Source organism: Janthinobacterium sp. BJB446 (assembly GCF_002735655.1).
In the GTDB taxonomy this organism is placed as follows: Bacteria; Pseudomonadota; Gammaproteobacteria; order Burkholderiales; family Burkholderiaceae_D; genus Janthinobacterium; species Janthinobacterium lividum.
In genome coordinates this window covers 1,485,475-1,597,849 of the sequence record NZ_PDZK01000001.1, presented here as the reverse complement: position 1 = coordinate 1,597,849, position 112,375 = coordinate 1,485,475, and the positions used below count along the sequence as shown (strand labels likewise).

General features: G+C 64.1%; 107 protein-coding genes (2 of these 107 running past the window's edge). 68 read left to right on the top strand and 39 right to left on the bottom strand.

What is annotated here, in order from left to right; translation table 11 throughout:
- Both CSQ92_RS07025 and CSQ92_RS07020 read right to left on the bottom strand, forming a co-directional pair.
- Positions 1–207 carry the 5' portion of a helix-turn-helix domain-containing protein gene (locus CSQ92_RS07025; RefSeq protein ID WP_099393666.1) on the bottom strand. 285 nt of this gene lie to the left of the window's left edge, so 207 of the gene's 492 nt are visible here — the first part of the coding sequence; its start codon is at positions 205–207; its stop codon lies off the left edge, out of view.
- 890 nt (positions 208–1,097) lie between these two features.
- A complete protein-coding gene (locus tag CSQ92_RS07020; protein ID WP_099394610.1) occupies positions 1,098–1,736 on the bottom strand; it encodes an NAD(P)H-binding protein in 639 nt (212 codons plus the stop codon).
- A 29-nt stretch (positions 1,737–1,765) separates the two neighbouring features.
- On the opposite strand from CSQ92_RS07020, the gene CSQ92_RS28600 reads away from it, so the two are divergent.
- The 3 genes from CSQ92_RS28600 to CSQ92_RS07010 all read left to right on the top strand — a co-directional run bounded on the left by CSQ92_RS28600 (position 1,766) and on the right by CSQ92_RS07010 (position 4,379).
- Positions 1,766–1,987 carry a hypothetical protein gene (locus tag CSQ92_RS28600; RefSeq protein ID WP_143450300.1) on the top strand — a complete coding sequence of 74 codons (222 nt, stop codon included), beginning with the start codon at positions 1,766–1,768 and terminating at the stop codon, positions 1,985–1,987.
- Between the two features lie 353 nt (positions 1,988–2,340).
- Positions 2,341–3,714 carry a chitinase gene (locus CSQ92_RS07015; protein WP_257219144.1) on the top strand — a complete coding sequence of 458 codons (1,374 nt, stop codon included), beginning with the start codon at positions 2,341–2,343 and terminating at the stop codon, positions 3,712–3,714.
- A 242-nt stretch (positions 3,715–3,956) separates the two neighbouring features.
- Positions 3,957–4,379: a DUF2061 domain-containing protein gene (locus CSQ92_RS07010; RefSeq protein ID WP_099393665.1), complete on the top strand. Its 423-nt coding sequence runs from the start codon at positions 3,957–3,959 to the stop codon at positions 4,377–4,379.
- Positions 4,380–4,388: 9 nt separating this feature from the next.
- Here CSQ92_RS07010 and CSQ92_RS07005 read toward each other — a convergent pair whose 3' ends face one another.
- On the bottom strand, positions 4,389–5,825 hold the full coding sequence (locus tag CSQ92_RS07005) for an amidase (protein WP_099393664.1): 1,437 nt from the start codon (positions 5,823–5,825) through the stop codon (positions 4,389–4,391).
- Between the two features lie 101 nt (positions 5,826–5,926).
- On the opposite strand from CSQ92_RS07005, the gene CSQ92_RS07000 reads away from it, so the two are divergent.
- The 4 genes from CSQ92_RS07000 to CSQ92_RS06985 all read left to right on the top strand — a co-directional run bounded on the left by CSQ92_RS07000 (position 5,927) and on the right by CSQ92_RS06985 (position 11,100).
- Positions 5,927–6,823 (top strand): LysR family transcriptional regulator, encoded by an 897-nt coding sequence (locus CSQ92_RS07000; protein ID WP_099393663.1) that lies wholly within the window; start codon positions 5,927–5,929, stop codon positions 6,821–6,823.
- A 123-nt stretch (positions 6,824–6,946) separates the two neighbouring features.
- Positions 6,947–9,037, top strand: a complete 2,091-nt coding sequence (locus CSQ92_RS06995; protein WP_373606016.1) for a c-type cytochrome — start codon at positions 6,947–6,949, stop codon at positions 9,035–9,037.
- Between the two features lie 58 nt (positions 9,038–9,095).
- The gene (locus CSQ92_RS06990) at positions 9,096–9,881 is read left to right on the top strand and encodes a class I SAM-dependent methyltransferase (protein ID WP_099393662.1); all 786 of its coding nucleotides are present in this window, start codon (positions 9,096–9,098) and stop codon (positions 9,879–9,881) included.
- A gap of 82 nt (positions 9,882–9,963) precedes the next feature.
- Positions 9,964–11,100, top strand: a complete 1,137-nt coding sequence (locus CSQ92_RS06985) for a catalase family protein (RefSeq protein WP_099393661.1) — start codon at positions 9,964–9,966, stop codon at positions 11,098–11,100.
- A gap of 67 nt (positions 11,101–11,167) precedes the next feature.
- On the opposite strand, the gene CSQ92_RS06980 is transcribed toward CSQ92_RS06985, so the two are convergent.
- Entirely contained in the window at positions 11,168–11,962 is a 795-nt protein-coding gene (locus tag CSQ92_RS06980; RefSeq protein WP_099393660.1) for an SDR family NAD(P)-dependent oxidoreductase, read from the bottom strand.
- Between the two features lie 97 nt (positions 11,963–12,059).
- On the opposite strand from CSQ92_RS06980, the gene CSQ92_RS06975 reads away from it, so the two are divergent.
- From CSQ92_RS06975 to CSQ92_RS06945, 7 genes are all read left to right on the top strand, one after another.
- A complete protein-coding gene (locus CSQ92_RS06975) occupies positions 12,060–12,452 on the top strand; it encodes a MerR family transcriptional regulator (RefSeq protein WP_099393659.1) in 393 nt (130 codons plus the stop codon).
- Positions 12,449–13,102, top strand: a complete 654-nt coding sequence (locus tag CSQ92_RS06970; protein ID WP_099393658.1) for an SMI1/KNR4 family protein — start codon at positions 12,449–12,451, stop codon at positions 13,100–13,102. The genes CSQ92_RS06975 and CSQ92_RS06970 overlap by 4 nt, the downstream gene beginning before the upstream one ends.
- A gap of 113 nt (positions 13,103–13,215) precedes the next feature.
- Positions 13,216–13,767 carry a DUF4142 domain-containing protein gene (locus tag CSQ92_RS06965; RefSeq protein ID WP_052140594.1) on the top strand — a complete coding sequence of 184 codons (552 nt, stop codon included), beginning with the start codon at positions 13,216–13,218 and terminating at the stop codon, positions 13,765–13,767.
- A gap of 103 nt (positions 13,768–13,870) precedes the next feature.
- Positions 13,871–14,251, top strand: coding sequence for a hypothetical protein (locus CSQ92_RS06960; RefSeq protein ID WP_034787511.1), 381 nt, complete (start codon positions 13,871–13,873; stop codon positions 14,249–14,251).
- A 14-nt stretch (positions 14,252–14,265) separates the two neighbouring features.
- A complete protein-coding gene (locus CSQ92_RS06955; RefSeq protein WP_099393657.1) occupies positions 14,266–14,697 on the top strand; it encodes a hypothetical protein in 432 nt (143 codons plus the stop codon).
- Positions 14,698–14,925: 228 nt separating this feature from the next.
- Positions 14,926–15,393 (top strand): cache domain-containing protein, encoded by a 468-nt coding sequence (locus tag CSQ92_RS06950; protein ID WP_180276959.1) that lies wholly within the window; start codon positions 14,926–14,928, stop codon positions 15,391–15,393.
- Between the two features lie 60 nt (positions 15,394–15,453).
- Positions 15,454–17,004 (top strand): methyl-accepting chemotaxis protein, encoded by a 1,551-nt coding sequence (locus tag CSQ92_RS06945; protein WP_257219143.1) that lies wholly within the window; start codon positions 15,454–15,456, stop codon positions 17,002–17,004.
- Here the strand turns inward: CSQ92_RS06945 and CSQ92_RS06940 are convergent.
- Together CSQ92_RS06940 and cadR are read right to left on the bottom strand one after the other, a co-directional pair.
- Complete coding sequence (locus CSQ92_RS06940) at positions 17,001–18,011, bottom strand: hypothetical protein (RefSeq protein WP_099393655.1); 1,011 nt, start codon at positions 18,009–18,011, stop codon at positions 17,001–17,003. The two genes, CSQ92_RS06945 and CSQ92_RS06940, sit on opposite strands and share 4 nt — an antisense overlap.
- 42 nt (positions 18,012–18,053) lie before the next feature.
- Complete coding sequence (gene cadR / locus CSQ92_RS06935; protein WP_034787498.1) at positions 18,054–18,485, bottom strand: Cd(II)/Pb(II)-responsive transcriptional regulator; 432 nt, start codon at positions 18,483–18,485, stop codon at positions 18,054–18,056.
- Between the two features lie 98 nt (positions 18,486–18,583).
- Between cadR and CSQ92_RS06930 the strand changes: the two genes are divergently transcribed.
- The 3 genes from CSQ92_RS06930 (at position 18,584) to CSQ92_RS06920 (ending at position 23,480) form a co-directional block, all read left to right on the top strand.
- Positions 18,584–20,869, top strand: coding sequence for a heavy metal translocating P-type ATPase (locus tag CSQ92_RS06930; RefSeq protein ID WP_099393654.1), 2,286 nt, complete (start codon positions 18,584–18,586; stop codon positions 20,867–20,869).
- 85 nt (positions 20,870–20,954) lie between these two features.
- Positions 20,955–22,418 (top strand): alpha/beta fold hydrolase, encoded by a 1,464-nt coding sequence (locus tag CSQ92_RS06925; RefSeq protein ID WP_099393653.1) that lies wholly within the window; start codon positions 20,955–20,957, stop codon positions 22,416–22,418.
- Between the two features lie 9 nt (positions 22,419–22,427).
- Positions 22,428–23,480 (top strand): alpha/beta fold hydrolase, encoded by a 1,053-nt coding sequence (locus CSQ92_RS06920; protein WP_099393652.1) that lies wholly within the window; start codon positions 22,428–22,430, stop codon positions 23,478–23,480.
- A gap of 4 nt (positions 23,481–23,484) precedes the next feature.
- Here CSQ92_RS06920 and CSQ92_RS06915 read toward each other — a convergent pair whose 3' ends face one another.
- Both CSQ92_RS06915 and CSQ92_RS06910 read right to left on the bottom strand, forming a co-directional pair.
- Positions 23,485–24,972 (bottom strand): MFS transporter, encoded by a 1,488-nt coding sequence (locus CSQ92_RS06915; RefSeq protein ID WP_269450147.1) that lies wholly within the window; start codon positions 24,970–24,972, stop codon positions 23,485–23,487.
- 128 nt (positions 24,973–25,100) lie between these two features.
- A complete protein-coding gene (locus tag CSQ92_RS06910; protein ID WP_180276958.1) occupies positions 25,101–25,685 on the bottom strand; it encodes a GNAT family N-acetyltransferase in 585 nt (194 codons plus the stop codon).
- Between the two features lie 97 nt (positions 25,686–25,782).
- Here CSQ92_RS06910 and CSQ92_RS06905 point away from each other — a divergent pair, with 97 nt between their 5' ends.
- From CSQ92_RS06905 to CSQ92_RS06900, 3 genes are all read left to right on the top strand, one after another.
- Entirely contained in the window at positions 25,783–26,664 is an 882-nt protein-coding gene (locus tag CSQ92_RS06905; protein ID WP_176375614.1) for a LysR family transcriptional regulator, read from the top strand.
- Positions 26,665–26,764: 100 nt separating this feature from the next.
- On the top strand, positions 26,765–26,896 hold the full coding sequence (locus CSQ92_RS29310; RefSeq protein WP_257219142.1) for a hypothetical protein: 132 nt from the start codon (positions 26,765–26,767) through the stop codon (positions 26,894–26,896).
- Positions 26,893–27,351 carry a hypothetical protein gene (locus CSQ92_RS06900; protein ID WP_143450299.1) on the top strand — a complete coding sequence of 153 codons (459 nt, stop codon included), beginning with the start codon at positions 26,893–26,895 and terminating at the stop codon, positions 27,349–27,351. Before CSQ92_RS29310 ends, CSQ92_RS06900 begins: the two co-directional genes overlap by 4 nt.
- Before the next feature lie 14 nt (positions 27,352–27,365).
- Here the strand turns inward: CSQ92_RS06900 and CSQ92_RS06895 are convergent, their stop codons facing one another.
- Both CSQ92_RS06895 and CSQ92_RS06890 read right to left on the bottom strand, forming a co-directional pair.
- On the bottom strand, positions 27,366–28,418 hold the full coding sequence (locus CSQ92_RS06895; protein ID WP_099393647.1) for an NAD(P)/FAD-dependent oxidoreductase: 1,053 nt from the start codon (positions 28,416–28,418) through the stop codon (positions 27,366–27,368).
- A gap of 17 nt (positions 28,419–28,435) precedes the next feature.
- Positions 28,436–28,981, bottom strand: a complete 546-nt coding sequence (locus CSQ92_RS06890) for a GNAT family N-acetyltransferase (protein WP_099393646.1) — start codon at positions 28,979–28,981, stop codon at positions 28,436–28,438.
- Between the two features lie 100 nt (positions 28,982–29,081).
- On the opposite strand from CSQ92_RS06890, the gene CSQ92_RS06885 reads away from it, so the two are divergent.
- The 8 genes from CSQ92_RS06885 to CSQ92_RS06850 all read left to right on the top strand — a co-directional run bounded on the left by CSQ92_RS06885 (position 29,082) and on the right by CSQ92_RS06850 (position 33,649).
- A complete protein-coding gene (locus CSQ92_RS06885; protein ID WP_099394608.1) occupies positions 29,082–30,266 on the top strand; it encodes a citrate synthase in 1,185 nt (394 codons plus the stop codon).
- A 134-nt stretch (positions 30,267–30,400) separates the two neighbouring features.
- Entirely contained in the window at positions 30,401–30,775 is a 375-nt protein-coding gene (locus CSQ92_RS06880; RefSeq protein WP_099393645.1) for a hypothetical protein, read from the top strand.
- A gap of 81 nt (positions 30,776–30,856) precedes the next feature.
- Complete coding sequence (locus CSQ92_RS06875; protein WP_052140589.1) at positions 30,857–31,339, top strand: MarR family winged helix-turn-helix transcriptional regulator; 483 nt, start codon at positions 30,857–30,859, stop codon at positions 31,337–31,339.
- Positions 31,340–31,370: 31 nt separating this feature from the next.
- Complete coding sequence (locus CSQ92_RS06870) at positions 31,371–31,823, top strand: PaaI family thioesterase (protein WP_099393644.1); 453 nt, start codon at positions 31,371–31,373, stop codon at positions 31,821–31,823.
- The gene (locus tag CSQ92_RS06865; protein ID WP_099393643.1) at positions 31,820–32,257 is read left to right on the top strand and encodes a GNAT family N-acetyltransferase; all 438 of its coding nucleotides are present in this window, start codon (positions 31,820–31,822) and stop codon (positions 32,255–32,257) included. The genes CSQ92_RS06870 and CSQ92_RS06865 overlap by 4 nt, the downstream gene beginning before the upstream one ends.
- 209 nt (positions 32,258–32,466) lie before the next feature.
- Complete coding sequence (locus CSQ92_RS06860; protein ID WP_099393642.1) at positions 32,467–32,706, top strand: hypothetical protein; 240 nt, start codon at positions 32,467–32,469, stop codon at positions 32,704–32,706.
- Between the two features lie 75 nt (positions 32,707–32,781).
- Complete coding sequence (locus tag CSQ92_RS06855; protein ID WP_099393641.1) at positions 32,782–33,195, top strand: hypothetical protein; 414 nt, start codon at positions 32,782–32,784, stop codon at positions 33,193–33,195.
- A gap of 82 nt (positions 33,196–33,277) precedes the next feature.
- Positions 33,278–33,649: a hypothetical protein gene (locus CSQ92_RS06850; RefSeq protein WP_099393640.1), complete on the top strand. Its 372-nt coding sequence runs from the start codon at positions 33,278–33,280 to the stop codon at positions 33,647–33,649.
- A 22-nt stretch (positions 33,650–33,671) separates the two neighbouring features.
- Here the strand turns inward: CSQ92_RS06850 and CSQ92_RS06845 are convergent, their stop codons facing one another.
- Positions 33,672–34,628 carry a tyrosine-type recombinase/integrase gene (locus CSQ92_RS06845; RefSeq protein WP_257219141.1) on the bottom strand — a complete coding sequence of 319 codons (957 nt, stop codon included), beginning with the start codon at positions 34,626–34,628 and terminating at the stop codon, positions 33,672–33,674.
- Between the two features lie 284 nt (positions 34,629–34,912).
- Between CSQ92_RS06845 and CSQ92_RS06840 the strand changes: the two genes are divergently transcribed.
- A complete protein-coding gene (locus CSQ92_RS06840) occupies positions 34,913–35,923 on the top strand; it encodes a DNA-binding protein (RefSeq protein ID WP_180276957.1) in 1,011 nt (336 codons plus the stop codon).
- Positions 35,924–36,053: 130 nt separating this feature from the next.
- Here the strand turns inward: CSQ92_RS06840 and CSQ92_RS06835 are convergent, their stop codons facing one another.
- From CSQ92_RS06835 to CSQ92_RS06820, 4 genes are read right to left on the bottom strand one after another with little or no spacing between them, the layout of a single operon-like run.
- Positions 36,054–36,482 carry a GNAT family N-acetyltransferase gene (locus CSQ92_RS06835; protein WP_180276956.1) on the bottom strand — a complete coding sequence of 143 codons (429 nt, stop codon included), beginning with the start codon at positions 36,480–36,482 and terminating at the stop codon, positions 36,054–36,056.
- 21 nt (positions 36,483–36,503) lie between these two features.
- The gene (locus CSQ92_RS06830) at positions 36,504–37,055 is read right to left on the bottom strand and encodes a hypothetical protein (protein ID WP_099393636.1); all 552 of its coding nucleotides are present in this window, start codon (positions 37,053–37,055) and stop codon (positions 36,504–36,506) included.
- Positions 37,052–37,486, bottom strand: a complete 435-nt coding sequence (locus CSQ92_RS06825) for a DUF1801 domain-containing protein (RefSeq protein ID WP_099394607.1) — start codon at positions 37,484–37,486, stop codon at positions 37,052–37,054. Before CSQ92_RS06825 ends, CSQ92_RS06830 begins: the two co-directional genes overlap by 4 nt.
- A gap of 30 nt (positions 37,487–37,516) precedes the next feature.
- Entirely contained in the window at positions 37,517–38,125 is a 609-nt protein-coding gene (locus tag CSQ92_RS06820; protein WP_139144498.1) for a hypothetical protein, read from the bottom strand.
- Between the two features lie 196 nt (positions 38,126–38,321).
- Between CSQ92_RS06820 and CSQ92_RS06815 the strand changes: the two genes are divergently transcribed.
- Both CSQ92_RS06815 and CSQ92_RS06810 read left to right on the top strand, forming a co-directional pair.
- A complete protein-coding gene (locus tag CSQ92_RS06815; protein ID WP_099393635.1) occupies positions 38,322–39,230 on the top strand; it encodes a VirK/YbjX family protein in 909 nt (302 codons plus the stop codon).
- 137 nt (positions 39,231–39,367) lie between these two features.
- A complete protein-coding gene (locus tag CSQ92_RS06810; RefSeq protein WP_180276955.1) occupies positions 39,368–40,720 on the top strand; it encodes a serine hydrolase in 1,353 nt (450 codons plus the stop codon).
- 3 nt (positions 40,721–40,723) lie between these two features.
- Here the strand turns inward: CSQ92_RS06810 and CSQ92_RS06805 are convergent, their stop codons facing one another.
- The 3 genes from CSQ92_RS06805 to CSQ92_RS06795 form a co-directional block, all read right to left on the bottom strand.
- On the bottom strand, positions 40,724–41,077 hold the full coding sequence (locus CSQ92_RS06805; RefSeq protein WP_099393633.1) for a hypothetical protein: 354 nt from the start codon (positions 41,075–41,077) through the stop codon (positions 40,724–40,726).
- A complete protein-coding gene (locus CSQ92_RS06800) occupies positions 41,074–42,642 on the bottom strand; it encodes an EAL domain-containing protein (RefSeq protein ID WP_099393632.1) in 1,569 nt (522 codons plus the stop codon). The genes CSQ92_RS06805 and CSQ92_RS06800 overlap by 4 nt, the downstream gene beginning before the upstream one ends.
- Positions 42,643–42,733: 91 nt before the next feature.
- On the bottom strand, positions 42,734–44,230 hold the full coding sequence (locus CSQ92_RS06795) for an MFS transporter (RefSeq protein ID WP_099393631.1): 1,497 nt from the start codon (positions 44,228–44,230) through the stop codon (positions 42,734–42,736).
- A 63-nt stretch (positions 44,231–44,293) separates the two neighbouring features.
- On the opposite strand from CSQ92_RS06795, the gene CSQ92_RS06790 reads away from it, so the two are divergent.
- The gene (locus tag CSQ92_RS06790; RefSeq protein ID WP_257219140.1) at positions 44,294–45,190 is read left to right on the top strand and encodes a LysR family transcriptional regulator; all 897 of its coding nucleotides are present in this window, start codon (positions 44,294–44,296) and stop codon (positions 45,188–45,190) included.
- A 2-nt stretch (positions 45,191–45,192) separates the two neighbouring features.
- On the opposite strand, the gene CSQ92_RS06785 is transcribed toward CSQ92_RS06790, so the two are convergent.
- The gene (locus CSQ92_RS06785; RefSeq protein WP_099393630.1) at positions 45,193–45,762 is read right to left on the bottom strand and encodes a helix-turn-helix domain-containing protein; all 570 of its coding nucleotides are present in this window, start codon (positions 45,760–45,762) and stop codon (positions 45,193–45,195) included.
- A gap of 103 nt (positions 45,763–45,865) precedes the next feature.
- Between CSQ92_RS06785 and CSQ92_RS06780 the strand changes: the two genes are divergently transcribed.
- Positions 45,866–46,396 (top strand): GNAT family N-acetyltransferase, encoded by a 531-nt coding sequence (locus tag CSQ92_RS06780; protein WP_099393629.1) that lies wholly within the window; start codon positions 45,866–45,868, stop codon positions 46,394–46,396.
- A 13-nt stretch (positions 46,397–46,409) separates the two neighbouring features.
- On the opposite strand, the gene CSQ92_RS06775 is transcribed toward CSQ92_RS06780, so the two are convergent.
- The 3 genes from CSQ92_RS06775 to CSQ92_RS06765 all read right to left on the bottom strand — a co-directional run bounded on the left by CSQ92_RS06775 (position 46,410) and on the right by CSQ92_RS06765 (position 49,390).
- The gene (locus tag CSQ92_RS06775; RefSeq protein ID WP_370385423.1) at positions 46,410–47,594 is read right to left on the bottom strand and encodes a low temperature requirement protein A; all 1,185 of its coding nucleotides are present in this window, start codon (positions 47,592–47,594) and stop codon (positions 46,410–46,412) included.
- Between the two features lie 55 nt (positions 47,595–47,649).
- A complete protein-coding gene (locus CSQ92_RS06770) occupies positions 47,650–48,600 on the bottom strand; it encodes a 2-hydroxyacid dehydrogenase (protein ID WP_099393628.1) in 951 nt (316 codons plus the stop codon).
- A 112-nt stretch (positions 48,601–48,712) separates the two neighbouring features.
- On the bottom strand, positions 48,713–49,390 hold the full coding sequence (locus tag CSQ92_RS06765; RefSeq protein WP_099393627.1) for a hypothetical protein: 678 nt from the start codon (positions 49,388–49,390) through the stop codon (positions 48,713–48,715).
- Positions 49,391–49,623: 233 nt separating this feature from the next.
- Between CSQ92_RS06765 and CSQ92_RS06760 the strand changes: the two genes are divergently transcribed.
- The 9 genes from CSQ92_RS06760 (at position 49,624) to CSQ92_RS06720 (ending at position 60,297) form a co-directional block, all read left to right on the top strand.
- Complete coding sequence (locus tag CSQ92_RS06760; protein ID WP_099393626.1) at positions 49,624–51,831, top strand: TonB-dependent receptor; 2,208 nt, start codon at positions 49,624–49,626, stop codon at positions 51,829–51,831.
- Between the two features lie 98 nt (positions 51,832–51,929).
- Entirely contained in the window at positions 51,930–52,805 is an 876-nt protein-coding gene (locus CSQ92_RS06755) for a hypothetical protein (protein ID WP_099393625.1), read from the top strand.
- A 67-nt stretch (positions 52,806–52,872) separates the two neighbouring features.
- A complete protein-coding gene (locus CSQ92_RS06750; protein WP_143450297.1) occupies positions 52,873–54,030 on the top strand; it encodes a sensor histidine kinase in 1,158 nt (385 codons plus the stop codon).
- Positions 54,031–54,158: 128 nt separating this feature from the next.
- The gene (locus CSQ92_RS06745; RefSeq protein ID WP_052140579.1) at positions 54,159–55,613 is read left to right on the top strand and encodes a circularly permuted type 2 ATP-grasp protein; all 1,455 of its coding nucleotides are present in this window, start codon (positions 54,159–54,161) and stop codon (positions 55,611–55,613) included.
- Positions 55,607–56,551, top strand: coding sequence for an alpha-E domain-containing protein (locus tag CSQ92_RS06740; protein ID WP_099393623.1), 945 nt, complete (start codon positions 55,607–55,609; stop codon positions 56,549–56,551). The genes CSQ92_RS06745 and CSQ92_RS06740 overlap by 7 nt, the downstream gene beginning before the upstream one ends.
- A complete protein-coding gene (locus CSQ92_RS06735) occupies positions 56,551–57,360 on the top strand; it encodes a transglutaminase family protein (RefSeq protein WP_099393622.1) in 810 nt (269 codons plus the stop codon). The genes CSQ92_RS06740 and CSQ92_RS06735 overlap by 1 nt, the downstream gene beginning before the upstream one ends.
- A gap of 90 nt (positions 57,361–57,450) precedes the next feature.
- Positions 57,451–58,329, top strand: coding sequence for a peptidase (locus CSQ92_RS06730; RefSeq protein WP_034787421.1), 879 nt, complete (start codon positions 57,451–57,453; stop codon positions 58,327–58,329).
- A gap of 108 nt (positions 58,330–58,437) precedes the next feature.
- Positions 58,438–59,769 carry an alpha/beta hydrolase gene (locus CSQ92_RS06725; RefSeq protein WP_099393621.1) on the top strand — a complete coding sequence of 444 codons (1,332 nt, stop codon included), beginning with the start codon at positions 58,438–58,440 and terminating at the stop codon, positions 59,767–59,769.
- Between the two features lie 102 nt (positions 59,770–59,871).
- On the top strand, positions 59,872–60,297 hold the full coding sequence (locus CSQ92_RS06720) for a Fur family transcriptional regulator (protein ID WP_034787417.1): 426 nt from the start codon (positions 59,872–59,874) through the stop codon (positions 60,295–60,297).
- Positions 60,298–60,309: 12 nt separating this feature from the next.
- On the opposite strand, the gene CSQ92_RS06715 is transcribed toward CSQ92_RS06720, so the two are convergent.
- From CSQ92_RS06715 to zigA, 4 genes are read right to left on the bottom strand one after another with little or no spacing between them, the layout of a single operon-like run.
- Positions 60,310–60,828, bottom strand: coding sequence for a GNAT family N-acetyltransferase (locus tag CSQ92_RS06715; protein WP_099393620.1), 519 nt, complete (start codon positions 60,826–60,828; stop codon positions 60,310–60,312).
- Between the two features lie 44 nt (positions 60,829–60,872).
- Entirely contained in the window at positions 60,873–61,661 is a 789-nt protein-coding gene (locus CSQ92_RS06710; protein ID WP_099393619.1) for a HoxN/HupN/NixA family nickel/cobalt transporter, read from the bottom strand.
- Positions 61,658–62,686: a CobW family GTP-binding protein gene (locus tag CSQ92_RS06705; RefSeq protein ID WP_099393618.1), complete on the bottom strand. Its 1,029-nt coding sequence runs from the start codon at positions 62,684–62,686 to the stop codon at positions 61,658–61,660. The genes CSQ92_RS06710 and CSQ92_RS06705 overlap by 4 nt, the downstream gene beginning before the upstream one ends.
- Positions 62,687–62,705: 19 nt before the next feature.
- Positions 62,706–63,932: a zinc metallochaperone GTPase ZigA gene (zigA, locus tag CSQ92_RS06700; protein ID WP_099393617.1), complete on the bottom strand. Its 1,227-nt coding sequence runs from the start codon at positions 63,930–63,932 to the stop codon at positions 62,706–62,708.
- 140 nt (positions 63,933–64,072) lie between these two features.
- On the opposite strand from zigA, the gene CSQ92_RS06695 reads away from it, so the two are divergent.
- The 7 genes from CSQ92_RS06695 (at position 64,073) to CSQ92_RS06665 (ending at position 71,522) form a co-directional block, all read left to right on the top strand.
- Complete coding sequence (locus CSQ92_RS06695) at positions 64,073–64,729, top strand: ABC transporter ATP-binding protein (protein WP_099393616.1); 657 nt, start codon at positions 64,073–64,075, stop codon at positions 64,727–64,729.
- The gene (locus tag CSQ92_RS06690; protein WP_099393615.1) at positions 64,726–65,922 is read left to right on the top strand and encodes an FtsX-like permease family protein; all 1,197 of its coding nucleotides are present in this window, start codon (positions 64,726–64,728) and stop codon (positions 65,920–65,922) included. The genes CSQ92_RS06695 and CSQ92_RS06690 overlap by 4 nt, the downstream gene beginning before the upstream one ends.
- A gap of 10 nt (positions 65,923–65,932) precedes the next feature.
- Positions 65,933–66,400 carry a DUF3299 domain-containing protein gene (locus CSQ92_RS06685; protein WP_099393614.1) on the top strand — a complete coding sequence of 156 codons (468 nt, stop codon included), beginning with the start codon at positions 65,933–65,935 and terminating at the stop codon, positions 66,398–66,400.
- Positions 66,397–66,852: a TlpA family protein disulfide reductase gene (locus CSQ92_RS06680; protein ID WP_099393613.1), complete on the top strand. Its 456-nt coding sequence runs from the start codon at positions 66,397–66,399 to the stop codon at positions 66,850–66,852. Before CSQ92_RS06685 ends, CSQ92_RS06680 begins: the two co-directional genes overlap by 4 nt.
- Before the next feature lie 83 nt (positions 66,853–66,935).
- Complete coding sequence (locus tag CSQ92_RS06675; RefSeq protein WP_099393612.1) at positions 66,936–69,038, top strand: bifunctional 2',3'-cyclic-nucleotide 2'-phosphodiesterase/3'-nucleotidase; 2,103 nt, start codon at positions 66,936–66,938, stop codon at positions 69,036–69,038.
- Between the two features lie 56 nt (positions 69,039–69,094).
- Positions 69,095–69,787, top strand: coding sequence for a tetratricopeptide repeat protein (locus tag CSQ92_RS06670; protein ID WP_099393611.1), 693 nt, complete (start codon positions 69,095–69,097; stop codon positions 69,785–69,787).
- Between the two features lie 298 nt (positions 69,788–70,085).
- Positions 70,086–71,522 (top strand): catalase, encoded by a 1,437-nt coding sequence (locus CSQ92_RS06665; RefSeq protein ID WP_092604865.1) that lies wholly within the window; start codon positions 70,086–70,088, stop codon positions 71,520–71,522.
- Between the two features lie 89 nt (positions 71,523–71,611).
- Here CSQ92_RS06665 and CSQ92_RS06660 read toward each other — a convergent pair whose 3' ends face one another.
- Together CSQ92_RS06660 and CSQ92_RS06655 are read right to left on the bottom strand one after the other, a co-directional pair.
- Positions 71,612–71,959: a hypothetical protein gene (locus CSQ92_RS06660; RefSeq protein ID WP_034787390.1), complete on the bottom strand. Its 348-nt coding sequence runs from the start codon at positions 71,957–71,959 to the stop codon at positions 71,612–71,614.
- A gap of 170 nt (positions 71,960–72,129) precedes the next feature.
- On the bottom strand, positions 72,130–73,311 hold the full coding sequence (locus tag CSQ92_RS06655; RefSeq protein WP_257219139.1) for a S1 family peptidase: 1,182 nt from the start codon (positions 73,309–73,311) through the stop codon (positions 72,130–72,132).
- A gap of 256 nt (positions 73,312–73,567) precedes the next feature.
- Between CSQ92_RS06655 and CSQ92_RS06650 the strand changes: the two genes are divergently transcribed.
- The 3 genes from CSQ92_RS06650 to CSQ92_RS06640 are packed head-to-tail and all read left to right on the top strand — an operon-like array spanning position 73,568 to position 78,326.
- Complete coding sequence (locus tag CSQ92_RS06650; protein WP_099393609.1) at positions 73,568–75,532, top strand: serine protein kinase; 1,965 nt, start codon at positions 73,568–73,570, stop codon at positions 75,530–75,532.
- A gap of 2 nt (positions 75,533–75,534) precedes the next feature.
- Positions 75,535–76,821 carry a DUF444 family protein gene (locus CSQ92_RS06645; protein WP_099393608.1) on the top strand — a complete coding sequence of 429 codons (1,287 nt, stop codon included), beginning with the start codon at positions 75,535–75,537 and terminating at the stop codon, positions 76,819–76,821.
- A complete protein-coding gene (locus CSQ92_RS06640) occupies positions 76,818–78,326 on the top strand; it encodes a SpoVR family protein (protein WP_099393607.1) in 1,509 nt (502 codons plus the stop codon). Before CSQ92_RS06645 ends, CSQ92_RS06640 begins: the two co-directional genes overlap by 4 nt.
- Before the next feature lie 108 nt (positions 78,327–78,434).
- Here CSQ92_RS06640 and CSQ92_RS06635 read toward each other — a convergent pair whose 3' ends face one another.
- Together CSQ92_RS06635 and CSQ92_RS06630 are read right to left on the bottom strand one after the other, a co-directional pair.
- Entirely contained in the window at positions 78,435–79,688 is a 1,254-nt protein-coding gene (locus CSQ92_RS06635; RefSeq protein WP_257219138.1) for an SDR family oxidoreductase, read from the bottom strand.
- Positions 79,676–80,980: a nucleotide sugar dehydrogenase gene (locus CSQ92_RS06630; protein WP_099393606.1), complete on the bottom strand. Its 1,305-nt coding sequence runs from the start codon at positions 80,978–80,980 to the stop codon at positions 79,676–79,678. Before CSQ92_RS06630 ends, CSQ92_RS06635 begins: the two co-directional genes overlap by 13 nt.
- 219 nt (positions 80,981–81,199) lie before the next feature.
- On the opposite strand from CSQ92_RS06630, the gene prsT reads away from it, so the two are divergent.
- Genes prsT through CSQ92_RS06615 form a run of 3 tightly spaced genes read left to right on the top strand, consistent with a single transcriptional unit; the run spans position 81,200 to position 87,228 of the window.
- Complete coding sequence (gene prsT, locus CSQ92_RS06625) at positions 81,200–83,983, top strand: XrtA/PEP-CTERM system TPR-repeat protein PrsT (protein WP_099393605.1); 2,784 nt, start codon at positions 81,200–81,202, stop codon at positions 83,981–83,983.
- Positions 83,984–83,986: 3 nt separating this feature from the next.
- Complete coding sequence (locus CSQ92_RS06620) at positions 83,987–86,467, top strand: hypothetical protein (RefSeq protein WP_099393604.1); 2,481 nt, start codon at positions 83,987–83,989, stop codon at positions 86,465–86,467.
- Positions 86,464–87,228: a S1 family peptidase gene (locus CSQ92_RS06615; protein ID WP_099393603.1), complete on the top strand. Its 765-nt coding sequence runs from the start codon at positions 86,464–86,466 to the stop codon at positions 87,226–87,228. Before CSQ92_RS06620 ends, CSQ92_RS06615 begins: the two co-directional genes overlap by 4 nt.
- A gap of 4 nt (positions 87,229–87,232) precedes the next feature.
- Here the strand turns inward: CSQ92_RS06615 and CSQ92_RS06610 are convergent, their stop codons facing one another.
- Both CSQ92_RS06610 and CSQ92_RS06605 read right to left on the bottom strand, forming a co-directional pair.
- On the bottom strand, positions 87,233–87,979 hold the full coding sequence (locus tag CSQ92_RS06610) for an N-acyl amino acid synthase FeeM domain-containing protein (protein WP_070254398.1): 747 nt from the start codon (positions 87,977–87,979) through the stop codon (positions 87,233–87,235).
- A gap of 200 nt (positions 87,980–88,179) precedes the next feature.
- A complete protein-coding gene (locus CSQ92_RS06605; RefSeq protein ID WP_099393602.1) occupies positions 88,180–88,803 on the bottom strand; it encodes an XrtA/PEP-CTERM system exopolysaccharide export protein in 624 nt (207 codons plus the stop codon).
- Positions 88,804–89,058: 255 nt separating this feature from the next.
- On the opposite strand from CSQ92_RS06605, the gene CSQ92_RS06600 reads away from it, so the two are divergent.
- The 12 genes from CSQ92_RS06600 to CSQ92_RS06545 are packed head-to-tail and all read left to right on the top strand — an operon-like array spanning position 89,059 to position 105,798.
- Complete coding sequence (locus tag CSQ92_RS06600; RefSeq protein WP_099393601.1) at positions 89,059–90,588, top strand: XrtA system polysaccharide chain length determinant; 1,530 nt, start codon at positions 89,059–89,061, stop codon at positions 90,586–90,588.
- A 16-nt stretch (positions 90,589–90,604) separates the two neighbouring features.
- Positions 90,605–91,438: an XrtA-associated tyrosine autokinase gene (locus CSQ92_RS06595; protein ID WP_099393600.1), complete on the top strand. Its 834-nt coding sequence runs from the start codon at positions 90,605–90,607 to the stop codon at positions 91,436–91,438.
- Positions 91,422–92,966: a TIGR03016 family PEP-CTERM system-associated outer membrane protein gene (locus CSQ92_RS06590; RefSeq protein WP_099393599.1), complete on the top strand. Its 1,545-nt coding sequence runs from the start codon at positions 91,422–91,424 to the stop codon at positions 92,964–92,966. The genes CSQ92_RS06595 and CSQ92_RS06590 overlap by 17 nt, the downstream gene beginning before the upstream one ends.
- Before the next feature lie 12 nt (positions 92,967–92,978).
- A complete protein-coding gene (gene wecB / locus CSQ92_RS06585) occupies positions 92,979–94,139 on the top strand; it encodes a non-hydrolyzing UDP-N-acetylglucosamine 2-epimerase (protein ID WP_099393598.1) in 1,161 nt (386 codons plus the stop codon).
- On the top strand, positions 94,136–94,987 hold the full coding sequence (locus CSQ92_RS06580; RefSeq protein WP_099393597.1) for an XrtA system polysaccharide deacetylase: 852 nt from the start codon (positions 94,136–94,138) through the stop codon (positions 94,985–94,987). The genes wecB and CSQ92_RS06580 overlap by 4 nt, the downstream gene beginning before the upstream one ends.
- Positions 94,987–96,078, top strand: coding sequence for a FemAB family XrtA/PEP-CTERM system-associated protein (locus CSQ92_RS06575; RefSeq protein ID WP_099394605.1), 1,092 nt, complete (start codon positions 94,987–94,989; stop codon positions 96,076–96,078). Before CSQ92_RS06580 ends, CSQ92_RS06575 begins: the two co-directional genes overlap by 1 nt.
- A 15-nt stretch (positions 96,079–96,093) precedes the next feature.
- Positions 96,094–97,389: a TIGR03087 family PEP-CTERM/XrtA system glycosyltransferase gene (locus tag CSQ92_RS06570; RefSeq protein WP_257219137.1), complete on the top strand. Its 1,296-nt coding sequence runs from the start codon at positions 96,094–96,096 to the stop codon at positions 97,387–97,389.
- Entirely contained in the window at positions 97,386–98,960 is a 1,575-nt protein-coding gene (gene xrtA / locus CSQ92_RS06565) for an exosortase A (RefSeq protein WP_099393596.1), read from the top strand. The genes CSQ92_RS06570 and xrtA overlap by 4 nt, the downstream gene beginning before the upstream one ends.
- Positions 98,950–100,152 (top strand): TIGR03088 family PEP-CTERM/XrtA system glycosyltransferase, encoded by a 1,203-nt coding sequence (locus CSQ92_RS06560; RefSeq protein ID WP_099393595.1) that lies wholly within the window; start codon positions 98,950–98,952, stop codon positions 100,150–100,152. The genes xrtA and CSQ92_RS06560 overlap by 11 nt, the downstream gene beginning before the upstream one ends.
- 10 nt (positions 100,153–100,162) lie before the next feature.
- Positions 100,163–102,124: an XrtA/PEP-CTERM system amidotransferase gene (locus CSQ92_RS06555; RefSeq protein ID WP_099393594.1), complete on the top strand. Its 1,962-nt coding sequence runs from the start codon at positions 100,163–100,165 to the stop codon at positions 102,122–102,124.
- 3 nt (positions 102,125–102,127) lie between these two features.
- Positions 102,128–103,366 (top strand): TIGR04063 family PEP-CTERM/XrtA system glycosyltransferase, encoded by a 1,239-nt coding sequence (locus tag CSQ92_RS06550; protein WP_099393593.1) that lies wholly within the window; start codon positions 102,128–102,130, stop codon positions 103,364–103,366.
- Positions 103,363–105,798, top strand: coding sequence for a glycosyltransferase (locus CSQ92_RS06545; RefSeq protein WP_099393592.1), 2,436 nt, complete (start codon positions 103,363–103,365; stop codon positions 105,796–105,798). The genes CSQ92_RS06550 and CSQ92_RS06545 overlap by 4 nt, the downstream gene beginning before the upstream one ends.
- 159 nt (positions 105,799–105,957) lie before the next feature.
- On the opposite strand, the gene CSQ92_RS06540 is transcribed toward CSQ92_RS06545, so the two are convergent.
- From CSQ92_RS06540 to CSQ92_RS06515, 6 genes are all read right to left on the bottom strand, one after another.
- Positions 105,958–107,055, bottom strand: coding sequence for a serine hydrolase domain-containing protein (locus CSQ92_RS06540; protein WP_218964041.1), 1,098 nt, complete (start codon positions 107,053–107,055; stop codon positions 105,958–105,960).
- 57 nt (positions 107,056–107,112) lie between these two features.
- The gene (locus tag CSQ92_RS06535; protein WP_180276954.1) at positions 107,113–108,786 is read right to left on the bottom strand and encodes a serine hydrolase; all 1,674 of its coding nucleotides are present in this window, start codon (positions 108,784–108,786) and stop codon (positions 107,113–107,115) included.
- 275 nt (positions 108,787–109,061) lie between these two features.
- Positions 109,062–109,745, bottom strand: coding sequence for a hypothetical protein (locus tag CSQ92_RS06530; protein WP_180276953.1), 684 nt, complete (start codon positions 109,743–109,745; stop codon positions 109,062–109,064).
- Between the two features lie 222 nt (positions 109,746–109,967).
- Positions 109,968–110,414, bottom strand: coding sequence for a hypothetical protein (locus CSQ92_RS06525; protein ID WP_099393589.1), 447 nt, complete (start codon positions 110,412–110,414; stop codon positions 109,968–109,970).
- 52 nt (positions 110,415–110,466) lie between these two features.
- On the bottom strand, positions 110,467–110,937 hold the full coding sequence (locus CSQ92_RS06520; protein ID WP_099393588.1) for a MepB family protein: 471 nt from the start codon (positions 110,935–110,937) through the stop codon (positions 110,467–110,469).
- The gene (locus CSQ92_RS06515) at positions 110,934–111,167 is read right to left on the bottom strand and encodes a hypothetical protein (RefSeq protein WP_099394603.1); all 234 of its coding nucleotides are present in this window, start codon (positions 111,165–111,167) and stop codon (positions 110,934–110,936) included. Before CSQ92_RS06515 ends, CSQ92_RS06520 begins: the two co-directional genes overlap by 4 nt.
- A gap of 97 nt (positions 111,168–111,264) precedes the next feature.
- Here CSQ92_RS06515 and CSQ92_RS06510 point away from each other — a divergent pair, with 97 nt between their 5' ends.
- Positions 111,265–111,627 (top strand): TfoX/Sxy family protein, encoded by a 363-nt coding sequence (locus CSQ92_RS06510; protein WP_092604842.1) that lies wholly within the window; start codon positions 111,265–111,267, stop codon positions 111,625–111,627.
- On the opposite strand, the gene CSQ92_RS06505 is transcribed toward CSQ92_RS06510, so the two are convergent.
- Positions 111,616–112,375: the 3' portion of a 2-hydroxyacid dehydrogenase gene (locus CSQ92_RS06505; protein WP_099393587.1), read on the bottom strand. The gene runs 245 nt beyond the window's last position; the window shows 760 of its 1,005 coding nt (coding positions 246–1,005); the start codon falls outside the window, past its right edge; the stop codon is at positions 111,616–111,618. The genes CSQ92_RS06510 and CSQ92_RS06505 overlap by 12 nt on opposite strands.

Here is a 112,375-nt window from a genome sequence, read left to right as displayed (position 1 = left end):
GGACTTGATCGATGGTGGTGCAAAATTTAGCCCGAGTACCCCCAGTAGATTCACCACGCGGCCGAAACTCAAGTCACGAATGGTTCCTGCCTCCAGTTGCTGCACTGTCTGGCGCGACAGACCGGCCAACCTTCCCAATCGTTGCTGCGTCAACCCAACGGCCAGGCGACGGATGCGGACTGCTTTTCCGACTTCGTAGATATTCATGACCTGCCACTCTATGAATGTATAAAATATTTTACATCCGTTTGCGACCCTCTACGTTTTTAATGTGCTGCTTGAGCATCTTAAGCGTCCTGCCAGAGGGGATCGGACGTGTAGGCGAACCCAGACAGCAGGGGGGCTAGGCGCTATTGGATGCAAATTTATAGTGTAAATCCAGAAAGAGTTGTTTGGGACGTGCCCGATACCAATTCATCAATCAAACCGATACAGTTAAATTCGGTTGAACTATCGCTGGTCTCCTTGGAGGCAGGATTTCGCTTGGCCGTTGGCCATACACACGAAATCTTACGGTCAATGGGCCTGCTCGATGCAGCGACTGCCACCACACACAATTTGGAGAGTGCATGAGTGCTTTTAACGCTCAAGAGCAAGCTGCGGTTGCCGATGCGGTTGGGTGCATCCATTATTGGTGACGCAACGCTATACCGCGCAGACTGTATCGCGCTGATGTGCACGCTGCCGGACATCCACGGCGTCGTAACCGATCGACCCCGCGGCATTTCCTTCATAGGTAAGCTTAACGGTTCTGAAGATGTAGTAGGACGCCAAAGTGCGGAGAAACGAACGGCTGGGCTTAGAATTTGTCTGCGGTTGGTGCGGGTAAGGTAAGTTGTGTCTAGAGTTTTAGGTAAGCGCGCTGATTCTTTGAGTATCAAATTCACTTCAGAAGCCGTAGCACATTTACTTCAACGGACGGGCGGCGCTCGAAATGAACATCCCTAACTTAGGTCGTGGTTTTACATAATATAAATTATGCGAAGTTATGGATGGATTTGAGAAAACCCCCATTTCGCCAACTCCCCAATCGCAAATGCGATTTTCCCCATCTGCGCGCCGCTGTCGTGGCCGCTGGATATCTTCGCTTGGACAAGCTACATGAAATACGGCTTGTCCCCGTCCGTGTTTGGTTTGTTCACGCCCAGGTTGGCGTGCAGGTGCAAGTCTGGCGCTTCGATGATGCTGGCGATCAGGTTTGCCACGCTCTTGCGCGATACCACGGTGCCCTTGAATGGCGCGTGGCGCGTCGTCAGTTCGTAGTCGACTTCGTCTTCGTCCGTCATCCAGGCTGGACGCACGATGGTGTATGCCAGGCCGGATGCTTCGATGGCGTCGGCGGCGCGGCGGAATGGTTTCAGGTGTTCCGCCAGCCTGGCGTTGTTCCATGCGCCGAATTTGCCGGGAACTTCATCGTAGATGCCCATCGACAGGACGAAAACCAGGCGCCCGACACTGGATGCCCGCATGGCGGCAATGATGCTGTTGGCCTGGGCTTCCATGTCGTCGCCCACCAGATTGGCGTAGACCAGGTCGTGACCGGGCATCGTTTGCCGCAGCAATGCCTGGTCCAGCACGTCGCCGGCCAGCACGCTGCCATTGGATGGGACTGGCGTAGGCAGCTTGCCGGGATTGCGCAGCAACAGCGTCAAGGCGATGTCTTCACGACCCGCCAAGGCACGGATGACCCACTGCGCCACCTGTCCGCCTGCACCCAGTATCAGTATCTTTTTCATTATTTCCGCTTTCGTCATGACACGCTGCCATGCAGGAAGTTACAGGTTTTCTTTCAGGAGCGGAACATGGAACCCTTGAAAAAGAGACATTGCCTGATGAGGCGCGCGGGCTTAGCGCCTGGCCTGGTGCTAAGTTATTGCTCGTGGCCAGTATTTCCAATGCCATCAATATCAATGAAATCAGGCATTTGCCGCCCATTTTGCATGAGAAGTCTCAACACTCGCATACCCCACGCTGGACTACCGCCTGATGCGGCGCCAGACGGTGGCCTTGACGCAGATGCTGCTGGAGCTGTCGCGCGTACCGTACGCCGATTTGCGCAAGGAAACTGCGCCGCCAGACCTTGCCCCGCATGCTCCTCCCTTCCCCGCCCTGCTCCCGGCACCATTCCGGACACCATACCAGCGCACTGGAAAATAGGCACTGGTATGGCTCGCATCGCCCATCTCATGGGGCAATGCCACAACTGGTATTGTGATCTTGCGCAATGAATAAAACCAGTTGACTACCACTTGTAATGCTTGCACTCTGAAACGGCGGACGGTGTCCAGCCGCCCGGCCATACTAAAAACACACAAGGAGATGCAAGTGAACCGGACAGTCATGAATACCCTCATCCTTACCCTCTTCGGCGGCACGCTGGCCGCCTGCGGTGGCGGCGGCGATGGATCCAGCGGTGGCGCGAGCCAGTTGCTGGCCGGCGCGACCGCAGCAGTGGCCTGCTACACGCCGTGGAACAGCGGCACCGCCTACAACGGCGGCGGCCAGGCCAGCTACAACAACGTCAATTACACGGCCAACTGGTGGACGCAAGGCAATAACCCGTCGACCAGCAGCGGCGGCGCCGGCAGCGGCCAGCCCTGGACGGCGGTGGGAGACTGCGGCACGCCGACTCCTACCCCGACGCCGACACCGACACCCACGCCTACCCCAACACCTACACCAACTCCCACCCCGACACCGACGCCAACACCTACTCCAACGCCTACTCCGACACCAACGCCTACTCCGACACCAACGCCAACGCCCACCGGCCTGGCCAAGCACGCGCTGATCGGCTACTGGCACAACTTCACCAACCCCAGCGGCGCCACGTATCCGATTAGCCAGGTCAGCGATGACTGGGATGTGATCGTCGTTTCCTTCGGCGACAACGCGGGCGGCGGCAATGTCAGTCTGACCATCGATCCGGGCGCGGGCACGGAAGCGCAATTCATTGCCGACGTGGCGGCCAAGCGCGCGAAAGGCAAGAAAGTCATCCTGTCGCTGGGCGGACAGAACGGCTCCGTTTCCGTCGGCAATACGGCCGAAGCGACGAATTTCACCAACAGCCTGTACGCCATCATCACCAAGTATGGCTTCGACGGTATCGACCTGGACCTGGAAAACGGCGTGGCGCAAGGCGCGGCCATCCAGACCTATCTGCCGATCGCCGTGAAAAACCTGAAAACCAAGGTCGGCAGCAGCTTCTACCTGTCGATGGCGCCCGAATGGGTGTATGTGGAAGGGGGATACACGAGCTACGGCAGCATCTGGGGCGCCTACATTCCCATCATCAATGCCTTGCGCAGCGAGCTGACGGTGCTGCACCCGCAGTATTACAACAATGGCGACATCTACACGCCGTACGCGACGGGCGCCATCAAGGCGGGCTCGGCCGACCAGCTGGTGGCCACGGCGCGCATGCTGATCGAGGGGTTCAATTATGGCGGCAATACCTTCGCCGGATTGCGACCGGACCAGGTGGGCTTCGGCGTGCCGTCGGGGCGCAGTTCGGCCGGTTCCGGGTTCACGACGAATGCCGACGTCAGCAATGCCCTGAATTGCCTGACGCGCCTGCTCAACTGCGGCACCATCAAGCCGCTGCAGGCGTATCCGGACTTCCGCGGCGTGATGACGTGGTCGATCAACTGGGACCGCCACGACAACTATAATTTCTCCGTGCCGACGAAGAATGTACTGAAAACCCTGCCGTAACAGCCTTTGCCCGACTGCGCATGGGAGCCTTGCTGCTCACATGCGCAGCACATGCCCTGGCGAAGCATCTCCCCTCCCCCGCGCGTGCCTGACGCCATCCATAATCCAGTAAGAACAATTAATATTTCTCAATTCATAGTCTTAATCTATGGATTCAGTTGAAATATTTTACTTCCTTTTGTAAATGAGAATCGTTACTATCTACATCAAGGATAAGCGAATTCAACAGAGAGGAGCATCCCTTGTTTACAGCCATCAAAACATTCAGCCAGGTCTGCACGCATATGTCGATCGCCTTCGGTCTCGCCTACTTGCTGACGGGATCGCTGGCAATCGGTGGCTTGGCCGCAATCATCGAACCGGTCATTAATGTTGCCCTGCTGCCATGGCACGAAAAAGCCTGGCACGCGATCCGCCGCCGCTACGCCGCCAGCCGCCTGGGCATTGCCGCCCTGGCCGGCGAAAAGCTCAGCCAGACAGCCCTGCACATGGGCGTGGCCTTCGGCGTCATGTACTGGGCCACGGGTTCCATGGCCTTTGGCGGCTTGCTGGCCGTGGTCGAGCCGATCTGCAACGTGATCGTCCTGCCCTTCCACGACCGGCTGTGGGGAAAAGTCCGCTTTCGCCTGGAAAGCCGCGGTGCGGCCCGCCTCGCCGCGCTGTAATCCCCCTCCTTAATTACCTGCCCACACGGGCGGCCGCCTTTGCACCCACGGCGCCGCCCGCTCCAGCTGGCCAGCCAGGCGCAGCAGCACGCCATCCTTGGCGTAGCCCGCCATGAACTGCATGCCGATCGGCAAACCGTCATCCGACATGCCCAAGGGCATGGACATGGCCGGCAAGCCCGCCACGTTTGCCAGCGGCGTGTACGGCGAATGCTCGAACAGGCGCGCCGTCCAGCCAACACCGTCAAGCTGTTCCTCCTTTTCCCCATAGCGGCCCAGTGGCCACGGTACATCCGGCATGGTCGGCGTCAGCAAGACGTCATACTGCCCAAACAAGGCGCCGGCCTGGCGCGTGACGGTGTTGCGCACGTCGAGGGCCGCCACGAAATCGACGGCAGAGATCGTTTGGCCATGGCGGTAACAGGCGAGGGTCGCCGGTTCGAGGTTGTCCAGCGACACGGCGCGCCCGCTCTCTTGCGCCAGGGCATCGATCCACGGCACCAGGTTGGCGCACCAGATACTGGCATTGGCGTGCACGAACGCTTCCCACGACACGCCCTGCGCGGCTTGCACTTCTTCCACGTGGTGGCCCAGGCTTTGCAGCAGGCGCACGGTGGCGTCCAGCGCGGCATCGACGGCGGGCACGGGATGGGCGCCATTGCTGGCGGCGCGCTGCACCCCGATGCGCAGCTTGCCCGGCGCCGCGCTCACCTGCGACAGCCAACTGTGGCTTGGCGGACTGGTCAGATACGGCTCGCCCGGCAGTATCGCCTGCACGGCGTCCAGCAAGGCGGCGCTGTCGCGCACCGTGCGGCTCACGCCCAGCTGCACGCCCAGTCCGCTGAAGATCTCGTCCATGGCGGGACCGTTCGAGACGCGGCCCCGGCTCGGTTTGAAGCCGAACAGGCCAGTCGACGCGGCCGGTACGCGGATGGAACCGGCGGCATCCGTCGCATGGGCCAGCGGCACGATGCCGGCTGCCACGGCCGCTGCCGCGCCGCCACTGGAGCCGCCCGCGCTCAATCCCAAATTCCAGGGATTGCGCGTGGCGCCGTACAGCACGGGCTCCGTGGTAGTGGCAAAGGCCATTTCCGGCGTGCTCGTGCGGCCGAATGTCGCCAAGCCGGCGGCGCGAAACTGCGTCATCAGGTGGGAATCGAGCGCGGCGACATGGCCGGCGCCCAGGCGGCTGCCCGCTTCGCTGCGCTGGCCGGCCATGGTGACGGCCACGTCCTTGATCAGGAATGGCACGCCGGCGAACGGCGCTGCGCTGTCGATGGCAGTCAAATCCGCCGGCCACAGCTCGACCACGGCATTGATCCGCGGGTTGACGGCGGCGCAGGCGCGTATGGCGACATCCTGCAATTCGGTGGCGGAAACGGCGCCATCGCGCAGTAGCTGGGCCAGTCCCAGACCATCAAAGCTTGTATATTCATGGAGTTGCATCAGTTTATTCCTGTAATGGATGAAGTATGGATATCACAGGAACTACTGTAGGGCTTGCGCTATCATAGTGGAAATGAATAGTTAATATACAAGGTATAGTCATGAACAATTTGCGTAAGATGGACTTGAATCTGCTGCTGACCCTGAATGCGCTGTTGATCGAGCGCAACGTCACGCGGGCGGCGGCACGGCTACACCTGAGCCAGCCGTCCGTCAGCGTGCAGTTGGGCAAGCTGCGCGCCGCTTTCGACGATCCACTGCTCTTGCCCGGCCCGCGTGGCATGCTGCCCACGGCGCGGGCGCTGGCTCTGTTCGCGCCCTTGCAAGCCGTGCTGGCCCAGTTGGAGCAAGTCTTGCAGCCGGAACAGGCGTTCGAGCCAGCCACGGCCGAGGTACGCTGGAACCTGGCGGCGGCCGACGCCACCGAGTATGCGATCCTGCTGCCCATGCTGCCAGCCCTGCGCGCGCAGGCGCCGCTGTCGCGCATGGCCGTCTTCGAAGCCGTGCCGGCGCGCATGGCGCACGACCTGGAAAGCGGCCAGGTCGACCTGGGCTTTCTGGCCCAGGAAGAAGCGCCGCCCGGCTTGCGCCATCGCACCCTGTTCACCGAACACTATGTGCTGGCGGGCCGCCGCGACCACCCGCTGCTGCAAACGCCGCCTAGCCTCGAGCAGTTTTGCGCGCTGGAATTCATCGTCGTCTCGCCCAACGGCGGGGGTTTCCGCAGCAACGTCGATACGGCCCTGGAACAGCTGGGGCGCACGCGCAAGGTGGTGCTGTCCGTGCCGCATTTCCTCATCGTGCCTCCCCTGCTGGCCGCATCCGACATGGTGGCCTTGCTGCCGTCGCGCCTGCTGAAGAATGCGCTGGGCGCCTTGCGCACATGCGAGCCGCCCGTCAGCCTGCCCGACTACGAGATGGCCATGGTCTGGCACGAGTGCATGCACCTGGACCCGGCGCACCGCTGGCTGCGTGAGCGCATCATGGCCAGCTTGTAAGTTGGCCTACACGATTTTCCATCTCAAAACACTAGGCAAAATTACCTAGTCGATCGAAAGAAACTCCCAATGTTCGCCGTGGTGACGACTGCGTAAGCTTGCGCGTAATAATAAAGGGTCACCATGAACGCCATTTCCATCCTGCATCGCGGCTCGCGCCGCCCTCCTGCTTCCTCCCCCTCGCTGTTTGGCCGGCTTGCCGTCATGCTCCTGGGCATGCTGGCCTTCTGCGCCAGCGCCTGGGCCGCGCCTGCGCCCACGGCGTCGGCAGAGCTGATCAAGCGCGGCGAATATGTCGCCCGCCTGGGCGACTGCGTGGCCTGCCACACGAGCCCGAACGGCGCCGCCATGGCGGGCGGCCTGGAGCTCAAGACGCCGTTCGGCACCATCTACAGCACGAATATCACACCGGACGCCAAGACGGGCCTGGGCACATATACTTTTGCACAATTCGACCGCGCCATGCGCAAGGGCGTGGCGGCGGACGGGCACAACCTGTATCCGGCCATGCCCTACCCTTCCTACGCGAAGATCACGCCCGACGACATGCAAGCGCTGTACGCCTACCTGCAGCGCGGCGTGGCGCCCGTGGCGCAGCAAAACCGCGAAACGGACATGAAATGGCCGTTCAGCATGCGCTGGGGCCTGTCGCTGTGGAACGCCGTCTTCCTCGACGACGCGCCGTTCAAGCCCGACAGCGCCAAGTCGGCCATGTGGAACCGGGGCAGCTATCTGGCCCAGGGTCTCGGCCATTGCGGTTCTTGCCACACGCCGCGCGGGGTGGCCTTCCAGGAAAAGACCATGGGCCAGGATGGCAGCGGCGGCAAGCACTACCTGTCCGGCTTCACCTTTGACGGCTGGCATGCGGTGAACCTGCGCAGCCTGTGGACGCCAGGCGACATCGTGCAATTGCTCAAGACGGGCCGCAACAGTTTCGGCACGGCGGCCGGCAGCATGACGGAAGTCATCACGCACAGCACGCAGTACTTCACGGATGGCGACCTCGATGCGCTGGCGCATTACCTGCACAGTTTGCCGGCCAAGAATGGGGCGGCCGCGCCGCCGAAGAAAACGGCGCCCCTCGTGGCGGCCAGCAATGACGCCCTGTACAACACGCGCGGCGGCCTCGGCTACCTGCAGTTTTGCGCCACCTGCCACCGCCGCGACGGCCGCGGCGTGGAAAACATCTTCCCGCCGCTGGCGCAGAACGACTCGGTGCAGTCGAAGGATGCCACCTCCGTCATCCATATCGCGCTGACGGGCTGGCAGTCGGCCGTCACGCAGCATTCGCCCCGCTCCTTCGGCATGCCCGCGTATGACCGCTTGTCGGACACGGAACTGGCGGAAATCCTCACCTTTGTGCGCGGCAAGTGGGGCAATCAAGGCGCGCCCGTCACGCCTGCGCAGATCGCCAAGGTGCGCAAGGAACTCAAGCTCAAGGCGCCGGACGCGGGCGGCTTCGTTACGCCCCGCTTCGCCGCCCTGACGGCCGATCCGAATGCCAACCAGCTGATCCATGGCATGCAGCTGATGACGGAAACACGCGCGCGCCTGCCGCAAAACGTGGGCAACGACCTCAATTGCAGCAGCTGCCACCTGAATGGCGGCACGGTGGCCAACGGTTCGCCCTTCCTCGGCATTTCCGCCTTCTTCCCGTCAGAAGCGCCGCGCGCCGGCAAGATCATCAGCCTGGGCGAGCGTATCAATGGCTGCTTCCGCCGCTCCATGCACGGCAAGCCGCTGCCCGTGGACGGCCCCGACCTGCAGGCGATGGTGGCCTATATCGACTGGATGAAGGGTGCCACGCAGGCGAATGACAAGGTGGCGGGACGCGGCGTGGCGAAGATCGACCGCAATCTGCTGCCCGATCCCGTGCATGGCAAAAAAGTATATGCCGAGCAATGCGCCGTCTGCCATGGCGCAAATGGCGAGGGCATCAAGGGCGCCAATGGCGTAGTAGCCTTCCCGCCGCTGTGGGGCGACCGTTCCTTCAATATCGGTGCCGGCATGGCCCGCACCTACACGGCGGCCGGCTTCGTCAAGGCCAACATGGTGATGGGCCACGGCCAGAAATTCCCGCTGGGGCAAGGCAATCTGTCCGACCAGGATGCCGTCGACGTGGCCGAATATTTTACGCATATGCCGCGCCCGGACTTCCCCGACAAGGTCAAGGATTGGCCGAAGGGCGGCAAGCCCAGGGATGCGCGCTACTGAGGCGCCATCCAGTGCGGAATCTGCTACGCTCATGCCACGACCGTCCGAGGAGTCTTGCATGAGCAGCAATATCCATCACGCGGCAGCCGGCGGTTACGCCACGGCGGCCGCCAGCTACGTCAAGGGCCGGCCCGATTATCCGCCGGAAGTGTCGGCCTGGCTGAAGGATAGCCTGGGCCTGGGGCCGGGCGCCACCGTGCTGGACCTGGGCGCCGGCACGGGCAAGTTCACGCCGCGCCTGCTGGACACGGGCGCCACGGTCATCGCCGTGGAACCCGTGCCGGCCATGCTGGCGACATTGTCCGCAACCTTGCCGCAAGTCCAGGCCCTGGCAGGCACGGCAACGGCCATTCCCCTGCCCGACGCCTCGGTCGATGCCGTGGTTTGCGCGCAAGCCTTCCACTGGTTCGCCACCTCTGCGGCGCTCGACGAGATATTGCGCGTGCTCAAGCCGGGCGGCAGGCTGGGCCTGGTGTGGAATCTGCGCGACGCCAGCGTGCCCTGGGTGGCCAGCCTGGACGCCATCGTCAACCGTGTCGAGGGCGACACGCCCCGCTACTACACGGGCGCCTGGCGCCACGTCTTCCCCCACGCGGGGTTGACACACTTGCAGGAAACACAATTTTCACAGGAGCATACGGGCACGGCCGAAGACGTGCTGTTCAACCGCGTGCGCTCCACCAGTTTTATTGCCGCCTTGCCGCCGCAGGAACGCCAGCGTATCGACGACGAGATTCGCCAGATGATCGCCTCGGAGCCGGCCTTGCGCGGGCAGGACAGCATTAGCGTGCCCTACCGGACGGCCGCTTTCGTGGCGCAAAAGGCGGCATCGGCAGGTATTTAGGGGCCAGTGTATGCCAGCAAACAGAAGGATGTGGCGTTGGCGGCAATGATGGAGGCACACTCACCCATCACAAGGAAAAGCCATGTTCGCCATTCCACGCCCGCCCCTGCCCTACGAGCCGCGCTACGAGTTTGAAGAGGACGGCGAGCAGGAGACGTGCGCGCTGCTGCTGCAGACCCTGCACGGCATTTCCGCCACTACCTATGCCGACTCGGGCCATGCCACGCGCAGCGTGCATGCGAAAAGCCACGGCTTGCTGCGCGCCCGCCTGCAGGTACTCGATGGCCTGGCGCCCGAGCTGGCGCAAGGCCTGTTCGCCACGCCGGCCAGCTACGATGTGGTCATGCGCATCTCCACCATCCCTGGCGACATGCTTGACGACAAGGTGTCCGTGCCGCGTGGCATGGCCATCAAAGTGATCGGCGTACCGGGCACGCAGCTGTCCAGCCTGGAACCGGACGATGGCACGGAGCCCGCCAGCACGCAGGATTTCGTGCTCGTCAACGGTCCCGCCTTCCTCGCACCCAGCGCGAAAAAGTTCCTCGGCAGCCTGAAGCTGCTGGCCAGCACCACGGATAAAGTCCCGCGCCTGAAACAGGCGCTGTCGACCGTACTGCAGGGAGCGGAAAAGGCGCTCGAAGCCGTGGGTGGCGAAAGCGCTACGCTGAAAAGCCTGGGTGGCCATCCGGAAACCCATGTGCTGGGCGAAACCTACTATAGCCAGGCGCCCATTTTATATGGCGTCTACATGGCCAAGGTGGCGCTGGTGCCCGTGTTGCCGGAACTGTCAGCCCTGAAAGGTGCGCCTGTCGACCTGGATGGCAAGCCGAATGGCTTGCGCGACGCCGTCGTGGCCTACTTTGCCCGCCATGCGGCTACCTGGGAAGTGCGTATCCAGCTGTGCCGCGATATCGCCAGCATGCCGCTGGAAGACGCGTCCGTCGCCTGGCCCGAGGCAGACAGCCCGTATCTGCCCGTGGCGCGCATCACGGCCCAGCCGCAGGCGGGCTGGAGCGAGGCCCTGTCGCGTGCCGTCGATGACGGCATGGCCTTCAGTCCCTGGCATGGCCTGCTGGCGCACCGGCCGCTCGGTTCCATCATGCGCGTGCGCAAGGCTGCGTACGCGATGTCTGCGCGTTTCCGCTTCGAACGCACGGGCAAGGTCGCGCGCGAACCGCGCAACCTCGACGACGTTTTTGTCAATGACGCCATCAAATAGGCACCATGCGCAGCGGCAAGCCATGCTGACCGCGCCAGCCATGTCCGCCACCATGGCCTTCTGAAGCCTACGCCGCCTTCGGCTTGAGCATGCCTTCCACGATCCCCAGCACGGTCTGGCGCGGCAGCAAGCGCGGCAGCCAGGCCAGCAGCCGGTTCGGCCTGCCTGCCACATGGCTGCTGCGGCCCCGGTCCAGCGCGCGCAGCGCTTCATCGACGACGGCTTGCGGATCCATGCGCTTGCCCACGGCTGCTTCGGGTGCCGCCACCACGTCGAAAAAGGCCGTTTCCGTGGCGCCCGGGCACAGGGCCAGCACGCGCACGCCGCGGCTGCGATTTTCGGCCCACAGGGCTTCCGAAAACGACAGCACGAAAGCCTTGCTGGCGCCATACACGGCCATGTAGGGATCGGGTTGCAGCGCCGCCGTGGACGCCACATTGGTGATGGCGCCCCGCCCTTTTGCCAGCATGTGCGGCAAGGCGCAGTGCGTCAGTTCCATGAGGGCCGTGCAATTGACGGCCACCTCAAGCCCCTGGCGTGCCAGATCGATGCTTTCGAAGCGGCCGTGCGTGGCGAAACCCGCATTATTGATCAGTACATCGGGCGCCATGCCCAGCGCGCAGGCTTGCGCGTAGGCTTGTGCTGCGGCGCCGGGCAGGCTCAGGTCGACCACCAGCGCATGCGCGCGGATGCCGTGGCGCTGGGAAAGTTCCTTGGCCAGGCTGTCGAGCACGGCGCCGGAACGGGCCAGCAGCAGCAAATGGGCGCCGCGCGCGGCCAGGGTTTCCGCGAAGACGCGACCGATGCCGGACGAGGCACCCGTGATCAGCACGGTCTGGTTGAAATAGTCGTATGGGAGCATGGCAAAAGTGTCGTGGTTGAAAGTGTTTCTAATGTAAACTGTGGTCCTTAGTCCACGGTCAAGCGTGGAACGCAAATGAGTAGAAAGTCAAAAAACTATGCGCATCGGAGAAATCACCCGGCTGACGGGCGTGAGCAAGGACACGGTGCGTTTTTACGAGCGCCAGGGTCTGCTGGATGAAGCGCCACAGCCGGGCTTGACGAATAACTACAAGGAATATTCGGCGCAGGCGCTGCGGCGCATCGAGCTGATCGGCCACGCCAAGGCGCTGGGCTTTACCTTGAAGGAAATCGCCGAAGTCATTGCTGTATGGCAGGAAAATGCGCTCGATACGGCCACCAAACGAGCGATGCTGGAAACGAAAATTGCCCAGATCGATGACAAGGCCCGCTCGATGGCCGTGCTGCGCGCCGGCCTCGCCGATGCGCTGGCCAAGGTGGAGACGGGCTGCGACGATGCGGCGCCAGTACATAATAAGGAGAATCAATGAGCAACTACTACATGCAATACCGCCACCTGGCACTGCAAGGCGCCAAGCCTGCCCCCACGGCGCAGCAGATCGCCGCCATCGAAGCCTTGCTGGAAGCGCCCTTGCCGGCGGCCTTCCTCGCGTTCTTGCAAGTGGCCAATGGCGCTTATTTTGATTACACCTGCGATGTGCCTGACGGCAATGGCGGCGTGGAAAAAATGGGCTTCAATACCTTCTTCAGCGCTGACGAAGGCGATTTCTGCGATGAAACTCTGGTGGGCGAAATCCGCTCCGAACGCGAGAATACGGGCATGCCGGTGCGCATCCTGCCATTTGCCCGCGATGGCGGCAATTCCATGGTCTACCTGGACCTGACGGAGGAAGGCGGCGGCCGGGTACTGGCCTATGTGCAGGAGTTGCCGGACTGGACAGGCAAGCGGGCCCACGGAATGATGGAGCTGGCGCCATCCTTCGACGCCTGGCTGGACAGCCTGTACATCGACCGCGACACGGTGCTCGACGAACTCGAACACAGCGTCTCGGAACCCTCGCACCTGGACGCGATGGCAGAATGGCTCGATATCGGCATGCCCGCCTGGCGCCGCGATGCGGGCATTGCCGCTTTGTTTGCTCTCAAACAAGTCGAATTGTGCGCTAACGAACAGGACTAGTCCTACGGGCATGGTCGTGACTGTCCTATGGGTGTGCGCAGGCTGCGGGCTTAACATTGTCATCAGCTTGTAGAAAAAACCACGCATGCACTCATGATATGAAAGGATTTCCCATGCCTATCTCTACCACCAGTTCGCGTACTCCCTCCCTGAAAAGCGTGGCCATCGGCGCCGCCGTGGCGCTCTTGAGCGGCATCGCCATCAACAGCATCGCCGCTGCCGCGCCGGGCGCGTACGACAAGCAATTCCTCAGCAAGGCCGCCGATGCTGGCAGCACGGAGATTGCTGCCAGCAAAGTGGCGCAAAGCAAGAGCAGCAATGGGGAGGTGAAGAAATTCGCCGACGCCATGGTCACCGACCACACGAAAGTGGCTGAGGAGCTGAAACAGCTGGCCAGCAGCAAGCAAATCGAGGTCAGCGACCAGCCCGGCGCCAAACACAAGGCGCAGATCGACAGGCTGAGCCGCCTGGAAGGCCAGCCTTTCGACAAGGAATATGCAGCCAGCATCGGCGTGGCGGCGCACAAGGAAGCCGTGAAACTGTTTACGGACGCCAGCCAGAAAGCCAGCGATCCCGACATCAAGGCCTTTGCCGTCAAAACCTTGCCAGCGCTGCAACATCACCTGGAAATGGCGAACGCCCTGCAGGCGACGTTGGCGAAATAGACATCCATACGCGGGGAAATACTTGCAGTACGTGCTGTACAGCAAGTATTTCCGCTCTTGACATACAATGCGGCAACTTCGTTTTTGGCCATGCCATGACCTCATGCAGCTACTCAAGAAAACCGGCCTGATCGCCGCCGCCTTCCTGCTCATCATTGTGTTGGCAGGCTGGCTATTCATCAAGGTGAGCGCGGCGCGCAATGCCACCGTTTATGCACAGCAGTGGAACGATCAGGGCACGTGCGTGATCAAGACCTATGTGCCGCACTACGGCAACGGCGTGCCGCAGAACATCGTGCGCGCCCTCAGCACATCCACCTTTTTCCGCGTGTATCACAAGGATGGCACCCTGCTGGAAAGCACGGAATGGGTGCTGGACATGCATGAAGACGGCATCCTCGACCATGCCCGCTGGGGCCAGAACCGCGCCATCTACCCGACCGACCTTGGGTATGAAGGCTGGACCTTGCCCGAGTGCGCGTAAAAGGGGGAGCCATCATGCAACAGCAAAAAGGATTGCGCGGCCCCTGGAGCGACGCCCCCTACCTTCCCACCTTGCACCATTTCCTCGGTCCCTTTGACGTGTATGACCGCGAAGAAACCCTGGGCGTGGAGCTGGACACCTGGGACATGAACGATCCCGCCCAGCGCGCAGCGCTGATACGGCGCGACATCACGTCGCAATACAAGGAACTCGGCTACCGCCACCGCCACGCGCTGGTGGCTGTGCTGGCGCAGGCCTTGCAAGACCCTGCTTACGATTTCCAGGCCATCCTCGAGCATGACCCCGAAAGCACGCATGCGCTGCCGGCCCTGTGGGACGAGATGGACGACCCGCGCGCCTTCTTTGCCGATATCTACCGCCTGGTGATGCAGGACTGGCGCGACGACCTGGCGCGCGCGGCGGCGGAAGACCCGGCCGACTGGTAGCGCGGCGCAGGCACCACACTAGCGTATCGATAGCCTTCAGCACCGTTTCCCCTCTGAAAACAGCGTTTTTGCAAGCTGCACGCAGCGTTGCAAAAACGCCCCACGCAAAAAAAAACTGTTGCACCAGCGCATGCCTGCTGGCATCGCGCTACCATGAACCATCAGCACTTTCCCTACCGCACCGGTTCCCCGCCGGCGTCCCTCTGCCGCAATGTGAAGGAGATTTTCATGCCCAAGTTCGCCCCTGCCATTTGCCTGTCGCTCATGCTTGCCGCCGCTACCTTGCCTGGTATCGCCAGCGCTGCGGAAGGCGGCGCCACGCGCCCCGATGCCGAAGCCATGGTCAAGAAAGGCGTGGCCTACATCAAGAGCGCTGGCGACGCCAAGGCGTATGGCGAAATCACGGCCAAGTCGCCGCAATTCATCCTGCACGACCTGTACCTGGTCGTCTATAAACTCGACGGCACGGTCGTCGCGCATGGCGCCAACCCGAAAATGGTGGGCAAGAACCTGATCGAATTGAAGGATATCGATGGCAAGGCTTTCGTCAAGGAACGAGTCGACTTGGCCAAGAGCAAGGGCACGTTCTGGCAGGAATACAAATTCACGAATCCGGAAACCAAGAAAATCGAGCCGAAAGTGATGTATTGCGAAAAGCTGGCCGAGACCGTCGTCTGCGGCGGCATCTACCTGTAGCCGGCCGCCGCGCCGCCAGCGCCGGGATGGTTTTCCGCTCTCTTGACGATAGGGCTTCCGATGAAAATCGCACAGAAGATGTTGATCGTCCCGGTGGTCGCGCTGGCTTGCCTGCTGGCCATGGGGGCCTTGTCCTACTTCGCCATGCAGCAGAACGAGCAGCGCATGCGCGAATTGAAAGACGTCACCCTGACGGCCGAACGGCTTGCGAACCAGCAAGCCATTGCCCTGGGCCAGGTGCACGCCGACGTGTACGCGAAGATTGCCATCGCGGCCAGCCTGTCGGACGAACAGTTCAAGCAATTCGGCGCGCAAACGGATGGCCAGCTGAACGCCATTGCGCAAGGCTTGAAGGAACTGCAGAAATTCTCGGGCGCCGCCACGGAAGCGGGCCAGGCGCTGCCGGGCATCGAGCGCTACCGTGCCAGCGTGGCACAGGCGCTGGACCTGGCGTCCATGGACCCGAATACGGGCGTGGCCGCGATGCAAAATGCCGCCGGGCACTACCAGCAAGTGCGCGGGCAATTGCGCCAGGTGCTGCTCAACCTCGATCACCGCACAGTCGATGCGTTGCAGGATACCAAGAATGCGGGCCAGCGGGCCGGCTGGCTGTCGCTGGGTACCATGGTCATCGGCTTTGCCCTGCTGGCCCTGATCGCCACGTGGGTGGCGCGCTCCGTGGTGCGGCCCATCGATGATGCTTGCCGCGCCGCCGAATCGCTGGCCGCCGGCGACCTGACCACGCGCATCGAGGCGCAGGGTGACGACGAGGTGGGCAAGCTGTCACGCGCCCTGGCCACCGTGCTGAAAAACTGGAACACCTTATTGGGCGACATCCGCCAGGCGGGCTCCACCATCACGGTGGAAGCGAGTGAAATCGCGCTCGGCAATGCCGACTTGTCGGCCCGCACCGAGTCGCAAGCCCATTCCTTGCAGGAAACGGCCACGTCCATGCATGCCTTGACCGATACCGTGCGCGAGAATGCCAGTCACGCGCACCAGGCCAACCAGATGGTGCTGTCGACCTCGAACGTGGCGCTGGAAGGCGGCCGCGTCGTGGGCCAGGTGGTCGAAACGATGGGCTCGATCAAGGCCAGTTCCGGGCGCATTGTCGATATCATCGCCGTCATCGACGGCATCGCGTTCCAGACGAATATCCTCGCCTTGAACGCGGCCGTGGAAGCGGCGCGCGCAGGCGAACAGGGGCGCGGCTTTGCCGTCGTCGCCACCGAAGTGCGGGGCCTGGCGCAGCGTTCGGCCACGGCGGCCCGTGAAATCAAGCAGCTGATCGAGGATTCTGTTGCCAGGATAGAAACGGGCAGCGAACTGGCCGACAGCGCCGGGCGCACCATGGGAGATATTGTCGCCTCCGTCCAGCAAGTGACGGAAATCATGAACGACATCACGGCGGCCAGCCAGCGCCAGAGCAAGGGCATCGAGGAAGTCAACAATGCCATCACGGAAATGGACGAATTGACCCAGCGTAATGCCGCCCTCGTCGAGCAATCGGCCGCCGCCGCGCAAAGCATGCAGGACCAGGCGCACGATTTATTGCGCGTGGTCGACGCCTTCCGCCTGGGTGATGGCGGCCCGCCCTTGCTGACGCGTTAGCGCGGTGACTGCATGGCCGCTGCGGCGCAGTCGAGCATCCGCTTGCCTGCCGCCACCAGTGCCGGATCGTCCTCATCCTGCAGCAGCGTGCCCACGACGCTCTGGTCGATAACGCTGCCCTGCATGGCTGCCAGGCGTGCCACGCGGTCCTGCGTGGCGCCATCGCCAATCGTACGGGCACTGAAGCTGTACAGGCCGGCGATTTCGCGTTGGTGCAGCCATTGCATCAATTGCACCAGGCGCGCCTGCTCCACATAGCTCAGTTCGCTCACCTTGCGCTCAGCCAAGGCGTAATACACTTCCAGGCGCGCCATCCAGTTGCCCTGTGCGGCAGCCGCAAGCAGCTGGTCCCAGGCGGCGCCCGCGTGCAGCACGGGCAGCGGCTGCAGCTGATAGGCTCGCACGGCTTGCTGCTGCGGCAATGCGCCGTAGGCCGTGGGCGCCTTGCAGACAAACTGGCGCACATCGGGGCCGCCTTGCCGCAAGCCGCTGGCGATATGCCGCTGGATCTTGTCGCCGATGGACAGCAGGCGCCTGGCGTGTTCCTGCATGGACCACTCCGGCGGCAGTTTGCCCAGCCAAGCCAGCGCATCGTCATTGGCCCGGACCGCCCGCTCGTAGGCTACCGCCTTGGCCTGTTGATCTTTCTCTCTGGCCAGTTTGAGCGCATCCTGCTCTTCATCATAGCGGCTCGTGGTTTTGGCCAGTTGCATGCATTGCTGGAAGGCGTCAGGGGCGCCCTGCCAGCATTCGGCGGGAACCTTCAGTTGCCAGCGCATGCTGACAGTTTTCAGAATATACGTGTCTTCCCCCTCCTCCCCCTTGACATAGGCACGGCCGTCCGCCTTGGTCACGCCTTTCGTCAGCTGCTTGCCGCCAAGCGTGCTCCAGGTATACGGATCATCATTTTGCGGCACGCCGGGCACGGCGTACAAAGTCAGGTAATGGCCGGCTGCGGCAGGTGCATCGGCGGCATGGCTCAGCGGCGACAGCAGGGATAAGGTCAATAAAGTTTTTTTAGGCAACAGTTTCAACATGCAGCAATCGGTTCAATGAAGTTCGGTATGGCAGGCGCAGTCGTGGCCGCTGGCCGCCTCGGACAGGTTTTGCAAAATCGCGCAGTCTTGCGACGGCTGCGGCTGGTCGCACTGATGGCGCAAGGTCACCAGTTGCTGCTGCAGGGTTTGCAAATTCGCCATCTGTTCGGCAATGCGCAGAATATGGTGGTCGAGCAATTCATTGACGCTCTGGCAGCCTTCGGCCGGATTGTTCTTAAATTCCAGCAAGGCACGGATATCCGTCAAGCCGATCTGCAGGGAGCGGCAATGGCGGATGAATTGCAGCCGCTCCTGGTGTTCTTCCCGGTACTCGCGGTAGCCGGCGCTGTTGCGGCCCGGTTCCTGCAGCAAGCCCGCCTTTTCATAGTAACGCACGGTTTCCACGTCACAATCTGTCCGTTTGGCCAGTTCTCCGATACGCATGGCATCCCCTTTTCATTCTTTCATACAAATTCCGCTTGACCCTGTAGCGGCTACAGGGTTTCTAATGGAAGCATACACGAAACCGGAAGGATGATGCGATGCCGCACGATAGCCATAACCACGCACCTGACCACGAGCATAAGCATGACCACAAGCACGAGCATGCGCCCAAGGCGGCCAGCTGCTGCTCCAGCCAGCATGCGTGCTCGTCCACGCCTGCCGCCCCAACCGGCCCAGTCCTGCCCAGCACGCCCATCGCCGGCGCCAACACGGCCAAATACCGCATTGCCAACATGGATTGCCCCACGGAAGAGCGCTTGATCCGCAACAAGCTGGGCAATATGACGGGCGTGGTGGGCCTCGATTTCAACCTGATGAACCGCGTACTCGACGTGCACCATACGCTGCCGACACTGGCCACGGTGGAAGCGGCGCTGCACGGCATCGGCATGCAGGCGATTCCCATGAAGGCGGACGCGGCAGTCAGGCGCGATCCGAATGAAGGCAACCTCAGCAGCTTGCAAAAAGGCTTGCTGGTCGTCTCCGGCCTGGCCGCTGCCGGCGCCGAAGCGCTGGCGTGGACCACGCATGAAGACAGTTCGCCCCTCGTCATCGCCCTGGCCCTGCTGTCGATCGCCACGGGCGGCTGGCCGACCCTGAAAAAGGGCTGGATTGCCCTGAAAACGTTCACCCTGAACATCAATTTCCTGATGAGCCTAGCGGTCTTTGGCGCCATCGCCATCGGCCAGTGGCCGGAAGCGGCCATGGTCATCTTCCTGTTCGCCATCGCCGAGTTGATCGAAGGTTTGTCCCTGAACCGCGCGCGCAACGCCGTGCACAGCCTGATGCAACTGGCGCCCGACACGGCGACCGTTGCCGACGCCAGCGGCGCCTGGCAGCCAGTTGCTGTCGCCACGGTGGCCATCGGCACGCTGATGCGCGTGAAGCCGGGCGAACGCATCGCCCTCGACGGCATCGTGGCCAGCGGCGAGTCGTCCGTCAACCAGGCGCCGATCACCGGTGAAAGCATGCCGGTGGACAAGGCCGTGGGCGACGTCGTGTATGCGGGCACCATCAATGAACGGGGCTTGCTCGACGTTACCGTCACGGCCAACAGCGGCAACAGCACCCTGGCGAAAATCGTCAAGGTGATCGAGGAAACGCAAGGAAAACAGGCGCCCACGCAGCGCTTTGTCGACAATTTCGCCCGCTACTACACGCCGGCCGTGGTCGTGTTCGCCATCCTGGTCGCCGTACTGCCGCCTTTGCTTTTTGGCGCGCCTTTCATGGCCTGGGTATATAAAGCGCTGGTGATGCTGGTGATCGCCTGCCCGTGCGCGCTCGTCATTTCCACGCCTGTCACCGTCGTCAGCGGCCTGACGGCGGCCGCGCGGCGGGGCATTCTGGTGAAAGGCGGGCAATTCCTGGAAACGGGCTACCGCATCAAGGCCATCGCCGTCGACAAGACGGGCACCTTGACCATGGGCAAACCGGCCGTCACGGACGTGGTGGCATTGGACGGCAGCAACCGCGACGCCATCTTGCTGCTGGCCGCCAGTCTGGACGCCAACTCGGCCCACCCGCTGGCCGCCGCCATCGTCAAGGCGGGCCCGCCCGCCGGCAGCCATTTGCCCGTGACCCAGTTTGCCGCCCTGCATGGACGCGGCGTGCAAGGCACGATCGCCGGCCAGACCTATTATCTGGGCAATGCGCGCCTGATGACGGAATTGAATGTCCTGACGCCGGCACTGCAAGCCGTCCTGGCGCGGCTGGAACAGCAAGCCTACACGGCCATGGTGCTGGCCACGCCGGACGGCGCGCTGGGCGTCATCGCCGTGGCCGACGTGCTGCGCCCCACGGCGGCGTCCGCCATCGCCAGATTGAATGCGCTGGGCGTCACCACCGTGATGCTGACGGGCGACAATCTGCTGACGGCGCAGCGCATCGGTGCCGAAGTGGGCGTCAGCCTGGTCAAGGCGGAACTGCTGCCGGAAAACAAGCTCGATGAAATCAAGGCCTTGCAGCAGCAGTTCGGCGTGGTCGCCATGCTGGGCGACGGCGTCAACGACGCCCCGGCCCTGGCGCAGGCCGACATCGGTTTTGCCATGGGCGCGGCCGGCAGCGACACGGCCATCGAAACGGCGGACGTGGCCCTGATGGATGACGAGCTGGGCAAATTGCCCGAATTCATCAGCCTGAGCCAGCGCACGCGCAGCATCCTCGTGCAAAACATCAGCTTTGCCATCGGCATCAAGGCCGTGTTCTTCGGCCTGGCCCTGGCCGGCATGGCGACCCTGTGGATGGCCGTGTTCGCCGACGTGGGCGCCAGCCTGCTGGTGGTGGCGAACGGCCTCAGGCTGCTGCGCGGCAGTAAAGCCAAATAAATCCACGTGGAAAACTTTCCATCTGGACAATTGCTGTAAAAAACGCTACTTTGGCGGCTGATCTCCATCTCTGCCAAAGTAGCCGATGACCTTTCTTCCCCGCCTGACCTTGCTGGCCACTCTGCTGGTTGGCACCTCCCTGCATGCCGAACCGATGTTTTTCACGCCCTGTTCCGATACGGCCGCCCCCGGCAGCCTGTGTTCGGGCTTGAACGTGCCTGGCAGCTACGACGCCCAGGGCCGCGGCATCGGCGAGCCGGATGCCATGCACGTTTTCGTGCGCAAGTTTTCGGCCGATGTGCCTGCCGGCAAGCCCGCCAAGGGCACCCTGTGGCTGGTGGCGGGCGGCCCCGGCGAATCGGGCGCTTCGTTCTACAACTTGCTGCCCACCTTGCGCCGCAGCTTTCCCGGCTTTGAATTCCTCATCCCCGACCACCGCGGCACGGGCAATTCTTCTCGCCTGTGCAAGGTGGAAGAGTCGGAACAGAGTCCCGGCGGCCGCGCGCTGGCTGGCGCCGAATGGGCCAGCTGCTTTGCCGGCATCAACTTGATGCCGGAATACGCAGGCCAGTTTTCCATCACGATGGCGGCACGCGACTTGCAAGCCCTGATCGAAGGCGAACGCAAGGCCAAGGGCAAACAGCCGCCAGTGTATGTATACAGTGTGTCGTACGGCACGCAACTGGTCTTGCGCGCCTTGCAACTGGGACCATTGCCCGTCAAGGGCGTCATCTTCGACTCGCTGGTGCCGCCGCAAACGGATGCGCGCTGGGACTTGAGCCAGCGTTCGCACGTGGTCAACACGGTCGGCATGCAGGTGCTGGCCCGCTGCGACGCGGACCTGGCCTGCCATGCGGCGATTGCCGAGCCGGCCGCAACCTTGTACCGCCGCGTGCTGGACAAGACGCAAGCGGATCCCGCCCTGCTGGCGAAGATTCCGGGCAAGAACCTGAAAAATTTCCTGGGCGGCATGCTCGACGTGCCGGCCGCCCGCGCCCGCATCCCTTATCTGCTGCGCGAGCTGGACCAGGGCAAGGATGGGGAACTGGCGTCCGCGCGCGCCACGTTGACGCAGGCGGCGGCCAGTCTGGGCAGCTATTCCCAGTCGCCGTTGTCGATTCCTCTGGTCAGTATCATCAGTAATTCGGAAAACAATCTGCAGCCTTCGTTGCGCCCCGGCTGGGCCGCCACCGACCTTGACCGCGACGAGGCGGACTTGCTGTTTACCAGTCCCCTGCCCCGCATCCTGCTGGGCGGCGGCTTGCCCACCTACCCGCGCGATGCCTTCTTCGGCGCTTTGCCGGCGAAAGTGCCGCCAACTCTGGTTCTGCAGGGAACCCTGGACCCGAAAACGCCGTACGCGGGCGCGCAGGCGCAGGTACAGGCTTTGACGCAGAGCAAGGCCGGCAAGGTAGCCCTGTCCACCGTGCAGAACGCCCCGCATTTCCTGTTATGGACGGCGCCCGCCTGCTTTGCACAGGCCAGTACCCGCTTTATCGCCGGCAAGCAGGCGCAGGATTGCACGCTGCAGTTCCCCCCAACTATATAAGAGGACGATATGCGCATCACAGGCCTGGCATTGCTGCTGTTATCTTGTTACGGCGTGGCGCAAGCGGCGCCGCCCGTCTCGCCGTCCATCTGCGCCTCGCCCGCACAGTCCGTCCGCGAGCAAGGCTATGTGCCCATCAATGGCATCGAGCAATGGATCACGATCACGGGCGCCGCCTGCGGCAATCCCGTGATCCTGTTCATCCACGGCGGCCCCGGCAATGCGCTGAGTCCCTACGCGGATGCCATCTATGCCGGCTGGGAACGCCACTACACCCTGGTGCAGTGGGACCAGCGCGGCGCGGGCATGACGTATGCAAAACAGCAGCCCACTGAAGATGTGCGCTTGACGGTGGAACAGATGCGCGACGACGGCATCGCCGTGGCCCGCTATATCGAACAGCATCTGGGCCAGCGGAAAGTCATTTTGATGGGTAGTTCCTGGGGCTCGATCCTGGGCGTGCACATGGCCAAGGCGCAGCCGGACCTGTTCCACGCGTATATCGGCACGGCGCAGGTGGTCAATGCGCGGGCCAACGAAACCGGCATGTACCGGGAAGTGCTTGCGCTGGCGCAAGCGGCCGGCGATACCGCCACGGTGGACAAGCTGACAGCGCTCGGTGCGCCGCCCTGGCGCGATCCGCACAACTTCGGCATTCTGCGCCGCTTCGACCGCAAGTATGAGGGATTGGCAACGGATGCGCCGCCGAAACACTGGTGGCAGCCGGCGCCGTTCTACGCCACGCCGCAAGCCCTGGCAGCGGCCGAGGCAGCCGATGATTATTCGTACATCCAGTTCATCGGCATGCAAGGCGACGGCATGTTCGCCAAGGTCGACCTGCCCGCGCTGGGCACGCGCTTTGACTTGCCCGTGTTTTTCATCATGGGCGAAGCGGATCTGCTGACCTCGCCCGCCATCGCGCGCAGCTACTTCGACAGCATCACGGCGCCGGTCAAGGATTTTACCTTGGTGAAACGCGCCGGACACGACCCCAACCAGGCCGTGCACGACGCCCAATGGACGGTCTTGCGCGACAAGGTGGCGCCGCAGCTGGTGCGCTGAACTATCAAATCGCGCAGACCGCGCGGCGCGCCCGCAGATGCAGGTGGCGGATGGTGGCGGCTGCCAGCATCAAAATGGCAGACGCCGTCGCCAGCACGACAATAAACGCCTTGTCAAAGGCCGAGCGGGCCAGTTCCGACACTTGCAAGCCCAGTTCGGCCGGCAATTGCTCGGCGGCCAGCAGCGCCGCATCGAGGGTGTCATGGGCATTCGGCAACAGGCCCGCGCTTTCCGGGATGACCAGGGTGGCGCTGTAGACGGCCGACAGGATGGTGCCCAGCACGGTCACGCCGATCACGGCGCCCAGCTCATACGACACTTCCTCGATCGAGGCGGCCATGCCGGCCTGCTGTGGCGCCACGTTCAGCATCACGGCGCTGGACGCGGCCGTCATGACGGCGCCCAGGCCCAGACCCAGGATCACCAGGCTGGCCACCTGGGCCGAAACGGCGGCGTCATGCAGCACCAGATACGATGCCATGCCGATACCGGACAGCAGCAGCGAACCCCACAGTACCTTGGCCTTGTCGGCGCGCGGCAGCATGAAACCCGTCAATGGCCCGGCAAACACGGACGCCAGCGGCAGCGGCAACAGCAGCAAGCCCGCTTCCAGCGGCGACAATTCACGCACCAGCTGCATGTGCTGGCTCAGCGCCAGTTCCATGCCGATCAGCGCGGCCGAGGCCACCATGGCGGCGGCCACGGCGCTGGAAAACGGCAGTTCGCGGAACAGGGCGAAGTCGATCAGCGGCTTGGCCTGGCGCTTCTGGCGGCGCACGAACTTCAGCATGAAGAAGGCGCCCACGGCAAACGAGGCGGCGGCCAGCGCATACGAGGGCTGCGATTTGCCCAGCTCCTTGATCGCATACACGCCACCAAGCAGGCCCATCATGATTTGCAGCGAGCCCTTCAGATCCCACGGCTTGTCGCGGTTACCGGCCCGTTTCGGCAGCACGATGGCGGCCAGTACCAGGGTCAGCAGTACGATGGGCACGTTGATCAGGAAGACGGAACCCCACCAGTAGTGTTCCATCAGGAAACCACCGAGCACGGGGCCAAACGCGGCGCCGCCGGAAGCGATGGCCGCCCACACGCCGATGGCGAACGAGCGCTCGCGGTTGTCCGTAAAGGTCAGTCGGATGATGGACAAGGTGGCCGGCATCATCAAGGCGGCACCGATGGCCAGCAGCACGCGGGCAAAGATCAGCCATTCCGGCGCGGGCGAAAATGCGGCGCACAGCGAGGCGATGCCGAACACGGCCAGGCCGGCAAGGAAAACGGGTTTGTGGCTCAAGCGGTCACCGAGGGTGCCGAGGCCGGGCAACAGACCGGAGACGACCAGCGCGTACACGTTGATGATCCACAGTTTTTGCGAAGAGGATGCCTGCAAGTCGCGCGTCAGCGCGGGCAAGGCGGTGTAGAGCACGGTCATGTCGACCACGATCAGGAATAGGGCGCTGGAGACGATGGCCAGCGTCAGCCATTTTTTCATTGGATGCATAAACAACTCATGGATTTTAGTATAACTTTTAACAACTATCGGTTTGGATGAATTTGGTGCTGCGCAAATATTTACGTTCCAGGCTGCCACGGGCCTGGGCTTGTCGGTGGCGGCGGGCGTCAGCCACGGTCGCCATCCTTGTCATCCACGGCGGCGGTTACCGCTGGCACGTCGAGTTCGCGCAGCATGACGACGGACACTTGCTTGAAGCCGCGGCCCTGGAAGAATTGTTGCGCCGTCAGGTTGTGCGCGCCGCATTCGAGGAACAGACGGGCGATGCCGTGGCTGCGCAGCTCGTCGGCTACCCACTCCACCAGCTGGCTGCCGATGCCGCTGCCGCGCACGGAGGGCAGCAAGACCAGGTCGTCCAGCGCGGCGAACGATTTCGAGGCGCGCTGGCGCGTGTCTATCGAGACGAGTGCCATGCCGACGATATCGTCGCCGGAAGTGGCGACAGCCAGCAGGGTCGAATCGCCATGTGCCCAGTCATGCGACAGGGCGGCGCGGATTTCGCCACGGATCACCTCAGGCAAGTCCGCGCGCCAGTTGCCGGGCGCATCGGCGCGCTCGCCTTGCAGCTCCGAATGGGAGATATAGTCGGCGCTGACGTTATCAAGATATAACGTGCACAGCGCATCTTCGGCGGTGGCGTCGTGACACCAGCTGAAGCTGATGGCGGGGATATGGGCTTGAGCGTTTTTCATGGCGGATCTCGTGTTGTTGAAAATGTAAATGCATTTTATGTCGCCCCTGAATGGCATTCAAGTTAAAATCCATCTGTAAAACAGATAGGTGGATGCCATGCAATGGACTTTGGAACAAATGCGCTACTTCGAGGCGGCCGTCGCGGCCGGGTCTTTCTCGGGCGCGGCGCGCCGGCTGGGCCGCGCGCAATCGGTGGTCAGCACCTCGATCGGCTTGCTGGAAGCGGAATTCGGCGTGGAACTGTTCGACCGTTCGCGCCGCAGCGCCGTGCTGACGGAAGCGGGCAAGGTGATGCACCTGGAAGCGTGCGAATTGCTGCGCCAGGCCGAGCGATTGCAGCTGCGGGCGCAGCTCTTGAGCGAGGCGCCCGAAGCCCAGCTGACCCTGGCCCTGGACGAAGCCCTGCCCTACCTGGCCATCGGCACCCTGGTGAAAGAATTGGCGGCGCGCTACCCGGCGCTGGAACTGGTGATGCTCAACGCCACGGCGTCCGAGGTGGCGCAATACGTGGAGCAGCAGCAAGCCGACGTGGCTTTTCACTTCGACCGCGGCCCCATCTCCCCCGTGCTGGAACAGCAGCACATCGGCAGCGTGGCGCAAGGCGTATTCGTGGCCAAAGGTCATGCGATGGCCCACGGCCAGGAAGTGAGCCGCAACGAGCTGACCCGCTACCGCCAGCTGATCATGGATTCCGAGCTGAACCGCGAACACGCCTTCAGCCCCGCCGTCTGGTTTTCCGACAGTTTTTACAGCATCGCGGAAATGGTGGCGGACGAGCTGGGCTGGGCGATTCTCCCCCTGAACATCGCCAACTACGATAATTACAAAGGGTATCTGCAGGAAGTGCCGTGCCCTGCCCTGGCCTTGTCGCGCCTGCCGGTGCGGCGACTGTCGATTCACGGCAAAAAACTCAGCGAGACGAGTCTGTGGCTGACGACGAGGCTGGCGGAGTTGCTGGCGGATGGGCCGCGGGGCTAAGGCGTACTGCGCTCGTCCTGCTCATTAAATGAAGGAAAAGCTGGCGCGGGCATTTCGATGGCATGAGAATATAGCCAAAAGATGAAACAAAGGAAACAGCATGGATTTCAATTGGCACGGCGGCGATGGCGCCGCCAAAACCATGGGCGATGTCGCCGATGAATGGACGCGTCGGCATCATCCAGCCGGTGATGCGCAAATAAATACAATAAGTACTGAAAGCTTTACATGATGCACTCAACCGTCGTTAACAACTGGTTCAGCATGGCGAAAGACGATGCCGTGGAAATCGATCCCGATAATATCAATCACGAAGCCATGACCAATATGTGGAGCTTTTCGCCCACGGACGAGGAAACGCCCCAGATTCATGCGGCCGATATCGTTGCATTCATCGGCCAGGTGATCGCGGCCCGCAGCAGCGCGCTCGTTGGCGAGGAGATGCTGTTCTATTGCTGGCACGATGCGCAATGCCGCCAGTTGCGCTTCAGCCTGGTGTCGCGTTCGCATGGGCGGCTGCCGTTTCGCTGCGAGCTGCGCGAAACGCAGGATTTGTCTCTGATCGCCGACCGGGTGGTGAACGGGGATTGGCGCAACGAAGATTTCATGCAGGCCCCGTCGGAGGAAGGCGATGAGCAGGAGCAAGCACCGTTCATCCTGCCCGTATTTGTCGTGCCCGTGCCGTAGGAATCAGCGCACAATCACGCCAGAAAGCGCGCGGGCCGGCTAGCTTCCAGGGCCGACGCTGGCTGGCCAGTGACGATTTCCCCGCTGGCAAGCTGGCCCACGATGGCCGCCAGCACCACGCCAGGATGCATGGCGCACACGTATGCTCCTTCCACCTGCGACAGGTAACCGATGATGGGCACGCCATCGACGGGCATGGGGCGCAGGCCGACAGCGGCAAATTCCGGCGCAACGGCCTCGGCACCGTCCAGTTCATTGCGGATCGCACTGGCCGTGCGCTGCACCATGGCGGCGGGCTGGTTTTCCGGCGCATCGTCCACATAGTCTTCCGCCGCCAGCATGGTGCCATCCTCGGCTTGCCGCACTTCCATTGCATGGCTGGAGATGATGCCGCGCACGAGGCCGGGCGGCGCCGTGTAGCGCAGGAAGATGGCGGGCGAGGCGTGGATGGGCAGACTGGCGCCCAGTTTCTGCGCCAGCACAGCGGTACCCGTGCCTGCCGCCAATACGATCACATCCGCATCGATGATGCCCGTGGCCGTTTCCACGCCTGTCACCCGCGCGTCCCGGACCACAAAGCCCAGCACGGGCGTGTGCGTACGCACGGGCGCACCCAGCGCCTGGGCCGCTGCCAGCAACGCATGCGTGGCGGCAACGGCATCGAGGGCGCCCTGCTCCGGCTCGTGGACGGCCTGTTCCGGCGGCTGCCTGAGATGTGGCTCAAGCTGGGCGATGCGCGCGCGATCTGCCAACATGGATTCGGGCGACACGCGCCCATCCTGCGTGCCATACGACAAGGCGCCATGCCAGCGCACCGTCAAGCCTGGCACCTGTGTTTCCAGCTGGCGCCAGGCGGCGATGGCGCCACCGCGCAAGGCCGCGATGGGGTCCGGTCCGGCGCAGGACGTGTTAATCCAGGCAAACGAGGTGCCCGTCACGCCGGAAGCGATGCCGCCCGCCTCGACCACGGTGACGTTTGCCCCCTTGCTGGCCAGGTGATACGCGAGCGACGCGCCGACGATGCCGGCGCCGATGACGACGATGCGTTTTGGGGTTTTATGATTCATGTTTGGCAACTTTGGTTTTATGGCAGGACAGAGTCTACCCCAGCCGCCTGCAAATCCAGTGCATAGGCATGGCCATCGACAACGTTGCCTTCCACGATGGCAATATCGGGCACGGCAATTCCCTGCACGAAACCGCAGCGTTCCAGCACGCGGATCGATGCCGCATTGCCGTCGATGGCATAGGCGCACAGGCTGGCCAGCCGCCATTCGTCTTGCGCCAGGGCGATCAGGTGGTGCAGCGCGGCCGTGGCCAGGCCCTTGCCCGCTTGCTGTTGCCCGATGCGGTAGCCGACTTCGGCCACGCCTTGCTGCCGGTCAATGTCCTTGAGGTTGGCGCGGCCGATCAATTGCCCCTGCTCGCCGACGATGACGCACGGGTGCATGCGGCCCTGTGCGTGCTCATCCAGGAATTGCGCGACGTGGGCATGGATGCCGTCAACGCTGTAAAAAGTGTCCGGGCGCCGGTCGATATGGCGCTCGAACCAGGCCCGGTTGGCTTGCTCGAATGCCAGTAACGGGGCGGCGTCGTCCGGACGCAGGGTGCGTATGGTAAATGTGCTCATGGATACTCCGGGAAAGGCATGAGTCTAGTGACGCACCACCCGGGCCGTCAATCTTGATTCCATCAATCAATATAAAGTGACAAACGCTACAATGGCCGCCATGAACAACGATCTGTCCGCTCTTGACGCGGCGCGCCTGCTGGGCGTCAGCCTGCCCACCCTGTATTCCTATGTGAGCCGGGGCTTGCTCGCTTCCGTCAGCAATGGAACGTCGCGCCGCAAGCGCTATCCGCAGGAAGACGTGCTGCGCCTCGCGGCGCGCAAGAATGACGCCAAGCGCGGCGGCCAGACTGCCGTGGCTGCCATGCACTGGGGCTTGCCCGTGCTGGAGACGCGGATTTCCCACATCCTCGATGGCCGATTGCTGTACCGGGGCTGCGATGCGACAGCGCTGGCCCGGCACGCGACCCTGGAAGCGGCCGCAGGGCTGCTGTGGGACGATGGCGCAAGCGATTATTTCCGGCAAGACGCGCCTGCCCTGCCGCAAGGGTTGGCCAGCGCGCCGGATACCACGCCGCTGGCGCGTGCCATGCTTGTCATGGCCATGCTGGGGGCCAAGCCCGCCCCAGCGGCCATGTTGCAATATGGCCCCGAACTGATGCGCATCCTGGCCGCCGCCCTGCTGCAGGCGGCGCCATCCGCCTTGCCGCTGCACCTACAGTTGGCCAATGCGTGGAACGCCGACGCGGAGCAGGCTGAATTGCTGCGCGCCGCGCTCGTGCTGCTGGCCGACCATGAATTGAATGCGTCGACCTTTGCCGTGCGCTGCGTCGCTTCGACGGGCGCCAGCCTGCCGGCCGCATTGGGCGCGGGCTTGGCGGCCTTGTCCGGCGACAAGCACGGCGGCGGCAGTGCGGCCGCCCGGCGCATGTTGTCGCAGGCGCTTGCCGCGCCAGACGCCAGGGATGCCAGGGCCGTCATCGGCAAATACTACGCGGCCATCGCACCGGAATTCGCCGGCTTCGGCCACCCGCTGTATCCGCACGGCGACCCGCGCGCCGCGTATCTGCTGGAGCGCCTATCGGCGCTGTCGCACGCGCATCCGCAACTGCGCGCCATCCTGGCCGTGTGCGTCACGGCAGGCGAGCTGCTCGATACCAAGCCGAACGCCGACCTGGCGCTGGCCGCGATGGAGCTGGCGTTCGGCTGGCCAGAAGGCGCGGGCATGAGCGTGTTTGCGCTGGCCCGTTCGGCCGGCTGGATCGCGCATGCCGCTGAGCAAGCCGCCAGCGCGGCCCTGATACGGCCGCGAGCCCGCTATGTGGGCCGCCATCATCGCGATTAGAAACCAAAGTTCAGAATGCGTTGTGAATTGCCTCTCAGGTCAGCATGTGAGATTATCGGTTTGGTAATTTTCCACTATAGGTAACGCTGGTTTGCCTATCCAGGATTTTTAAAATCACGACTTGAGAAAGTGCCATGCGTAGAAAATTAGTCATATCGCTGATTGCATTACCGTTGTTCGGCTGTGTGAAACCAGAACCGCAAAATCTGACCGACTGGACGCAACTTGCATTGGTTGGCAAGACGTTGACATTAATCGACCCGGAGTTGCAGCAAATTTTCTCGTTCGACAAGGACGCAATAGTACGCGCGACTTTTGGCCGCAAAGGCGGTCCCGTCTCGGGTCCGATTCTGTACTGGCGGATCACAGACAACATGCTGGTCATTTCGATTTTTCCGGATTCGAACGTTGTAGACACGTTTAGTCACCCCGTAATGCAGGGCGCCAATATTGTTGCGACCCGTCAGTCAGGGGCAAAGGCAGTCTTCATCCTGGCGAATTCCCCGTAGACCGCCAGTCGATATTTGCCTCCCGCTGGTACTTGAGAATCGATGCTTGATTTATTACGCATACGTAGTAGTATACTCCGCATGCGTACCAATACTGACCTCCCCGATACAACCGCCGCCTGCCCGCTGGGCGAGCGTTCGCCGCGCCTGTTCAATCTGCTTAACCTGGCGCGCCAGAACCTGTTCCGCTCGGCCGATGCCGTCTTCAGCAGCGAACTGGGATTTTCCGGCACGCAAGTCGTCGCCTTGTTTGCCCTGAAGGGCGAGGAAGGCTGCCAGTTGAAGGATCTGGGGCGGGCGCTGCAACTGAAAAACTCGGCCGTCACGGGCCTGGTGGCGCGCATGGAAGAAAACGGCCTCATCGTGCGCGGCCAGTCGGCGCTCGATGCGCGCGCCGGCACCCTCCACATGTCGCCCAGGGGCGGCGAGGTGCTGGCCGCCGCCCTGCCCCTGCTCGACAGCCTGAATGAACAACTGAAGCAAGGTTTCAGCGAAGAAGAACTGGCCGTCGTGGCCCGCTTCCTGCTGCACGCCTCGCGCCTGCGTTTTGCGCAGGACGTCTGACCCATCCCACATCACCACCACAGGAGTTACCATGCACCCCAACGACATGACCGGCTTGCAACTGATGCAGGCTTTCGCGCAAGGCCTGTTCCCCCGGCCCGGCATTTCCAGGACCATGCCCATGGATGCGCAAACGGTCGAGCATGGCCGTGTCATCTTCACGGCGACGGCAAATGAAACGCACACCAATCCAATGGGCGGCGTGCACGGCGGTTTTGCCGCTACCGTGCTCGACACGGTCACGGGCTGCGCCACGCACACGGTCCTGCCGGCCGGCGAAAGCTACGGCACGACGGACCTCAACATCAAGATGTGCCGTCCCCTGCCCTTCAACGTGACGGTCTACGCTGAAGGCAAGGTCATCAATGCGGGACGCAACCTGGTCATTTCCGAAGGCACGATCCGCGACGAAGCCGGTAAAGTGTACGCGCACGCGACAGCCACCTGCATGATTATCCGCCCCCGGGAACAAGCGGCCGCATGATACGGCCCGGCAGCATCGCGGAAGCCTGGCACGTGCTGCAGGCGATACCCGAATTCGACCAGCGGCGCAGCCTGGCGCAGTTGCAGGAGCGGCTGCCCGCCAGTGCGCTGGTGCTCATCGGGGAAGCGGACGGCCAGCCCGTCGGCTGCAAGCTGGGATATGCCGCCGAGGATGGTTCCTTGTATAGCTGGCTCGGTGGCGTGCTGCCCGCGCACCGCAAAACGGGACTGGCGCAGCGGCTGCTGGAAGCCCAGGAAGCCTGGGCCAACGCACACGGCTTTGCGGCCGTCACAGTGAAATCGATGAACCGCTATCCCGCCATGCTGCGCGTGCTGATCCGCAATGGATACCAGGTACGGCTGGTGGAGCACTTTGGCGATCCTAGCAGGGAGCGCATTCATTTCGTCAAGCTGCTGTCCAGGAACGCCTCGTAAAATCACTTTCCTGTTTTTTGCTTTTCAAAAAATCAACAATGCCATACATGGCAAACATATTCGGAGAGACTGACGAACAGCTTTGAAATGCTGTGCTGAAGACTTAGGCTGAGTTCGGCCAAAAGCAGAAAAAACAAGGCATATGCGTCACCCACCAACAGCGGCAATCGGCCATTTACAGACGAAGATAAAGCGCGAATTTACATCATATGACCGAGCATACAAATTCTGAAGTTCACATAACACTTACTGCTGATGAGGCCCTTGTTTTATTTGATTTTTTGAGGCGCTACTCTGATTCAGGCCAATTGGACATAATAGACCAAGCAGAACAAAGAGCGCTCTGGAATTTGTGCTGCATTTTTGAGAAGAAATCAGTAGCTCCATTTAATATGGAATATGGTCAAGCGCTGTCAAAAGCTCGGGCGCAATTGCGTGACGAGGAATAATTTCGGATGGTCGCCACCGACCGCAACCGGCCAGAAGCGCCCCCGATGTGGGCATCGAGCAATCACTGCAACTGAATGCAAATGTTGAATAAGAGACTTTTTGATGCTATTGCATCTGCGGTGGACTTGGATGACCCTGCAGAGCAATTTTTAGCTCAGCAATTCATGATTGAGGCGATAGGAAGCGTGACTTCACAATTGCCTGAGGTTGCCAAGTCAGCCGCAGCTGTGGCGACTCGATTCATCACCGGCGCGGCGACGGCTGAGGAAGTCATTGCTGAGCGTGTACGCCTCTGGCGAGCAATTGAAGGGCGAGATCAATCGGACGAGCCAGACGTTTTGAAAATAAGAACTGCTATCTGCGTGTTGCATCCTATGGATATGGGCGCTTCTGCCGAAACATTGGAGTACTTTTTTTTGTTTTGGCAGCAAGGAGGCTTGCCGCAGGCTGAGCTTAAGGCCGCCGTTCAGAACAAGTATGGCATTTGAGGCGGCTTCAGCCGGCCAGGAGCGGACGTCCGAACCTGACGTGGCAAGAGGTCATCCATTTTAAATTTACACCAGAGGTTGCATGCGCCATTTTCAAAGTGGAAGCTATTTTACGGCTTGTCTGAACATTCGACCAACGCTGTCATTCGAAGCAACTGTTGTCGTTCTGGCCGAGGCACTTGGTATCAGATTCTCGCCCGACCAGGAAGGGAAATACGAGGAATATCCGGCGTATCGCGCCTTCGCGCTTGGACTGGAAATCGCGCTATTGGCGCCTCCGCCGCTGGATTTAGACACGCGGGAGATACGCGACAACTGTTTTCAGCTAATTATCGATACCTGCGCGGACGTATCCGATGGCGGTGCGGACGTTGATCTGAGCGCTCTCATTGCGGCGCAATTAAGCTCCGCTACCGAGTTGGAAATGGAGCGTAGCGAAGTAGCATCTACGTAATACCGGAGGTTGCCAGGCGCCCTCAGCCCGCCGGCTTCCTCTTCGCCTTCAACAAACTTCCCGCCGCATTTTCCTCGAAGCGGCCCGCCTCTTCTATATAGCCATGCACGGTGCCGTCGTGGCACCAGCCGCCCTGGCGCTTGATGGCCTGGAAATCGGCGCCGGCCCGGTGCGCGCTGGTGGCCATGCCGCGGCGCAGGCTGTGGCTGGACAGTTCCGGCACGTAGTCGAGCGCCGCCAGCCTGGCGCAGCCTTCCAGTATCGTATTGATGCTGCTCGCGTGCAGCGCTTTCACGCTCACATGACCCCACTGATTCACGGTGCGCAATAGCGGCCCCGTGCGGATGTGCGCCGCGGCCAGCCAGGCGCGCAAGGCCGTGGCCGGACAACAGACACCGTCGCCGAACGGGATCGCCTTGACGATGCCCTCCCCCAGCTGGTCCGTTTTCGAGCGTGGCAGGGTGATTACCATGCCCTGCGGCTCCCAGCTCACGTCTTCCACAGTCAATCCCACCAGTTCGCTGCGGCGAAAACCGCCAAAAAATCCCAGTTGCAGCAAGGCACTGTCGCGCAAGGCCTTGACGCTGCCCAGCGCGGCCAGCCTGGCGACGATCAGCTCCAGGTCTTCCAGCGGCAGGGCCTTGGCCTTCTTCTTTGGCTTGCCGTGCAGGCGGGCGATGCCGGCCAGGGTCTTGCGCACGGTGGGCGTGGACGCCGGGTCGGCAAAGCCCTGGTACACATGCCATTGCGACAGGGCCGTCAAGCGCAGGGCCAGGGTGCGCACGTTCAGGCTGTCCGCATATGCCAACAGATAGCGGATGACGGTGGACTCGTCGGCGGGCAACGCCCCGCCCCAGGCCTGGAAGTGGCGGATGGCGGAACGGTAGGTGCGGCGCGTGTTGTCCGAGGTGGCGGCGGCGAGAAACGCCTGGTGGCGCGCAGCCAGTTCGGCATCGATCAGGGCGCCGTGTAACGGCACAGGAGCCAAGGCGGCGCTTTTGGGCGCGGCGACACGGCGTTTGGAAAGGGGTAAATCGGGCATGGAATCGCTGAAATCGGGCTGGTGTACTGGGAAATACGCAGAATACCATGCAAACCACCCCCATAACCCGCGATAAGCGATCTTATCGCGACTTATACTTTATAAAAATCATGAAAATTTATATCGTAATATGATATATTATTACGTATCATGTAATACGTTACTAAATTTCGCTCATAGGTGGTTTTATGGCCCGTACCGGCATTCTGTACTCTGATGTTATGAAAGCAGCCCAAATCGTCGCGGCCGATGGGCGCAATCCCACGGTGGACAGCGTGCGCGAAGCGCTGGGCAGCACGGGCAGCAAGAGCACCATCGCTCCCCTGTTGAAGCGCTGGAAGGAAGAGTTCCAGGGCGCGGGCGCCGTGAAAACGGAGGCAGGCTTGCCGGCCGAGCTGATGGAGGCGATGCGCGGCGTCTATGAGAAGCAGCAGCGCGACGTGGCGCAGCAGCTGGAAACGGGCATGCAGCAGAACCGCGCGGAACTCGACGCGGCTTTGGCGCAACTGAAGAAGACGGAAAACGAACGCTTGAAACTGACGGAGGCGCGCGCCGCCCTCACCCAGGAATTGCGCGCCACCCAGCATGCGCTGGCGCAATTGAAGGAAGAGCACCATTTCCGCGCCGTCACCCTGGCCACCTTGCACAGCGATAACGCAGGCTTGACGCAGCGCCTGGCCGACCGTGGCGAGGAAATCGCGGCCCTGAACCGCCAGCTGGCGCAGGTGCGCTCGCAGTTCGACCATTACCAGGAAGCGGCCGCCGCGCAGCGCAGCGAGGAACGGGCGCAGTCACAGCAACAAATCAGCCGGCTGGAACAGGATAACGCGCAGCTGCAGCAGCGTTTGCAGGGGCAGCAAGCGACCCTGGTGCAGCAGGACATGCGCCTGGCGCAGTTGCAGGCGGAACACGCGCGCCTTGCTGACGACGCGGCGGCAGACCGCGAAGCACTGGCCACCGTGCGCCCCGAGCGCGACCAGTTCGAATTTCAGTATCTGCAGGCGGCCGCGTCGGCCGACGCCCTGCTGGCCAAGCTCGATACGGCCCTGCTGGCGCTGAACGACGCCAAGGTGGCGCTGGCCGCGCAAGACCGGCAGCTCGACATGCTGGCGGAAAATGGGCAAGCATCGCAGCAGAAAATGGAAGTATTGGCGCAGGAGAGAGATGGTTTGCTGCGCGACAATGCCGGCATGGCGGCCAGGCTGGCCCTGCTTAGGGATAGCAAAGCGTGATGTTTGAGCCCGCCCTATAGCCTGGGCTCTAAATGATGGCCCCAGGCCGGGCATCGCCAGCTTTCAAGGCCTGCCGCATTATTTCGCCTGTCCCATGACGGCGGACGGGGACGAATATGCGCAGCATGCCTCACCGCCGGTAGCGCACCCGTATCCACGCGCCGATGGCGTCCACGCCGCTGTCTTCCGCATCTTCGACCCAGCCCGCGCGCGCATAAAAGCGCCGCGCACCCGTATTGGCCAGCTGCGTCTTCAGGCTCAGACGGGAACCGAAGCGCGCCACGACGGCCGCCAGCAGTTGCGCGCCGATGCCCTTGCCGCTGTGCGCCGGGTGCACGTACAGGTGGTGCAGGAAGTAATCGGGGGCGTCGCCCGTGTACACGGCCGCAAAACCGGTGACGCAGCCATCGCATTCAGCAACGAGGAGCTCTTCGCCCTGCGTTGCCGTCGTGAAAGTGGCGCTGCCAGTGACAGGGCCGAAGGCGTCGCGCCCGGCCAGGGCCAGGATGGCGGTGCAGGGCTGCATGTCGGTGCTGGCGTAGGGGCGAATCAGGCACATGGCTGGCGTACTATCCATTCCTTACAGGCGGCGGTTCAGCACGCTGTCGATATCGTGGGTTTTCAGCTCGACCTGGACCACGCCGTCTTGCAGCCAATAAGCGTCGCCTCCCCGTTGCAGCGCATCCATATCGAGCGTGCCCAAGGCCGGCGGGATGGCGCCGGCGAGCAAAGCCGCCACCTCGTCCCATGCCGCATACGACAGTTTCAGATACCAGCCGTCGTCGTGGGCAAAGGCGAGAAAGCGGCTGCGCAAGGCTGGCAGCGGCGCGAGCGCGCCACGGTGGTCCAGCATCGCGGCCACGCCTGCATCCTGGGAAGCGGGCGGCACGCCCTGCCAATCGGCCCAGGCATGGCTGCCGCAGGCAGCGATATCTTCCTGCACCAGGGCTGGCAGTTGCTGCCGCGCCAAGGTCTGGTAGCTGGCAGGTTTCCTGGCCGTCCCGGCGCTGCCCTTGCGCAGCACGATGCCGCCAGCCTTGCCGAGGGCAGGAATAAAATCCTTGAATTCGATGCCGGAAGCGACCAGCATGCGCTCGGCCGGGTCGTGCCAGATATACAGATAATGTCTCACGTGGTCGTTCGCTTTGGTTTGGGGGCCGTATTCAAAGCCACGGCGGCACGTATCAGCGCCTTGAATGCCGCGGTGTCGAGGTGGGCGCCTTCGTGCAGGTCGATGGCCCGGCGCGTGCTACCGTCCAGGCTGGCATTGAACAGGCCGGCCGGATCGGGCAAGGCGGCGCCCTTGGCGAACGTGAGTTTGACGGCCAGCTTATACGTTTCACCCGTGCAAATCATGCCCGCGTGCGACCAGACAGGCACGCCACGCCATTTGACTTCCTCGACCACTTCAGGATCCGCCTGGCGTATCAGCGCCCGCACGCTGGCGAGGGTTTTGCCGCGCCAGTCCGCCAGCGAGGCGATTTTCGCATCGATCTGGCTGGCAGCCGATGCGGCGTTCGCCGCGTCATCATCGGGCTGCGTGCCCGGTTCTGCTTTTTTCATGGCTGGCATCTCCTTCAATGCGCACACGCCTTACTGCGCAGGACTGGCCATGCAAGCGACCAGCGTAGCGATGAACTGGTCGCGCAAGGCCTGGTACTGCGCATCCGTCGCGAATGCCCGCTTGTCTGCCGGCTGATTGAGCAGATAGGCGGTGGCGACCGTCCCGCTGGCGTCATGCAGCAGCGTGTACAGACTGATCACGCCGGACGATTGCGTGATATTCGGGTTATTCAATCCTAGCACTTCCACGCCCTGGCGCGTGTCCGTTTCCAGCGGCACCAGCTGTGGCGGCTTGCTGGTGGCCGACATGTGCTGCATTTGCGCCACGATGGTGTCGCGGTCGGCGGCAAACCGGCCTTCGGCGCTGCGTTCGATCTTCAGATTCACGAACGGCAAGCTGCTCTTGTGGAACAACATCAGCCGGTAGCCATCGGCCACCGATACCTGGCCCTCTCCCGTTGCCAGCTTGACGCTGCGCGTCGTCACGTGCGCGGGCAAGCGGTCCTGCTGCCTGAACTGGAATTGGCTGCGGTTGATGCATTGCGCCAGGGGCCCCAGGGGATCGGCCGTGCGGTCTTGCGCCTGGACGCCCAGTGCGGCGAGCAGCATGGGAATGGCAAGCAATTGGCGGTGATTCATGGGCGCCTCAGTGATTAATCAGGCAAGCAGAATAAAGCCCGTGTCGCCGGCGGGCAATGATTTAGTTGTCATCCTCTAAATGTTGGCCCCGGGTAGGCCGGGATCAGGTTTCTTAATATGAAATTCACCTGGCCCACGTAGCATTCAGATTGGCAAGGCTCTCATTGTGCAGCGCCTGCCATTTTCCGGCTGAACCATGAATGACATCGCTTTACCCCTGCGCCAAGGCGCCGCCCTGCCACACCCTGCCAGCGGACACCGCCTGAAAGCGGCGCTGGGCGCCCTCTTCTTTCCCCGCCAGCGCACGCGCTGGCAAGCCTTCCTGGGCAGCATGCCCGGCTTGAGTTCCCTGGCGCAATTGCATCCTTGTTTGCGCTTCAAGATTTACCGCCCGTACGCATCGCGCCAGCTCGGTTGCACGGATCGCCTGGCCTTGCTGGAAGGGCATTACCGCTTCCTGTGGCAAGCGGGCGCCCGCGCGCTGGTCGAGCGGGCCGCGCGCCAGCCCGTCGTGCTGGCCGCGTTCGAAGGCAAGGATGCGGCGCTGTACCGCCTGCAGCTGACGGCCATCCACGACAGCTACCGCGAAGGCGAACTGTGCCTTCGCCTGACGCGCGATGGCCAACCCTTTTACTTGGCCAGCTTTTTGTTCGTGCCGCGCGCCGATGGCGTGTCCTTGCAGCTGGGGGCGCTGCAAGGCTTGCGCTCGGAAGCGGGCAAACTGGCCGTCAAGGAGGCCACGCGGGCGCTGCACGGTTGCCGCCCGAAAAACCTGATGGTGACGGCCTTGCGCGATTTCGGCGATTTTTTTGCCTGCAATAACGTGTTTTTGATCAGCAATGACAACCGCATCGCCCTGAATGCCCGGCGCCGGCGCCATATCGCCGCCGATTACGACCTGGCATGGCAGGAATTGCACGCCTTGCGCATGCGCGACGGTAATTATCACCTGCCCTGCGCGGCCTACCGGGCGCCGGACCTGGCCGACGTGCCGTCGAAGAAACGCGCCGATGCGCGCCGGCGCGGTGAATTGCTGCAATGCATGGCCAGCGGCATGCGCGCGCAGCTGGCCTGCCTGCTGGAAGCGCCGCTGGCTGAACATTGAGCCAGCGCAAGCCTTGCCATGCCGGCAGCCATAAAACTCAGGCAGCCTTCATGTTGGGGCCGTATCCTTCACCAGGCATGCCAGAGACCTTATCCAGGCGCCGGCGTGCATCTGGCCCACCCTGGAAAAGGCTTCCCATGACACCCACTTTCGCCCTCATCCCCCTTTGCCTGCTCGGTACCGCCGCGCTGGCCGCCCCCGTGCTGGACGATGCCGTGCGCCAGCGCGCGGAAGAACTGACGCGCACGGGCTTGCATTCGAGCATCGTCATCGCCGTGATTGACGGCAAGGACAGCGCCGTCTACGGCTTTGGCAGCATTCATGCCGGCAAGAGCGCCAAGCCGGGCGCCGACACCGTCTACCAGATCGGCTCCATTACCAAGACCATGACGAGCTTGCTGCTGGCCGATGCCGTCGTCGAAGGCAAGGTGAAGCTCGACGAGCCCGTGGCGGCATTATTGCCGGGCTATACCGTCCCTGCCTTCGACGGCAAGACGATCAGCCTGCTCGACCTGGCCACGCACTATTCCTCGCTGCCGCGCCTGCCCGACAACTTCGTGCCGAAGGACCCGGCCAATCCGTATGCCGATTACACGGCAGAAAAACAGCGGCAGTTTCTTGCCGCCTATCACCTGCCCCATGCGCCGGGCACGGCCTTTGACTATTCGAACATCGGCTATGCCGTGCTGGGTACGGCCCTGGCCGCACAGGCCGGCACCAGCTATGAAGCCCTGCTGCACTCGCGCATCGCCGTGCCGCTGGGCATGCGTTCCACCACGAACACGCCTTCGGCCGGCATGCTGGCGCGCCTGGCGCCCGGCCACCTGCTGTCGGGCGAGCTTACGCCCGCCTGGGATTTGAATGTGGTGGCGCCGGCCGGCGGCGTGTATTCGAGCGCGCGCGACATGATCGCCTACCTGCAAGCGTACATGCACAGGCCGCTGCGCCCGTATGTGCTGGCGATCAAGCCGCAGCTGCCGCTGGCGCCCGATAGCGAGACGAAAATCGGCCTGGCCTGGCTGCTGGAGCAGCAACATGACCATGCCTACGCCTGGCACAGCGGCCAGACGGGCGGCTACGCCAGCTACGCGGCGTTTACGACGGACGGCAAGCGGGGCGTGATAGTGCTGACGAACACGGCGCGCGACGTCGATGCGCTGGGCTTGTCCGCCCTGCTGCCCGGCACGCCCCTGCCGCCGCTGAAAAAGCCGCAAGCCGCCATCGAAGTGCCGCGCGCCGCGCTGGCCGAATATGTGGGCGAGTATCCGCTGGACAAGAAATTCACGTTGACGGTGACTTTGGGCAAGCATGGCCTGGAAGCGGCCGGCACGGGCGTCGGTTCCGCCCCCTTGTTTGCCAGTGCAAAAGACCAATTTTTCTTCCGTGCCATCGACGCGGACCTGGCGTTTACACGCGATGCCGCGGGCAAGATCGCCAGCGCCGTGCTCAAGCAAGGCGGACAGGACGTCGTCTTGCCGCGCAAACCGTAAAACTCAGGCTGCCGGGTCTTGCATGAATTGCTCGACCCGGGCGACAAATGCCGCCTTGCTGCGCGTGCGAAACTCGCCCAGGAAGGCGTCGCTGCCCTGGACGATCTTGCCATGCCGGTCGTATGCCACCTTGCCCATCTCCAGCACGAATTCGCCCTGTGGATCGTCTTCCGGCTCGAAGTGCGAATTGAAGCAGTAACCGCTGTCGCGGCAGCTGCCCCACAGCAGCAGCGCGCTGCTGAACCACTGCATGGTCTCCGGACCCGGGTCCACTTCGAACAGGGTGTTGACGGTGATGTGCCAGCCGCCTGGTACGCGCAGCGGCTGCAAGGGATAGGGAAAGCGTGGCGGTTTCATGGGGATGCTGGCGCGCGGCGCGTTTGATAAAAGGCAAGGAATTCCACGGCCGGCAGCGCTTTCGCAAACAGCCAGCCCTGGCCAAATTCAACTTTTCGTTCCAGCAGATAATCGGCTTGCTGCTGCGTTTCGATGCCTTCGGCCACGATCAGCATGTTCAAGGTGCGGGCCATATCGATGATGTGCGGCGTGACGCTGCTGGTGGCCGCATCCGTGCCGATGGTGTCGACAAACGATTTGTCGATTTTCAAGGCATCGAGCGGCAGGTTTTGCAGGCTCGACAGGCTGGAATAGCCGGTGCCGAAGTCGTCGATGGCCACGGCATGGCCGCGGGCTCTGGCCTTTTCGATGGTGGCGCGGGCCGCTTCCACGTTGATGAAACCCCGCTCCGTCGCTTCCAGCCAGATCTGCTGCGCCTCGATGCCGCTACCGTCCAGCGCGCGTTCCAGCACGTCGAGCACCCGGCCCGTTTCGATGTCGCTGGCGCACAGGTTGATGGCGATGTGCAGTTCGCGGTCGGCCAGCAGCGCGGCGCGCATGTCGGCGATGACGCAATCGATGACCTGGTCCGTGATGGGCAAGATCAGCTCGCCTTCCTCGGCCACGGGAATGAACAGGTCGGGCCGTATCATGCTGCCGTCGGGACGGCGCCAGCGTATCAGCGCCTCGGCGCCCACGCACAGGCCCGTGTCGAGCGCGATGATGGGTTGATAATGGACAAAGAATTCGCGCCGGTCGATGGCGATGCGCAGTTCTCCCATCAGCGACAGGCGGCGTCGCGACAGCCACACGACGATGCCGACGATGAAGGCGGCCATCAGCAGGCCCAGCGGCAAGAGCAGCAGCTGTTCGCGCCGCAGCCTGTCGTTCAGCTTGCTACGTGGCTCGATCATGACGGCCGTCAAGCCATCGCGGTACAGCATCGCATGGATGCTGCCATCCGGGGTGGCGCCGTCCGCCGCAGGCAGGCCGGCAAGCAAGGCTTGCACCTGCGCGGGGTCCGGATGGTGCAAGGTGTCGAGCACGCCTTCCTTGCCGATGGCCACGGCCATCTGGATGTCGCTGTCGACAATGACGTCGGAAAAGCGCACGGGATCGATCAGCACTTTATAGGCGCGGTAAGTCAGTCCCACCATGCGCTTGCCGCCGCTGACGACGGGGCGCAGGTTGAAATCGATGCCCATGCCATTGTCCAGCGTGAAGTCGGCGGGCGTGATGGCGATGCGCTCTTCCTCGAGTCCGGTCGAGGTGCACTTGAGCAAGCCGTTTTCCACATAGCCGATATCGTCGATGCTGCGCGTGGTGATGGTGATGCGGCGCAATTGCTGGATATGGGCTTCCGAGCACGGCGCCAGGTCCAGCGCATCGGCGCTGCGCAGGGCCATGCTGGCCGAGGCGATCGAACGGTGGGCGCGCTCGAGCGCGTAGCCGGCCAGCAGGCGCAGGCGCTCCTGCTCGCCCTGCTCGGCGCGCACGGACGACAGATAGAAGGCCAGGCTCAGGGGAGCGGCCACGCCGATGACTGCGACCAGCACGCTCGTGACGATAATGCGTTTTCTGCGCATGCAATTCCCGCGGTAGTTATATGATTGCCATGTATTGCTCGATGGCATCATATTACAAGCAGAGGCCGTGTACCTGAATATTGCTGAACAGTTACAATTTTTCCAGCGGCCGCGCCAGCACGAATACCAGCGCCGCCACCATGGACGCCAGTCCGCCAGCCAGGTACAGCACGCTGGCAAAACCATCGATGAAGGCGTGCCGCGCCGCTTCCTGCGCCACGGCCTGCATGGCGGGCGGCAGCTGGCCGAAGGCCTCGGCCGCATTGCCGGCGACGATGCGGCCGATCATCTCGGGCGACGCCTTCAGGCCGTGCAGCCACGCCAGCTTCTCGAACGAAGTGGCCGTGCGCATGGCCAGCACGGCGCCCAGCGCGCCCACGGCCAGCACGATGCCGACAAAGCGCGTGGTGGTGCTGATGCCGGAGCCCATGCCCGTGCGCTCGCGCGGGATGCAGGCCAGGATGGCCTTTTGCGTCGTACCATTGAGCAATCCCGCACCCGCTCCCGTGACTATCATGCCGGCCGCCACCCAGCCATACTGCAGGCTGGCAGCGGCAAAGGCTGTGGCCACGTTGCCGACAGCGACGATCAGCAAGCCCGTCACCAGAATGCCGCGGTCATCCAGATGGCGCATGGCGCGTGGCGCCAGCCGCGACAGCACCACCATGGCGACGGCAAACGGCAGCATGGCGCAGCCGGCCAGCACGGCGGAAAAGCCGAAGGCGTTCTGCAGATACAGGGGTAAAAAGGTCATCATCACCTGCGCGGCGATGGCGTAGCCAAACATGCCCAGCACGGCGCCGACGAACACGCGGCGGCCAAACAGGGATAAATCGACCATCGGGGCGCGCTGGCGACGCTCCACCAGCACGAACACGGCCAGCAGCGCCGCCCCCGCGACAAAGCGCAGCACGGTGGCGCGGCTGGACCAGCCCGCCACGCTGGCGTCGATCAGGGCCCAGATGATGCAGAACAGGCCGGCGGAGAATAATGCCGCGCCGAGCGGATCGAAGCTGGCGTTGGAAGCGTCCTTCGACTCGTCCACATGACGCTGCACCAGCCACATCAGGATGGCCACGACGGGCAGGTTCAGGTAGAAAATCCAGCGCCAGTTGATGGCGCTCGTGATCAGGCCACCCAGCAGGGGCGCCACCGTCATGGCCACGCCCATGGCCGCACCCCACACGGACCAGGCGCGCGCCCTCTCCTTTTCCGCATGAAAGGTGTGGCCGATGACGGCCAGCGCGGAGGTCAGCAGCAGCGCGGCGCCGAGGCCCTTGATGGCGCGCGCCACGTTGAGCACGAACGGCGTCCACGCCAGGCCGCACAGCAGGGACGCCAGCGCGAACACGGCCAGGCCAAACAGCATCACCCTGCGCCGTCCCAGTCGGTCGGCGATACTGCCGGCCGGCAGCAAAAACGAGGCGAACGCCAGCATGTAGGCGCTGACCACCCATTCCACGTCGACGAAGCTGGCGTTGAGCGAACGGGCGATCGACGGCAGGGAGACGGCCACGACGTTGGTGTCGAGCATGATCAGGGCGCACACGCCCGAGCACGTATATAAGGTCCAGTTGGTATTCTTCATGCCTCGATTGTAAGCAGGCTTGTATTATTTCCTGTTATAAGATGATCGCCTTATAATTCACTGATGGTGAATATAGTCAAAGACATGGAATTGCGGCATTTCCGCTGCGTGCTGGCCGTGGCGCACAGCCTGCACTTCGCGCGGGCGGCCGCGGAACTGGGCATTTCGCCGCCCGCGCTGACCAAGCAGGTGCAGGAAACGGAACAGCTGCTGGGTACGCGTTTATTCCAGCGCAGCAAGCGCGCCGTGGCCCTGACGGCCGCCGGAGAATTGTTCGTCATCGAGGCTGCGCGCGCGCTGGCACAGCTGGCGCAGGCGCAGGAAGTGGCGCGGCGCGCGGGACGGGGCGAACTGGGACGCCTGGAAATCGGCTATGTCGCATCAGCAGCTTACTCAGGCGTGCTGCAAGACCAGTTTGCCCGCTTTCGCGCCAGCCACCCGGGCATCCACATCGGTGCGCGCGAATACGCGATGGATACCCTGCCCGGCTTGCTGGACCAGGGCCGCGTCGACCTGGCCTTCGTGCGCCCGCCCCTGCGCTTGCCGGACGGACTGGACAGCGTGGTCTTGCTGCGCGACCGCTTCGTGCTGGCCGTGCAGGCCGACAGCCCGTTGGCCCTGTTGGATGTGGCGGTGCCGGCCGCGCTGGCGCAGCAGGCATTCATCGTGCCGGAACAGGAATTGGGAACCTTGGAAGCGAGCCGGCGCGGCGGTTTTGCGGCGCAGGTGGTGTCGCGCCCGGGCAGCCTGGTGGCCGTGCTGACGGAAGTGTCGCTGGGCGTCGGTTGCGCCATCGTGCCCCATTCGGTGATGGCCAGCGTGCAATTGCCCGGCGTGGTGTTCCGCGAACTGGCAGGGCCGCAGATCAGCTCGGAAATCGCCGTGGCCTTCCGCCGCCACGAACAGGCGCCCGCCGCGCGCGCCTTCATTGCCCAGCTGCGCGCCGCGGCGCTGGCTTGACTTCAGCTATTCTTCAATACGGCCACGGCGTAGGTGCAGGCGGTGGCCGTTTCATTGCTGAACACGCAGTCGGCCGGCGGCCCCAGTTCCAGGCAGTCGCCCTCGTCCAGCACGTGGCGGGTCTCCCCTTCGAGGAAGACGAGGCTGCCGCTGAGCGACCAGATCAGCTGGCGCCGCGCCACATAGGCGGCGGCCGGCATGGCCACCACGGCGCCCGGCGGCAAGGTAATGTGCACGAGGTCGAGCGGCATGTCGGACGCTGGCGACACGTGCCGCCGCACATAGCCGCTCTGCGGGTCGATCCACACGGGTTGTTCAGCCTTGCGCAGCAAGCGCCCTGCGCGCATCTCGGCGCGGGCGATCAGTTCGGACATGCTCAGCTCGAAGGCGCCCGACAGCCGCGCCAGCAAGGTGGCCGTGGGGCTGCAATCGCCCCGCTCCACCTTGTGCACCATCGCGCGCGACACGCCCGAGCGGGCCGCCAGTTCCGTCAGCGACCAGCCCAGGCTTTCCCGCTCGAGGCGTACCCTGGCGCCGATGCGCTGGTTCAATTCGTCTGGTTTAGTGGACATATATTGGATTTCATTCCGGCTTCCATTCGGATTTTATTGGACAAGGCGTGAGAGGCAATCTATGATTTGTCCATTATAGTAGACGACTAGCAAGGAGAGCAACATGCAGGTACGCGATGCCCATGCGGGCGACATCGAGGCCATCACGGCCATCTACAACGATGCCGTCAGGCATACCCTGGCCATCTGGAATGAACGGACGGTCGATGCGGCCAACCGCGCCGCCTGGCTGGCCGACCGCCAGCGGGCCGGCTATCCGGTGCTGGTCGCCATCGATGCGGAAGGAAATGTCGCTGGCTACGCCGCGTTTGGCGACTGGCGCCCGTTCGAGGGTTTTCGGCATACGGTCGAGCATTCCGTGTATGTGCGCGCCGATCGCCGCGGCGCCGGTGTCGGCAAGGCCTTGATGGTGGAATTGATCGCGCGGGCGCGCGGCCTGGGCAAGCACGTGATGGTGGCGGGTATCGAAGCGGGCAATGCCGGCTCGATCGCCCTGCACAAGCAGCTGGGCTTCGAGGAAGTGGGCTTGATGCGCCAGGTGGGCACCAAGTTCGGCGCCTGGCTGGACCTGGCGTTCCTGCAGCTGCAGCTCGATGCGCGCAGCGATCCGGACGGCATCGCGCCGCCCGGCTGAGGGAAAACCGACGTCAGGGATCGATATCCGGTGGCGGACGGCGCAGCGCCATATGTTCCCACACGGCCACCAATACCAGCACGCAGCTGGTGATGCAGGCCAGGGTCAGGGGCGCATACAGCCGTCCATACGCCATCGGGATCAGCGCCAGGATGATCAGGATGCCCAGCAGATGCGACAGCGGCGGCGCGGCGCGCTCGCTGCTGACCCATTTGAACAGCGCATTGCCCAGCAAATACAGGATCGGGCCGCCCAGCAAGGCGCTGATGCCGGCGAAGCTCGCCTCGTCCGGATGCACGAGGGCCAGCTCATCGGCCACGGCGGAAACGATCACGCCGCCCACGATCAGCACGTGGATATACGTGTAAGCCTTGCGGGCGATGCGGCCCGGGTCTTTCGAGTGGGCGATGCGGTGGTGCCCCGCCTCGGCGCCCGTGTCGAAGTAGATCCACCACATGGCGATGCTGCCGACCAGGGCCGACAGGAAGCCCAGCCAGTTGCTGGCCGTCCATTCCAGGCCGGCGAAGGTGGCACCCGTCACCAGCAGCGATTCACCGAGGGCGATGATGACGAACAGGCCGCAGCGTTCGGCCATGTGGCCGCCATCGACATCCCAGTCGGCCGTCGTCGAGCGGCCCAGGCCCGGCAGGCCGAACTGCATCCAGGGGCCGGCCAGGTCGATCGCCAGTGCCAGCACCCACCAGAAGATGCGCTGCTCGGGCGACGCGACGCCGCCGGCGATCCAGAAGATACCGGACAACACTGCCCACAGGGCGATGCGCTGGAAATTGCGGCGGCGCGACAGCGCTTCATGGCGCACGGCCCACCAGGCGAACAGGGGACGCCCCACCTGCATGGCGACGTAGGCGCCCGCGAACGCCAGGCCCCGCGTGCCGAACGCCTCGGGGATCGAAGCGGACATGATCAGGCCGCCCAGCATCAGCGCAAACAGGCTGATGCGCACGGGAATGCGCTCGGGGTCGAGCCAGTTGGTGATCCACGACGTGAAAATCCACACCCACCAGACGGCCATCAGCAGCAGTCCCGTCTGCAGCCAGCCCATGGCGCTCAGGTGCGCCAGCAAGCCGTGCGACAGTTGCGTCACGGCAAACACGAACACGAGATCGAAGAACAGCTCGATCATGCCCACCTTGCCGCTGTCCTGCCCGCCGCGCGTGCGCAACAGCGATTTTGTCAATTCCATAGCTACTCTTTCATTCATGCTTGATTAAAACGGTTCATCCCGGGCGTTATCATTTTACTGGCGTCAATAGCGGCAAACCGGCAAAGTGCGCGGCCAGATTATCGACCACCAGTTGTCCCATCGCATGGCGCGTTTCCACGGTCAGGCTGCCCACGTGCGGCGTCAGCACCACGTTCGGCAAGGCGCGCAAGGCGGCAGGCACCCTCGGCTCGTCGGCAAACACGTCGAGGCCGGCCGCGCCCAGGTGGCCATCCTGCAAGGCGGCGATCAGGGCTTCTTCATCGATGAGGGCGCCACGGGCGATATTGATCAGGGTGCCTTGCGGTCCCAGCGCGTCGAGCACGGTGCGGTCGATGATCTTGCGCGTGGCCGGGGTGCCCGGCGCGCAGACGATCAGGTAATCGCTTTCCTGCGCCAGGGCCAGCAGGGATTCGGCGCGCGGCACGCTGGTGCCGGCAATGGCGCGCGGCTGGAAGTAGCGCACGTGGATGCCGAAGGCGGCCAGGCGCAGCGCGATGGCCTGGCCGATCTGGCCGAAACCGAAGATGCCGGCCGTCTTGCCGCGCAGGCTGGATGCGGGGGCGATGGCTTCGCGGCGTTCCCAGCCGCCATCGCGCACGAATCGGTCGAGTGCCACGATGTGCCGCGCGCTGGCCAGCAGCAAGGCCAGCGCCACGTCGGCCACGTCATCGGTCAGCACGTTCGGCGTGGTGGTGACGGCGATGCCGCGCTCGCGCGCCAGGTCCAGCGCCACGCCATCGAGTCCGACGCCATTGACGGCGATGATTTCCAGCGTTGGTAACAGGGCCATGTCGGTGGCGTTCAAGCCCAGCGCGCCCGTCGTGACAACGGCGCGGATGGACGGCGCCCGTTCGGCCAGCCAGGCGTGGCGTTCCTGCGCCGGCACTTGCCAGGCGTGATGGCAGGTATATTGCTGTTCCAGCTGCGCGTTGACGGCAGCCGAAGGGCTGGGAGCGAGGATGAGGAGTTCGGGGAGCATGGGCGTCCTGGGTCGTGTCACATGAATTGCAGACGCAACTTAGCATATTTGACGCCCTGCCGGGGATGACTGCCCCGCAATCGCCGTGATAACCCTGTGCCGAATGCGGTCTTTAGCCCGGGCAAGGCACGCGTTTCACCTTGCCGCCCGTCCTGGCCGGGTCGGCGCCAGAGCCGGGATTCTCGGCCATGCCAAAGCACGTGGCGCCGCCGGCACTGACGACGCGCGTGGCGGGCCGGCCATCGGCCGTGAGGAATTCCTCCACGCGGATGACGGGGCCGCCGCGCCAGGCGGAGGCAACCAGCTTCTGGAAAGTGCTTTCGCTCTTCAGGCCGGCAGAGGCCAGCCATGGCTGGTCTTGCTTGAGCTCGCTACGCAGAGCCTTGTCGGCGGCGCCCGCGGCCAGCCGCGCGCGCGTGCGCAAGTCTGCCGTCGAGGGGGCTGCGGCAGGCACGGCGGGAAGCTCTTCGGCCGGTACGGTGATGGCTTCCACTATTACGGGAGATGGTTCGAGGATGGCGGACGGCGCGGCGGGCGGCGCCGATGCCCGCGCGCGCGGCACAGGCATGGGCAAAGGCAAAGCCATCGGTGGCGCCTGCGGCGTGGGCCGGGGCGGCAGCAAGGTCATGAAAGCCACTTCCGTGTATTGCTTGAGTTGCCGCGGCGGCAGGAGCAGAAAATACAGGCCCAGCACGTGCATGGCCAGGATCAGCGCGACGGCAGCGCCTTTCAGGCTCAAGCCCTCCCGCATGCGCATGGAAGCGGACTGTATATGGTGTTGCAATGGCATGCGGTTTCCTGTGGGCGCCGGGCGCGATGCCCCATTCTAGCGAAACTTGGATTTGCGCATTAATAAATCCACAAGGTACCGTGTGGCGCGCCTTTTTCCGCCAGATTCCAGTGCCTTGGCATACCGGCTGTTGTACAAATGGCGACTTTTTTATCACTTTCTCACACTTTTCCACGCAGCGCGCCACGCTGGAATATAATGATAATCATTCTCATTAATATCCATACAACACCATGCGCACCTTCCACCTCGTCCCTACCCCGTTCGCCCTGGCCGCTTTCCTGCTGGCCAGCGCCGCCGCCCAAGCCCAAACCGCTCCCGCCACAACGGCCGGCGACGCGCAAAGCATGCCGACGGTGGTGGTCAATGCGTCCGCCGATGCGTCGGCGGAAGGCTTGTCGAAGGCGTATGCGGGCGGCCAGGTGGCGCGCGGCGGGCGCATGGGCATTCTTGGTGCCGTGGACATGATGGACTCGCCATTCGGCGGCACCAGTTACACGCAGCAATTCATTGCCGACCAACAAGCGCGCAGCGTGGGCGATCTGTTGCAGAGCGATCCGGCCGTGCGCATGTCGCGCGGCTATGGCAATTTCCAGGAAGTGTATGTGATCCGCGGCTTCGCCCTCGATTCGGACGATGTGGCGTATAACGGCCTGTACGGCGTGCTGCCCCGTCAATATGTGTCGCCGGAACTGCTCGAGCGCGTGGAAGTGTTCCGAGGCGCCAGCGCCTTCCTGAACGGCGCGGCGCCTGGCGGCAGCGGCATCGGCGGCGCCATCAACCTGATGCCCAAGCGCGCCGGCAACACGCCGCTGACGGAATTGACGGTGGGCGTGGAATCGGGCGGCCACGCCTATGCGGCCATCGACGTGGCGCGCCGCTTTGGCGCGAACCAGGAATTCGGCGTGCGCGTCAACGCCGCCAAGCGCCAGGGCGAGACCAGCATCAAGCGCGAAGACCACGACGTGGGCATGTTCTCGCTGGGCCTCGATTATCGCGGTCGCGGCTATCGCCTGTCGGCCGATGCTGGCTACCAGAATTTCAACCTGACATCGCCGCGCCCGTCCGTCGCCATTGGCAGCGTGGCCGTGCTGCCATCCGCACCCGATGCCGCGAAGAACTTTGCCCAGCCATGGAGCTATTCGAAGGAACACGATGTGTTCGGTACGGCGCGCGCCGAAGTGGACCTGGCCAAGGATGTCGTGGCCTGGGCCGCATTTGGCTCCCGTTCGACCAGGGAAGCCAACAGCCTGGCCGAGCCTTCGTTGACCTCGATCAATGGCGACGCCACGGTGTCGCGCTTCGACAATGCCCGCAAGCAAGAAATCCGCACGGGCGAACTGGGCATTCGCGGCAAGCTCGTTACGGGCGCCGTCAAGCACACCCTGGTGGCCAGCTGGTCCGGGCACTGGAATGAAGCGAAGAACGCCTATGCGATCGGCGACAAGTTTGCCACCAACATTTATGCGCCAATCAGCGTGACCCCGCCGCCAACACCCTACACGGGCGGCATCATGAGCGACCCGCGCATCACCCAGAAAACCATCCTCAACAGCTATGCCCTGGCCGACACCATGGCCTTCCTGGACGACAAGCTGCTGCTGACCGTGGGCTTGCGCCGCCAGCAAATCAAGGATGCCGGCTACGACTACAACACCTCGGTGCTGCAAGGCAAGGCCTATGACGAGAGCGCCACGACGCCCGTGGCTGGTATCGTCTTCAAGGCGAACCAGAACGTGTCGCTGTACGCCAACTACATCGAAGCACTGGTCAAGGGCCCAGCGGCCACGGGAACGTACGTGGAAAACGGCCACCAGCTCAACGTCGACAACATGGGCGACGTGTTTGCGCCGTACAAATCGAAGCAAAAGGAAATCGGCGTCAAGTATGACGGCGGCAAGCTGGGCATGAGCGCCGCCCTGTTCAGCACGGCCAAACCGTTGCTGGCCGTGGTCGGCAAGCGGGCCGAACTCGATGGCGAACAGCGCAACCGTGGCCTGGAACTGTCGATTTTCGGCACGCCGATGCAGGGCGTGCGCCTGCTGGGCGGCTTGACCTGGCTCGATGCAAAGCTCAGCAATACCGACGTGGCCGCGAATAATGGCAAGAAACCCATCGGCGCACCGGAAACGCAGATGAGCGTGGGCGGCGAATGGGACGTGCCGGGCGCGCCAGGCCTGACCCTGAACGCCCGCACCATCTACACCTCGACGCAATATGCGGACCAGGCCAACACCAAGCAACTGCCATCGTGGACCCGCCTCGACATCGGCGCGCGCTACCTGACGCAAGTGGCGGGCCGTGACGTGACCTTGCGCGCCCGCGTGGACAACGTGACGGACCGCAATTACTGGTCCTCGGCCGTGTCGTCCTTCAACATCGGCTCGCTGGTCCTGGCCGCGCCGCGCACCGTGGTCGTATCGGCCAGCGTGGCATTTTAAAGGCCGCGCCCCTGTCCTACTTTGAAAAGCTGCCCTCGGGCAGCTTTTTTTCCGCGTGCGCGCCTGTGCCGCAAGGCGCGCTTCGGCGACAATGCCGCATGAAACGATTCCCTGCCCTGCTGCTCCTGCTCTGCCTGTCCCTGCCTGCCGCGGCCCAAAAGCAAGCCGCCTGCCCGTATGCTGCCTGGAAAAGCGGCTTCAAAGGCGATGCGCTGGCGCAAGCCACGTGTTTGCTGCGCCCCGTCAAACTGTATGCGCGGCTGGGCGAGAGTGCGCCGCTGCCGGACTTCCTTGCCGCCCGCATCGGTCAGCGCACGGGCATCGCCCCGGCCCGCTTGCGCGCCTGGCTGGCGGAACAAGGCATCGCCGAGGCCGACGTGGGCGGCGCCGTCGACGCGCCCCTGTCACGCGCCGTGGGCCGGCTGGCCGCGCCCATGGCCCGCTATTTCGTCATCCACGACACCAGCTACCCGAATTTCCTGCTTGACGCCATTCCCGGCCACATCAACGATGCCAGCTGGGACTTCAACGACTTCAGCTTGCGCAATCCGGCGCTGGGCGGCGGCCCGAAAGGCCATGTTTACGTGAACCGCCTGGGCGGCTCCTTGCAGGTGCGCGACTTTGGCACGGCCAGCTACGCCAGCAAGCTGGAAAAGGACAAGCCGTCACTGACAGGCCTGTTCCTGCACGTGGAACTGGTGCAGCCGCGCAACTCCGTACCCGGCGGCGGCAAGGGCAACGATGGCCTGGCGCCCGATCCCGGATTTACGCCTGCGCAATACGAGCGGCTTGCCCTGCTGTATATCGCCGCCAGCGTGCGCAGGGGCACGTGGCTGATCCCCGCCTTCCATGCCGTCATCGATACAGGGTTTGCGAATGGTCATGATGATCCACAGAACTTTTTGCTGGCCGAATGGTCTGCCTCGCTTTCCCGCCTCGATGCGGCCCTGCGGCAGGCCGATACTGGACAATAAGGCGTTTCCCCGGCGGCTGAATTGGCGCATACTATCGCAAGCATAGTCATTGCAGTCAGGAGTCCAGGTGAGTATTGCCACGGATCATCACGCGGGTCGCCAGGCCAGCGCACGCCAGCCATTGCAGCGCGCGCAGCGCATCTTTGCCATGCGCGACGCCGTCCTCAGCGCCTGGGAACAGCGCGTGCGCGCCAAGGTGCGCGGCGCCGACCAGTTGCTCACGCCCATACTCATCAATACCTTGCCCGCCTTTTTCGACAACCTGGCCGAAGCCCTCACCCCGGGCCACCCGCGCGAAAACGCCGCCAGCAACAGCAACGTGCCCGCCGTGCACGGCAATGAACGGGCGCGCATGACCAATTACGGCCCGGAACAGGTGATCCAGGAATACCAGATCTTCCGCGACTGCTTCGCCGCCACCGCGCATGAGTCCGGCATCACCCTGCGCAGCAAGGATTGGCAGGTGATCAATGTGTCGATCGACTCGGGCATCCGCGAATCGATACGCGAATTTACCAGCATGCACGAAGGATTCCGGCGCCGCATCGCGGCCGGCCTGTCGCACGACATGCGCAATCCCCTGGCCGTGATCAGCACCAGCGCCCAGCTGCTGCTCAGGCCAACCGACCCGGAACGGGTGACATTGCTGGCGCACAAGATTGTCGAGCACAGCAAGCGGCTCGACAGCATGATCGAGGAATTGCTCGATGGCCTCAGCTACCACCAGGGCCAGCAGTTGCCACTGGTGCTGAGCCAGTTCGACGTGCTGCCGCTGGTGCACGCCGTGGCCAGCCAGGTCAACCTGCAGCGGCCGGGCAAATGCCAGGTCAGCGGGCAATCCGTCATCGGCTGGTGGTGCGAGAACTCGCTGCGGCGCGCGCTGGAAAACCTGCTCGGCAATGCCCTCAAGTATGGCGACGACGCGCCCATCAGCGTGCACGTGGAAGCGACCCATGAACGCCTGATCGTCACCGTCCACAATAGCGGGCGGCCCATCGCGCCGGAACAGGCCGAACGCATCTTTGACTACCTGCGCCGCGAGAACGACAGCCCCGCGCCAGGCTGGGGCATCGGCCTGCCCTTCGTGCAGAGCGTGGCCGAAAGCCACGGCGGCAGCATCGCCGTCGACAGCGCGGCCGAGACAGGCACCAGCTTCATCTTCGACGTGCCCGTCGATTGCCGCCCCTTTGTCCAGCCCGCCGACGTCCCCAAGAGTGACGCCTAGCGCACCGAATTGGTGCAAGCAATGGCGCGACGCCACAAAAGTGGTCATATTTACACCTGTTCACGCCCGCCTTGTTGGCACGCTTCCTGCTGAGCTATGCATAGACACGGCTCAAGGGAAATCACAACATGGCAAATTTTTTCAATGAAATGACTGCAAATGAAGTGGGTACGGACAGCAAGGTACGTGAACACTATCGTGAATTCAGCAACTGGCTGGAGCAGCAATCCCCCGAGACCATCGCCCGCAAGCGGGCCGAAGCCGACCTGACGTTCCGCCGGGTCGGCATCACGTTCGCCGTGTATGGCGACGATGCCGGCACGGAACGCCTGATTCCGTTCGACACCATCCCGCGCATCATCCCCGCCACGGAATGGGCGCAGATGCAGACGGGCCTGGTACAGCGCGTGCAAGCCTTGAACATGTTCATCCATGATATTTATCATGAGCAAAACATCATCAAGGCGGGCATCATCCCCGCCGAGCAAATCTACAAGAATGCCCAGTACCGCCCGGAAATGCAGGGTATTTCCGTCGCCTCCGACATTTACGCCCACATCGCCGGCGTCGACATCGTGCGCGCCGGCCAGGGCGAATTCTATGTGCTGGAAGACAATCTGCGGGTACCGTCCGGCGTGTCCTACATGCTGGAAGACCGCAAGATGATGATGCGCTTGTTCCCGGAACTGTTCGCCCGCAACCGCATCGCCCCCGTCGACCATTACCCGGACATGCTGCTCGACAACCTGCGCTCCGTCGCGCCCATGGGCGTGGATGACCCGACGGTTGTCGTCATGACGCCCGGCATGTACAACTCCGCCTACTTCGAGCACGCGTTTTTGGCCCAGCAAATGGGCGTGGAACTGGTCGAAGGCAAGGATCTGTTTGTCAACGACAACTCGGTGTACATGCGCACCACGCGCGGGCCCAAGCGCGTCGACGTGATCTACCGCCGGGTCGACGACGATTTCCTCGACCCGCTGGCCTTCCGCTCGGACTCGTCGCTGGGCGTGCCGGGCCTGCTGTCCGTCTACCGCGCCGGGCGGGTAACGCTGGCGAACGCCATCGGCACGGGCGTGGCCGACGACAAGTCGATCTACCCGTTCGTACCCGACATGATCAAGTTTTATCTGTCGCAAGAGCCGATACTCAACAACGTGCCGACGTATCAGTGCCGCAAGAGCGCCGATTTGTCGTACGTGCTGGCCAACCTGGCGAAACTCGTCGTCAAGGAAGTGCATGGCGCGGGCGGCTACGGCATGCTGGTGGGGCCGGCGTCCAGCCTGGCGCAGATCGAGGATTTCCGCCAGCGCCTGCTGGCCAATCCGGGCGGCTACATCGCCCAGCCCACGCTCGCCCTGTCCGCCTGCCCCACGTATGTCGAGGCCGGCATTGCGCCGCGCCACATCGATTTGCGTCCGTTCGTGCTGTCCGGCAAGACGATTTCCATGGTGCCCGGCGGCCTGACCCGCGTGGCGCTGGGCGAAGGCTCGCTGGTGGTCAACTCCTCGCAAGGGGGCGGCACCAAGGATACCTGGGTACTGGAACCAACATCCGTGTTTGCAGGAGAAAAAGCATGCTGAGCCGCACCGCCGATCATTTGTTCTGGATGGCCCGCTACACGGAGCGGGCGGAAAACACGGCGCGCATGCTCGACGTCAACATGCAGACATCGATGCTGCCCCAGTCCGAGCAGGATGCGGAACAGGGCTGGCGCGCCACCCTGGGTATTTCCGAGCTGCAAAGCGCGTATGACCACAAATATGGCCGCTTCCACACGCGCGACGTGCTCGACTTCATGGTGCGCGATCCGAACAACCCCTCGTCCATCCTCGCCTGCCTGACGGGCGCGCGCGAAAACGCCCGCGCCGTGCGGGGCACCTTGACGACGGAAGTGTGGGAAATCCAGAACGCCACCTGGCTCGACATGCAGAAGCGCCTGAAAAGCAATCTGCTGGAAACGGACCCCAGCCAGTTCTTCGAATGGGTCAAATACCGCTCGCACCTGTCGCGCGGCGTGACCCTGGGCACCATGCTCAAGGACGAAGCCATCCACTTCATCCGCCTGGGCACCTTCCTCGAGCGGGCCGACAACACGGCGCGCATCCTCGACGTGAAGTTCCACGGCGCGCGCGACACGTCGAAGGACATCACGCAGCGCGATTTTTACTACTGGGCGGCCCTGCTGCGCTCAGTTTCCGGCTTTGAAATCTACCGCAAGGTGTACCGCGACGTCATCACCCCGGCGCGGGTGGCGGACTTGCTGATGCTGCGCGGCGACATGCCCAGGTCGCTTTTGGCCTGCATGGATGACGTGGTGGAAAACCTCAAGCATATCCGCAACGATGTGTCCGCCGATACGGAGCGTTTCGCTGGCAAACTGCACGCGGAGCTGAAATTCGGCCATATCGACGACATCATGAAGGCGGGCTTGCACCATACATTGACGGAATTTCTGGAAAACATCTATGACCTGGGCAACCGGGTCAGCCGCGACTTCCTCGTTCCCTTGGCGGCCTGATGCAGCTCACCATCCGCCACGAAACCCATTACGCCTACAGTGCGCCGCTGGCCTACACCATCCAGCAGCTGCACCTGACGCCGCGTATCGAGCCGCAGCAGCGGGCCCTGTCCTGGCAAATCACCACGCCGGGCCAGTGCCACGCCTACACGGATGCCTACGGCAATCTGTCGCACATGCTGACGATCAACGGCAGCCATCACTCCCTGAGCCTGGTAGCGCATGGCGTGGTGGAAACCATCTACCCGCACAAGGGACGGCTGAACCTGGTCGATACCTTGTCGCCGCTGCTGTTTACCATGCCGACACCGCTGACGCAGGCCAATCCAGCCATCCTCGAGCTAAGCGCCGCCAGCCTGCCGGACCGGCGCGTGACGGCGGGCACGGGCCACTTGCTGCGCCTGGCCGAGCACATCGTCGGCAAGGTGGCGTATGAAAGCGGCGCCACCATGGTCACCACCACGGCGGGCGACGCGCTGGCGCTGGGGCGCGGCGTATGCCAGGACCACGCCCATCTGTTCCTCGCCTGCTGCCACGCCTGGGGCATCCCGGCCCGCTATGTGTCCGGCTACATCGATCCGGGCACGACGGGCCACGCGGCCAGCCATGCCTGGGTCGACGCCTGGACGGAAGACACGGATTTCGCGGGCTGGGTCAGCATCGATGTCACGCATGCGCGCCTGATGACGGATGCGTATTGCCGCCTGGCCATCGGACGCGACTACGATTCGGCGGCCCCCGTGCGCGGCGTGCGCCAGGGTGGCGGTACTGAAACCTTGCGGGTCGATGTGCACATCGTGCCCGTGTAAACGGCAGGAATGAGGCTGGCCGGGCCTTGCAAGCTGGTTGCCAGGCCCGGCTGGTGTAGAATGCTTCCCCTTTTGACTTGATTTACGACGATGACTTATTGCATAGGCATGCGCCTGAACGAAGGCCTGGTCTTCCTGTCCGACTCCCGCACGAATGCCGGCGTGGACCAGGTGGGTACCTTCCGCAAGATGAGCGTGTTCGAGAACCCGGGCGACCGCATGCTGGTCCTGATGACGGCCGGCAACCTGTCGATCTCGCAGGCGATCCGCCAGATCGTTTCCGAACACGTGGATGCGGACGGACGCAGCATCTGGAACGTGGCCAGCATGTACGATGCGGCGCGCATCGTGGGCGAAGCCGTGCGCACGGTGCACCTGCGCGAAGCGAAGGCCCTGGCCGACTGCGGCATCGATTTCAATGTCAGCATCATTTTAGGCGGCCAGATCGGCGCCGAGCGCTGCCGGCTGTTCCAGGTGTATTCGGCCGGCAATTTCATCGAATCGCACGATGAAAACACGTATTTCCAGATCGGCGAAGCGAAATACGGCAAGCCCATCATCGATCGGGTCATCAACCCGTTCACGCGCCTGGACGAGGCGGCCAAGTGCGCGCTCATTTCCATGGATTCGACCTTGCGCTCGAACATTTCCGTCGGCTTGCCGCTTGATCTGCTCGTCTACGAGACGGGCAGCCTGGCCGTCACGCGCTTTGTCACCATCGATGAAAAGAACCAGTATTTCCGCATGATCCGCGACACCTGGGGCGAGCAATTGAAACATGTGTTCGAAGGCATCGTCGACCCCGTGTGGAATGCGGCGCCGGAGACCACCACGAATGTGCTGTCGTCCACCAACATGCACAGCAAGCCAGTGCGCGTGGCCATCCCCGAACACGTGAGCCGCGGCGGCCTGACGGTAGCGCCCCTGCAGTCGCTGGCGCAGCAGTTCAGCGACGACAAGCAGCATTGACCGTAGCTGCGCCCACGGCATGGGGCGCTGGACAAATCGCTTTTCGCGTGCTTTTATGGCAATATGGATTGACATTCGATCCAGATTGACCTGAAAGGCAGGTGGCGCATGGACTTGATTACTTCCGCTGTCGTGGCAGCCATCGGGCATGGCGCGCCCGGCCGCGCTCCCGAAGCCGTCGCCAGCCACTATGCGCGGCTCAAGCAGGCCATCGCCAAGTTCGACAGCGCCGCCGCCATCCTCGCCGCCATCGCCGCGCTGGAAGCCGACCCTGCCGATACCCGGCTGCAACTGGCCCTGTCGGCCGCCCTGTCCAGCGCGAAAGTGCCCGATGACATGGAAACCCTGTTTGCCGCGCAAGGCTTGCTCGATGCAGTGCAGCCCCCGCTGCGTCCATTTCCCCCGTCGCCCGCCCCTGCCGACCAGGGCGCCGTCGTGTCGAACTATGCGGTGGTGAAAGTGTATTTCGCCACGGACCGCCAGCGCGACGTGGGCAAGCCGCCGGCCCAGCGCTTCAGCGGCGAACGCAACATCATGGGCGGCAATGGCCCGCTCAGCTATGGCAGCTGCGACATCAGCATCCCCCGCGACCATCGCATGGGCCAGCTGGAATCGCCGTCGCTGTGGCGCCTGGAGTTTCGCGACGACCCGGCCAAGCACGTGGTGCTGCTGTCGGCCGAGGTGCAAGACCGCGACAACTTCTTTGCCGCCTTGAAGACCCAGATCCGCGCCTCGGCCGGCAAGAGCGCCTTTATCTTCGTGCATGGCTATAACGTGAGTTTCGAGGATGCGGCGCGGCGCACGGGACAGATGGCCTACGACCTGGGCTTTGACGGCGCGCCCGTGTTCTACAGCTGGCCGTCGCGCGGCGAGGTGGCCGGCTACACCATCGATGAAAACAATATCGAGTGGAGCACGCCTCACCTCACCAGCTTCCTGGCCGACTTTCTCGCCAGCACGGAGGCGGCGCAAGTGTATTTGGTCGGACACAGCATGGGCAGCCGCGGCCTGGCGCGCGCCGTGGCCGACTTGCTGGCCGCGCAGCCGCAGCTGGCGCAAAAGATTACGGAAATCATCTTGTCCGCGCCCGATATCGACGCCGCCATCTTCAAGCACGATATCGCGCCGAAACTGGCCGCCGCGCGCAACCCCGTCACCTTGTATGCCTCGTCGCAAGACCTGGCCCTGGCCGCTTCGAAAGCCGTGCACGGCTACCGGCGGGCGGGCGACAGCGGCGCCGGCATGCTGATCGTGGCGGGCGTGGAAACCATCGATGCCAGCGGGATCGACACGAGCTTCATGAAACACGCGTATTTCGCGGAAAAGCGCTCCGCCCTGTCCGACATGTTCTATCTGATACGCAACCATGCGCGCGCCGACCAGCGCTTTCTCGACCCCGTCGATACGGTGGCCGGCCGCTATTGGACATTCAAACCATGACGCCGTTCCATCCGGTGCGGCACGCATGCTAAGATACGGCCCAGAGGGTGGCAAAGGCACGGCGATGACGCCGCCAGCCGATCCCCCGCAAGCAGGCCTATCATGTTGACATCATCTTCTACACCGCAAGCCGAATCGCTGATCCGCAACACCAACGCCCGCGTCACCAAGACGCGCGTGAAGGTGCTCGACTTTTTAATGGCGCAAAGCCGTTCGCTGACCCACCATGAAATCCAGCAGGCGCTGTCCCAGGACAGCGATATCGATTCCGTCACCCTGTACCGGGTACTGGAATGGCTGACGGAAAATGAACTGGTGCACCGCATCGCCGGTGCCGACCAGGTGTGGCGCTTCAGCGCGGGCGCAGGCCACCAGGCGCACGAGCACGCGCACTTCCAGTGCACCAAATGCGCGAACGTCACCTGCTTCAATGAAGTCAAGCTGCCCCCGCCCGTGCTGTTGCCAGAAGGTTTCAGCGGCGGCGAAGTCGATTACCTGATCAAGGGGCTGTGCCCGCGCTGCAAGTAAGCGGCAGCAGTATTACCTGATCAATAAAGCCAGGTGATGCTCGTCGTAAAACAAGTCGCCCACGCGCATCGAGCGCGGTTCCGTGCCATACGCGATAAATCCCAGCGATTCATACAGGCGCAAGGCGGCATTGTTTTCCGCATTGACGCTCAAGTGCACTTGCATGACGGCAGGATCCTTCTCGGCCTGCTCGATGCAGGCGTTCACGAGGCGCCGCGCCACGCCCTTGCCCCGCTGCGCCACATCGACGAACACCCCCCACAGCAAGGCCTTGTGCGACAGTTGCCGCATGGATTCGCGCCGCAAGCCGGCAAAGCCGACCAGGCGTTCGCCATCGAAGGCGCCAAACGCCCGGTGCAACGGGCCGCCGGCGATGCGCTGCACGTGTTCTTCAGGCGTGCGCGCCAGTTCATCCTCGCGCGACGAAGAAAACGAACTGGGCGAATCGAGGATGGCGCGCAGGCGCAGCGCGCAAAAGGCGGCGGTGTCGGCCGGCGTCAGCAGGCGAATAACGATTTCAGGTGCGGGCATGGTGGAATCCGGCAGTTTTTTTCCATTATACCCACGCCCCCGCCTCAGGCACGCACGCGGCGCAAACCCAGCAAGGTCCAGCCGTACAGGGCCGCCATCAGCAGCACCATGGCCGCGCCCAGGGCCGCCGTCCAGCTTTCCGGCAGCGACCAGGCGGAATCGAGCTTGCCGGCAACCATGTAGGCGGCCATGGCCACGCAGATGGCGACGATGGGCCAGCCCAGGCGGCGCCGGAAGGCGCGCACGAGGTCAATCTGGCCGGTGCGCATGACTTTTGCCGTGACCCAGCCATCGAAGGTATCCGTCACGCCCATGCCCACGGCAAACACCAGGCCGGTCAGCAAGGCCGGCTGCATGCCGCCCAGCGCGACGGCCGCATAGCCCCAGGCGGCGGCCTGCAGGGCCGTGTCGAAGACCAGCGCGAACAGCATGCCGACGAGGATGGCGGCGAGCGGCCCGGATGCGCTCCGCAGCCAGCGTGGCAGCAGCCGCCCGCGCACCTCGGCAAGTTGCGCGCCGGCCAGCAAGCTGCGCGCATTCATGCCGGCGATGAGCAGCAGCAAGCCGATGGGCAGCCATTCCAGCCAGCCAAACACGGTTGGCGATGGCGTGAACTGCGCCGAGGCCAGGGCGGCCACGGCCACGATGGCCAGCACGGTGACGCCATGGCCCAGCGCAAACAGCGCGCCCATCCACGGCGCCCAGCGCGGCGATGCGGCCTGGCTGCGCAGGGTCAGGCCATCGACGGCGGCCAGGTGGTCCGGTTCCAGCCCATGCCGCATGCCAAGCAGGAAGATCAGCGCCAGGGCGGGCAAGCCCGCTTCCACGCTCATGCCGCCTCCCCGGCCATCACCTCGGCCATCATGCTCGCGGGGCTGGCGGCGCCGGACACGCAACGGTCCAGGCCCCGCGTCAGCATATCCCGCGGCAAGTCGCGCCCGATAAAGATCATCTTGCTCGCGCGCGTCTCGCCGTCGCGCCACGGCGCGCCCAGTTCCGAGCCCATCAGCATGTGCACGCCCTGGAATACGGCACGGCATGGCAGGTCGGCAACATACAAAATGCCCTTGTAGCGCATCAGCTGGGTGCCGAACAACTGCACCACGGCATCGAGAAAATTTTCCACCTGCAGCAGATCCAGGGGCTGGGCCTGATGGTAGACGAACGATTGCACGCCGTCGCCATGGCGGTGCCCCAATTCTTCCAGGAAATCCGGCTCCAGCTCGACGATGGCGTTCAAGTTGAAACCACGGATGTTCAGGATGTCGCGCAGCGGTACATTGCCAAAGCGCACTTTCTGTATGCTGGCGCGGCCATTGATGGCGATCAGCCGTTGCCGCAGCGCGGCCAGCTCATCCTTGCTGACCAGGTCCGTCTTCGACAGCAGGATGCGGTCGGCAAAGCCCACCTGCTCCTGCGCTTCCTTGTGCGCCGTCAATTGCTGCTGCGCGTGGCGCGCGTCGACCACCGTCAATATGGCGTCGAGCATGTAGAATTCGCTGACGGACGGCTCCGCAAAGAAGGTTTGCGCCACGGGGCCGGGCGCGGCCAGGCCCGTCGTTTCGATGATCACGTGGTCGAAGGCGATGGTGCCCGATGCGCGCCTGGCGTGCAGCTCGCCCAGAATGCGGATCAGGTCGCCGCGCACGCTGCAGCAGATGCAGCCATTGTTCATTTCCACGATCTGCTCGTCGCTATCTTGTACCAGCAAGCCATGGTCGATGCTTTCGGCGGCGAATTCATTTTCAATCACGGCGATGCGCACGCCGTGATCGCCCTGCAATATGCGTTTGAGCAAGGTGGTTTTCCCGCTGCCGAGAAAACCCGTGATGATGGTGACGGGGATCAGTTCTGTCATATTGCTTTCCTATCGATGGTTAATCTTCAAGTTCTTCCATGCGTTGCCATTGGGGAAACGGATCGGGTAGCTTGCGCCAGGCGGCCATGCCCTGGCGCGTTTCCGTGTAGTTGAGTTGACATTTCTTCAAGTCCGCCTCGATGGCGGCCTGGTCCATGTCCTGGCCGATGAAGACGAGCTCCTGGTAGCGGTCGCCATACGTTTCACTCCAGCCCGCTTTGACTTCCGCCAGCGAGGCCGCATCCGTGGGCCAGCGCTCCTTCGGCACGGAGGCCCACCACAGGCCCACGGGTTCGATATTCATCAGCTTGCCCGCGCCGGACAGGCTGGCCACCCATTCGGGACGGCTGGCCAGCCAGAAATAACCCTTGCTGCGCACCACGCCCTTGATCGGCTGGGCAATGTAGTCATGCAGGCGCTGCGCGTGGAACGGCTCCTTCGCCCGGTAGACGAAGCTGTTGATGCCATACGTTTCCGTCTCCGGCGTGTGGCTGCCGGCCAATTCCTGGGCCCAGCCCGGCATGCTGGCCGCCTGCTCCAGGTCGAACAAGTTCGTGCCCAGGATGGCGTCCAGCGGCACGATGGACTGGTTGGTTTCGATGATGCGCGCACCGGGATTCAGGGCTTTTAAGATGGCCAGCACGCGCAGGCGTTCGGCCGCATCGACCATGTCGACCTTGTTGAGGACGATGACATTGGCAAATTCGATCTGTTCCGTGAGTAAATTGGCCAGCTGGCGGTCGTCGCCCTCGCCCGCGATCTCGCCGCGCTGCTCCAGGCTGTCTTCGCTATGAAAATCCGCCAGCAGGTTGGCACAGTCGACGACGGTGACCATGCAGTCGATGCGCGCCACGTCGTTCAGGCTGTCGCCGTGCTCATCCTCGAAGTCGAAGGTGGCGGCCACGGGCATCGGTTCGCCCACGCCCGTCGATTCAATCAACAGATAGTCGAAGCGGTCTTCCGCAGCCAGGCGCCGCACTTCCAGCAACAGATCGTCGCGCAGGGTGCAGCAGATGCAGCCGTTGGACATTTCCACGAGTTTTTCTTCCGTGCGCGACAGGGCTGCGCCAGCCGCTGCGGCACTGTCTTTTACCAGCGAGGCGTCGATATTGACTTCGCTCATGTCGTTGACGATGACGGCCACGCGCTTGCCTTCGCGGTTGCGCAGTATGTGGTTAAGCAAGGTGGTCTTGCCGGCGCCGAGAAAGCCGGACAGGACGGTGACGGGGAGTTTGCGTTGGGTCATGGGTATCTTTCGGATGGGGCGATCAGGTTGGCAATCAAGGAGGCTGCATTTCAAATGCAAGTCTATTGCGTTTGAATTATAATGCAGCTCAGTTGCATTTGTGCAGCAATCTTTGCCAGCTAGCCACCCGAAAGAATTCCATGCTCCACCTCGCCTCCCTGACCTATGGCTATGATCCAGCCTGCCCCGTGCTCGATATCGCCGCCTTTCACTTGCCCGCCGGGCGCCACGCGTTGCTGCTGGGGCCGTCAGGCTCCGGCAAATCCACCTTGCTGCACTTGCTGGCCGGCATCCTGGCGCCCCAGGCGGGCCGCCTCGACGTGGCGGGAACGTCCCTGCCCGAACTGACGCCACGCCAGCGCGACAGCTGGCGCGGCCGCGCCATCGGCTTGCTGCCCCAGCAACTGGCGCTGGTGCCCAGTTTGAACGTCCTCGACAATGTCTTGCTGCCCGCCTACGCCAGCGGCCAGCGGCCCGACCCGGCCCGCGCGGCCAGCTTGCTGGGCCAGCTGGGCCTGGCCAACAAGCTCGATGCCTACCCGCATGCCCTGAGCGGCGGCGAACGGCAACGGGCCGCCATCGCGCGCGCCGTCGTCATGCGCCCGCAACTGATCCTGGCCGACGAGCCGACGGACAACCTCGACGACGACGCCTGCGCCGCCGTCGTCACCCTGATGGCCAGCCAGGCCGCGCAAGTTGGCGCCTCGCTGGTGATTGCCAGCCACGACGCCAGGGTGCTGGCCGCCCTGCCCGATGCTCTCGTGCTGCGCTTGCCCCGCGCCAGGGGTGCGGCATGAACGCGGCCACCCTGGCCTGGCGCGCCCTGCGCCACAAGCCGCTGGCGTCCAGCCTGAACCTGCTGCTGGTCGCCATCGGCATCGCCATGATGACGTTCATACTCGGCGTATCGAGCCAGCTGGAAGAGCACGCCGAACGCGATGCGCAAGGCATCGACCTGGTGGTGGGCGCAAAAGGCTCGCCGCTGCAACTGATCCTGTCGTCCGTGTATCACGCCGATATTCCGACCGGTAACATTCCCGACGGCGCGCTGGCGGCGCTGGCCGCGCAGCCGCTGGTGAAATCCGCGATTCCGCTCGCGCTGGGAGACAACTTCCACGGTTTCCGCATCGTCGGCAGCACGACGGCGCTGCTCGACCACTATGGCGCGCACCTGGCGCAAGGCAAACTGTTTACGCAAGCCATGCAAGCCGTGTTCGGCGCCAGGGCGGCCCGCGAAACGGGCGCCACCCTCGGCGCCAGATTTGCCGGCTCGCACGGACTGGCGGCGGGCGGCGAAGTACACGAACACGCGCCGTACACGGTGACGGGCATCCTGGCGCCCACGGGCACGGTGCTGGACCGGCTGATCCTCACGCCCGTCGCTTCCGTATGGCAAGTGCATGAAACGGACCCCGATGAGCAGCCAGCCGTGCCAGCCGCCGCGCCCGAGCGCGAACTGACTGCCGTGCTGGTGCAATACGCATCTCCCCTGGCCGCGATCAGCCTGCCCCGCTGGGTGAACAGTCAGGCCCGGCTGCAGGCGGCGCAACCCGCTTTCGAGGCGGCACGGCTGTTCAACCTGCTGGGCGTGGGCATCGATGTGCTGCGGGCGATTGCCGCCGGCGTACTGCTGGTGGCGGCCCTGTCGCTGTTCGTGGCGCTGTACGGCGCGCTGGAAGAGCGCAAGACCGACCTGGCCATCCTGCGCACCCTGGGCGCCTCGCCCGCCAAACTGCTGCGCTTGCTGCTGGCGCAGGGCTTGCTGCTGTCATTGTCGGGCGCGGCGCTGGGCTGGCTGCTGGGCCATGCGGCCGTCGGCTTGCTGGGCTGGCTGGCATCGATGCAGGACCTGAACCTGCAAGCCTGGCGCATTGTCCCCGGCGAAGCGTGGCTGCCCGTCATCGCCATGGCCGTGGGCTTGCTGGCCGCCGCCATTCCCGCCGCGCGCGCCTACCGCACCGATATCGCCGCCACCCTGGCGCGTCCCTGAAAGGAAAGACATGCTGAAAATCATGCTATTGGCTGCTGGACTGCTGCTGGCCGGCAGCGCCGCAGCGGCGCCCGCCGACGAACCGCCGTCGTTCTTCGCCCCGTTGACGGACTTGCCCGGCGTCGTCTCGTGGAAACTGCTGGGCCAGGCCACCACGGTGAAGGCGAAAAAAGGCCGCATGGTGCCGAAATACACGCCGGAAATCAGCGCGCTCGACAATACTGACGTGAAAGTGCAAGGTTTCATGATGCCGCTGGAACCAGGACAAAAGCAGAAACACTTCCTGCTGACCGTCACCTCGGCCAGCTGTCCCTTTTGCTTGCCCGCCGGCCCGGAAGGCGTGGTGGAAATCAAGAGCCGGACACCCGTGAAATTCAGCTATGCGCCCTTCATCGTGCAAGGCAAGCTGAAGGTACTGGCCAGCGACCCCATGGGCCTGTATTACCGCATGACGGACGCGGCCGTGGTGGCGCAATGATGCGCTGGCCGGCGTTATTGCTTTTGCTGGCCGGCCATGCGGCTGCCGCACCGCTGTCCTTCGACCTGCCCCGCCTCGATGCGGATGGCAGCATCCGCCTGGGCCAGTTCCCTGGCCAGTCTGTGGTGCTGAATTTCTGGGCCAGCAATTGCCTGCCTTGCATCCAGGAGTTGCCGATATTCAACGCCCACGCCGCCAGCCAGCCGACACTCCCCGTCATCGGTATCGCCATCGACACGCGGGCGGCAGCGCAAGCGTTTCTGCGGGAGCACCCGGCCAGCTATCCGCAGGCTCTGGCCTCACCCGCCTTTCTGCCCGCCTTTGGCAATCAAATCAAGGGCTTGCCGTACACAGTGATTGTAAATTCTCAACATCGGGTCTGTACACGGCGCTTGGGCTCCGTCGATGCGGTTTGGCTGGCCAAGGCCGTGGCCGCCTGCGCACAGCCCTGATTCCATGCGCCTTGCACGGCTGTCATCGCCGCGTCATATGGCGGCGTTACAGTCGCGTCCTTTGAATCTCTCCGAGGGCGGTAATGAAAACAAATTGGGTCATGCTGGCGGCGCTGGCAAGTGTGGGTCTCGTTGCTTGCAACGGCAGTTCAAATACGCCGGCCGCGCCGGCCATTCCCGAAGGCACGACGGTCACCGTGGCCTTGCTGGAAACCACCGATATCCACTCGAATGTCCTCAGCTATAACTACTATGCGCTGGCCGAAGACACTAGCCTGGGCCTGGAACGCACGTCGACCCTGATCCAGGCGGCGCGCGCGGAAAATCCGAACAACGTCTTGCTCGACGATGGCGACGTCATCCAGGGCACCTTGCTGGCCGACCTGCAAGCCGTGGCGGCGCCCGTGCCCTGCTCCGGCACGCTGGCCGTGCACAAGGCTATGAACGCGCTGAAATACGATGCGGGCGGCATGGGCAACCATGAATTCAACTATGGCTTGCCCTACCTGAGCCAGATCACCAACACGGATTTCGGCATTCCCGGCGTGGCCAAGCCGACGGGCACGTGCGGCGCGCCAGCCTTCCCTTCCGTGCTGAGCAATGTCGTCGGCGTGTCCAGCGGCAAACCCATCTTCCAGCCCTACACCCTGCTGCCCCGCGATTTCGCCGCCACGGCGCCCGATGGCAGCAAGCTGACCGTGAAAATCAATGTGGGCGTGTTGAGCTTTGTGCCGCCGCAAATCCTCGAATGGGATCAAAAAGTGCTCGCTGGCAAGGTCAGCGTGACGGGCGTGCAGGAAGCGGCGAAACAATACGTGCCGGAATTGCGCAACAAGGGCGCCGACCTCGTCGTGGCCCTGTCGCATGGCGGGCTGGACACGAGCGCCTACAGTCCGAAGATGGAAAACAGCAGCTATCACCTGACCAGCACGGGCATCGATGCGCTGATGATCGGCCACTCGCACTTGATCTTCCCGAAAGGCAAGGAAGAAGGCGCGGCCGCACTGGACGCCTCGTTTGCCGCCTTCCCCGCCAGCTCGAAGATCGACGCCGTCAACGGCTTTGTGAACGGCGTACCCACCGTCATGGCGCAAAGCTGGGGCCGCCGCTTGGGCATCATCAAGCTGACGATGGCTTATCAGGGCGGTAAATGGGTGGTGCAGCCGGCCAAGACGACGGTGGAATCGCGCGGCTTCAAGTACACTGATGGCAAGACCCTCGTGAAAGCCGACCCGGCCATCGCACCGCTGGTGGCCACCGAGCACGCAGCCACCATCGCCTACGCCAAGCAGCCGCTGGGCATCAGCACGGATTTCGAGATGTCCGCCTACTTCGCGCTGGTGGGCGACGTGAGCGCCATCCAGCTGGTGAACCAGGCGCAGCTCGACTACGTGAAGAACTTCATTGCCACCAGCACGGATGCGACCTTGTCCAGCTACAAGAACATCCCCGTCATTTCCTGCAGCGCGCCATTCAAGGCGGGCCGCAACGGGCCGTCGGACTTCACGGACGTGGCCGCTGGCGCTTCCCCGGCCGCGCCGGTCGGCTTGCAAGTGCGCAATCCGGGCGACCTGTATTTATATAGCAATAACAACCTGCAAGCCGTAAAGATCAAGGGCGCGGACTTGAAGGCGTGGCTGGAAACGTCGGCCAAACAATTCAACCAGATCGATCCGGCCAGCAGCGCCGAGCAAGACCTAGTGCCGTCGTATGGCACGATCTATAACTATGACGTGTTCTACGCGGAAAACAATGCGCTGACGTACCAGATCGACGTGACGAAAAAACCGGGCAGCCGCATCGTCAACCTCACGTACAAGGGTGCGGCGGTGGCCGATGGCGATGATTTCATCGTCGCCACCAACGACTACCGCGCCGGTGGCGGCGGCGCCGTGCCTGGCATCGATGGCAGCAAGACCATCATCAAGTCGCCCGATGCGAACCAGGCCGTGGTGAGCAACTACCTGGCGTCGCTCAGCACCAAGGGCGGCAAGGTCACGCTGGCGGCCAATGGCAGCGCGCGCAGTTGGAGCTTTGTCAAGACGGCCACGGCCGGTCCCGTGATCCTGCGCTCGGCGCCCGGCCATCTGGCGCTGGCGCAAGGCAGCGGCATCAGCAACGTGGCGGCCGAAGGCGGCCTCGACGCCAGCGGCTTTGCCAAGTACCGCATCGACCTGAGCAAATAAGGTCCGAGGGCCGGAACCGCGGCAGCTCCGGCCTGTTTTGATTAAAGGTAATCCCAATGAAACACGCACTTTCCCTCCCCGCCGTCGTGCTGGCTGCCACCCTGGCCGCCTGCCAGGCGTCGCCACCGCCCACGGCGGCGGAAATCGAAGCCGTCGCCATGCATGCGCGCCAGGCGGGCGACCACCAGGCCGAGCGCAAGGTCCGCAGCTGGGCCGGCAAGGACATGCCCGTCGCCGAGCGCGAACTGGCGCTGATTTACCAGCCCCGTGCCGAACGCCGCGCCGAGGCCCTGGCCTTGTTCGAACAGGCGGCCCGCGCCGGCGACACGGAAGCGGCCTTCGAACTGGGCCAGATGCTGCGCGCGGCCACGCCGACCCAGGCCTGGCTGTGGTACCGGCAAGCGGCGCAGCAAGGCCATGCAAAGGCCGCATTGATGCTGGGCTTGCTGGCGGCAAATGGCGAAGGCGTGCCGAAAGATCAAGGTGAAGCGGCGCGCTGGCTGGCCAAGTCCAGCGAGCTGGGCAATCCACACGCCATGTTCCTGCTGTACAACGCCTACCGCGAAGGCCGCGGCGTGCCGCGCGACCTGGCCAAGGGCCGCGAATTGCTGGAAGAAGCGGCCCACCATGAATACCCGCCCGCCATCCAGGAACTGGCCATGACGGTGCAGGCGGACGACGCCCTGCGCGCCGGCCACCTGATGAAGGAAGCGACGGAGCACCGGCATAACAATTGGAACCGTTTTTAAAAAACCGGGTTTTAAAATCTGGACAAAAGGCCAGTGGCGTGAGCTAGGCCGGCCTTTATATACTTGTAACTTGCAAGCGTGCGGGAGCGGCAGCCATTCAGCGCTTATGATACAAGGATGCCGCCTGTGCTTGCATGGGCGGCGTGGCAAGCCGTCTCGCACAAAAAGGTTTACACTGAAATTGCATTTTAGAAATTTTACTCTGGACCAGCCCCGGTGAGTGTTCATTCAACCCAGCCAGTGTTTGAGTAGCGCCGGTGCGTCCATTGCTCTGCCTAGCCATGAAAGAAAGAGTCCAATGAAAAAGCTGACCACCGCCTTTGGCGCGCCTGTAGTCGACAACCAGAACATCCAGACGGCCGGCCCACGCGGCCCCGCCCTGCTGCAAGATGTGTGGTTCCTGGAAAAGCTGGCCCACTTCGACCGCGAAGTCATTCCCGAGCGCCGCATGCATGCCAAGGGTTCCGGCGCGCACGGCACATTTACCGTCACGCACGATATCACGCGCTACACGCGGGCGAAAATCTTTGGCGAAGTGGGCAAGAAAACGCCGATGTTCGCGCGCTTTTCCACGGTGGCAGGCGAACGGGGCGCGGCGGACGCGGAACGCGATATCCGCGGCTTCGCCCTGAAGTTCTACACGGAAGAAGGCAACTGGGACCTGGTCGGCAACAATACGCCCGTCTTCTTCATGCGCGACCCATTGAAATTTCCCGATTTGAATCACGCCATCAAGCGCGACCCGCGCACGGGCTTGCGCAGCGCCAACAGCAACTGGGACTTCTGGACCTCGCTGCCCGAAGCCCTGCACCAGGTGACGGTGGTGATGAGCGACCGTGGCTTGCCGCGCAGCTTCCGCCACATGCATGGCTTCGGCAGCCATACCTTCAGCTTCCTGAATGCGCAAAACGAGCGTTTCTGGGTCAAGTTCACGTTCAAGACCCAGCAAGGGATTCAAAATCTGACGGATGCGGAAGCCGAAGAACTGGTGGGCAAGGACCGCGAAAGCTCGCACCGCGACTTGTACGAGAGCATCGAAAACAAGGATTTCCCCCGCTGGACCCTGTACGTGCAGATCATGCCGGAAAAAGAGGCAGGCACGTATCACCTCAACCCGTTTGACCTGTCGAAAGTATGGCCGCACGGCGACTATCCGCTGATTGAAGTGGGCGTGCTGGAACTGAACCGCAATGCGGACAATCACTTTGCCGAAGTGGAACAAGCCGCCTTCAACCCGGCCAACGTGGTGCCAGGCATCAGCTTTTCGCCGGACAAGATGCTGCAAGGCCGGCTGTTTTCGTATGGCGACGCGCAGCGCTACCGCCTCGGCGTCAACCACAGCCATATTCCTGTCAACGCGCCGAAATGCCCGTTCCACAGCTATCACCGCGACGGCCAGATGCGGGTCGACGGCAACCAGGGCGGAACCTTGGGCTATGAACCGAACAGCGAGCAGGAATGGGCCGAGCAGCCCGATTTCCGCGAACCGCCGCTGAGCATCGAAGGCGCGGCCGACCACTGGAACCACCGTGTCGACGAGGATTACTATTCGCAGCCGCGCGCCCTGTTCCGCCTGATGACGCCGGCACAGCAGCAAGCCTTGTTCGACAACACGGCGCGCGCCATCTCGGGCGCTTCGGAGCAAGTCAAGCAACGCCACATCGGCAACTGCACCCTGTGCGACCCTGCCTATGGCGCGGGCGTGGCTGAAGCGATCGGCCGCCTGAGCAAATAAGGCGGGCGGATAAGCGAAGCCGAAGGCCTGGCAACAGGTCTTCCTGCGGCTATGCGCAGCCCGGTGGCCTGGCCGTCGGGCTCGCCTACCTACCAGCGTTGGATATCGATCTGCCCCGTGATGCTCGTCTCCACCGGATAGCCCTCGACCTGCAACGGTACGCGCCGCTTGACGGACGAGTCGCGCAAATATACGACGAGCGCTTCCTTGCCCACGGCCGTCTGCCCCAGGCTGACGCCTTCCACGCCATCGATCGCCATCAGCGCCCGCTCGTTGCGCCGCTTTGCCGCTTCCAGGCGGCCCGGGGGCGCGGCAGGGGCGTAGTATCCCTGGCCCGCGCCGCCCGTTCCCTGTCCAGTGGCATCATCCGGCAAATACGGCATGGCGGCGTCCTCGAAGACGGCATGGGGCGATTGTGCGAATTTACTGTTTGACATAACAGACCCTCCTGATGCATTCCATGATACACCCGGCCATCCGGCGTTGCAGCACGCTTCGCCGGCCAGCGCCATGCGTGGCTGCTGCCCTTGACTCATATCATCATCGTGCAAACGACAGCGTTATGCAAGGCGGCGCAACGCCGCCGCGCCATGCCCTTGCAGCGTGCTCAGGTGTATAAATTGATGTCGAGCGCCACCACCACCCGCCGCATCTGGTTGGCAAACGTGATATTGCCGCCGCCGGCAAACAGCAGGCCGACGGGATTGCGCTGCTGGTTCCACGTCCAGATGGACGAGCCGGAATCGCCGCCCGCGCTGAATGCGCCGCTGACGCCCGTGATGGCGATCTGGTCCTGGAACAGCGCGATCCTGCCGCCGCCGTAATTGACGTTGATGGTAGCGCCCAGGCCCGTGATGCGGCCCTGCGTCAGTTGCGTCGTGCGGCCGGACTTGCCAACCATCATGCCCAGCGCGGGCGCCACCAGCGCATTGCTGATGCGGAAATACGCCGGCACGCCGCCGCTCAGGTAGACCAGTTCGGGACGCACGCGGTCTGGCCAGGCCCAGCCGGTGGCGCAATCGACGAAGTTGACGCCGCCGCTGAAATTGATGGGCACGAAGCGCTCGAGCACGGCCACCTGGTCTTGCGGGCAGCGGCCGCCATCGATGGGGCCCGGCTGCACGATGCAATCGTTGAACACGCCGCCATTGGAATTGGCCAGCACGTGATTATTGCTAAGAATCATCAAACGACTGTTGCGCGGCGCGCTGCGCCCCACGGCCAGGCAGCCGATGGTGCCGGCCGTGATGCGGAAATGCCCGACCGACACGCCGGCCGGCGCAGGGCGCAAACGGAAGCGGTGCGGTTGCGCATCGATCACGCCCGTGACGACGATGTTGACGGGCACCCTGTCGCTGGACACGGCGCGCACGCCCATGGCTCCCACAATGGCGGCCTTGGCGCGGTCGACGGAAGTGGGCTCGGCCACGTACAGGGTCAGGGCCGGCAAGCCCGGTTCGCCGGATGAACTGTCGCTGGCGCCCTCGCCCAGGCCGATGGACACGCCCTGGATATTGCCGCCGTCGCTGAAGGCGTCGGCCGCGCGCACGCCGCCCGCCTGGGAAATGCTTTGGCGCATGCCGTCTTCGATGCTGCGCTTGATTTCCAGCAATTCCATGCTGACGCCGCTCAAGGCGTCGGGCACGTCCGAGACGGACGCGCTCTCGATCGTATTATCGTCTTCGCCAGGGACGGAAAATTGGCCGACGGCCTCTTCATCGTCCGTGCTTTGTCCCCTGCCGCTGGCGCCAGGCGGGGCGCTGAAGCCATTCTCGTTGCCTATCATCATGTTCTCCTCGTGGGTCGCCGCAAACCACCAGTCTGGACGGACCGCGCCGGCCGGTATTGATCTGGATTGAACTGCGCTGGCGCATGGCGGCCCTGCCCCAACGGTGGCAGCGAGGATAAAAATAGTTCCCTCGTCAAGGTTGAGCGAGATCAGGCGTGCGGCCAGAGGTAGCGCCGTATACTTGGCCGACAGGCTGGAACCGGGCCTGCTCCACGGCAGCAACGGTATGGATGGGGAAACAATGACGAGCCCTGGTATGACACGCCACGACGACGCGCCTGCGGGCGAGCAAGCAGGCCAGCATGCGGGTTTTGTGCACGGCATGGCGGCCTGGGCGGCAAAACACCGCATCCGCCCATGGGGCGGCAGTTTTGCCGATTTCATCGAGCAGATCCTGCCCGGTCGCGCGGCCCTGCTGACGCGCAGCGCGCACCAGTACCTGTGGGACATGATGCGCTGGAACGGCCAGACCGATGACAACGGGCGCTTCCGCTGCCGCCTGTTCGACGACGAGCTGTTCGGCATTGATGAGGCAATCGACCGGGTTGCCGCCTACTTCAAGGCCGCCGCCGCCGGCTCCGAGGTGGGCCGGCGCATGTTGCTATTGCTGGGCCCGCCGTCGGGCGGCAAGTCGACCATGGTGATCCTGCTCAAGCGGGGGCTGGAAGAATACAGCCACAGCAGCGAAGGCGCGCTGTACGGCATCGCCGGCTGTCCCGTGCACGAATCGCCGCTGCATCTGGTGCCGCACAGCATGCGCGCCGACTTTCGCGCCAGCTATGATGCCGAGCTGCAGGGCGAACTGTGCCCCCATTGCCGCGCCCGCCTGGAAGAACAGTACGCAGGCGATTTCCAGCGTATGCCCGTCGAGCGCATCCACCTGTCCGAGGCGGGCCGCTGCGGCATCGGCACGTATGCGCCGCACGATCCCACCACGGCCGACCTGGCCGACCTGGTCGGTTCCGTCGACCTGTCGAAAGTGGCGCAGTACGGCGACGAAGGCGATCCGCGCGCCTGGTCGTGGTCCGGCGCGGTATACGCGGCCAGCCGCGGCATGCTGGAAATGATCGAGATCCTCAAGGTCAAGCGGGAATTCCTCTATTTACTATTGACCCTGACGCAGGAAAAGAATGTCAAGGTGTCGCGCTTTCCCCTGATCTATCTGGACGAAACCATCCTCGCGCACACGAATCTGGCCGAATTTCGCAAATTCCTGCAAGAAAGCGAAAACGAGGCGCTGCTCGACCGCATGGTCATCGTGCAAGTGCCTTACACGCTCAATTACCGCGAGGAAGCACGCATCTACCGCAAGTTGATCCTGGCGGCCGCGCCCGCCTTCCGCGACGTACACCTCGATCCGCACGTGCTGCATGCGGCGGCCGTGTTTGCCATCCTCAGCCGTCTGCCCGAAGGCGAGGACAAGGAGGCCGAGCTGGTCAAGAAACTGCGCATCTACGCCGATGAAGACGTGGACGACTTGCAGCCGGCCGACATCCGCCGCATGCGCGAGCGCGACAAGGCGCCCGACGAGGGCCTGTCGGGCGTGTCGCCCCGTTTCGTCATCAATGCCCTGTCGCACGCCATCATTTCCGCCCAGCGCAACAGCCTGTCCACCATGGACGTGCTGCTGGCCCTGAAGGACGGCATCGAAAACGATGCGCGCATCGAACCACGGCGCAAGCGCAAGTGGGTCGATTACCTGGTGCTCACACGCAAGGATTTCTATAACCGCTGGGTCAAGGCTGACGTGCACAAGGCCCTGTTCGTGTCGTTCGAGCAAGAAGCGCAAGACTTGCTGAACAAATATCTCGATGAAGTCGAAGCCATGCTCGACAACCGCCAGATCCGCGATCCCATCACCAGCGAAGAGCGCCGTCCCGACGAACGGTTCCTGCGCGCCGTGGAAGAAAAAATCCACATCAGCGACTCGGGCAAGCAATCTTTCCGACAAGAAGTGGTCCGCAAGGCCATGAGCGCCTTCAAGCGGGGCGAACCATTTGGCCTGGCCAGCCATGCGCAACTGCACGACGCCATCCAGCAATACCTGTTCGAGCAGCGGCGCGACGTGCTGCGCCTGGTCGGCTCGGCCAAGCGCCCCGATGACGACGTGCGGTCCAGGATATCGGCCGTCGAGCAGCGCCTGGTCGACGAATACGGCTATGACGCCCATAGCGCGCGCGAAGCGCTCAACTACGTAACCACCTTGCTGGCGCAGGAATAGCCATGTCCGCCGCGCGCTCGCCAGGCAACGGCAATCAGCATGGCCCTGCGGAACGGGATGGCCGCGCAGGCTCGCCAGCCACGGCAAGCACGGTGCATTCCGCCGGCACGACAGCGCATACGGGCACCGCGCCTGCCCTGGCCCAGCCGTGGTACGGGCTGTTCTCGCGCGGCGCGCGCGACTGGCTGCGCCACAACCAGAAAGTGCGCGACGCCGTGCAGGCGCACTTGCCCGAGCTGATCGCCACGCCTGACCTGATCGGCGGGCCGCAGCAACGCACGGTGCAAGTGCCCATGCGCCTGCTTGAACATGCGCATTTCCGCCTGGCGCCCGCGCGCAGCAGCGTGGGCGCGGGCCAGGGTGGTGGCCAGCCCGGCGATCTCCTGCGCGCGGCCCGCCCCGCCGCCACGGGCAGGGCGGGAACGCAAGGCGAAGGCGGCGATGGCGAGGGCGCGGTGCGCCTGCTGCTCGAGTTTCCCATCGACGATATTCTCGACTGGCTGTGGGACGCCTTCGAGCTGCCGCACCTGAAGCCGCGCCACTTGGGCGCCATCGACGAAGTCCGGCTCGTGCGTAGCGGCCTGGACCGTCATGGCGCCCGTTCGCGCCTGGACCGGCGGCGCACTGTCAAGGAAGCCATCAAGCGGCGCGCCTTGCAAACGCAGCCCGTGCCCTTCACCAATGACGACTTGCGCTACCGCCAGGTGCTGCCACAGCCCCGGCCGAGCGCGAATGCCGTCGTGTTTTTCGTGCTGGACGTATCGGCCAGCATGGCGCAGGCCGAGCGCAAGCTGGCCAAATCCTTCTTTTTCTTTGCCTTGCAGGGCTTGCGCCGCAGATATGTGCGCGTGGAAACGCGCTTTATCGCTCATACGACGCGGGCGTGGGAGTTTTCCGAAGCCGAGTTCTTCCAGGTCAACGGCATGGGCGGCACCATGGCGTCCACCGCCTTTCGCCTGAGCCGGGAGCTGCTGCAGGAGCACTACGCGCCGGGACGCTACAACGCCTATCTGTTCTATGCTTCCGATGGCGAGAATTTCAGCGAAGACCGGGGAGCGACCAGCCTGGTCCTGGGCGAACTGGGCGCCTTGCTCAACTATATGGGCTATGTGGAAACCGTGCCTGGCGTGCCGCGCAGCCTGGAAACGGAAATGCACAGCCTGTGCGCCGAGCAGGAGCGGCGCGGCTTGCCCTTGCACAGCAGCATCCTCAGCAAAAATGACGATATCTGGGCGGCCATCCGCACCTTTTTCCAGCACGAGGCGGCAGAAACGGAGGAACCGCCATGACCCGGACTGACGCTCAGCGCCACGGCGACACGGCCGGCCTGGACAGCTACGCGACGCGCATCGAAGCGCTGGCGCGGGAACTGGGCCTGGCATTTGCCCCCGTCGAGTTCGAGCTGGTGCCGGAAAGCTTCATGGCCGAGATAGCCATTTATGGCTTGCCCGTGCGCATGCGCCACTGGTCGTTCGGCGTGCGCTACATCCACCAGCTCGTGCATCAAAAGATGGGCAACTCGCATATGTTCGAAGTCATGTTCCCCGGCGACCCTTGCCATGCCTACATGGCCGAACACAATTCCGTGGCGGAAAACACCCTCGTCACAGCGCATGTGCTGGGCCACGCCGACTTTGCCAGCCGCAATGCCCTGTTCCTGCGTTTCGGCGCCATGGCGGGCCAGCACATCCTGGAACAAAGCGCGGCACGGGCACAGCGTCTCGAAATGGCGCTGCAACGCCACGGGCAGGAGCAGGTGGAAGCCGTGCTCGACGCGGCACTGGCGCTGGAACAGCATGTGGACATCCACGCCGAGCTGCACCGCCCGCCCTATGCGGCATCCTGGCCAGCCTGCGCGGCGGGTACGCGCGACAGGACCAGCGACGACGCTCCTTTTGCACAACGCTACCGGCGCCTGCCCGGCGAAGCGGCCGCGCGGGCGGCGCACGAGGCGGCACGGGCACGCGTGACGCAGCGCCCGCTCCTGCCGCCGCAGCCCGAATACGATTTATTATGGTTCATTGCGCAACATGCGCCGGAGCTGGCCGACTGGGAACGCGACATTTTCCTGGCCGTGCGCGAAGAGTCGTTTTACTTCTATCCCGTGTACGCCTGCCAGATCATGAACGAAGGCTGGGCCTCGTACTGGCATGCGCGGCTGCTGCGCGAAGCCGACTTCCTGCCGCCGGCCTTGTATCTGTCCGCCATCAAGTCGCATTCGGACGTGGTGCGTCCTTACGCGGGCGAACACCAGCAGGCGCTGGCCGTCAATCCCTATCACCTGGGCTTTTGCATGTGGGAACACATCATCGAGCGCGAAGGATTGGCGCGGGCGCGCCAGATTTGCCGCGACGACGATGACTGCAGTTTCATACGCAACTATCTGGACGGCGAACTGGCTGACCGCCTGGGCCTGTTCGTGCATGAAAGCCGCCGCGATGGCGAAACGCGCCTGGCCAGCCGCGACTTGCGGGCCATCCGCGAAGCCATCCTGGCGCCCAAATACAACTATGGCGCGCCGTGCATCGCCGTGACCCTGCTCAATGACGACGGCAGCCTGGTGCTGCGCCACGATCACCAGCGCGACGGGCGCGGCCTGGACCTGGAGCGGGCGGAACAGGTGCTGGCCTACATCGCCCGCGTCTGGCGCCGCCCCGTCACCCTGCATACGGCCGATTTCCGCGGCACGCCCCGGGTGCTGCGCAGCAAGAGCGACGGCGTACCGGAGCCGCCCGAACCGGCAGCGTCATCAACAACGTCAACAACGCCGACAGCGCCGCCCGTGCAACGCTAGACGACAGGAGGCCGGTGGATATCAAGCATACGTGTTGGGCATGTGTATCGGACGCATGGATCTGACCAGGATCGGACACCGGCTATGGAAGTCAGCTGCGCGCCCACCTCAGGTGCGGCCAGCCTGCGCCACATACCAGGCGATGGTGTGCCGCAAGCCTTGCGCCAGGTTGTGCGTGGGTACATAGCCCAGCAAACGGGCCGCCTTGGCGATGTCCGCCTGCGAATGGCGCACGTCGCCGGCGCGAAACTCGCCGTAGTGCGGTGCCTGCTGCACGTGCTGCGGGCGGACGGCCAGCAGCATCTGCTGCATGGTGGCGTGCAGCTGCGTCAGGCTGGTGCGGGCGTTGACGGCCACGTTGTAGACCTGGTTCACGGCCGCCGGGTCGGTGCCGGTGGCGGCGAGGATATTGGCTTGCACGGCATTGTGCACGAAGCAGAAGTCGCGGCTGGTGGCTCCGTCGCCATGGATGTGCACGGCCTGGTTGTCCAGCATGGCGGCGATCCAGCGGGGAATGACGGCCGCGTAGGCACCCAGCGGATCCTGGCGCGGACCGAAGACATTGAAATAGCGCAGCCCCACCGTCTGCATGGCGTAGCAGCGCGCGTACACTTGCGCATACAGTTCGTTGACATATTTGCTCAAGGCATACGGCGACAGGGGCGCGCCGATGTGCTGTTCCACTTTCGGCAAGGCCGGATGGTCGCCATATGTGGCGCTGGAAGCCGCGTACACGAAGCGCCGCACGCCCGCGTCGCGGGCGGCGGCCAGCATGTTCAGGAAGCCGCTGACATTGACGGCGTGGCACAGCAACGGGTCTTCCAGCGAACGCGAAACGGAACCGAGCGCCGCCTGGTGCAGCACATAATCGACGGCGACGGCGGCGACGGGTCCGTCCGGATCGGCACGGCCGCGCCCGGCCAAGCTGCCGCCGGGACCGCTGCCACCATCGGCAGCGCTTGTCTCACCATCGGTCTCACTGTCGCCGAGGCCGAGGCCGGCGGCTTGCGCCGGCACAGCACACGCGCGCGCGCACGCCTGCGGGTCGCGGATATCGCCTTCGATGAAGGTGAAGCGCCGCCACGCCTGTTCGCCCACGCTGGCGCGCACCAGTTCCAGGTTGTGCCGGTGGCCTGTCATGAAATTGTCGAGCCCGCGCACTTCCTGGCCCAGGTGCAGCAGGGTTTCCAGCAGGTGCGAACCGATGAAGCCGGCCACGCCCGTCACCAGCCAGCGGCGCGGTTCGCTAGCCAGCTGCGCGCAGGCTTGCGCGTAGGCGCCGGCAGCCGGGCTGCCAGCAGGGGCGCCTTGCGCCGTGTTTGCAGCCCGGTCGAAGGCATCGGCCGCCATCACAGCCGCCATACGTGCAGGCCGCAATCCTCGAGCGGACGGGGGTCGAAATGCGATTTGATGTCGATGAAGCAGCCGTTTTCCTGCACCTTGGCCTGGAAATCGGCCAGCGGGCGGGCCAGCAGGGCCTGGTGCGAAACGGCGCTGATGATGGCCTCGGCCCGCGGCAGCTGCTCCCAGCTTTCCAGCGATAAACTGTATTCTTCCAGCGCTTCGCGGCCATCGGCGACGGGATCGTGCACATGCACCTGCACGCCGTACGATTGCAGTTCGTGGATCATGTCGACCACTTTCGAGTTGCGCAGGTCCGGGCAATTTTCCTTGAAGGTCAGGCCCAGCACGTTCACATGCGAGCCCTTGAGCTTGAAGCCGGCGCGCACCATTTCCTTGATGGTTTTTTCCGCCACGAACTTGGCCATGCCGTCGTTGATGCGGCGCCCGGCCAGGATCACGTGCGGGTGGTAGCCGAGCATTTCCGCCTTGTGCGTCAAATAGTATGGGTCGACGCCGATGCAGTGGCCGCCCACCAGTCCGGGCCGGAACGGCAGGAAATTCCATTTCGTGCCCGCCGCCTGCAGCACTTCCAGGGTATCGATGCCGATGCGGTCGAAGATGATGGCCAGCTCGTTCATCAGCGCGATATTCAGGTCGCGCTGCGTGTTTTCGATCACCTTGGCCGCCTCGGCCACGCGAATGCTCGAGGCCCGGTGCACGCCGGCCTCGACCACGCCTTCGTACAGGGCGGCGATCTTGTCCAGGGTGGCCGCATCGTCGCCCGAAACCACCTTGCGGATGCTGTGCAGCGTATGATCCCTGTCGCCCGGGTTGATGCGCTCGGGTGAAAAGCCCACATGAAAGTCTTCTTTCCAGCGCAGGCCCGAATGCTGCTCGAGGATGGGGATGCAGATTTCCTCGGTGGCGCCCGGATACACGGTGGATTCATAGATGACGATGGCGCCGCGCCGCATGTGGCGGCCGACGGCCGCGCTGGCGCCGGCCAGGGCCGAGAAATCGGGATTGTGCGCGCTGTCGACGGGCGTGGGCACGGCCACGACGATGAAATCGGCCAGTTGCAGTTCGGCCGGATCGCAGCCGACGCTCAGCCATTGCGCGGCCAGCAGCTGTTCATGGCTGACTTCGCCCGTCGGGTCGATGTGGCGCCGGTAGCTTTCCACCTTGCGGACCGACAAGTCAAAGCCGATCGTGCGCTGGCGCATGCCAAACGCCACGGCCAGTTGCAAGCCCACATAACCGAGCCCCACCACCGCCACCACGCCCGCATTGCTATCCACATTGCTGTCCATATGCCTGTGCTCCGAATGGTTGCGGCCTGAGCATCGCCGTCCGGGAAATTCTACGGTTGCCGGTCCGGCCATTCTTGAGCGGGAACAAGAAACACGGGCCGGCGGCCAGCAGGCACGCCGACAATCGGCGGCTTGTTGAGCGCAATCAAGGAGACCGGCGGCCATCTTTTTAAGCTAGGCCATGCCGATTCCTCATGCACGCCGTTACCGGAGACTTCCATGGCCCGTTCCCAGCCCCGCCCTTTCCCTGGCCTGCCTGCCGCCGCGCTGTGCTGCACCCTGCTGCTGCCCCTGCTGACGGCGTGCCACGGCACGCAGAGCAGCGAGACCCTGATGGCCGACGCGCAGCAGTACCGCCAGAAAGGCGAAGCGCGGGCCGCCATCATCCAGTTGAAGAACCTGCTGCAGAAGGAACCGGACAATGCTGCCGCGCGCTTGCTGCTGGGCAGCATCTATATCGACACGGGAGAAGCGCTGTCGGCCGAGAAAGAATTGCGCAAGGCAAAGTCGCTGGGCCTGGCGTCGCAGCAAGTGATGCCATTGCTGGGCAAGGCCTGGCTGATGCTGGGCCAGTTCGACAAGGTGCTGGCCGAGATCGCCGACGATGCAGGGCAACCCGCCAGCGTGCTGGCCCTGCGCGGCGATGCCTTGCTGGCCCTGGGCCGCCGGGACGAGGCGCGCGCCCTGTACTCGCACCTGCTCGAAGCCTATCCCGACCACGTCGAGGCCTTGCTGGGCCTGGCACGCCTGGCGGCGCTGGACCAGCAAGTGCCGGCGGCCGAGCTGCTGCTGGCGCAAGCCTTGAAAAGTGCGCCCGCCAACCTGGACGCCTTGCGCCTGCAAGGCGATTTGCTGCGCCTGCAAGGCAAGAACGGCGCGGCGCGGCTCGCCTACATGCGCATACTCAAGATCAAACCGGACAATACCCAGGCGCATATCGACCTGGCCAACCTCGACATCGTGGAAAAGCACTACCTGGAAGCGGCGGCCCAGCTGGCCACGGCGCGCAAGACGGCGCCCAACAGCCTGGGCTTGCTGCAGACGCAGGCGCTGCTCGATTTCCGCCAGGGCAAGAACAAGGCGGCCTTGCAAGCCTTGCAACTGGTGCTCAAGGCGGCGCCCGATCACATGCCGTCCATCCTGCTGGCCGGCGCCGTGCAACTGGCGCTCGGCTCGCCGCCTCAGGCGGAAACCTACCTGCGGCGCTTCCTGGCCGTGTACCCCAGGCATCTGTATGCCGTCAAGATGATAACCTCGATTGAGTTGATGCGCGGCAAGACCGATGCGGCCATCGGCTTGCTGCAACCGATGCTGGCCGCCTTCCCCGACGACGTGGAATTGCTGTCGCTGGCCGGCGAAGCCCACTTGCGCGCGCGCCAGTACGACAAGGCAACGGCGTATTTCGAACAGGCCAGCACCCTGGCGCCGGACACGGCCAGGCTGCACGCGGCGCTGGGTATCAGCCGGCTGGGCATGGGCGAGAACAGCCGCGCCATCAATGAACTGGAACGCGCCAGCATGCTCGACAAGAGCACGCCGCAAGCGGGCACCATGCTGGTGATGACCTTGCTGCGCAACAAGCAGAACGACAAGGCCCTGGCCAGCGTCAAGATGATGGAGCAACAGCAGAAAGGCACGAATCCCTTGCTGCTGAACCTGAAAGGCGGTGTCTACCTGGCCTTGCGCGACTTGCCCGCCGCGCGCGCCAGTTTCGAGCAAGCCCTGGGCATGGACCCCGTGTATTTACCTGCCTTGAACAACCTGGCACAGATCGACCTGGCCGAGAAGAAGCCGGAGCAGGCGAAACAGCGCTTCGAGCGGGCGCTGGCGAAGGCGCCGAAAAATGCCGACCTGTGCGCGGCGCTGGCCAAGCTGGCCGCATCGGAGGGCAAGACGGACGAGGCGCGGCGCTGGCTCGAACGGGCCCACCGCGACAATCCCGACGCCGTCGCGCCGGCTCTGCTGCTGAGTAACTTTTACCTGAAGACGGGTGCACCCGACAAGGCGCTGGAACTGGCGCGCACCCTGCAGACGGGCCATCCGGGCGATGCCGATGCGCTGGCCCTGCGCGCCCAGGTCGAGTACAGCGCCGGCCAGGCGCCGGCCGCGCTCGACAGCTACAGCAAGCTGGCCAGCCTGCAAACCACCTCCGCGCCCTTGCAGATGCGCATCGCCAGCCTGCACCTGGCGCTGGGCGACCATCATCATGCGCTGCAAGCCGTCAAGCGGGCGCAGGCGCTTGACCCGGCCTTGCTGGAAGCGCGCGTGGTGGAAGTGGCCATGCTGCTGAACCTGAAACGCCAACGCGAGGCGCTGGCCGTGGCGCGCCACGTGCAGGAACAGCAGCCGAAGCTGGCGGCCGGCTACAAGCTCGAGGGCGACGTGCTGATGGAGCAAAAGCTGCCGCAGCAAGCCGTCAAGCTGTACCAGCACGCCTTCGGCATCAGCCCCATCGGCCCCTTGCAGGTGCAGCTGTATCGCGCCTTGCAGGCGTCGGGACAGGACCGCGAAGCCGAGACGCGCATGGCCGCCTGGCTGAAAGCCCATCCGGAAGACTTGCCGACACGCACCTATCTGGCGGGTACCCAGCTGGCAGCGAAGCAATACCGCGCCGCCATCGAGCACTTCCAGTATGTCGTTGCCAAGGATACGGGCAACGTGGTGGCGCTGAACGACCTGGCCTGGGCATATCAGCAGGAAAAAGATCCGCGCGCGCAAGCCACGGCCGAGCAGGCACTCAAGCTGACGCCCGACAATCCCGCCGTGCTCGACACCCTGGGCTGGATCGTGCTGGAGCAAGGCGACGTCAAGCGCGCCACGGCCCTGCTGCGCAAGGCGGCGGGCCTCGCGCCGAAGTCGCCCGAAGTGCAGTATCACCTGGGCGCGGCCCTGGCGAAATCGGGCGACAAGGGCGGTGCGCGCAAGCAACTGGAACAACTGCTGGCCGCCAACAAGGACTTTCCGCAGCGGGCCGCGGCGCAAGCCTTGCTGACCCAGCTGTAGGCCATGGCTGTGCATGCGGCCATGCCCGGTGTGGCGGCGCGGCCGCTGGCCTTGCTGGCAGGCACAGCCTGCGTGCTGGCCTTGCGCCATTATCCGCTGGGCCACGGCTGGCCCGGCCTGCTGTTTGCCGCCCTGCTGCCCGCGTATTTCCTGCTGCTGTGCTGGCGCCCCGCCAGCTGGCTGTTCTGCGTGCCCGCCCTGCTGCCCGTGCTGGACCTGGCGCCGTGGACGGGCTGGTTCTTCCTCGAAGAAATCGACGTGCTGCTGTTGCTGACGGTAGCTTGCGGCTACTGGCGTCTGGGCAGGCCGGCCCGGGGCGCAGCGGCGCGCCTCTCGCCGGCCACCCGTGCCTGTTTGCTGCTGTGCAGCCTGGCCTGGCTGGCGGCGCTGCTGCGCGGCGTCCTGCCGCTGCAGCACCTCGAACTGAATGCCTGGGATAACTACCTGAGTCCCTATAACAGCTTGCGGCTCGGTAAAGCCTGGGCCTGGAGCATGCTGCTGCTGCCGATGCTGCTGCGCGACGCGGACCCTCCCGCCTTGCGCCGCTATGCGCTGCCGGGCATGCTGGCCGGGCTGGCCATGGTATCCCTGTTCGCGCTATGGGAACGGGCCGTGTTTCCCGGCCTGCTGAACCTGTCCAGCGATTACCGCATCACGGCGCCGTTTTCCGCCATGCACACGGGCGGCGCGGCGCTGGACGGCTACCTGGCCCTGAACTTGCCGTTTGCCGCACTGTGGCTGGCGCGCGCCCGCAGCCGCTGGCAGGCGGCGCTGGCCATGCTGCTGCTGGCCCTGGCCCTGCACGCGGCCTGCACCACCTTTTCACGGGGCCTGTACGCGGCCCTGGCAGCGGCCATGCTGCTGGCATTCTGGCAAGTCCTGCGGACGGCGCCCGGCGCGGCGCGACCACCGCAAGGCCAGCGGCCCGTGCGCCAACTCTTGCTGAAGCTGCTGCTGACCGGCCTGGGCACCGTCCTGCTCGCATACATGTTCAGCATGGCCGGCTACCGGGGATTGCTTGCCGCCACCGTCCTGCTTGCTGCCAGCTTCGTGCTGGCGGCGCGGCCCTTGCCGTGGCGCCTGGCGCCGGCCAGCCTGCTGTGCGCACTGTGCCTGCAGGGCTTGCTGGCCGCCTGGTGGCCGGAGCCGGCCGGCCAGCAAACGGCCGGCTGGCTGAAAGGCCCGTATTTCCTGTTCCTGCTGGCCGCCGCGCTGCTGGCGGGCGCGTTGTGGCCCAGTGGCGCTGGGGGAAAAGGGCCAGCCAGGCTGGGCCTGGCAATGGTGGCATGGACCATGCTGGCATGCAATCTCGCCTGGATAGGCTGGCACTGGGCCGGTCCGCCGGCACTGCTGCCGGCCGGCCTGGTCGTGCTGCTGGCCATGCTGATGCTGTGCAACGGACGCTTGCGCCCACCGCTGTGGCGGCTGGACCGGGTCAGCCTGAGCATCGCGGGCGCGGCCGGCATCCTGCTGCTGCTGGCCATTCCCGTCTCGGCCAGCTATTACGCCACCGAACGTTTCGCCACCACCGCCTTCGACATGCAAGGCCGCTTGCGCCATTGGCGGCAAGTGCTGGCCATGCAGCCGTCCGCTTGGGACGACCGCCTGTTCGGCATGGGCATGGGCAGCTTTCCCGCCACCTATTACTGGCACAATCCCCAGCGCGAGGTGCCGGCCAGCATCGCCTATGCGGAAGATGGCGGAAGCGAGGAAAACCCGGGTAACCGCTATGTGCGCCTGGCCAGTCCCGGCTACAGCGCCGGCTATGGCGAACTGCTGCGCCTGCTGCAACGCCTGCACGTGCAGCCGGCCACGCGCTACACCCTGGCGCTCGATGCACGCCGGAGCGGGCCCATGCCCGTGCTGCTGGTGCGCCTGTGCCAGCGGCAATTGCTGTATGCGCAAGGCTGCGTGCATGTCCCGCTGCGCCTGCGCGCGCCATCGGCCAGCACGCCGGCCAGCACGTGGCAGCACTACGAGGTGCCGTTCGACAGCGCCTGGCTGGGCGGCGGAGCCTGGCTGCTGCGCCCGCCAGTGCAACTGGAACTGGCGGCCAGCGGCACGGCCACCTCGTCCGTGATCGAAGTCGACAATCTGAGCTTGCGCGCGCCCGGCGGCGAGGAATTGATCGCCAATGGGCGCTTTACACAGGCCAACAATTACTGGTTTTTCAGCAGCGACCACCATCACTTGCCGTGGCACATCAAGAGCATGGCGCTGCATGTGCTGGTGGAAACGGGCTGGTGCGGCGCCCTGTCCATGCTGGCCCTGCTGGCCGTGGCCGGCCTGCGCCTGCTGCGCCAGGCCGCGCACGGCGATTCCTGCGCGCTGGCGTGCGCCGCCGCCCTGCTGGGTTTTCTCGTCGTCGGCCTGTTCGACAGCCTGCTCGACGTGCCGCGCATCGCCCTGCTGTGCTATCTGATGCTGCTGTGTGCGCTGCTGCAGCCCCCGCCACCTCCGACCGTTGAAAGCGCGCCGCCATGAAATTCCTGTCTTCCGTCCTATTGTTTTGCCTGGCCCTGGCCAGCGTGCCGTGCCGCGCCGATGCGGCGCTGGCGCAAACCATCGCGCGCGTGAAACCGTCCATCGTTGGCGTGGGCAGCCTGCAAAAGACGCGCACGCCGCCCATGAATTTGATCGGCACGGGTTTCGTGACGGGCGACGGCTTGAGCGTGCTCACTTGCGCCCATGTGATCCAGAAACTGCTTGACGCCAATCCGAACGAAATCATCGGCATACTCACGGGCCAGGGCGAGGTGGCGCAATTCCGTCCCGCCAAGGTCCAGGCGCTGGACACGGAACACGACCTGGCCTTGCTGCGCCTGGCGGGCGCGCCCCTGCCCGCCCTCGCGCTGGGCGACGCGGCCACGGTGCGCGAAGGCCAGGCCATGGCGTTTACGGGGTTTCCGCTAGGCACCTTGCTCGGTTTGCACCACGTGACGCACCGCGCCACCGTGTCATCGCTGACGCCGGTGGTCATGCCCAGCGAAAACGCGCAGCGCCTCGACGTGCGGCGCCTGGCGCAACTGCAAAAGGCGCCGTACACCGTGTTCCAGCTGGACGCGACGGCGTATCCGGGCAGCAGCGGCAGCCCCCTGTTCGATCCCGAGACCGGTCTCGTCTACGGCATCGTCAACATGGTGTACGTCAAGGGCCTCAAAGAGGCAGCCATCAGCGCGCCCAGCGGCATCACTTACGCGATTCCAGGCAGCTACATGCAGGCGATCTTGCTGAAAAACAAATGAGGTATCAGTTGCGCCCCTGCCTCAGCCGGTCGGTGATGCCAGGCTCATCCCATGTCGGAAAAAAAAAGGGGTAAAACGACCGTTCACCCCCATGCTGTTCCATCAGGCCACCGTATTTGCGGATCTGGGCCCCCATGTAATCGAGGTCCAGCCGTAGCAGCACGGCCGGCGCCCCCACGCGCGTGCACTCGCGCTCGCCGCCGAAGTCCTTGAAACCGAGCATGCGCTTGTAGAACACCACATGGCGCGGGTTGACTTCGATCACGTAATCCGTAAAGCCGTGAATATTATGGGCATAGATATAAGAAATATGAATCAACGCCGCAAACACGCGCTTGCTCACGCCCTTGTCGATGGCCAGGCGCGACGGTTCGCACAGGCGCCGGCCCTCTTCGCGCAGCACGTCGAGCTTGTCGCGGAAGTTTTCATCGGCGGGCAGGCCTGTCTCGTCATTGTCGAGGCACAGGGTCATGGTGCCGACGGTGCTGCCGGCCGTTTCCGCAAACAGCGTGATTTTATTCAGGGCATGCGCGATGCCGGGATCGACGGCATAGCCGCGCCAGCCGTACATCTTGCGGATCAGCAAACTGGCCGCCTCGCGCCGGCCGCGCGAATTGGCCATGCGGATATGAAAGCGCTGCAGGTCGAGCTCATGCTCCATGGCAGGGTCGATCTGCCCCTCGCCCACCACCAGGTCACTGAAGGTACCTGGCGTGTCGAAGGAAATAATGGGTTCATCTTCAAAGCTCATCTTGTCCTCACGTTCATCGGCCGCCGTCGAGACGGACTGAAGCCAATGCCTTGTGACAAGATAAAAACTGGAGAAGTTCCCACATCCAGCTAAAAAAACAGAAGAAATGTGCTATTCAATAGCAAAATTGCATGCTGAAATTTGCCCGCAAGTACAAAATGACAAACAAAAATGCTGTTTTGATATTGTCGAGCTTGCTATTAAAAGAAGCTTTCCGGTATCAGCAGCACGTCGCCCGGCCGCATCATGACGTTGGCGGAAATATCGCCTTCTTTCAATAGATCATCGAGGCGCACGCGCAACTGCTGCTGGTTGCCTTCGCGCATGCGGATGATGCTGGCCTTGTTGCCGGCCGCAAAATCGGTAATGCCACCCACGGCGATGAGCACGTCCATCAACGACATGCCCAGCCGGTATGGCAGCGCCTGCGGCTTGGCCGCCTCGCCGATGACGCGGATCTGCTCGCCATACGGGCCCGAAAAATTGGTGACGATGACCGTCACCACGGGCTGCTGGATGAACTTGCTCAACGCTTGCTCGATGTCGCGCGCGAGCTGGGTCGAGGTCTTGCCGCTGGCGGGCAAATCCTCGACCAGCGGCGTGGTGATCTTGCCGTCCGGCCGCACGGCCACCGTCAGCGACACTTCCGGATTGCGCCAGACGATGATGTTGACGGAGTCGCCCGGTCCGATCAGGTAATCGTGCATGGGCGCGCTGTCGTCGGTCGGTGTCAGCGGATGGCGCGTGCGGCAGGCACCGAGCAGGCTGGCAGCGCCCGCCAGAACCAGCGTGTTGCAGACAAATGCACGGCGAAACGGATTCATGCGGAGCCTCTTCGAGTCGATGACGCATCCATGGCCGGCCCCGCAGAACCAGCCTGGGCCGCGAACTTCCTATGATTATTAAAACTTGGCAAGAGAACCTTGAGGCGTATCAAGAAGCAATCATCTTGGGAAATCTTGCCTCACAGCCGCCCTATACTTTGCTTACCCAACAGGCAAGCATTTCTCGCAAGATGCCGTCGTTGTCCGCGCCGCCACCCCATCTACCGTGCAGCACCGTCACCTGAAGGAAGCGACATGGAAGAATTGATACAGCAACTGCTTTCCAGCCTGAAAGGTATCTGGAAGTACCGCTGGCATGCGGTGCTGGTGGCGTGGCTGGTGGCCATCGCCGGCTTCATCAGGGTGATCACCCTGCCCGACGACTTCCAGACGTCGGCGCGCGTGTTTGTCGATACGCAAACCATCCTCAAGCCGCTGATGGCCGGCATGACCAGCGTGCCGAACACGGAACAGCAGGTGGCCATCATGAGCCGCACCCTGCTCAGCCGGCCGAACGTGGAGCGCGTCATGCGCATGGTCGACCTCGACCTGGATTCGAAGACCGTGCGCGAGCACGAGGCCCAGCTCGACGACTTGATGAGCCGCATCAAGATCACCGGCACCAACGCGTATGACATCTACACCATCAGCTACAGCGGGCGCGACCCGAAGCTGGTGCGCGATGTGGTGCAAAGCCTGCTGACCATCTTTGTCGAAGGCAGTTTCCAGGGAAAGAAAGGGGATACGCAGAAGGCGGTGCAATTCATCGACGAGCAGATCAAGAATTACGAGGACAAGCTGAGCGCGGCGGAAAACCTGGTGAAGGAATTCAAGATCCGCAACAACCTGCTGCTGCCGCGCCAGGGCATCGATTATGGCAGCCAGCTGCTGATGTCGTCCGATAGCCTGAACAATGCCAAGCTGGAACTGGTCGAGGCGGAACAATCGCGCAAGGCCATCCAGAGCCAGATCGAGGGCGACGAGCCCGTGCTCGACCTGGAGCCGAACGCTTCGGCCATCACGAATCCCGAACTCGACGAGCGCATCGCGTCGATCAACAAGAACCTCGACAGCCTGCGCATGCAATTTACGGAATTGCATCCCGACATCATCGCCTCGAAGCGCCTGGTGGCCCAGCTGGAAGAACGCAAGATCGAGGAAAGCAAGCTGAAAACGGCGGCCGGCGACCCGGGCAAGAACTACAGCCCCATGCTGCAGCAGCTGAAGGTGGCGTTGACGGACGCGGATGCCAAGGTGGCCGCCATCAAGGCCCGCGTGCAGGAATACAGCGCGCGCAATGAGCGCTTGCTGGCGCAGAGCAATGCCGTGCCCGAGGTGGAGTCGCAGCTGGCGCAGCTCAACCGCGACTACATCATCAACAAGGAAAACTATGAAAAGCTGATCGGCCGGCGCGAAGCGGCCAAGCTGTCGGGCGAACTCAGTTCCACCACCGAGATGATGGCCTTCAAGATCATCGACCCGCCCACGGTGCAATATGCGCCCGTCGGCCCGAACCGTCCGCTGCTGTTCAGCGCGGCGCTGGGCGCGGCCCTGGTGGCCGGCGTCGCCACGGCCCTCCTGATCAGCCAGGTGCGCCCTACCTTCCTCAGTCCCGCCGAACTGCGCGATGCCACGGGCTTGAACGTGCTGGGCACGGTATCGATGAACTGGACGGCGCTGCAGCAGGTGCGCCGCCGCCGCGCCCGCTATGGCTTTGGCGCCTGCCTGGGCAGCCTGTTCGTGCTGTACGGCGGGGTCATGACGGCCGCGCTGCTGAAATTCTAGATCCAGGGGAGCGACGATGAGCAGCAAGGACAGCGGCAAGCAGGAACCCACGATCCTGGGCGTGGCCGAGGCCGGCGTGCCGTATGGCGTCGAGGGCGGGGAAGGCGCGGACACGGCCCGGTCGCCCCAGTACCGTCCCCTGAACCTGGCCCGGCTGGCCGAGCAAGGCATGCTCACGCACGATGGCGGGCGCAGCTCGGTGGCCGAGGATTTCCGCATCATCAAGCGCCCGCTGCTGCGCCAGGCGCGCGCCAGCGGCGCCGAGGCCATCCGCCACGGCAACCTGATCGTCGTCACCAGCGCCATGCCGGGCGAAGGCAAGACGTATTGCGCCATCAACCTGGCCATGAGCATCGCCATGGAAATGGATATCACGGTGCTGCTGGTCGATGCCGACGTGGCGCGCCCGTCCGTGCTGAAAGTGCTGGGCCTGGCGCCGGAACCGGGATTGATGGACGTGCTGCTCGACCCGCAACTGGCGATGGCCGACGTGATCCTGAAAACCAACGTTGCCAACCTGAGCATCCTGCCAGCCGGGCGCAGCAACAAGCACGCGACGGAATTGCTGGCCAGCCGCGCCATGAGCCGGTTGCTGGCCGAGATCGCCAGCCGCTATGGAGACCGCATCGTCGTCTTCGACTCGCCGCCCCTGCTGATCACCAGCGAGGCGCACGCGCTGGTGGGGCAGATGGGACAAGTGGTGATGGTGGTCGAGGCGGAAACGACGACCCAGCACGCCGTCAAGGAGGCGCTGCGCCAGATCGAGTCGTGCGAACACATTCATTTGATCTACAACAAGACCAAATCGTTCCCCGGCAACGACTACTACGGCTATGGCCATTACGACTAGCCGCGGGGTTTCGCTACCGCTACCGCCCCCGCTGCTGCTGCCCTTGCTATCCCTGCTGCTGCCCCTGCCGGCCGGCGCCGTCGACTGGCTGGTGAAACCGTCGCTGCGCCTGCGCGAAAGCTATACGGACAACGTCTTGCGCGCACCGCCCGGCCAGACGCAATCGGACTTCATCACGGAGATCGCACCCGCCATCGCCCTTATCGGCACGGGTCCCCGCCTGCGCGTGCACCTCGATTACAGCTGGCACAAATACCTGTCCGGACAACGTGCCGATACGGACAACCACGAACTGGCCGCCTCGGCGGACGCCGAGCTGATCAAGGACTGGTTCTTCATCGATGCGAACGCCAGCGTGAGCCGGCGCAACATCTCGCCGTTCGGCCCGCAATTGATCGACGACCTGCCCGGCACGGACAATGCCAGCACCGTGCGCACCACCGGCATCAGCCCCTACCTGCGCCACCGTTTCCGCGGCCTGGCGACGGCCGAGCTGCGCTACACGCGCAACACGGTCGACAGTGGCGGCGCACTGCTGTCCGTGCACAGCGATGAAATGGAGTTACTGCTCAGCGGCGAGCCGCGCGCCAACGGCTGGACCTGGAACGCCAGCCACGACGTGCGCCGCACGCAGGACAGCAAGCTGGCCCCCGTGCGCATGCAGCGCAGCAGCGTGGGCCTGCGCTATCCGTTCAGCAGCAAATGGGCGGCCACGGCCAGCGGCGGCATGGAAAAGGAAGGCTATCTGTCAAACACCGGCAAGGCGCCGGCAGGCCGCTTCTGGTCGCTGGGCGGCGTGTGGACGCCGTCGCCGCGCACCAGCGTGGCCTTCAGCACGGGCAAGCGCTTCTTTGGCCACACCTACAGCCTGGACGCCACTTTCCTGCAGCGCCATACCAACTGGCAACTCAATTACAGCGAAAACATCACCACCATGCCCACGCAATTTTCGCGCCTGGGCGACCGCGACGCAGGCCGGCTGCTCGATCAATTGTGGCGCGGCATCTTTCCCAACGCACGCGACCGGCGCTTGCGCATCGATGCCTTCCTGCGCTATGCCAACAGCCTGGGGCCGGAACGGGGCGCCATCAATTACTTCAGCCACCGCTATTTCCTGCAAAAACAGCTGAAGCTGACGATGGCGCGCGCCACGGCGAAAAGCACGATGATCGCTGGCGTCACGGCCGTCGACCGCACGGCGCAAACGGCCAGCGGCATCGACAGCGGCTTGCTGCCCGGCGTGGAGTTCGGCAGCGAAGACCGCACGCGCCAGATCGGCGGCAACGTGGGCTGGAGCTGGCAAGCCAGCTCGCGCACCAGCGTGAATGTCAATGCCGGCTACGCCAGCGTGCGCTCGCTGAGCGTGCCCCGGCGCGACAACAACATCACCCTGACGGCCGGCTACACGCGCATCCTGCAGCCGGACATGACGGCCAGCATCGACGTGCGGCACACGCGGCACGCCAGCAACCACGGCGGCGACTACCGCGAAAACGGCGTCAGCGCCACGCTCACCATGCATTTCTAAGGAGGCCGCAGCATGTCCGACCCGTCTCTTGTGTCCGCCGCGCCGGCGCACCTGCTGTGCGTGGTGGCCGCGCGCCCCAACCTGATGAAGATGGCGCCCATCCTGGCGGCCCTGGCCCGCCAGGCGCCTGCCGTGCGCGTGACCTTGCTGCATACGGGCCAGCACTACGACACGGCCATGAATGGGCAGCTGTTTATCGACCTGGACCTGCGTCCGCCCGACATCAGCCTCGACGTCGGCTCCGGCAACCACGCGCAGCAGACGGCCGAGATCATGCGCCGCTTCGATGCCGTGCTCGATGCGCAGCCGTCGCTGGCGCCCCATGCCGTGCTGGTGGTGGGCGACGTCAATTCCACCCTGGCGTGCGCGCTGGTGGCGGCCAAGCGCGGCACGCCCGTGATCCACGTCGAGGCGGGCCTGCGCAGCGGCGACCGGCGCATGCCCGAGGAAATCAACCGCGTGCTGACGGACCAGTTATCAAGCCTGCTGCTGACCAGCGAGGAAGGCGCGCGCGCCAACCTGCTGCGCGAAGGCATCGCCCCCGAACGCATCCATTTTGCGGGCAACGTCATGATCGACAGCCTGCGGCAGCAATTGCCGCGCGCAGTCAAGCCCGCCGCCACCCTGCGCGCCCACGGCCACGCCTGCCCGCCCGCGTATGGCCTGCTGACCCTGCACCGGCCGTCGAACGTGGATGAGCCGCGGCAACTGGAAGCGTTGCTGCAGGCGCTGGGGCAACTGTCAACCCGGCTGCCGCTGCTGTTCCCCATCCACCCGCGCACCCTGGCCGGCTTGCGTCTGGCGGGCCTGGAGCCACTGCTGGCGCGGCAGGCCATCATCTGCCTGCCGCCGCTGGGCTACCTGGAAATGCTGGGCCTGATGCAGGAGGCGCGCCTGGTGCTGACGGATTCGGGCGGCATCCAGGAAGAAAGCACGGCCCTGGGCGTGCCCTGCCTGACCCTGCGCGACAGCACGGAGCGGCCCGTCACCGTCAGCGATGGCACGAACACCCTGGCAGGCACGCAGCCGGCCGCCATCCTGGCGCTGGCGCAAGGCATCCTGGACACGGGCGGCAAGCGGGGCCGCATTCCGCCCCTGTGGGATGGCCACGCGGCCGAGCGCATCGCCGCCGTTATCGCGCCCTGGCTGGCGGCGCGCCGGGGGCCGCCATGACGCCGCCGGCGATGCTGCGCAATGCGCTGACCATCGACGTGGAAGACTATTTCCAGGTATCCGCCTTTGCACCGCACATCGCGCGCGCCGACTGGCCCCACATGGAATGCCGGGTCGAGGCGAATATCGAGCGCATCCTGCAGTTGCTGGACGCGCGGCGCATCCACGCCACCTTTTTTACCCTGGGCTGGATCGCCGAGCGCTATCCGGCCATGCTGCGCCGCGTGGCCGCCGCCGGGCATGAAGTGGCCAGCCACGGCTATGCGCACCTGCGCGCCTGCGACCAGTCGGCCGCGCAGTTTGCCGAGGATGTGCGCCACAGCAAGACTATCCTCGAGCAATTGACGGGGCTGGCCGTGCATGGCTACCGGGCGCCCAGCTTTTCCATCGGCGCGGCCAACCTGTGGGCTTTCGATGTGCTGCAGGCAGCGGGCTACCGCTACAGTTCCAGCATCTACCCGATCCGCCACGACCATTACGGCATGCCCGATGCTCCCCGCTTCGCCTGGCGCCCGCGCGGGCCGCACGGCATGCTGGAACTGCCCGTCAGCACCGTGCGCCTGCGCGGGCGCAACCTGCCGGCCGGCGGCGGCGGCTACTTTCGATTGATGCCATATGCACTGTCGCGCTGGCTTTTGCGACGCATCAATTCGCGCGACGGGCAAGCTGGCATATTCTATTTTCATCCTTGGGAACTCGATCCCGGCCAGCCGCGCCCGACGGGCCTGAGTGCCAGGACGCGCTTTCGCCACTACCTGAACCTGGGGCGCATGGAAGCGCGGCTGGAACGCCTGACGCGCGATTTCGCCTGGGACCGCATGGACCGTATTTTTCTGGAAAGCACATGATGCACGAGGCCAGCCTTGCCCCCGACCCGGTACAGTCCAGCACCGCCATCGCCGTGCGCTCCCTGCAGGGGCACGAACATGGGCGCTGGGATGCCTTTGTCGACACGTGCCCGGAAGCGACCTTCTTTCACCGCGCCGGCTGGCAAACCATCATGCAGCAAGGGTTTAACCACGACAGCTATTTTTTGTACGCGGAAAAGGACGGGCGCATCGCCGCCGTGCTGCCGCTGGCCCATCTGCGCAGCCGTTTGTTCGGCTCCTCGCTCGTCTCGCTGCCGTTTTGCGTGTACGGCGGCATCGCCGGCGGCAGCGCGGCCGTGCGCCGGGCCCTCGACAGCGCCGCGCAGGCGCTGGCCCGGCGCCTCGGCGTGGGGCAACTGGAATACCGCTGGCGCGAAGTGGAGCAAAACGCGTCGGAAAATGCGGACTCTTCCTGGCTGCAAAAACCCTTGTACGCGACCTTCCGCCGCCCCCTGCATGCCGACGCGGAACAGAACCTGCTGGCCATTCCCCGCAAGCAGCGCGCCGTCGTGCGCAAGGCCATGACGGGCGGGCTGCACAGCGCCATCGACTATGACCTCAACCATTTCTACCCGGTCTACGCGGCCAGCGTGCACCGGCTGGGCACGCCCGTCTTCGCGCGCCGCCATTTTGCCCTGCTGCGCACGGTGTTTGGCAGCGATTGCGAAGTCCTCACCGTGTACCACGGCCAGCAGGCGCAAGCCAGCGTGCTGCTGTTCTATTTCCGCGATGAAGTGTTGCCCTATTATGGCGGCGGCAGCGTGCTGGCGCGCAGCACGGGCGCCAACGACTTCATGTACTGGGAGGCGATGCGCCGCGCCAGCGCGCGTGGCTACCGCCTGTTCGATTTCGGCCGCAGCAAGCTGGGCACCGGAGCATACGATTTCAAGAAGAACTGGGGTTTTACGCCGCAGCCGCTGTCGTATGCCTACAAGCTCGTGCGCGCGAAGTCCTTGCCGGACGTCAATCCCCTGAATCCGAAATACGCGCTGTTCATCCGCGCCTGGCGCCGCCTGCCGCTACCGCTGGCCAACCTGCTGGGGCCGCACATCGTGCGGCAACTGGGCTAAGCGACGGGACCCGCCATGCGTGAACTCTTATTCCTCGCCCACCGCCTGCCGTATCCGCCCAATAAGGGCGACAAGATACGTTCGTGGCACATGCTGCAATACCTGAGCCGGCATTTTCGCGTGCACCTGGGCTGCTTCATCGACGATGAAGACGACTGGCAGCATGCGAAAACCGTGGCCGCCCTGTGCGCGAGCACGCGCTTCATCGCCTTACGGCGCGGCACCGCCCGCTGGCGCGCCATGCAGGCGCTGCTGTCGCGTCAGGCCATGAGCGTGCAGTACTACCGCGATGCGCGCCTGCTGCAATGGGTCGATGGCTTGCTGTCGGACGGCAAGGTGCGCCACGCGCTGGCCTTTTCCGGGCCCATGGCGCAATACATCGACGGCAGCGCGGGCCGCGCCCTGCACCGCGTGATCGATTTCGTCGATGTCGATTCCGACAAATGGCGCCAGTACGGCGACAGCAAGCCCTGGCCCATGTCGCAGCTGTACCGGCGCGAAGCGCATCTGCTGCTGCAGTACGAGCGCCATATCGCCCAGCAATTCACCGCCGCCAGCTTCGTCTCGGCGGCCGAAGCGGCCCTGTTCCGCCAGTGCGCACCGATGGCGCGGCGCAAGACTGGATACGTCAATAACGGTGTCGACACGGCGTATTTCACGCCCATGCCGGCCCAGACTGGCGTGTATCCACCGGGGGTGCAGGCGCTGGTGTTTACGGGCGCCATGGATTACTGGCCGAACGTCGACGCCGTGCAATGGTTCGTGCGCCACGTCTGGCCCGCCCTGCGGCGCCAGTTCCCCCAGTTGCAGTTCTATATCGTCGGCAGCGCGCCCGTGCCCGCCGTGACGGCGCTGGCGAAGGTAGCTGGCGTGGTGGTGACGGGCAAGGTGCCCGACATCCGGCCCTACCTGGCCGGCGCAGCCTTGGCCGTGGCCCCCCTGCGCATCGCCCGCGGCGTGCAAAACAAGGTACTGGAAGCGATGGCGATGGGCAAGATCGTACTGGCCACGCCGCAGGCGCTCGAAGGCATCGCCGCCCAGCCGGGCCTGGAACTGCTGCTGGCGCGCGACGATGCCGAATTCATCCACCATGCCGCGCGCGTGCTGCGCCATGCCCAGGATGGCGCGGCCGAAGGCAGCGGCGCGGCCATCGGCGCGGCGGCCCGCCAGCTGGTGCTACAGGATTACGACTGGGAACGCAACCTGCGCGGCCTGGGTGCCATGCTGGGTGTATCGGCCGAGGCCGGTACGGATACGCCTGCCAGCGGCGCCGCCGCGCCTTTGCTGCCCGTGCGGGAGCCATCCACATGAGTCTGCAACTCGACCAGCTGGCCCGCTTGCCGGATGCTGCCGTCTGGCCGCACGGCCAGGACCGGCAGCAAGCGCTGATGCTCCTGCTGCTGGCCCTGGCCGCAGTCGTGCTGCTGTACCACGCCACCTTCTGGTCGATGGTGGAACTGTGGTCCCGCTCGCAAACCTTCGCGCACGGCTTCCTGATCGTGCCCATCAGTTGCTGGCTGGCCTGGCGCCAGCGCGCCCGCCTGGCCGCGCTGGCGCCCCAGCCGTCGCGGCAGGGCTTGCTGTTGCTGGGCGCGCTGGGCCTGGCCTGGCTGCTGGCGGACGCCGCCAACGTGCCCGTGGTGGAACAGTATGCGGCCACCGCCATGCTGCCTGCCTGCGTGCTGGCCATCCTCGGCTGGCCGGCCGTGCGCCTGCTGGCGTTTCCACTCGCGTATCTGTTCCTCGCCGTGCCGTTTGGCGAAGTTTTCCTCGATCCCCTGATCGACTTCACGGCCGCCTTTACCGTCACCGCGCTGCAATGGACGGGCGTGCCTGTGTTTCGCGACGGCAGCAGTTTTTCATTGCCCACAGGGAACTGGTCAGTGGTGGAAGCGTGCAGCGGCTTGCGCTACCTGATCGCCGCGCTGGCCCTGGGCGCCCTGTTCGCGCATGTCAACTTCCGCAGCACGCGGCGGCGCCTGGCCGTCATGGCCGCCGCGCTGCTCGTGCCCATCCTCGCCAATGGCGTGCGCGCCTACCTGATCGTGATGCTGGGCCACCTGAGCAACATGCGCCTGGCCGTGGGCGTCGACCACCTGATCTATGGCTGGCTGTTCTTCGGCCTGGTGGCGTTGCTGCTGTTCTGGCTGGCCGCGCGCTGGCGCGAATTGCCGCTGGCGCGCGCCGTGCCGCCCGCCCGGCCCGGCACCAACATCGCTGCGGCCAGCCCGCGCGCCGCCGTGCGCGCCAGCATCGCCTGCCTGCTGCTGGCGGCCCTGTGGCCGGCATTGGCGCTGGCCAGCCACCGCGACGACAATGCCAGGCTGCCCGCCATCGTGCTGGCCTTGCCCGATCCGCCCGCCTGGCGCCGCCTGCACGCTGCGGCAGCGCCGTGGCAGGCGCCATATGCGGGCGCGCCCGCGCTGTTTGCCGCCACGTATGCGCGCCAGGACGGCGACGACGCGCCCGTGGGGCTGCAACTGCACTGGTATGCGCGCCAGGCGCGCGATGCCGAACTGCTGACGCATCTATCCTCGCCATACGGCGCGCGCTGGACGCCATTGGCGCGGCGCGTGCAGCACGTCAACCTGGCCAGCGGCTCCATGGGCGTGCGCGAAAGCGTGCTGGCCCACGGCGGCGAGCGCCTGCTGGTGTGGCGCGTGTACCGCCAGGGCGGCATGATGACGGCCAGGCCGGTGCTGGTAAAACTGCTGCTGGCGCAAGCCAAGCTGCTGGGCAGGCGCCAGGATGGCGCCGACATCATCGTCTTTGCCGTCTACGACGAGCTGGCGCCGCCACCGCGCGCGCACCTGCAAGCCTTCTTGCGGGCAGCCCTGCCCGTCATCGAACAACGCTTGCAGGAGTTGCCGCATGGCCCTTGACCTCGTTAGCGGCGGCACGCAGGCGGCCAGCGCCGCCCCCCTGATCGTGCACGTGATCCACCAGCTCGACGTGGGCGGGCTGGAAAACGGCCTCGTCAACCTGATCAACCATCTACCGCCGGAACGCTACCGGCACGCCATCGTCTGCATGAAGAATGCCACCGCGTTTCGCCAGCGCCTGACCACCCCCGGGGTCGACGTCATCAGCCTGGACAAGCGCGAAGGCAAGGACTGGCGCCATTACCTGCACCTGTACCGCGTGCTGAAACAGCTGCACCCGGCACTCGTGCACACGCGCAACCTGGGCTGCCTCGAAGCGCAATTGCTGGCCTGCCTGGCCGGCGTTCGCCTGCGCGTGCATGGCGAACACGGGCGCGACATGAGCGACTTGCACGGCACCCGCCGCAAATACCGGCTGCTGCGCAAATGCATGCTGCCGCTGGTGCAGCACTTCATCGCCGTCAGCGCCGACCTGGGGCAATGGCTGGTCGATGCCATCGGCGCGGCGCCCGCGCAGGTGTCGCACATCGGCAATGGCGTCGACAGCGTGCAATTCCATCCGCGTCTGGGCCCCCCGGCCGCCGTGGGTCCGCCCGGCTTCCTGTGCAATGGCGCCTTCGTCATCGGCAGCGTGGGCCGCATGGCGGCCGTCAAGGATCACGCCTCGCTGGTGCACGCCTTCATGCTGTTGCTGGCGCAGCCGGGCGCCCGCGCGCGCCTGCGCCTGATCATCGTCGGCGACGGACCGTGCCGCCAGGCTTGCCTGGATCTGCTGCAGCAGGCCGGCGTGGCCCATCTTGCCTGGCTGCCCGGCGCGCGCGACGACGTGGCGCAGCTGCTGCGCGCCATGGACCTGTTCGTGCTGCCATCTCTGGCCGAAGGCAGCTCGAACACCATCCTCGAAGCGATGGCGACGGGGCTGCCCGTCGTCGCCACGCAAGTGGGCGGCAATGCGGAACTGGTGCAGTCGGGCTGGAGCGGCACCCTGGTGCCGCCCGGGTCGCCCGAGATGCTGGCCGACGCCATGCTCGACTATTACAGCATGCCCGAACTGGGCCCGCGCCATGGCGCGCGCGGGCGGCGCCAGGTGCTGGCCGAGCACAGCCTGCCGGCCATGGCCGGCGCCTACCTGGCCGTGTACGACCGCCTGACGGGCGCGCGCCAGCCCTCCCCCCTATCCACCATTCCCTGAAAGGCCTCCCATGTGCGGCATCAGCGGCATCTTTGATTTGCAGGGCCAGCGCGACATCGACGTGCTGCTGCTGGCGCGCATGAACCACAGCCTGCGCCACCGGGGGCCGGACGAAGGGGGCTTGCACCGCGAGCCGGGACTGGGTCTGGCGCACCGGCGCCTGTCCGTGATCGACCTGGCCAGCGGCCAGCAGCCGCTGTTCAACGCCGACCGCAGCATCGCCATCGTCTTCAATGGCGAAATCTATAACTATCGCAGCCTGATGGCGGAACTGCGCCAGTTCGGCCACCCCTTCCGCACCAGCAGCGACACGGAAGTCATCGTCCACGCCTGGGAGCAATGGGGCGAGCAATGCGTGCAGCGCCTGCGCGGCATGTTCGCCTTCGCCCTGTGGGACCGCCGCCGCCACCTGCTGTTCCTGGCGCGCGACCGCCTGGGCGTCAAACCCCTGTACTACGGCGAGGCGCAGGACGGCACCCTGCTGTTCGGCTCCGAACTGAAAGCCCTGCTCGCGCATCCGGCCATGCCGCGCGCGCTCGACCCGCTGGCCGTGGAAGAGTATTTCGCGTACGGCTACGTGCCCGAACCGCGCAGCATCTTCCGGCACGCGCGCAAGCTGCCGCCCGGGCATACGCTGTCGATTCGCGCCGGCCAGCCGCTGCCCGAACCGCAATCGTACTGGGACATCCCGTTCACGCCGAATCCGCCCGCCAGCGAGGCGCAGGCCGCCGACGAATTGCTGGCGCGCCTGCGCGAAGCCGTGCGCATCCGCATGGTGGCCGAAGTACCGCTGGGGGCCTTCCTGTCCGGCGGCGTCGATTCGAGCGCCGTGGTGGCGCTGATGGCCGGGGCCAGCGCCACGCCCGTCAACACCTGTTCCATCTCGTTCGGCGACCCGGCGTACAACGAAGCGCGCTACGCCGACCTGGTGGCGCGCCGCTACGCCACGGCGCACCACGCGCGCCAGGTCGAGCAGGACGACTTCGAGCTGATCGACCTGCTGGCCAATTTGTACGACGAACCGTTCGCCGACAGTTCCGCCATGCCCACCTACCGCGTCTGCCAGCTGGCGCGCCAGCGGGTCACGGTGGCCCTGTCGGGCGATGGCGGCGATGAAAGCCTGGCCGGCTACCGCCGCTACCGCCTGCACACGCGCGAGGAAAAAGTGCGCAAGGCGATGGACCCGCTGCTGCCGGCCGGCTTGCGCCAGTCGCTGTTCGGCACCCTGGGGCGGTGGTACCCGAAGGCCGACTGGGCGCCCCGCTTCCTGCGCGCCAAGACCACCTTCGAAGGCCTGGCGCGCGACACGACGGATGCGTATTTTCACGGCGTCAGCCTGCTGGGCGATGCCATGCGCGCGCGCCTGTTCAGCCCCGAGCTGCGGCGCGGCCTGCACGGCTACCGCGCCGTGGAAGTGCTGCGCCGCCACGCGCTGGCCAGTCCCGCGCAGGATCCGCTGTCGCAGGTGCAGTACCTGGACTTGAAAACCTACCTGCCCGGAGACATCCTGACGAAAGTCGACCGGGCCAGCATGGCGCATGCGCTGGAAGTGCGCTCGCCCCTGCTCGACCATGAACTGGTGGCGTGGATGTCCGGCTTGCCGCCGCAGTTCAAGCTGCGGCGCGGCGAAGGCAAGTACCTGCTGAAAAAAGCCCTGCGCCCGCTGCTGCCCGACGCCCTGCTGTACCGCCAGAAGATGGGCTTTTCCGTGCCGCTGGCCGACTGGCTGCGCGGCCCGTTGCGCCAGCGCCTGCACCAACGGCTGCTCGGTCCCACCCTGACGCAATGCGGCCTGTTCGACATGGACTACGTGCGCCTGCTGCTGGAGCAGCACGCGAGCGGACGGCGCGACTACAGCGCGCCCCTGTGGGCGCTGCTGATGTTCGAAGCGTTCCTGCGCCAGGTTGCAACGGGGTCAGACCCAACGCATCTGATCCCAGCCGTCCCTGTAGCCGCCGCCGTCCCAGGTTAATCCATGCGCATCCTGCACATCCTCGACCACTCGCTGCCCCTGCACAGCGGCTACACCTTCCGCACGCTGGCCATCCTGCGGCAGCAGCGTGCGCTGGGCTGGCACACCATGCAGCTCACCAGTGCCAAGCAGGGACCGTCCGAAGGCGCGCAGCAGCTGGTCGACGGCTGGCATTTCTACCGCACGGCGCCCGATGCGCGCTGGTGGGCGCGCCTGCCCGTGCTGCGGCAAGCGGCCGTCATCATCGGCCTGGCCGTGCGCCTGCGCCGGCTGGCGCAGCGGATCAAGCCCGACATCCTGCATGCGCATTCGCCGGCCCTGAACGCCATCGCGGCCCTCAACGCGGGCCGCGCGCTGGGCATCCCCGTCGTGTATGAAGTGCGCGCTTTCTGGGAAGACGCGGCCGCCGACCATGGCAGCAGCCGGCCCGGCGGCCTGCGCTACCGGCTCACGCGCGCACTGGAAACCTACGCGCTGCGCCGCGCCGATGCCGTCACCACCATCTGCGACGGCTTGCGGCGCGAGCTGTGCGCGCGCGGCGTGCCCGCACATAAAATCACCGTGATTCCGAACGCCGTCGATGCGGGCGCCTTCAGCGTCACGGCGTCCGGCGACCTGTGGCTGGCGCATAAACTGGGCCTGCATGGCCATCTGGTTCTCGGCTTCATCGGCTCGTTCTACGCCTACGAAGGACTGGCCCTGCTGCTGCGCGCCATGCCGCGCCTGCTGGCGGCGCAGCCGGCATTGCGGCTGCTGCTGGCCGGCGGCGGGCCGCAGGAAGCGGCGCTGCAGGCGCTGGCGGCCCAATTGGGCATAGCCCACGCGGTGGTCTTCGCGGGCAGAGTGCCGCATGCGCAGGTGGCCGCCTATTATCAGCTGGTCGACATCTGCGTGTATCCGCGCCTGCCCATGCGCCTGACGGAGCTGGTGACGCCCTTGAAACCGCTCGAAGCGATGGCCCAGGGCCGCCTGGTGGTGGCGTCCGACGTGGGCGGCCACCGCGAACTGGTCGAGCATGGCAAGACGGGCATGCTGTTTCGCGCCGGCGACGCCGAGGCGCTGGCGCAAGCCATACTGGCTTTGCTGCTGGCGCCCGCCAGCTGGCCCGCGCTGCGGCGCCAGGCGCGCGCCTTCGTCGAGACGGAGCGCAGCTGGGGCGCCAGCGTGGGCCGCTATGCGCCCGTGTATGCGCGCGTGGCGGCGGCCCGCATGGCGGTGAATGCGGCCGGAGTCATGCCATGATCTTCACGGGCCTGCGCATCGCGCTGGTCGGCCCGCTGCCGCCGCCGGCCGGCGGCATGGCGAATCAGACGGCGCAACTGGCGCGCAAGCTGCGCGAAGATGGCGCGCAAGTGCAGCTGCTGGCCGTCAACGGCCCCGCGCTGCCGCCCTGGCTGGCGCGCATCCGCTACCTGCGCGCCGCGCTGCGCCTGCCCCTGCTGCTGTGGCGCCTGTGGCGCACGGCCAATACGGTCGACCTGTTCCACATCATGGCCAATTCCGGCTGGTCCTGGCATTTGCAGGCAGCGCCCGCGCTGTGGATCGCCAGCCTGAAAGGCAAGCCTGCCCTGCTCAATTACCGGGGCGGCGAAGCGGCCGCCTTCTTCGCCCGCTCGCCGCGCCTGGTGGCGTTCAGCCTGCGCCGCGCCAGCGCCATCGTCGTGCCCTCGGCCTACCTGGCCGGCATCTTCGAGCAATATGGCCATACGGCCCACATCGTGCCGAACGTGGTGGACTTGCAGCGCTTTGCGCCGGCTGCGCCACGTGCGCCGTCCGGGGACGGCCCGTGCATCCTCGTGGCGCGGCACCTGGAAAGCCTGTACGACAACGCCAGCGCCGTGCGCGCCTTCGCCATCGTGCGCGAGGCTTTTCCCGCGGCGCGCTTGGTATTGGCCGGCGGCGGGCCGCAGCGCGCGGCGCTGGCGCGTCTGGCCAGCTCCCTCGGCGTGAAGGATGCCGTGCGCTTTGCCGGCCCCGTCGACAATGCCGCCATGCCCGCGCTGTACCAGGCCAGCGACATCGTCCTCAATCCCAGCCTGGCCGACAACATGCCCAATTCCGTGCTCGAAGCGCTGGCCTGCGGCGTGCCCGTCGTCAGCACCAACGTGGGCGGCATCCCCGCCCTGCTGCAGGATGGCGTGACGGCGCTGCTGGTGCCGCCCGGCGAGCCGCCGGCCATGGCGCAGGCCATCCTGGCGCTGCTGCGCGACCCGCCGCGCGCGCGGCAGCAAGTGCAGGCGGGCCTGGCGCACGCCGCCGCCTTCGGCTGGCCCGGCATCGCGCCCAGGCTGGCCGCGCACTACCGCCGCATCCGCGCCGCGCCGCGCCCCGGCGCCTACACGCGCTGCGTCGCCCGCTGGCTGTTTCCCCTGCATGAATGGTGCAAGGGCCACCACAGCGCGCGCCTGCTGCGCCGGCTGGAACGCTCGCAATGGTGGAGCGCGCAGCAGCTGGAAGCGTGGCAGCTGGCGCGCCTGCGCGCGCTGCTGCGCCACGCGGCCGATCACGTGCCGCATTACCGGGCGCTGTTCGCCCGCAGCGGTTTCGATCCCGGCCAGGTCAGGCAACTGAGCGATCTGTCGCGCCTGCCGCTGCTGCGCAAGGGCGATATCGCCGCCGCGCGCGACAGCTTCAAGTCGGCCCGCGCCGTGGGCTTGCGGCCGTTCGCCACGGGCGGCTCCAGCGGCGAGCCGCTGCAGTTTTTCCTGGGACGGCGCAGGGTCAGCCACGACATCGCCGCCAAGTGGCGCGCCACGCGCTGGTGGGGCGTCGACATCGGCGACCGTGAAGCAGTGCTGTGGGGTTCGCCCATCGAGCTGCATGCCCAAGACCGCGTGCGCCGCCTGCGCGACGCGCTGCTGCGCACCACCCTGCTGCCCGCGTTTGCCATGTCGCCCGCGCGCCTCGATGGCTATGTCAGGCAGTTGCGCCGCTGGCGTCCGCGCATGCTGTTCGGCTATCCGTCGGCCCTGTGCCGCATCGCCAGCCACGCCAGCGCGCGCGACCTGCCGCTCGACGGCCTGGGCGTGAAAGTGGCGTTCGTCACGGCCGAACGCCTGTACGACGAGCAGCGCGCGCAGATCGCCGCCGCCTTCGCCTGTCCCGTGGCCAATGGCTACGGCGGGCGCGACGCGGGCTTCATCGCCCACGAATGCCCGGACGGCGGCATGCACATCACGGCCGAAGACATCATCGTGGAAATCCTTGATGGCCACGGCCAGCCGCTGCCGCCAGGGGCCACGGGCGAAATCGTCGTCACCCACCTGGCCACGCAGGATTACCCCTTCATCCGCTACGCCACGGGCGACGTGGGCGCGCTGGGTGCAGAACCGTGCGCCTGCGGCCGCGGCCTGCCCCTGCTGCAGAGAATCGAAGGCCGCAGCACGGATTTCCTCACGGCGGTCGATGGCACCGTCATGCACGGCCTGGCCCTCGTCTACATCGTGCGCGAACTGCCGCAAGTGCGCAGCTTCAAGATCATCCAGGAAAGCCTGCTGCGCACGCGCGTGCTGCTGGTCTGCCTGCCGCGCCTGGATGACGCCACCCGGGCCGCCATCGTTACCGGCTTCCAGGCCAGGCTGGGCGCGCAAGTGGACATCGCCATCGAGGAAGTCGACGAGATTGCGGCGGAGGCGTCGGGGAAGTACCGCTATGTACTCAGCAAAGTCGCCTAGCCAGGCCACCTGCAGCGACGCAGGAGCGACATTTGCCGGATACGCGTGCGCCTGGAACTCTGTTGCCGCGCACGCGGCCTGGCACGTTTTAATCTGGCGGGCCGTGCTTGCAAATCCACGCCAGGCGACTTGCGAAACGGCCGTTCTACCTGGCCCCGGCTATCGTAAAAGATTGCTATTCATTACTATTTCTCTTATTTTTATTTCAAAATAGTAATGAAGGCCGCTATCCTCGCTATATTGATTTTCCAGCACAACCACATCGACGTCTTTTTCAGGAAAATACACTTTAATCGATGCAAATCCCAAGCCTTTTCCCGAGTGGCCTATATATTTGACGGGCGTTGTATCGCTCACATAAACGCCGTAACCATAACCGTTTTTCCCGTCGCCGAAAGCGACATGCTGGCTGGATATATCATAACTCTTCATCAGCTGATAAGTTTCCGGTTTTAACAATCTGCCCCGATGCAGATTTTCATCCCAGATCATCAAATCTTTTGCATTTGAAACAATGCCGCCGGCCGGGATGAAGCCGATCCAGTTTTTTCCCTGCACGGGATGCGCCTTCAGCGCGAATACATTTTTCGTATTCACATATCCATTGATGACGTCATTGTTTTTATCTTCCTCATAGCAAAAACTGTTTTTCATCCCCAACTCTTTGAACAAGTCATTTGCTGCCTCGATATACGTTTTCCCGCTGACTTTTTCAAAAATCTGACCCAGCATGGTATACGTCGTCACGCCATACAGAAAATCCGTCCCGGGCTTGAAACTCAGCGGCTGGTCGATTTCAGTGATTCCCGCCGAAAAGTTGAGCAATTGATGCACGGTCACTTGATCGGCCCAGGCTTGCGGCAAATCGGGCAAGTATCGTCTTACAGGACTGTGCAAGTCTATCTTGCCTTTTTCAACTTCCCTTAAAATCAATACAGCCGTCATTTGCTTGCTGTTCGACATGATCCTGAAATTATCGTCCAGCCTTAACGGTATATTGTTCTCAAAATCCGCATAGCCATGGGCTTTCGAGTATTTTGTTTTTCCATTTTTCGTGATGAGAATGACGCCATTAAAACTTCTTGGACTGGTCGCCTGTACCAGCTTGTCAATCCTGGCGGAGTAATCATCGGCCTTTTCCGCATGGGCATGATCGCCAGCCTGGGCATGCACGAAAGCGGATGCCATCAGCAAGAAAGAAAACGCCACTGTTTTTAATGGCAGCAGCGCCTTGTTGTCCGTATCGGGATTTTTCATGGGAAATTGTCGGTTCGTTGTTTATTTCCAGGGAAACACCGTGCTCCACCGCAGCGTTCAGTCGTCCACCAGATCGAAGTCGGCAAACAAGCCGTCCGCCGTCAGGTAAACCAGCAGCGTGCGCTCCGGCTGGATGCCGCTGACGTGGTAGGCAAGGACGCTGTCCACCTTGCTGCCATGCCGTTCGATCGCGCGGCCTGCAACAGCTTGCTCATGCAAAAAAGTGAGTGACTTCACATTGGCGAGTTCGCCAATCGCCTGTGTGCCAAAGTTGCTCTTGATGCCTGGCGTGGCAAAATCCGAATTGGCCAGGGCGCTGCCGCCACGCGCGATATCGGCCAGCAATGCCTGCACACTCCGGGTACGCGCAGGCTTGGGGGCGGTGCGCGCTTTCAAAGTGTGCATCAGCGGGCCGATGCGCGGCGCCTTGTTCGCTTTGTCCTTGGTCGTCACGACGACGCCTGTCACCTCGCCTTGTGCATCGACGGCGAACGCCAATTCGCAATTGCGCGACGTCGAATGGAAACGGTGCGCGCCGACAGGCACGAAAGTTTCGTCCGGCAAGCCATCGTAAATGCTGCGCAGCTGCCCCCCCTGCACATCGAAGGTGCCTATCGTGTTGTTCCCCAACTCGTAGCGGCCCGTGTAGCGGCCGAGCGCCCTGGCATCGATCTTGATGGCGGGCTGCTTGCGCAAGACGGCGTAATCGGCATCCGGCCAGCGATAAGCGCGGCCGATGGCGTCGGTCAGGCGGTCCATCATGCGGGAATTGTCATTCGCGTTAATCATGATCACGGCACCCTGGCCGGTGCGGGAAAATGCCGTCAACAAGGTGTCGAAGCCTTCGTCACGCCCGCCGTGCGAGAAGCGTTGCGTGCTGCCGCTGCCGTGCAGGAAGACGCCCAGGCCCGCGTTCTCTATTTGCGGGGTCAGCATCTGTTGCGTCAAGGCTGCCGAAATGACCGGATTCGACGTGCCCGCCAGGGATTGCTGCACGCCGATGGCGAAGCGCGCCAGGTCCGACGCGTTGGTCCATAAACCGGCCGCCGCCATTTCCGGATACACATGCCAGCGTCCCGCCACCAGGCTGCGGTCGGCAAGGTGGCCGCTGGCATTCAGGCGCGCGCGCTCGGCTGGCGGCGGTTGCACATAGGAACTCTCCTGCATGCCCAAGGGCGTGAGGACCGCGTCGCGCATGTAGTCGGGATACGCCTGGCCGCTGACGTCGGCCACCATTTGTTGCATGACGGTATAGCCGCCACCGGAGTAACGCACCTTGCTGCCCGGAACGATGTCAACGCGGATGGGCGCGGTATTCGCGGGTTGCTCGCCGTTCAGCACCTGGACCACGGTGGGCAGCGGCACATTGCTGGCGTAGCCGGGGAAGCCGTGCACGGTCAACCCCGCGTTGTGGCTGAGCAGCCTGCGCAAGGTCACCTTCTGTTCGGCCGTCAGGGCGCTGTCCGGCAGCTTCCACGTGAGCAGCCGGGTATTGACGTCCTCGTCAAGGGAAAGTTTGCCCTGCTCTACCAGGTGCAGCGCCCCCAGCGCGGCCACCGGCTTGCTGACCGACCCGGCCTGGAATAGCGTGTGCGGGCCGACCGGCGTCTTGCCACCCTTTTCCGTGACACCGTACCCTTGCGCCCTGACAATCTTGCCGTTCTCGATGATGGCCAGCGACAGTCCGGGGATTTGCCGCATCTTCATTTCGGCCTTGATGATGTCGTCCAATGCGTCCGCCCGGGCGCCACTTGCGAACAACAGGGGAAGGACCAGTGCCAGGGGATGAACTCGCATGAACGATTCTTTCAACGGTGATGGACGGATGCCAGGAAGGAAACGTTGACGATACGTCAGCCCGTCCTGCCGCCATGCGGGATTGCGACAGGCCGTCAAATATCAGTCATGGACGGTCATTTTCCCGGATGAGTTGCGGCCCGCGTTTGCTGGCGTGACGAATTCCGGCTGCTTGCCGCTGTTGGCAGGTTCTGCGCCGTTGTGGGCCTTCACGAATCGCCGGTACTTGAAATATTCTGCACCATACTTAGCTCCCAGTCCTTTTGCCATTTTTCTGAATCGTCCTGGTCGAACCAGCCGGCTACGTAAGAGGATATTTCATCCGCATCCTGCAAGTTCGATTCTGCCAAATATGAAACTGTCACTTGAAATCCCGCACCAATAAAAAATTCCACGCCCATTGATGTTCCGACATCCATATTGATATGCTTTGCCACCCAAAGGGCCTCGATATCGCTCGTGCTGCCTAAACGATAAAGCAAGAACGCACAACGATAAATTCCTTCGTAAGGATCACCATCATCCTTAATTGTCCCATTCCAAAGCGCAATTCTATACTGCACTTCCTTCTCAAAGACTTGTCGAATCAGCGTGGAGTATGGCGCGAGTGGCCGCTCCAGCAGAATTTTATAGAGTTGTTGGCGTACCCGCGGCGAGTCGAGTTCACTCTCGCTGTCAGGTGTCAGAAGTCCCTGGGAGTTTTCAAAATACTCAAGAATTTTTTCAGCGCACAAGAAGGATATTTTATTTTTTTCTGCAGACCTATTTTGACTTATCTCAACTTCAACCTGCGCCACAATCTGAGGCGTGATAGGCAATTCTGGCGTATTTTTACGCTTAAAAAAATTCCACATTAAACTTGACCTTTTAGATCCTGTCCGCTTAGCGGACATCGAATTGCTCCATCAATGGCGCCTGGCGCTTGATGAAATGGATCAATACTGCAACATTTTCACGCTACGAGAGCCTGGCCGCCGCATCAATGATGTGCTGACCATATTTATTTATAAGCAATTGCATTTCACTTTCTTTTTTCTTTGAATTTCCTGTCCAGGCAGGGCAACGCTGCCATTCCGACACGATCACGCACCGGATACTGGAGCCGCCCCAAAGCGCTAGTAACTCGACGATGGGGCCGGTGCCGCGCACGCCCTGACGGTCTTCGCGCTATAGTCGAAATTGATGCTATTCGTGCCCTGGCCACGATACATGCTCTCGCCTTCCCCGATGGTCGCCTGCGCGCCCATCTTGCACAGCACGGCCGGTGCACGCTGCGTCCAGTCCAGCCTGCGCAAGGTGGCGATATTCCTGTCGCGCAGCGCAGCGCTCCAGCCCTCGTCCTTGAAGCGCACCGAATAGACCACACCATGCAGCTGCACCCGGCTCGTCCGGTCGATCACATTACCGCCGTTCTGCAGCACTTCGGCCAGGTCGCTCTCGATGAACTGCATGACGTCGGGACCGCGCTTGGGCGTGTCATTGCGCCCCAGTTGGGAAAGAACGAAGATCGCGAACACGACAAAAAGCGTCAGATAAATTTTTCCATCAAAAAAGGACTTCATTCCCGCTTTCCCATGCTGTTCAGTATGTATATCTGCCCCTGGGCCGGAAACGTCAGGCGATGTCCAGCAGCTTTGCCAGCCCCTGCTGATCCCCCGCCGTCACAAACCACGCCCCCTGCCAGCGCTGCGTGCGCTGCGCCTGGATGGACTCTGGCACACACCACGGCGGATACACGCGCAGCGCGCGCTTGCCGCCCTGGCTGGCGCGCGACATCACGCCCCGTTCCAGCAGCACGCTGCGCGGAAAAATGAAAAAGCCATGCCGCGCGCCATCGTCGTCGGCCACGGCGATGATGACGACATCGACGGGATCGACTTCGTCCAGCGGGGCGATGTCGGCGTCAGGATGGGGACGCTTCCAGACGGTGACGAACTGGCCGGTTTTCGTCGGCGTGGTTTTCGCCACGCGCAAGACCAGGCGCTTGCCGTGCATGTCGGCGCGGCAGGCGCCGTAGTCCGCGCTTTCCGCTTCCGGCACGGGGGCTTGCGGCAAGCCCAGGAAAGCCCAGGGACTGGCCTTCATTGCGCGCTGAACTCGGCTGCGGCCTTGGCCGCCCACAGCGCTTCGGCGTGGCTGGCGAACGGGCTGTCGTAGCCGTCGACCTTGCCATCCTCGTCGACAAAGTACAGCCACCAGCCGTCGGCCTGCTGGCGGATGGCCGTGTGGCCCGGTGCGCAATGGGTTTCGATGGAGTCGCCTGCGGCCAGGGTGGTAATGCTGATGCCGCGGTGAATAATATGCTCGGGTGTCATGGAAAATAAGTCATGCGAAAAAATCAATGGCCGTAGTGTAGCCGCGTCGGCGAATCCTTGCCAGTGCGCTACACTGTTCTTTCACACGGAGGACGACATGGCATCACAGCAAGGCACGGTGGATTTTTTGCTCGACCAGATGGCGGGCGCGGGCAGCCTCAGCGCAAAGAAAATGTTTGGCGAATACGGCTTGTATTGCGACGGCAAGATGTTCGCCATCGTCGCCGACGACCAGCTCTTCATCAAGCCGACGGATGCGGGACGCGCCTGGATCAGCGCACAAGGCACGCTGCAGGAAGCGCCGCCTTATCCGCAAGCCAAGCCGTATTTCCTCATCGATGGCGGGCTGTGGGATGAGCGCGACTGGCTGAGCCAACTGGCGCGGCGCACGGCCGATGCCTTGCCGCTGCCGAAACCCAAGCCGCCGCCCAAGCCTAAAAAGCAGGTGTCAGCTGGCTAGTACGCTGTTCTCGCAAGCCTTGCCCTGACGGAAGCACGCGAGGTTATGATACGTGATGGCGGCGATCTCGCGCAGCGCTTCGATGGTGAAGAAACCCTGATGGCCCGTCACCAGCACGTTCGGGAACGTCATCAAGCGCTGGAAGATATCGTCGTCGATGATGTCGGACGAGCGGTCCTGGAAGAACAGATTGCTTTCCTGCTCGTACACGTCGATGGCCAGGGAACCCAGCTGGCGCGATTTGAGCGCCTCGATGACGGCGCCCGTGTCGATCAGGCCGCCGCGCGAGGTATTCACCAGCATGGCGCCCTTCTTCATCAGCGGCAACGTTGCCTCGCTGATCATGTGGCGCGTGCTGTCCATCAACGGGCAATGCAGCGAGACGATGTCGGATTCGGCCAGCAGTTGCGGCAATTCCACCATCGTGCCCAGCTGCTCGAACGCGGGCGCCGGATACGGGTCATGGCCCAGCACCGTGCAACCGAAACCCTTGAAGATGCGCGCCGTCGCCAGGCCGATCTTGCCCGTGCCGACGATGCCGACCGTCTTGCCGTGCAGTGTCGCGCCCAGCAAGCCGTCCAGCGAGAAATTGCCTTCGCGCACGCGGGCGTAGGCGCGGTGCGTGTGGCGGTTCAGGGTTTGCACGAGGGCCAAGGTGTACTCGGCCACGGCTTCCGGCGAATACGCGGGCACGCGGGCAACGAACAGGCCCAGCCGCCTGGCCGCTTCGAGGTCGAGGTTGTTGTAG

Bases quoted from the DNA above. Each gene is read 5' to 3' on its own strand.
- CSQ92_RS07015 (WP_257219144.1), top strand. From the start codon at position 2,341: ATGAATACCCTCATCCTTACCCTCTTCGGCGGCACGCTGGCCGCCTGC.
- CSQ92_RS06640 (WP_099393607.1), top strand. From the start codon at position 76,818: ATGACCCGGACTGACGCTCAGCGCCACGGCGACACGGCCGGCCTGGAC.
- CSQ92_RS06970 (WP_099393658.1), top strand. From the start codon at position 12,449: ATGAGCAACTACTACATGCAATACCGCCACCTGGCACTGCAAGGCGCC.
- CSQ92_RS06895 (WP_099393647.1), bottom strand. From the start codon at position 28,418: ATGAATCATAAAACCCCAAAACGCATCGTCGTCATCGGCGCCGGCATC.
- CSQ92_RS06650 (WP_099393609.1), top strand. From the start codon at position 73,568: ATGACACGCCACGACGACGCGCCTGCGGGCGAGCAAGCAGGCCAGCAT.
- CSQ92_RS06905 (WP_176375614.1), top strand. From the start codon at position 25,783: ATGCAATGGACTTTGGAACAAATGCGCTACTTCGAGGCGGCCGTCGCG.
- CSQ92_RS06605 (WP_099393602.1), bottom strand. From the start codon at position 88,803: ATGAATCCGTTTCGCCGTGCATTTGTCTGCAACACGCTGGTTCTGGCG.
- CSQ92_RS06815 (WP_099393635.1), top strand. From the start codon at position 38,322: ATGAATGACATCGCTTTACCCCTGCGCCAAGGCGCCGCCCTGCCACAC.
- CSQ92_RS06900 (WP_143450299.1), top strand. From the start codon at position 26,893: ATGATGCACTCAACCGTCGTTAACAACTGGTTCAGCATGGCGAAAGAC.
- CSQ92_RS06685 (WP_099393614.1), top strand. From the start codon at position 65,933: ATGCTGAAAATCATGCTATTGGCTGCTGGACTGCTGCTGGCCGGCAGC.
- CSQ92_RS06735 (WP_099393622.1), top strand. From the start codon at position 56,551: ATGCAGCTCACCATCCGCCACGAAACCCATTACGCCTACAGTGCGCCG.
- cadR (WP_034787498.1), bottom strand. From the start codon at position 18,485: ATGCGTATCGGAGAACTGGCCAAACGGACAGATTGTGACGTGGAAACC.
- CSQ92_RS06660 (WP_034787390.1), bottom strand. From the start codon at position 71,959: ATGTCAAACAGTAAATTCGCACAATCGCCCCATGCCGTCTTCGAGGAC.
- CSQ92_RS06630 (WP_099393606.1), bottom strand. From the start codon at position 80,980: ATGGACAGCAATGTGGATAGCAATGCGGGCGTGGTGGCGGTGGTGGGG.
- CSQ92_RS06695 (WP_099393616.1), top strand. From the start codon at position 64,073: ATGCTCCACCTCGCCTCCCTGACCTATGGCTATGATCCAGCCTGCCCC.
- CSQ92_RS06780 (WP_099393629.1), top strand. From the start codon at position 45,866: ATGCAGGTACGCGATGCCCATGCGGGCGACATCGAGGCCATCACGGCC.
- CSQ92_RS06550 (WP_099393593.1), top strand. From the start codon at position 102,128: ATGCGCATCCTGCACATCCTCGACCACTCGCTGCCCCTGCACAGCGGC.
- CSQ92_RS06765 (WP_099393627.1), bottom strand. From the start codon at position 49,390: ATGCCATTGCAACACCATATACAGTCCGCTTCCATGCGCATGCGGGAG.
- CSQ92_RS06915 (WP_269450147.1), bottom strand. From the start codon at position 24,972: ATGAAAAAATGGCTGACGCTGGCCATCGTCTCCAGCGCCCTATTCCTG.
- CSQ92_RS29310 (WP_257219142.1), top strand. From the start codon at position 26,765: ATGGATTTCAATTGGCACGGCGGCGATGGCGCCGCCAAAACCATGGGC.
- CSQ92_RS06840 (WP_180276957.1), top strand. From the start codon at position 34,913: ATGAAAGCAGCCCAAATCGTCGCGGCCGATGGGCGCAATCCCACGGTG.
- CSQ92_RS06870 (WP_099393644.1), top strand. From the start codon at position 31,371: ATGCACCCCAACGACATGACCGGCTTGCAACTGATGCAGGCTTTCGCG.
- CSQ92_RS06855 (WP_099393641.1), top strand. From the start codon at position 32,782: ATGCAAATGTTGAATAAGAGACTTTTTGATGCTATTGCATCTGCGGTG.
- CSQ92_RS06820 (WP_139144498.1), bottom strand. From the start codon at position 38,125: ATGAATCACCGCCAATTGCTTGCCATTCCCATGCTGCTCGCCGCACTG.
- CSQ92_RS06680 (WP_099393613.1), top strand. From the start codon at position 66,397: ATGATGCGCTGGCCGGCGTTATTGCTTTTGCTGGCCGGCCATGCGGCT.
- CSQ92_RS06730 (WP_034787421.1), top strand. From the start codon at position 57,451: ATGACTTATTGCATAGGCATGCGCCTGAACGAAGGCCTGGTCTTCCTG.
- CSQ92_RS06520 (WP_099393588.1), bottom strand. From the start codon at position 110,937: ATGAAGGCCAGTCCCTGGGCTTTCCTGGGCTTGCCGCAAGCCCCCGTG.
- CSQ92_RS06615 (WP_099393603.1), top strand. From the start codon at position 86,464: ATGAAATTCCTGTCTTCCGTCCTATTGTTTTGCCTGGCCCTGGCCAGC.
- CSQ92_RS06580 (WP_099393597.1), top strand. From the start codon at position 94,136: ATGACGCCGCCGGCGATGCTGCGCAATGCGCTGACCATCGACGTGGAA.
- CSQ92_RS06610 (WP_070254398.1), bottom strand. From the start codon at position 87,979: ATGAGCTTTGAAGATGAACCCATTATTTCCTTCGACACGCCAGGTACC.
- CSQ92_RS06635 (WP_257219138.1), bottom strand. From the start codon at position 79,688: ATGGCGGCTGTGATGGCGGCCGATGCCTTCGACCGGGCTGCAAACACG.
- CSQ92_RS06825 (WP_099394607.1), bottom strand. From the start codon at position 37,486: ATGAAAAAAGCAGAACCGGGCACGCAGCCCGATGATGACGCGGCGAAC.
- CSQ92_RS06850 (WP_099393640.1), top strand. From the start codon at position 33,278: ATGCGCCATTTTCAAAGTGGAAGCTATTTTACGGCTTGTCTGAACATT.
- CSQ92_RS06810 (WP_180276955.1), top strand. From the start codon at position 39,368: ATGACACCCACTTTCGCCCTCATCCCCCTTTGCCTGCTCGGTACCGCC.
- CSQ92_RS06890 (WP_099393646.1), bottom strand. From the start codon at position 28,981: ATGAGCACATTTACCATACGCACCCTGCGTCCGGACGACGCCGCCCCG.
- CSQ92_RS06655 (WP_257219139.1), bottom strand. From the start codon at position 73,311: ATGATGATAGGCAACGAGAATGGCTTCAGCGCCCCGCCTGGCGCCAGC.
- CSQ92_RS06995 (WP_373606016.1), top strand. From the start codon at position 6,947: ATGAACGCCATTTCCATCCTGCATCGCGGCTCGCGCCGCCCTCCTGCT.
- CSQ92_RS06860 (WP_099393642.1), top strand. From the start codon at position 32,467: ATGACCGAGCATACAAATTCTGAAGTTCACATAACACTTACTGCTGAT.
- CSQ92_RS06955 (WP_099393657.1), top strand. From the start codon at position 14,266: ATGCAACAGCAAAAAGGATTGCGCGGCCCCTGGAGCGACGCCCCCTAC.
- CSQ92_RS06645 (WP_099393608.1), top strand. From the start codon at position 75,535: ATGTCCGCCGCGCGCTCGCCAGGCAACGGCAATCAGCATGGCCCTGCG.
- CSQ92_RS06555 (WP_099393594.1), top strand. From the start codon at position 100,163: ATGTGCGGCATCAGCGGCATCTTTGATTTGCAGGGCCAGCGCGACATC.
- CSQ92_RS06540 (WP_218964041.1), bottom strand. From the start codon at position 107,055: ATGAAAAATCCCGATACGGACAACAAGGCGCTGCTGCCATTAAAAACA.
- CSQ92_RS06545 (WP_099393592.1), top strand. From the start codon at position 103,363: ATGATCTTCACGGGCCTGCGCATCGCGCTGGTCGGCCCGCTGCCGCCG.
- CSQ92_RS06525 (WP_099393589.1), bottom strand. From the start codon at position 110,414: ATGAAGTCCTTTTTTGATGGAAAAATTTATCTGACGCTTTTTGTCGTG.
- CSQ92_RS06985 (WP_099393661.1), top strand. From the start codon at position 9,964: ATGTTCGCCATTCCACGCCCGCCCCTGCCCTACGAGCCGCGCTACGAG.
- wecB (WP_099393598.1), top strand. From the start codon at position 92,979: ATGTCCGACCCGTCTCTTGTGTCCGCCGCGCCGGCGCACCTGCTGTGC.
- CSQ92_RS06795 (WP_099393631.1), bottom strand. From the start codon at position 44,230: ATGAAGAATACCAACTGGACCTTATATACGTGCTCGGGCGTGTGCGCC.
- CSQ92_RS06980 (WP_099393660.1), bottom strand. From the start codon at position 11,962: ATGCTCCCATACGACTATTTCAACCAGACCGTGCTGATCACGGGTGCC.
- CSQ92_RS06945 (WP_257219143.1), top strand. From the start codon at position 15,454: ATGAAAATCGCACAGAAGATGTTGATCGTCCCGGTGGTCGCGCTGGCT.
- CSQ92_RS06785 (WP_099393630.1), bottom strand. From the start codon at position 45,762: ATGTCCACTAAACCAGACGAATTGAACCAGCGCATCGGCGCCAGGGTA.
- CSQ92_RS06740 (WP_099393623.1), top strand. From the start codon at position 55,607: ATGCTGAGCCGCACCGCCGATCATTTGTTCTGGATGGCCCGCTACACG.
- CSQ92_RS06875 (WP_052140589.1), top strand. From the start codon at position 30,857: ATGCGTACCAATACTGACCTCCCCGATACAACCGCCGCCTGCCCGCTG.
- xrtA (WP_099393596.1), top strand. From the start codon at position 97,386: ATGAGTCTGCAACTCGACCAGCTGGCCCGCTTGCCGGATGCTGCCGTC.
- CSQ92_RS06880 (WP_099393645.1), top strand. From the start codon at position 30,401: ATGCGTAGAAAATTAGTCATATCGCTGATTGCATTACCGTTGTTCGGC.
- CSQ92_RS06790 (WP_257219140.1), top strand. From the start codon at position 44,294: ATGGTGAATATAGTCAAAGACATGGAATTGCGGCATTTCCGCTGCGTG.
- CSQ92_RS06670 (WP_099393611.1), top strand. From the start codon at position 69,095: ATGAAACACGCACTTTCCCTCCCCGCCGTCGTGCTGGCTGCCACCCTG.
- CSQ92_RS06665 (WP_092604865.1), top strand. From the start codon at position 70,086: ATGAAAAAGCTGACCACCGCCTTTGGCGCGCCTGTAGTCGACAACCAG.
- CSQ92_RS06925 (WP_099393653.1), top strand. From the start codon at position 20,955: ATGACCTTTCTTCCCCGCCTGACCTTGCTGGCCACTCTGCTGGTTGGC.
- CSQ92_RS06575 (WP_099394605.1), top strand. From the start codon at position 94,987: ATGCACGAGGCCAGCCTTGCCCCCGACCCGGTACAGTCCAGCACCGCC.
- CSQ92_RS06530 (WP_180276953.1), bottom strand. From the start codon at position 109,745: ATGTCCGCTAAGCGGACAGGATCTAAAAGGTCAAGTTTAATGTGGAAT.
- CSQ92_RS06620 (WP_099393604.1), top strand. From the start codon at position 83,987: ATGGCTGTGCATGCGGCCATGCCCGGTGTGGCGGCGCGGCCGCTGGCC.
- CSQ92_RS06990 (WP_099393662.1), top strand. From the start codon at position 9,096: ATGAGCAGCAATATCCATCACGCGGCAGCCGGCGGTTACGCCACGGCG.
- prsT (WP_099393605.1), top strand. From the start codon at position 81,200: ATGGCCCGTTCCCAGCCCCGCCCTTTCCCTGGCCTGCCTGCCGCCGCG.
- CSQ92_RS06930 (WP_099393654.1), top strand. From the start codon at position 18,584: ATGCCGCACGATAGCCATAACCACGCACCTGACCACGAGCATAAGCAT.
- CSQ92_RS06600 (WP_099393601.1), top strand. From the start codon at position 89,059: ATGGAAGAATTGATACAGCAACTGCTTTCCAGCCTGAAAGGTATCTGG.
- CSQ92_RS06760 (WP_099393626.1), top strand. From the start codon at position 49,624: ATGCGCACCTTCCACCTCGTCCCTACCCCGTTCGCCCTGGCCGCTTTC.
- CSQ92_RS06885 (WP_099394608.1), top strand. From the start codon at position 29,082: ATGAACAACGATCTGTCCGCTCTTGACGCGGCGCGCCTGCTGGGCGTC.
- CSQ92_RS06835 (WP_180276956.1), bottom strand. From the start codon at position 36,482: ATGTGCCTGATTCGCCCCTACGCCAGCACCGACATGCAGCCCTGCACC.
- CSQ92_RS06745 (WP_052140579.1), top strand. From the start codon at position 54,159: ATGGCAAATTTTTTCAATGAAATGACTGCAAATGAAGTGGGTACGGAC.
- CSQ92_RS06675 (WP_099393612.1), top strand. From the start codon at position 66,936: ATGAAAACAAATTGGGTCATGCTGGCGGCGCTGGCAAGTGTGGGTCTC.
- CSQ92_RS06960 (WP_034787511.1), top strand. From the start codon at position 13,871: ATGCAGCTACTCAAGAAAACCGGCCTGATCGCCGCCGCCTTCCTGCTC.
- CSQ92_RS06865 (WP_099393643.1), top strand. From the start codon at position 31,820: ATGATACGGCCCGGCAGCATCGCGGAAGCCTGGCACGTGCTGCAGGCG.
- CSQ92_RS28600 (WP_143450300.1), top strand. From the start codon at position 1,766: ATGCAGGAAGTTACAGGTTTTCTTTCAGGAGCGGAACATGGAACCCTT.
- CSQ92_RS06800 (WP_099393632.1), bottom strand. From the start codon at position 42,642: ATGCGCAGAAAACGCATTATCGTCACGAGCGTGCTGGTCGCAGTCATC.
- CSQ92_RS06720 (WP_034787417.1), top strand. From the start codon at position 59,872: ATGTTGACATCATCTTCTACACCGCAAGCCGAATCGCTGATCCGCAAC.
- CSQ92_RS06920 (WP_099393652.1), top strand. From the start codon at position 22,428: ATGCGCATCACAGGCCTGGCATTGCTGCTGTTATCTTGTTACGGCGTG.
- CSQ92_RS06770 (WP_099393628.1), bottom strand. From the start codon at position 48,600: ATGCTCCCCGAACTCCTCATCCTCGCTCCCAGCCCTTCGGCTGCCGTC.
- CSQ92_RS06705 (WP_099393618.1), bottom strand. From the start codon at position 62,686: ATGACAGAACTGATCCCCGTCACCATCATCACGGGTTTTCTCGGCAGC.
- CSQ92_RS06690 (WP_099393615.1), top strand. From the start codon at position 64,726: ATGAACGCGGCCACCCTGGCCTGGCGCGCCCTGCGCCACAAGCCGCTG.
- CSQ92_RS06560 (WP_099393595.1), top strand. From the start codon at position 98,950: ATGGCCCTTGACCTCGTTAGCGGCGGCACGCAGGCGGCCAGCGCCGCC.
- CSQ92_RS06950 (WP_180276959.1), top strand. From the start codon at position 14,926: ATGCCCAAGTTCGCCCCTGCCATTTGCCTGTCGCTCATGCTTGCCGCC.
- CSQ92_RS06710 (WP_099393619.1), bottom strand. From the start codon at position 61,661: ATGAGCGTGGAAGCGGGCTTGCCCGCCCTGGCGCTGATCTTCCTGCTT.
- CSQ92_RS06570 (WP_257219137.1), top strand. From the start codon at position 96,094: ATGCGTGAACTCTTATTCCTCGCCCACCGCCTGCCGTATCCGCCCAAT.
- CSQ92_RS06510 (WP_092604842.1), top strand. From the start codon at position 111,265: ATGGCATCACAGCAAGGCACGGTGGATTTTTTGCTCGACCAGATGGCG.
- CSQ92_RS06755 (WP_099393625.1), top strand. From the start codon at position 51,930: ATGAAACGATTCCCTGCCCTGCTGCTCCTGCTCTGCCTGTCCCTGCCT.
- zigA (WP_099393617.1), bottom strand. From the start codon at position 63,932: ATGACCCAACGCAAACTCCCCGTCACCGTCCTGTCCGGCTTTCTCGGC.
- CSQ92_RS06805 (WP_099393633.1), bottom strand. From the start codon at position 41,077: ATGAAACCGCCACGCTTTCCCTATCCCTTGCAGCCGCTGCGCGTACCA.
- CSQ92_RS06975 (WP_099393659.1), top strand. From the start codon at position 12,060: ATGCGCATCGGAGAAATCACCCGGCTGACGGGCGTGAGCAAGGACACG.
- CSQ92_RS06590 (WP_099393599.1), top strand. From the start codon at position 91,422: ATGGCCATTACGACTAGCCGCGGGGTTTCGCTACCGCTACCGCCCCCG.
- CSQ92_RS06595 (WP_099393600.1), top strand. From the start codon at position 90,605: ATGAGCAGCAAGGACAGCGGCAAGCAGGAACCCACGATCCTGGGCGTG.
- CSQ92_RS07020 (WP_099394610.1), bottom strand. From the start codon at position 1,736: ATGAAAAAGATACTGATACTGGGTGCAGGCGGACAGGTGGCGCAGTGG.
- CSQ92_RS06515 (WP_099394603.1), bottom strand. From the start codon at position 111,167: ATGACACCCGAGCATATTATTCACCGCGGCATCAGCATTACCACCCTG.
- CSQ92_RS06910 (WP_180276958.1), bottom strand. From the start codon at position 25,685: ATGAAAAACGCTCAAGCCCATATCCCCGCCATCAGCTTCAGCTGGTGT.
- CSQ92_RS06965 (WP_052140594.1), top strand. From the start codon at position 13,216: ATGCCTATCTCTACCACCAGTTCGCGTACTCCCTCCCTGAAAAGCGTG.
- CSQ92_RS07005 (WP_099393664.1), bottom strand. From the start codon at position 5,825: ATGCAACTCCATGAATATACAAGCTTTGATGGTCTGGGACTGGCCCAG.
- CSQ92_RS07000 (WP_099393663.1), top strand. From the start codon at position 5,927: ATGAACAATTTGCGTAAGATGGACTTGAATCTGCTGCTGACCCTGAAT.
- CSQ92_RS06715 (WP_099393620.1), bottom strand. From the start codon at position 60,828: ATGCCCGCACCTGAAATCGTTATTCGCCTGCTGACGCCGGCCGACACC.
- CSQ92_RS06725 (WP_099393621.1), top strand. From the start codon at position 58,438: ATGGACTTGATTACTTCCGCTGTCGTGGCAGCCATCGGGCATGGCGCG.